General features: G+C 59.3%; 110 protein-coding genes and 1 other RNA gene (2 of these 111 running past the window's edge). 56 read left to right on the forward strand and 55 right to left on the reverse strand.

Annotated elements, in window-relative coordinates; all coding sequences use genetic code 11:
- The 6 genes from SBL51_RS17720 to SBL51_RS17745 form a co-directional block, all read left to right on the forward strand.
- Positions 1-987, forward strand: the 3' portion of a protein-coding gene (locus tag SBL51_RS17720) for a hypothetical protein (RefSeq protein WP_317932441.1). It extends 72 nt beyond the left edge of the window; the window shows 987 of its 1059 coding nt (coding positions 73-1059); its start codon lies beyond the left edge, outside the window; the stop codon is at positions 985-987.
- An 8-nt stretch (positions 988-995) separates the two neighbouring features.
- Positions 996-1853: a transporter substrate-binding domain-containing protein gene (locus SBL51_RS17725; protein WP_317932442.1), complete on the forward strand. Its 858-nt coding sequence runs from the start codon at positions 996-998 to the stop codon at positions 1851-1853.
- A 118-nt stretch (positions 1854-1971) separates the two neighbouring features.
- Positions 1972-2694, forward strand: coding sequence for a hypothetical protein (locus SBL51_RS17730; RefSeq protein ID WP_317932443.1), 723 nt, complete (start codon positions 1972-1974; stop codon positions 2692-2694).
- Positions 2695-3025: 331 nt separating this feature from the next.
- The gene (locus SBL51_RS17735; protein WP_317932444.1) at positions 3026-4480 is read left to right on the forward strand and encodes a circularly permuted type 2 ATP-grasp protein; all 1455 of its coding nucleotides are present in this window, start codon (positions 3026-3028) and stop codon (positions 4478-4480) included.
- Position 4481: 1 nt separating this feature from the next.
- The gene (locus SBL51_RS17740; RefSeq protein WP_317932445.1) at positions 4482-5411 is read left to right on the forward strand and encodes an alpha-E domain-containing protein; all 930 of its coding nucleotides are present in this window, start codon (positions 4482-4484) and stop codon (positions 5409-5411) included.
- A 92-nt stretch (positions 5412-5503) separates the two neighbouring features.
- The gene (locus SBL51_RS17745) at positions 5504-8974 is read left to right on the forward strand and encodes a transglutaminase family protein (RefSeq protein WP_317932446.1); all 3471 of its coding nucleotides are present in this window, start codon (positions 5504-5506) and stop codon (positions 8972-8974) included.
- Between the two features lie 751 nt (positions 8975-9725).
- Here SBL51_RS17745 and SBL51_RS17750 read toward each other — a convergent pair.
- Complete coding sequence (locus tag SBL51_RS17750; protein ID WP_317932447.1) at positions 9726-10268, reverse strand: GTP-binding protein; 543 nt, start codon at positions 10266-10268, stop codon at positions 9726-9728.
- Positions 10269-10275: 7 nt separating this feature from the next.
- Entirely contained in the window at positions 10276-10959 is a 684-nt protein-coding gene (locus tag SBL51_RS17755) for a hypothetical protein (RefSeq protein WP_317932448.1), read from the reverse strand.
- Between the two features lie 691 nt (positions 10960-11650).
- Between SBL51_RS17755 and SBL51_RS17760 the strand changes: the two genes are divergently transcribed.
- The 3 genes from SBL51_RS17760 (at position 11651) to SBL51_RS17770 (ending at position 16242) form a co-directional block, all read left to right on the forward strand.
- Entirely contained in the window at positions 11651-14224 is a 2574-nt protein-coding gene (locus SBL51_RS17760; RefSeq protein WP_317932449.1) for a circularly permuted type 2 ATP-grasp protein, read from the forward strand.
- Positions 14225-14235: 11 nt separating this feature from the next.
- Positions 14236-15123: a transglutaminase family protein gene (locus SBL51_RS17765; protein ID WP_317932450.1), complete on the forward strand. Its 888-nt coding sequence runs from the start codon at positions 14236-14238 to the stop codon at positions 15121-15123.
- Positions 15124-15240: 117 nt separating this feature from the next.
- Entirely contained in the window at positions 15241-16242 is a 1002-nt protein-coding gene (locus SBL51_RS17770) for a GGDEF domain-containing protein (RefSeq protein WP_317932451.1), read from the forward strand.
- Between the two features lie 55 nt (positions 16243-16297).
- Here the strand turns inward: SBL51_RS17770 and SBL51_RS17775 are convergent, their stop codons facing one another.
- The 9 genes from SBL51_RS17775 to SBL51_RS17815 all read right to left on the reverse strand — a co-directional run bounded on the left by SBL51_RS17775 (position 16298) and on the right by SBL51_RS17815 (position 24931).
- Positions 16298-16954 carry a DUF3157 family protein gene (locus SBL51_RS17775; protein ID WP_317932452.1) on the reverse strand — a complete coding sequence of 219 codons (657 nt, stop codon included), beginning with the start codon at positions 16952-16954 and terminating at the stop codon, positions 16298-16300.
- A gap of 82 nt (positions 16955-17036) precedes the next feature.
- Positions 17037-17711 carry a YdcF family protein gene (locus SBL51_RS17780; protein WP_317932453.1) on the reverse strand — a complete coding sequence of 225 codons (675 nt, stop codon included), beginning with the start codon at positions 17709-17711 and terminating at the stop codon, positions 17037-17039.
- Between the two features lie 5 nt (positions 17712-17716).
- A complete protein-coding gene (locus SBL51_RS17785) occupies positions 17717-18745 on the reverse strand; it encodes a hypothetical protein (RefSeq protein ID WP_317932454.1) in 1029 nt (342 codons plus the stop codon).
- Complete coding sequence (locus tag SBL51_RS17790) at positions 18742-19107, reverse strand: hypothetical protein (RefSeq protein WP_317932455.1); 366 nt, start codon at positions 19105-19107, stop codon at positions 18742-18744. The genes SBL51_RS17785 and SBL51_RS17790 overlap by 4 nt, the downstream gene beginning before the upstream one ends.
- The gene (locus tag SBL51_RS17795; RefSeq protein ID WP_317932456.1) at positions 19097-20377 is read right to left on the reverse strand and encodes a UbiH/UbiF/VisC/COQ6 family ubiquinone biosynthesis hydroxylase; all 1281 of its coding nucleotides are present in this window, start codon (positions 20375-20377) and stop codon (positions 19097-19099) included. The genes SBL51_RS17790 and SBL51_RS17795 overlap by 11 nt, the downstream gene beginning before the upstream one ends.
- Entirely contained in the window at positions 20374-21675 is a 1302-nt protein-coding gene (ubiH, locus tag SBL51_RS17800; protein WP_317932457.1) for a 2-octaprenyl-6-methoxyphenyl hydroxylase, read from the reverse strand. The genes SBL51_RS17795 and ubiH overlap by 4 nt, the downstream gene beginning before the upstream one ends.
- Positions 21676-21680: 5 nt before the next feature.
- Positions 21681-22916, reverse strand: coding sequence for a Na+/H+ antiporter NhaA (nhaA, locus tag SBL51_RS17805; RefSeq protein WP_317932458.1), 1236 nt, complete (start codon positions 22914-22916; stop codon positions 21681-21683).
- A gap of 124 nt (positions 22917-23040) precedes the next feature.
- On the reverse strand, positions 23041-24363 hold the full coding sequence (pepP, locus tag SBL51_RS17810) for a Xaa-Pro aminopeptidase (RefSeq protein WP_411860495.1): 1323 nt from the start codon (positions 24361-24363) through the stop codon (positions 23041-23043).
- A gap of 10 nt (positions 24364-24373) precedes the next feature.
- Complete coding sequence (locus SBL51_RS17815; RefSeq protein ID WP_317932459.1) at positions 24374-24931, reverse strand: UPF0149 family protein; 558 nt, start codon at positions 24929-24931, stop codon at positions 24374-24376.
- Positions 24932-25083: 152 nt separating this feature from the next.
- Here SBL51_RS17815 and SBL51_RS17820 point away from each other — a divergent pair, with 152 nt between their 5' ends.
- From SBL51_RS17820 to SBL51_RS17835, 4 genes are all read left to right on the forward strand, one after another.
- Positions 25084-25308 (forward strand): TIGR02449 family protein, encoded by a 225-nt coding sequence (locus tag SBL51_RS17820; protein WP_317932460.1) that lies wholly within the window; start codon positions 25084-25086, stop codon positions 25306-25308.
- Between the two features lie 11 nt (positions 25309-25319).
- Positions 25320-25625, forward strand: a complete 306-nt coding sequence (locus tag SBL51_RS17825; protein ID WP_317932461.1) for a cell division protein ZapA — start codon at positions 25320-25322, stop codon at positions 25623-25625.
- A 99-nt stretch (positions 25626-25724) separates the two neighbouring features.
- Positions 25725-25902: non-coding RNA, 6S RNA (gene ssrS / locus SBL51_RS17830), on the forward strand.
- A 17-nt stretch (positions 25903-25919) separates the two neighbouring features.
- The gene (locus tag SBL51_RS17835; protein ID WP_317932462.1) at positions 25920-26531 is read left to right on the forward strand and encodes a 5-formyltetrahydrofolate cyclo-ligase; all 612 of its coding nucleotides are present in this window, start codon (positions 25920-25922) and stop codon (positions 26529-26531) included.
- A gap of 49 nt (positions 26532-26580) precedes the next feature.
- Here the strand turns inward: SBL51_RS17835 and SBL51_RS17840 are convergent, their stop codons facing one another.
- Positions 26581-26718, reverse strand: a complete 138-nt coding sequence (locus SBL51_RS17840) for a hypothetical protein (RefSeq protein WP_317932463.1) — start codon at positions 26716-26718, stop codon at positions 26581-26583.
- A gap of 399 nt (positions 26719-27117) precedes the next feature.
- Positions 27118-28650, reverse strand: a complete 1533-nt coding sequence (gene ilvA, locus SBL51_RS17845) for a threonine ammonia-lyase, biosynthetic (protein WP_317932464.1) — start codon at positions 28648-28650, stop codon at positions 27118-27120.
- Positions 28651-28788: 138 nt separating this feature from the next.
- On the opposite strand from ilvA, the gene rpiA reads away from it, so the two are divergent.
- Positions 28789-29454 (forward strand): ribose-5-phosphate isomerase RpiA, encoded by a 666-nt coding sequence (rpiA, locus tag SBL51_RS17850; RefSeq protein ID WP_317932465.1) that lies wholly within the window; start codon positions 28789-28791, stop codon positions 29452-29454.
- 3 nt (positions 29455-29457) lie between these two features.
- Here rpiA and SBL51_RS17855 read toward each other — a convergent pair whose 3' ends face one another.
- From SBL51_RS17855 to SBL51_RS17870, 4 genes are read right to left on the reverse strand one after another with little or no spacing between them, the layout of a single operon-like run.
- Positions 29458-30849 carry a cryptochrome/photolyase family protein gene (locus SBL51_RS17855; RefSeq protein WP_317932466.1) on the reverse strand — a complete coding sequence of 464 codons (1392 nt, stop codon included), beginning with the start codon at positions 30847-30849 and terminating at the stop codon, positions 29458-29460.
- The gene (locus SBL51_RS17860) at positions 30849-31832 is read right to left on the reverse strand and encodes a DUF523 and DUF1722 domain-containing protein (RefSeq protein ID WP_317932467.1); all 984 of its coding nucleotides are present in this window, start codon (positions 31830-31832) and stop codon (positions 30849-30851) included. Before SBL51_RS17860 ends, SBL51_RS17855 begins: the two co-directional genes overlap by 1 nt.
- Before the next feature lie 58 nt (positions 31833-31890).
- Positions 31891-32229 carry a DUF4156 domain-containing protein gene (locus SBL51_RS17865; RefSeq protein WP_317932468.1) on the reverse strand — a complete coding sequence of 113 codons (339 nt, stop codon included), beginning with the start codon at positions 32227-32229 and terminating at the stop codon, positions 31891-31893.
- Between the two features lie 5 nt (positions 32230-32234).
- Positions 32235-33149: an alpha/beta hydrolase gene (locus SBL51_RS17870; protein WP_317932469.1), complete on the reverse strand. Its 915-nt coding sequence runs from the start codon at positions 33147-33149 to the stop codon at positions 32235-32237.
- Between the two features lie 314 nt (positions 33150-33463).
- Here SBL51_RS17870 and serA point away from each other — a divergent pair, with 314 nt between their 5' ends.
- Complete coding sequence (gene serA / locus SBL51_RS17875; RefSeq protein WP_317932470.1) at positions 33464-34693, forward strand: phosphoglycerate dehydrogenase; 1230 nt, start codon at positions 33464-33466, stop codon at positions 34691-34693.
- A gap of 7 nt (positions 34694-34700) precedes the next feature.
- Here the strand turns inward: serA and SBL51_RS17880 are convergent, their stop codons facing one another.
- From SBL51_RS17880 to SBL51_RS17890, 3 genes are all read right to left on the reverse strand, one after another.
- A complete protein-coding gene (locus tag SBL51_RS17880) occupies positions 34701-35600 on the reverse strand; it encodes a DUF3108 domain-containing protein (protein ID WP_317932471.1) in 900 nt (299 codons plus the stop codon).
- Positions 35601-35868: 268 nt separating this feature from the next.
- The gene (locus SBL51_RS17885) at positions 35869-37035 is read right to left on the reverse strand and encodes a TonB family protein (protein WP_317932472.1); all 1167 of its coding nucleotides are present in this window, start codon (positions 37033-37035) and stop codon (positions 35869-35871) included.
- 262 nt (positions 37036-37297) lie between these two features.
- Positions 37298-38230, reverse strand: a complete 933-nt coding sequence (locus SBL51_RS17890; protein ID WP_317932473.1) for a D-hexose-6-phosphate mutarotase — start codon at positions 38228-38230, stop codon at positions 37298-37300.
- Between the two features lie 228 nt (positions 38231-38458).
- On the opposite strand from SBL51_RS17890, the gene SBL51_RS17895 reads away from it, so the two are divergent.
- Entirely contained in the window at positions 38459-39352 is an 894-nt protein-coding gene (locus tag SBL51_RS17895) for a fructose bisphosphate aldolase (protein WP_317932474.1), read from the forward strand.
- Between the two features lie 49 nt (positions 39353-39401).
- Positions 39402-40547 (forward strand): retroviral-like aspartic protease family protein, encoded by a 1146-nt coding sequence (locus SBL51_RS17900; protein ID WP_317932475.1) that lies wholly within the window; start codon positions 39402-39404, stop codon positions 40545-40547.
- A 25-nt stretch (positions 40548-40572) separates the two neighbouring features.
- On the opposite strand, the gene SBL51_RS17905 is transcribed toward SBL51_RS17900, so the two are convergent.
- On the reverse strand, positions 40573-41256 hold the full coding sequence (locus tag SBL51_RS17905) for a DsbA family protein (RefSeq protein WP_317932476.1): 684 nt from the start codon (positions 41254-41256) through the stop codon (positions 40573-40575).
- 428 nt (positions 41257-41684) lie between these two features.
- Here SBL51_RS17905 and SBL51_RS17910 point away from each other — a divergent pair, with 428 nt between their 5' ends.
- The 4 genes from SBL51_RS17910 (at position 41685) to SBL51_RS17925 (ending at position 45852) form a co-directional block, all read left to right on the forward strand.
- A complete protein-coding gene (locus SBL51_RS17910) occupies positions 41685-42740 on the forward strand; it encodes a WYL domain-containing protein (RefSeq protein ID WP_317932477.1) in 1056 nt (351 codons plus the stop codon).
- A 243-nt stretch (positions 42741-42983) separates the two neighbouring features.
- The gene (gene pip, locus SBL51_RS17915; protein ID WP_317932478.1) at positions 42984-43955 is read left to right on the forward strand and encodes a prolyl aminopeptidase; all 972 of its coding nucleotides are present in this window, start codon (positions 42984-42986) and stop codon (positions 43953-43955) included.
- 31 nt (positions 43956-43986) lie between these two features.
- Positions 43987-44424: a D-aminoacyl-tRNA deacylase gene (gene dtd / locus SBL51_RS17920; protein ID WP_317932479.1), complete on the forward strand. Its 438-nt coding sequence runs from the start codon at positions 43987-43989 to the stop codon at positions 44422-44424.
- 312 nt (positions 44425-44736) lie between these two features.
- Positions 44737-45852: an HD domain-containing phosphohydrolase gene (locus SBL51_RS17925; RefSeq protein ID WP_317932480.1), complete on the forward strand. Its 1116-nt coding sequence runs from the start codon at positions 44737-44739 to the stop codon at positions 45850-45852.
- Between the two features lie 29 nt (positions 45853-45881).
- Here the strand turns inward: SBL51_RS17925 and tatC are convergent, their stop codons facing one another.
- The 8 genes from tatC to ubiE all read right to left on the reverse strand — a co-directional run bounded on the left by tatC (position 45882) and on the right by ubiE (position 51222).
- Positions 45882-46673, reverse strand: a complete 792-nt coding sequence (tatC, locus tag SBL51_RS17930) for a twin-arginine translocase subunit TatC (RefSeq protein ID WP_317932481.1) — start codon at positions 46671-46673, stop codon at positions 45882-45884.
- A complete protein-coding gene (tatB, locus tag SBL51_RS17935; RefSeq protein WP_317932482.1) occupies positions 46670-47035 on the reverse strand; it encodes a Sec-independent protein translocase protein TatB in 366 nt (121 codons plus the stop codon). The genes tatC and tatB overlap by 4 nt, the downstream gene beginning before the upstream one ends.
- 23 nt (positions 47036-47058) lie before the next feature.
- Positions 47059-47292: a twin-arginine translocase TatA/TatE family subunit gene (tatA, locus tag SBL51_RS17940; protein WP_317932483.1), complete on the reverse strand. Its 234-nt coding sequence runs from the start codon at positions 47290-47292 to the stop codon at positions 47059-47061.
- 66 nt (positions 47293-47358) lie between these two features.
- Positions 47359-47694 (reverse strand): phosphoribosyl-ATP diphosphatase, encoded by a 336-nt coding sequence (locus tag SBL51_RS17945; RefSeq protein ID WP_317932484.1) that lies wholly within the window; start codon positions 47692-47694, stop codon positions 47359-47361.
- Between the two features lie 15 nt (positions 47695-47709).
- Entirely contained in the window at positions 47710-48108 is a 399-nt protein-coding gene (gene hisI, locus SBL51_RS17950; protein WP_317932485.1) for a phosphoribosyl-AMP cyclohydrolase, read from the reverse strand.
- Between the two features lie 88 nt (positions 48109-48196).
- On the reverse strand, positions 48197-49825 hold the full coding sequence (ubiB, locus tag SBL51_RS17955; protein WP_317932486.1) for a ubiquinone biosynthesis regulatory protein kinase UbiB: 1629 nt from the start codon (positions 49823-49825) through the stop codon (positions 48197-48199).
- 9 nt (positions 49826-49834) lie between these two features.
- On the reverse strand, positions 49835-50473 hold the full coding sequence (locus SBL51_RS17960) for an SCP2 domain-containing protein (RefSeq protein ID WP_317932487.1): 639 nt from the start codon (positions 50471-50473) through the stop codon (positions 49835-49837).
- Positions 50473-51222, reverse strand: a complete 750-nt coding sequence (gene ubiE, locus SBL51_RS17965; RefSeq protein ID WP_317932488.1) for a bifunctional demethylmenaquinone methyltransferase/2-methoxy-6-polyprenyl-1,4-benzoquinol methylase UbiE — start codon at positions 51220-51222, stop codon at positions 50473-50475. The genes SBL51_RS17960 and ubiE overlap by 1 nt, the downstream gene beginning before the upstream one ends.
- A 162-nt stretch (positions 51223-51384) precedes the next feature.
- Here ubiE and SBL51_RS17970 point away from each other — a divergent pair, with 162 nt between their 5' ends.
- Positions 51385-51744, forward strand: a complete 360-nt coding sequence (locus SBL51_RS17970; RefSeq protein WP_317932489.1) for a rhodanese-like domain-containing protein — start codon at positions 51385-51387, stop codon at positions 51742-51744.
- A gap of 3 nt (positions 51745-51747) precedes the next feature.
- Positions 51748-52206, forward strand: coding sequence for an isoprenylcysteine carboxylmethyltransferase family protein (locus SBL51_RS17975; protein WP_317932490.1), 459 nt, complete (start codon positions 51748-51750; stop codon positions 52204-52206).
- On the opposite strand, the gene SBL51_RS17980 is transcribed toward SBL51_RS17975, so the two are convergent.
- From SBL51_RS17980 to SBL51_RS17995, 4 genes are all read right to left on the reverse strand, one after another.
- Positions 52201-52782 (reverse strand): DUF3365 domain-containing protein, encoded by a 582-nt coding sequence (locus SBL51_RS17980; RefSeq protein ID WP_317932491.1) that lies wholly within the window; start codon positions 52780-52782, stop codon positions 52201-52203. The genes SBL51_RS17975 and SBL51_RS17980 overlap by 6 nt on opposite strands.
- Positions 52783-52847: 65 nt before the next feature.
- The gene (locus SBL51_RS17985; protein ID WP_317932492.1) at positions 52848-53441 is read right to left on the reverse strand and encodes a hypothetical protein; all 594 of its coding nucleotides are present in this window, start codon (positions 53439-53441) and stop codon (positions 52848-52850) included.
- Positions 53442-53805: 364 nt separating this feature from the next.
- Positions 53806-55614 carry a translational GTPase TypA gene (gene typA, locus SBL51_RS17990; RefSeq protein ID WP_317932493.1) on the reverse strand — a complete coding sequence of 603 codons (1809 nt, stop codon included), beginning with the start codon at positions 55612-55614 and terminating at the stop codon, positions 53806-53808.
- A 131-nt stretch (positions 55615-55745) separates the two neighbouring features.
- Complete coding sequence (locus SBL51_RS17995) at positions 55746-57461, reverse strand: putative bifunctional diguanylate cyclase/phosphodiesterase (protein WP_317932494.1); 1716 nt, start codon at positions 57459-57461, stop codon at positions 55746-55748.
- A gap of 250 nt (positions 57462-57711) precedes the next feature.
- Here SBL51_RS17995 and rep point away from each other — a divergent pair, with 250 nt between their 5' ends.
- Positions 57712-59736 (forward strand): DNA helicase Rep, encoded by a 2025-nt coding sequence (rep, locus tag SBL51_RS18000; RefSeq protein WP_317932495.1) that lies wholly within the window; start codon positions 57712-57714, stop codon positions 59734-59736.
- A 76-nt stretch (positions 59737-59812) separates the two neighbouring features.
- Here the strand turns inward: rep and SBL51_RS18005 are convergent, their stop codons facing one another.
- From SBL51_RS18005 to SBL51_RS18015, 3 genes are all read right to left on the reverse strand, one after another.
- Entirely contained in the window at positions 59813-60574 is a 762-nt protein-coding gene (locus tag SBL51_RS18005) for an FKBP-type peptidyl-prolyl cis-trans isomerase (protein WP_317932496.1), read from the reverse strand.
- 620 nt (positions 60575-61194) lie between these two features.
- On the reverse strand, positions 61195-62376 hold the full coding sequence (locus tag SBL51_RS18010; RefSeq protein ID WP_317932497.1) for a hypothetical protein: 1182 nt from the start codon (positions 62374-62376) through the stop codon (positions 61195-61197).
- Between the two features lie 338 nt (positions 62377-62714).
- A complete protein-coding gene (locus tag SBL51_RS18015; RefSeq protein WP_317932498.1) occupies positions 62715-63188 on the reverse strand; it encodes a TIGR02444 family protein in 474 nt (157 codons plus the stop codon).
- A 114-nt stretch (positions 63189-63302) separates the two neighbouring features.
- On the opposite strand from SBL51_RS18015, the gene SBL51_RS18020 reads away from it, so the two are divergent.
- On the forward strand, positions 63303-65192 hold the full coding sequence (locus tag SBL51_RS18020) for an ATP-binding cassette domain-containing protein (RefSeq protein WP_317932580.1): 1890 nt from the start codon (positions 63303-63305) through the stop codon (positions 65190-65192).
- A gap of 84 nt (positions 65193-65276) precedes the next feature.
- Here the strand turns inward: SBL51_RS18020 and SBL51_RS18025 are convergent, their stop codons facing one another.
- From SBL51_RS18025 to SBL51_RS18050, 6 genes are all read right to left on the reverse strand, one after another.
- Positions 65277-65723 carry a cytochrome c5 family protein gene (locus SBL51_RS18025; RefSeq protein ID WP_317932499.1) on the reverse strand — a complete coding sequence of 149 codons (447 nt, stop codon included), beginning with the start codon at positions 65721-65723 and terminating at the stop codon, positions 65277-65279.
- A gap of 170 nt (positions 65724-65893) precedes the next feature.
- Positions 65894-66625: a phosphate signaling complex protein PhoU gene (gene phoU, locus SBL51_RS18030; protein ID WP_317932501.1), complete on the reverse strand. Its 732-nt coding sequence runs from the start codon at positions 66623-66625 to the stop codon at positions 65894-65896.
- A gap of 79 nt (positions 66626-66704) precedes the next feature.
- Positions 66705-67532 (reverse strand): phosphate ABC transporter ATP-binding protein PstB, encoded by an 828-nt coding sequence (pstB, locus tag SBL51_RS18035; protein ID WP_317932502.1) that lies wholly within the window; start codon positions 67530-67532, stop codon positions 66705-66707.
- A 13-nt stretch (positions 67533-67545) separates the two neighbouring features.
- A complete protein-coding gene (pstA, locus tag SBL51_RS18040) occupies positions 67546-68817 on the reverse strand; it encodes a phosphate ABC transporter permease PstA (protein ID WP_317932503.1) in 1272 nt (423 codons plus the stop codon).
- Positions 68810-70198: a phosphate ABC transporter permease subunit PstC gene (pstC, locus tag SBL51_RS18045; RefSeq protein WP_317932504.1), complete on the reverse strand. Its 1389-nt coding sequence runs from the start codon at positions 70196-70198 to the stop codon at positions 68810-68812. Before pstC ends, pstA begins: the two co-directional genes overlap by 8 nt.
- 37 nt (positions 70199-70235) lie before the next feature.
- Positions 70236-71294: a PstS family phosphate ABC transporter substrate-binding protein gene (locus tag SBL51_RS18050; RefSeq protein ID WP_317932505.1), complete on the reverse strand. Its 1059-nt coding sequence runs from the start codon at positions 71292-71294 to the stop codon at positions 70236-70238.
- Positions 71295-71622: 328 nt separating this feature from the next.
- Between SBL51_RS18050 and SBL51_RS18055 the strand changes: the two genes are divergently transcribed.
- The 3 genes from SBL51_RS18055 to SBL51_RS18065 are packed head-to-tail and all read left to right on the forward strand — an operon-like array spanning position 71623 to position 73994.
- Positions 71623-72183 (forward strand): TRAP transporter small permease subunit, encoded by a 561-nt coding sequence (locus SBL51_RS18055; RefSeq protein ID WP_317932506.1) that lies wholly within the window; start codon positions 71623-71625, stop codon positions 72181-72183.
- A gap of 15 nt (positions 72184-72198) precedes the next feature.
- Complete coding sequence (locus SBL51_RS18060) at positions 72199-73557, forward strand: TRAP transporter large permease subunit (protein ID WP_317932581.1); 1359 nt, start codon at positions 72199-72201, stop codon at positions 73555-73557.
- Positions 73558-73589: 32 nt separating this feature from the next.
- Entirely contained in the window at positions 73590-73994 is a 405-nt protein-coding gene (locus SBL51_RS18065) for an acyl-CoA thioesterase (protein ID WP_317932507.1), read from the forward strand.
- 18 nt (positions 73995-74012) lie between these two features.
- Here SBL51_RS18065 and trhA read toward each other — a convergent pair whose 3' ends face one another.
- The 3 genes from trhA to uvrD form a co-directional block, all read right to left on the reverse strand.
- Positions 74013-74687 carry a PAQR family membrane homeostasis protein TrhA gene (trhA, locus tag SBL51_RS18070; protein ID WP_317932508.1) on the reverse strand — a complete coding sequence of 225 codons (675 nt, stop codon included), beginning with the start codon at positions 74685-74687 and terminating at the stop codon, positions 74013-74015.
- A gap of 117 nt (positions 74688-74804) precedes the next feature.
- A complete protein-coding gene (locus tag SBL51_RS18075) occupies positions 74805-75950 on the reverse strand; it encodes a TRAP transporter substrate-binding protein DctP (protein WP_317932509.1) in 1146 nt (381 codons plus the stop codon).
- 51 nt (positions 75951-76001) lie between these two features.
- On the reverse strand, positions 76002-78167 hold the full coding sequence (uvrD, locus tag SBL51_RS18080) for a DNA helicase II (RefSeq protein ID WP_317932510.1): 2166 nt from the start codon (positions 78165-78167) through the stop codon (positions 76002-76004).
- A gap of 186 nt (positions 78168-78353) precedes the next feature.
- On the opposite strand from uvrD, the gene hexR reads away from it, so the two are divergent.
- Complete coding sequence (gene hexR, locus SBL51_RS18085; protein ID WP_317932511.1) at positions 78354-79190, forward strand: transcriptional regulator HexR; 837 nt, start codon at positions 78354-78356, stop codon at positions 79188-79190.
- Here the strand turns inward: hexR and SBL51_RS18090 are convergent.
- Positions 79171-79956 (reverse strand): TlyA family RNA methyltransferase, encoded by a 786-nt coding sequence (locus SBL51_RS18090; RefSeq protein WP_317932512.1) that lies wholly within the window; start codon positions 79954-79956, stop codon positions 79171-79173. The two genes, hexR and SBL51_RS18090, sit on opposite strands and share 20 nt — an antisense overlap.
- Before the next feature lie 15 nt (positions 79957-79971).
- On the opposite strand from SBL51_RS18090, the gene SBL51_RS18095 reads away from it, so the two are divergent.
- Positions 79972-80439 carry a GNAT family N-acetyltransferase gene (locus SBL51_RS18095; protein ID WP_317932513.1) on the forward strand — a complete coding sequence of 156 codons (468 nt, stop codon included), beginning with the start codon at positions 79972-79974 and terminating at the stop codon, positions 80437-80439.
- Here SBL51_RS18095 and SBL51_RS18100 read toward each other — a convergent pair.
- Genes SBL51_RS18100 through SBL51_RS18110 form a run of 3 tightly spaced genes read right to left on the reverse strand, consistent with a single transcriptional unit; the run spans position 80428 to position 81986 of the window.
- Positions 80428-81141, reverse strand: coding sequence for an LrgB family protein (locus tag SBL51_RS18100; RefSeq protein ID WP_317932514.1), 714 nt, complete (start codon positions 81139-81141; stop codon positions 80428-80430). The two genes, SBL51_RS18095 and SBL51_RS18100, sit on opposite strands and share 12 nt — an antisense overlap.
- Positions 81141-81476, reverse strand: a complete 336-nt coding sequence (locus SBL51_RS18105) for a CidA/LrgA family protein (RefSeq protein WP_317932515.1) — start codon at positions 81474-81476, stop codon at positions 81141-81143. The genes SBL51_RS18100 and SBL51_RS18105 overlap by 1 nt, the downstream gene beginning before the upstream one ends.
- A 3-nt stretch (positions 81477-81479) precedes the next feature.
- Complete coding sequence (locus tag SBL51_RS18110; RefSeq protein WP_317932516.1) at positions 81480-81986, reverse strand: disulfide bond formation protein B; 507 nt, start codon at positions 81984-81986, stop codon at positions 81480-81482.
- A 178-nt stretch (positions 81987-82164) separates the two neighbouring features.
- Between SBL51_RS18110 and SBL51_RS18115 the strand changes: the two genes are divergently transcribed.
- Complete coding sequence (locus tag SBL51_RS18115) at positions 82165-82587, forward strand: flagellar basal body-associated FliL family protein (protein ID WP_317932517.1); 423 nt, start codon at positions 82165-82167, stop codon at positions 82585-82587.
- On the opposite strand, the gene SBL51_RS18120 is transcribed toward SBL51_RS18115, so the two are convergent.
- The 3 genes from SBL51_RS18120 to SBL51_RS18130 are packed head-to-tail and all read right to left on the reverse strand — an operon-like array spanning position 82574 to position 85216.
- Positions 82574-83185 carry an ACP phosphodiesterase gene (locus SBL51_RS18120; protein ID WP_317932518.1) on the reverse strand — a complete coding sequence of 204 codons (612 nt, stop codon included), beginning with the start codon at positions 83183-83185 and terminating at the stop codon, positions 82574-82576. The two genes, SBL51_RS18115 and SBL51_RS18120, sit on opposite strands and share 14 nt — an antisense overlap.
- Positions 83182-84783 (reverse strand): glutamate--cysteine ligase, encoded by a 1602-nt coding sequence (gene gshA / locus SBL51_RS18125; RefSeq protein ID WP_317932519.1) that lies wholly within the window; start codon positions 84781-84783, stop codon positions 83182-83184. Before gshA ends, SBL51_RS18120 begins: the two co-directional genes overlap by 4 nt.
- Before the next feature lie 52 nt (positions 84784-84835).
- Positions 84836-85216 carry a hypothetical protein gene (locus SBL51_RS18130; protein WP_317932520.1) on the reverse strand — a complete coding sequence of 127 codons (381 nt, stop codon included), beginning with the start codon at positions 85214-85216 and terminating at the stop codon, positions 84836-84838.
- Between the two features lie 689 nt (positions 85217-85905).
- Between SBL51_RS18130 and gspC the strand changes: the two genes are divergently transcribed.
- From gspC to SBL51_RS18240, 22 genes are all read left to right on the forward strand, one after another.
- Positions 85906-86883: a type II secretion system protein GspC gene (gene gspC, locus SBL51_RS18135; RefSeq protein WP_317932521.1), complete on the forward strand. Its 978-nt coding sequence runs from the start codon at positions 85906-85908 to the stop codon at positions 86881-86883.
- An 8-nt stretch (positions 86884-86891) separates the two neighbouring features.
- Positions 86892-88856, forward strand: coding sequence for a type II secretion system secretin GspD (gspD, locus tag SBL51_RS18140; protein ID WP_317932522.1), 1965 nt, complete (start codon positions 86892-86894; stop codon positions 88854-88856).
- A gap of 16 nt (positions 88857-88872) precedes the next feature.
- Positions 88873-90414 (forward strand): type II secretion system ATPase GspE, encoded by a 1542-nt coding sequence (gene gspE / locus SBL51_RS18145; RefSeq protein ID WP_317932523.1) that lies wholly within the window; start codon positions 88873-88875, stop codon positions 90412-90414.
- 4 nt (positions 90415-90418) lie between these two features.
- Positions 90419-91669: a type II secretion system inner membrane protein GspF gene (gene gspF, locus SBL51_RS18150; RefSeq protein ID WP_317932524.1), complete on the forward strand. Its 1251-nt coding sequence runs from the start codon at positions 90419-90421 to the stop codon at positions 91667-91669.
- A gap of 45 nt (positions 91670-91714) precedes the next feature.
- Positions 91715-92158, forward strand: a complete 444-nt coding sequence (gene gspG, locus SBL51_RS18155; RefSeq protein ID WP_317932525.1) for a type II secretion system major pseudopilin GspG — start codon at positions 91715-91717, stop codon at positions 92156-92158.
- Positions 92159-92163: 5 nt separating this feature from the next.
- The gene (locus SBL51_RS18160; RefSeq protein WP_317932526.1) at positions 92164-92751 is read left to right on the forward strand and encodes a prepilin-type N-terminal cleavage/methylation domain-containing protein; all 588 of its coding nucleotides are present in this window, start codon (positions 92164-92166) and stop codon (positions 92749-92751) included.
- 1 nt (position 92752) lies between these two features.
- A complete protein-coding gene (gene gspI, locus SBL51_RS18165) occupies positions 92753-93157 on the forward strand; it encodes a type II secretion system minor pseudopilin GspI (protein ID WP_317932527.1) in 405 nt (134 codons plus the stop codon).
- Positions 93144-93758 (forward strand): type II secretion system minor pseudopilin GspJ, encoded by a 615-nt coding sequence (gspJ, locus tag SBL51_RS18170; protein WP_317932528.1) that lies wholly within the window; start codon positions 93144-93146, stop codon positions 93756-93758. Before gspI ends, gspJ begins: the two co-directional genes overlap by 14 nt.
- Entirely contained in the window at positions 93758-94810 is a 1053-nt protein-coding gene (gene gspK, locus SBL51_RS18175) for a type II secretion system minor pseudopilin GspK (protein ID WP_317932529.1), read from the forward strand. Before gspJ ends, gspK begins: the two co-directional genes overlap by 1 nt.
- A 185-nt stretch (positions 94811-94995) precedes the next feature.
- Positions 94996-96240 (forward strand): type II secretion system protein GspL, encoded by a 1245-nt coding sequence (gene gspL, locus SBL51_RS18180; protein ID WP_317932531.1) that lies wholly within the window; start codon positions 94996-94998, stop codon positions 96238-96240.
- On the forward strand, positions 96237-96716 hold the full coding sequence (gene gspM, locus SBL51_RS18185) for a type II secretion system protein GspM (RefSeq protein WP_317932533.1): 480 nt from the start codon (positions 96237-96239) through the stop codon (positions 96714-96716). Before gspL ends, gspM begins: the two co-directional genes overlap by 4 nt.
- Positions 96717-96759: 43 nt before the next feature.
- Positions 96760-97548 carry a type II secretion system protein N gene (locus SBL51_RS18190; protein WP_317932534.1) on the forward strand — a complete coding sequence of 263 codons (789 nt, stop codon included), beginning with the start codon at positions 96760-96762 and terminating at the stop codon, positions 97546-97548.
- Entirely contained in the window at positions 97526-98545 is a 1020-nt protein-coding gene (locus SBL51_RS18195) for an FAD:protein FMN transferase (protein ID WP_317932535.1), read from the forward strand. Before SBL51_RS18190 ends, SBL51_RS18195 begins: the two co-directional genes overlap by 23 nt.
- A 305-nt stretch (positions 98546-98850) precedes the next feature.
- Complete coding sequence (locus tag SBL51_RS18200) at positions 98851-99414, forward strand: hypothetical protein (RefSeq protein ID WP_317932536.1); 564 nt, start codon at positions 98851-98853, stop codon at positions 99412-99414.
- The gene (locus tag SBL51_RS18205) at positions 99402-101441 is read left to right on the forward strand and encodes a hypothetical protein (RefSeq protein WP_317932537.1); all 2040 of its coding nucleotides are present in this window, start codon (positions 99402-99404) and stop codon (positions 101439-101441) included. Before SBL51_RS18200 ends, SBL51_RS18205 begins: the two co-directional genes overlap by 13 nt.
- The gene (locus SBL51_RS18210; protein ID WP_317932538.1) at positions 101441-104314 is read left to right on the forward strand and encodes a tetratricopeptide repeat protein; all 2874 of its coding nucleotides are present in this window, start codon (positions 101441-101443) and stop codon (positions 104312-104314) included. The genes SBL51_RS18205 and SBL51_RS18210 overlap by 1 nt, the downstream gene beginning before the upstream one ends.
- Positions 104301-105014 carry a tetratricopeptide repeat protein gene (locus tag SBL51_RS18215; RefSeq protein WP_317932539.1) on the forward strand — a complete coding sequence of 238 codons (714 nt, stop codon included), beginning with the start codon at positions 104301-104303 and terminating at the stop codon, positions 105012-105014. Before SBL51_RS18210 ends, SBL51_RS18215 begins: the two co-directional genes overlap by 14 nt.
- Positions 105015-105024: 10 nt before the next feature.
- Positions 105025-105324, forward strand: coding sequence for a hypothetical protein (locus SBL51_RS18220; RefSeq protein WP_317932540.1), 300 nt, complete (start codon positions 105025-105027; stop codon positions 105322-105324).
- A 64-nt stretch (positions 105325-105388) separates the two neighbouring features.
- On the forward strand, positions 105389-106066 hold the full coding sequence (locus tag SBL51_RS18225) for a MotA/TolQ/ExbB proton channel family protein (RefSeq protein ID WP_317932541.1): 678 nt from the start codon (positions 105389-105391) through the stop codon (positions 106064-106066).
- A 57-nt stretch (positions 106067-106123) separates the two neighbouring features.
- Complete coding sequence (locus SBL51_RS18230) at positions 106124-106660, forward strand: ExbD/TolR family protein (protein ID WP_317932542.1); 537 nt, start codon at positions 106124-106126, stop codon at positions 106658-106660.
- Between the two features lie 3 nt (positions 106661-106663).
- Positions 106664-107230: a biopolymer transporter ExbD gene (locus tag SBL51_RS18235; protein ID WP_317932543.1), complete on the forward strand. Its 567-nt coding sequence runs from the start codon at positions 106664-106666 to the stop codon at positions 107228-107230.
- Position 107231: 1 nt separating this feature from the next.
- The gene (locus SBL51_RS18240; RefSeq protein WP_317932544.1) at positions 107232-108194 is read left to right on the forward strand and encodes an AgmX/PglI C-terminal domain-containing protein; all 963 of its coding nucleotides are present in this window, start codon (positions 107232-107234) and stop codon (positions 108192-108194) included.
- 108 nt (positions 108195-108302) lie between these two features.
- Here the strand turns inward: SBL51_RS18240 and SBL51_RS18245 are convergent, their stop codons facing one another.
- Positions 108303-108998, reverse strand: a complete 696-nt coding sequence (locus tag SBL51_RS18245; RefSeq protein ID WP_317932545.1) for a VIT family protein — start codon at positions 108996-108998, stop codon at positions 108303-108305.
- Positions 108999-109120: 122 nt separating this feature from the next.
- Between SBL51_RS18245 and SBL51_RS18250 the strand changes: the two genes are divergently transcribed.
- The 3 genes from SBL51_RS18250 (at position 109121) to SBL51_RS18260 (ending at position 112549) form a co-directional block, all read left to right on the forward strand.
- On the forward strand, positions 109121-109948 hold the full coding sequence (locus tag SBL51_RS18250; RefSeq protein WP_317932546.1) for a DUF1223 domain-containing protein: 828 nt from the start codon (positions 109121-109123) through the stop codon (positions 109946-109948).
- A gap of 179 nt (positions 109949-110127) precedes the next feature.
- Positions 110128-111966, forward strand: a complete 1839-nt coding sequence (locus SBL51_RS18255) for an SLC13 family permease (RefSeq protein ID WP_317932547.1) — start codon at positions 110128-110130, stop codon at positions 111964-111966.
- A gap of 76 nt (positions 111967-112042) precedes the next feature.
- Positions 112043-112549, forward strand: a complete 507-nt coding sequence (locus tag SBL51_RS18260; protein ID WP_317932548.1) for a GNAT family N-acetyltransferase — start codon at positions 112043-112045, stop codon at positions 112547-112549.
- Between the two features lie 114 nt (positions 112550-112663).
- Here SBL51_RS18260 and SBL51_RS18265 read toward each other — a convergent pair whose 3' ends face one another.
- Both SBL51_RS18265 and pyk read right to left on the reverse strand, forming a co-directional pair.
- Entirely contained in the window at positions 112664-114130 is a 1467-nt protein-coding gene (locus SBL51_RS18265) for an undecaprenyl-phosphate glucose phosphotransferase (RefSeq protein WP_317932549.1), read from the reverse strand.
- 428 nt (positions 114131-114558) lie between these two features.
- Positions 114559-115343, reverse strand: the 3' portion of a protein-coding gene (gene pyk, locus SBL51_RS18270; RefSeq protein WP_317932550.1) for a pyruvate kinase. Its footprint extends 670 nt past the window's final position; 785 of the gene's 1455 nt are visible here — the last part of the coding sequence; its start codon lies beyond the right edge, outside the window; it ends in the stop codon at positions 114559-114561.

The following is a 115343-nucleotide window of genomic DNA, read 5'->3' on the forward strand; positions in this document are numbered from 1 at the left end:
ATCGCCAGCCAGCAACAGGCAGACGGCTGCATCCCCTGGTATAAGGGGCAGATGGCCGACCCCTGGGATCACGTCGAAGCGGCCATGGGCCTGGCCGTGGGCGGCTATTACCAGGAGGCAAAGCGCGCCTACCAATGGCTGGCCGCCAACCAAAATAGCGATGGCAGCTGGTTCAGCCAGTATGGCGAGCTGACCGAAACCTACCACGACCTGCCGCCGGGCGAGCTGCGCCAGAGCCACCACGCCGCCTACCTAGCCACCGGCCTCTGGCACTACTGGTTGGCGAGCGGCGAGCGCCTGCTTTTGGAGGAGCTCTACCCCTGCCTGGAGCGAGCCATGGCCTTTACCCTGGCCCTGCAAACCGACGACGGCGATATTCTCTGGGCGGTGGACTCAAGCAAGGACGCCCTGGATGACTCACTGATCACCGCCTGCAGCGCTATCTACAAAAGTCTGGATTGTGCTTTGCAAATAAACGGGTTATTAAACTGCGAGCGTCCCGACTGGGTCCGCGCCTATCATGAGCTGGGCCGGGCACTGCGCGACAAGCCCGAGCGCTTCGACCGCCACTGGAGCTCAAAAAAACGCTACGCCATGGACTGGTTCTACCCGGTGTTATCGGGTGTGGTGCGCGGCCTGCCAGCCCAACAGCAACTGCAGTCGCGCTGGCAGGAGTTTGTTGTCGACGACCTCGGCTGCCTCTGTGTCAACGATCACCCGTGGGTCACCATGGCCGAGTCGGCAGAGCTCTGCCTGGCGCTGGCCAGTTGTGGCGACCAGCGCCGCGCCCGGCAGATTTTGGCTCAGCTGCTACAGTTTCAAGATGATCAGGATGGTGGTTTTTGGACCGGTTATGTCTACACCGATGAAGCCCTTTGGCCAGAGGAGAAAACCACCTGGACGGCAGCGGCGGTACTACTCGCCGCCGACGCCCTTTACGAGCTGACACCCGCGGCTAACATTTTCAAAACGCATCACCCGTTGTAAGTGGAGCAATGAAGAGAACCGATTTCGCCAACAAACGCCCACGCTGCCATCAGCACGGCCACGCCAGTCGCTGGTGGCTAGTCAGCTGGCTCTGGCTACTGATCCTGCCAAGCCTGGTGATGGCCGAGGCCCAGCCGAAAAAATTGGTGGTCGGTTACGCACTCTGGCCGCCATTTACACTGGAGGATGAGCGCGGACAGTTAAGTGGTGTTGATATCGAGATACTCACCCAGGCATTGGCCGACTACGACTACAGCATTGAATTTCAAAAACTGCCTTTTACCCGGCGGCTGCAAGGTCTCTCGGCAGGCACGGTCGATGTGGTCAACTCAGCCACCCTAACCAGCGACCGCGCGGCCTACGCCTACTTCTCCGAGCCCTACTACAGCGAGAAATACCAGCTTTATGTGCGCCCGGAAGACCACGCCAAGTTTGCCAATAAATCGTTGAATGAACTGCTCGACCAGGGCTTCCAGATTGGCATTGAACGCGGCTCCTCCTACGACGACAGTTTTAATACCATTCTGGCTAATAGCGATTATCGGGCACAGATCCATGCCGTACCCAGCATGCAGCAAAATTATCGCAAGCTGCTCTCCAACCGTATCGATGGCTTTATTCACGAAAGCTCTTCGTTCACCTACCAACAGGCAATGAACCATAACACTATGGACGTGGTACCCCTGTTAAGCTCGGACGAGGTGTATCAACATTTTATGTTCAGTAAAATTTCCACCAATGAGCAGTTGCTGCGCGACTTTAATGAAGGCTTAAAGAAACTGAGAGAGAGTGGCGAGTATACAAAGATTTTCCAGCGGCATGCGGCGGAGCCCTGGATGCTTTCACCACCCGGGAAAAACCCCTGACGGTTGCCCTGACTCAAACCCGTTGTCGGCGGCGCTGTTAAATTGGCTGCCCTGATCGCTTGCTCGCGACCCCGCCAACAGCAAAGCTGCCGCCGGATTACCAACAGAGAAGAATCCCATGACCTATTGTGTCGCCATGTGCCTGGAACAGGGCCTGTTATTTGGCGCAGATACGCGCACCAACGCCGGTGTCGATCACATCTCCACCTTTCGCAAGTTATACACGTTCCAGCAGGCCAAGAGCCACGCGATTGTGCTGCTCTGCTCGGGCAATTTGGCCACCAGCCAAAGTTTGATTGAACTGTTGCGCCGGGATTTAAGCGAGCAAAAAGAGCACATCCTCAGCCAGCAGTCGCTGTTTGATGTCGCCCGCCTGATCGGCCAAAAACTGTACAGCATCATTCAGGAGGTGAGCCATGACGATAAAACTTCCGCACCCAACTTCTCCGGCAATATTTTGCTGGGCGGACAGATCAAAGGGGAGTCACCGCGGCTGTTTCAGGTCTACCCGCAGGGCAATTTCATCGAGGCCACCCGTGAAACCCCCTACCTGCAAATTGGCGAACACAAATATGGCAAGCCGATTCTCGATCGGGTAGTGCGCTTTGCCACACCGTTAACGCTGGCCCTGAACTCAATGATTGTCTCTCTCGACTCCACCATAAAATCCAATTTATCGGTGGGCCTGCCGATGGATATTCTGGTGTATGAAAAAGATTCGTTCGACCTCACCCGCCAGCGGCGCTTCACCGAATACGACGAAGACTATTTAAAAATGCGGCAGTATTGGAACAGTGGCGTTAACCAGCTGTTAGAACAATTTCCAACACCCAAGGTATAACCGCTGGTCGTTTTTGAAACAGGCAGTAGTTGACTAAAAATGGCTGGCATAATTACTGCTGTTTGACTCCAATAGTGCCTGGGCAGAACCGGCACTTGTACACTGGTGACAAGCGCTACCTCGCTTTGGAAGAGCTTGTTATCATGGCTGCTTTGCGCCTATCCACAGCAGCGAAAGTAAACGGCGCGTAAGTGTGAGAGCAGGGCCCCCTTTTCCACATGGCCACATCACTGCCCTGCCAACAGACCGTCAAACGAAAACAGGGTCATAGACCTAGCCCGTTAAATCGTGACAGAGCGATTGCAGCTAGACCACAGGAGCAAGGCTCTTTATGAGTATCCGATGGACAGACTATCCCGCCAGTGGATTTTACGACGAACTCATCAACCAACGCGGCAACGCCCGCCAACCCGCTAAACGCCTCGCCAATTACCTCGCCCGACTCGGCAGCGACGAGTTGCAGCAGCGTCGGCAGTTGGCCGACGCCACCGTTCAGGACATGGGGGTCAGCTTCACCGTCTACACCGATGAGGGTAATATCGACCGCGCCTGGCCGTTCGATATTATTCCGCGCATTATTCCCGCCAAAGAGTGGAATCAGATCGCAGCCGGTTTGAAGCAGCGCCTGCAGGCGCTGAATATGTTTATCAACGATCTTTACCACGAGCAGGCGATCATCAAAGACGGTGTCATCCCCGCCTACCTGATTGAGAAGTCGAAAAACTTCCGGCCCGAGTGCATTGGCGTTAAGCCCGCTTTTGGGGTGTGGGCACACATCTGTGGTTCCGATTTGGTGCGCGACAAAGATGGCCAGATGTACGTACTGGAAGATAACCTGCGCGTCCCCTCCGGCGTCTCCTACATGCTGGAAAATCGCGCCATCACCAAACGGGTGTTGCCAGAGGTCTTCAGCCGGGAGAACGTCCTGCCGGTGGACGACTACCCATCGCGCCTGTTCGATACCCTGGCCGCTCTCTCACCGCGCAAGGTAAAGCAGCCGGAGATTGTGGTCCTCACCCCGGGCATCTATAACTCCGCCTACTTTGAACACGCCTTCCTTGCGCAACAAATGGGCGCGGAATTGGTGGAGGGCTCCGACCTGCTGGTGGGCGAGGATGACTGTGTTTATATGCGCACCATCAAAGGTCGCGAGCGGGTGGATGTGATCTACCGCCGCATTGACGATATGTTTATCGACCCGGAAGTATTCAACAAAGACTCCATGCTGGGGGTACCGGGCCTGATGCGCGCCTGGAAAAAAGGCAATGTGGCCCTGGCCAACGCCCCCGGCGCCGGCGTCGCCGACGATAAAGTGGTGTATGCCTACGTGCCCCAAATTATCGAGTACTACCTGGGCGAGAAGCCGCTGATCCCCAACGTAGAAACCTACCTGTGCGATAACGCCGACCAACGCGCCTACGTACTCGACAACCTCGACAAACTGGTGGTGAAACCGGCCAACGAATCGGGCGGTTACGGCATGCTGGTGGGGCCACACTCCACCAAAAAGGATCAGGAAAAGTTTGCCAAACTGATTAAAGCCAACCCTCGAAACTACATTGCCCAGCCAACCCTGAGCCTCTCCACGGCACCGACGCTGGTCGATGGCGGCGTTATGGAGCCGCGCCATCTGGATCTGCGGCCCTTTATTCTCCAGAGCCGGGATCTCTACGTCACCACCGGCGGCCTGACCCGGGTGGCGATGGTCAAGGGGTCACTGGTGGTCAACTCCTCCCAGGGCGGTGGCAGTAAAGACACCTGGATTGTCGATACGGAGGCCAAATAAGATGCTGGCACGCGTCGCTGAACGACTCTATTGGGCCGCCCGCTATCTGGAGCGCGCCGAAAACACCGCCCGCCTGGTGAGTGTCTACGATAACCTGCTCTACGACCTGCCCAAGGGTATGATCGAGATCTCCTGGTTTAACCTGGTCGATTTAAACAGTGCCGCCGAGCTGTTTGATAAACGCTACAAGGTGCGCAGTGAACGCAACGTGGTGAAGTTTCTGCTGCTCGACGACGACAACCCCAGCTCCCTGCGCTCGTCGGTGCGCTATGTGCGCGAGAACTTCCGCACCACCCGTGATGTAATCCCCCCGGCCGCCTGGGAACAGGTGAATGAGCTCAATATCTTCCTCACCAAACACGGCGACAGCTGCCTGACCCGCGCCCGCCGGCACGACTGTCTGACGGAGGTGATTGAACGCAGCCAGTCGCTCAACGGCCTGCTCACCGGTACCCTGATGCGCGATGCCGCCTGGGAGTTTCTCAAGCTCGGCCGCTGTATCGAACGGGCCGATATGACCACCCGTATTCTCGATGCCGGCGCCGCCGTCACCGAAAACAGCGAAGTATTTGCCACCTCCAACCCAGCCCAGGTGATCTGGGGTAATGTTTTGCGCTCCCAGGGGGCCTACATGAGTTACCGTCGGGCGGTGAAATCCACAGTGCGCGGCTCGGATGTTGCAAAGTTTCTGCTGGAAGAGCCCAATCTTCCCCGCTCGGTAACCTACTGCCGCGCCCAACTGGCCGAAGCCGCCATCAAGCTTTCACAAGCCTCTGGTAGAAAGCTGGCTTTCCAAGTGAAGCTACCAAGCTTCGCGATCGAAAAGGAAGATGATCTGGGTGCTGAGTTCCGTAACTACCTGAATGATTTGCAGTTGGCCCTGGGCATTGCCCACAACAACATCTGCAAACATTGGTTTGCCCGCGACTAGCGGGCCAGAATATCCGCTAACACCCACCATTGGTACACAACCGGGCCCGCCTGGGGCTCGCTTGTCTCAACCGTTAGGAAAGGACGATTGCCATGGCTATCCGTGTCAAGCTGCTGCACAAAACCCACTATAAGTTTGATCGCCCGGTGAACGTTGGCCCGCATGTTCTGCGTCTGCGCCCGGCACCCCACTCGCGCACCAAGATCCATGGCTACTCCCTGAAAGTGCTGCCCAAGGGCCACTTTTTAAACTGGCAACAGGACCCTTTCGGCAACTACCAGGCGCGATTGGTCTTCCCGGAAAAGACCCGCGAACTCGGCTTCGAGGTGGAAGTGATCGCCGATATGACGGCCATCAACCCGTTCGACTTCTTCGTCGAGGATTACGCCGAGAACTTCCCCTTTGAGTACGACAAACAGCTGAAAAAGGAGCTGCTCCCCTACCTGGAGAAAGAGGAGGAGGACAGCCCCCTGCTAACAGCGTGGCTGGCCACCATCGACCGCAAAAAGAAGATGCGTATCATCGACTTTCTGGTGATGCTCAACAGCCGCCTGCAGCAGGAGATCGGCTACAACATCCGCATGGAACCGGGGGTGCAGAGCTGCCAGGAGACCCTGGAGATCAAACGCGGCTCCTGCCGGGATACCGGCTGGCTAATGGTGCAGATCCTGCGCCACCTGGGGCTGGCCGCCCGCTTTACCTCCGGCTACCTGGTGCAGCTTACCGCCGACAAAGCCTCTCTCGATGGCCCCTCCGGCCCCGAGGCCGACTTCACCGACCTGCACGCCTGGTGTGAAGTCTATGTGCCCGGCGCCGGCTGGGTGGGGCTCGACCCAACCTCCGGCCTGTTTGCCAGCGAGGGCCACATCCCCCTGGCCTGTACACCGCATCCGGTCTCCGCCGCGCCGGTCACCGGCGCCACCGACAAGTGTGAGGTGGAGTTCAGCTACTCCAACGAAGTGTTCCGCATCCACGAAGACCCGCGCGTTACCAAACCCTACGCCGAGGGCGACTGGGAGACCATCAAGGCCCTGGGCCACGCGGTCGATGAGGAGCTGGCCGCCGCCGGCGTCAAGCTGACCATGGGCGGCGAACCGACCTTTGTTTCGGTGGACGACATGGAGTCGGCCCAGTGGAACACCGACGCCCTCGGCGACGACAAACTGCGCCTGGCCAAGGATCTGCTACTGCGCCTGCGCGCCCGCTATGCCCCCGACGGCCTGCTGCACTACGGCCAGGGCAAGTGGTACCCGGGCGAAGAGGTGCCGCGCTGGGCGCTGGGCGTCTTCTGGCGCACCGACGGTCAGGCCATGTGGCACAACCCCGAGCTGCTGGCCCGGGTCGATAAAGATTACGGTTTTGGCGTGGCCGAAGCCGAGCAGTTCGGCAAGGCGCTGGCCACCCGTCTGGGGCTGGCCGAGAGCTATGTACAAACCGCCTACGAAGACACCCTGCACTACCTCGATATGGAAGAGCAGCTGCCGATCAACATCGACCCATTAAAAGCCGACCTGAAAGATGGCCTGGAACGCAAGCGCCTGGCCAAGCTGCTCAGGCGCGGCCTGAACACCCCCACCGGCTTTGCCCTGCCGCTGGCCTGGGACTACGGCAACAGCGGCTGGATGAGTACCCACTGGGAGTTTCGCCGCGGCCACCTGGCGTTGATTCCCGGTGATTCGCCCATGGGCTTCCGGCTGCCGCTGGACTCCCTGCCGCACTGGGATGAAAAAGAGCTGCGCCTCTACCGGGAGCCGGAACGCGATCCGTTTGAGACGCGCCCGGATACCATTCCCACCCCCGAGCTGACACCGCCGGAGATCGCCAATCAGATTACGGCGCCCTACATCTACACCGACGAGTACGGCACTATCAGCCCCGGGCCACGCCAGCTGATGACCGAATCCGCCGACGCCACTCTGGAAGAGCGCTTTGGCGAGCACAACTACGAAGGTGAGCGGGAGGAGATTGTCCGCTACCTGGTGGCGACCCTGCGCACCACTCTCTGCATCGAGCCGCGCGATGGCCGCATCCACCTGTTCCTGCCGCCCATGCAGTACCTGGAGCACTACGTCAACCTGATCTGGGCCATCGAAAACACCGCCGCCCAGCTGCAGATGCCGGTGGTGATTGAGGGCTACGAACCGCCCCGCGACCACCGCCTGCAGAAGCTGCTGGTCACCCCCGACCCGGGCGTTATCGAGGTGAACATTCACCCCTCCAAATCCTGGGGCGAGCTGGTCGATAACACCTGTGGCCTCTATGAAGAGGCATTCTTCTCGCGCCTGGGTACCGACGCCTTTATGGTCGACGGGCGCCACACCGGCACTGGCGGCGGCAACCACATCACCCTAGGTGGCGCCAGCCCGGCCGAGAGCCCGATTCTGCAGCGCCCGGATATCCTGCGCAGCTTCGTCACCTACTGGCAGCACCACCCAGCGCTCTCCTATATGTTCTCGGGTATGTTTATCGGCCCTACCTCCCAGGCTCCGCGGGTGGACGAAGGCCGCGACGAGATGCTCTACGAACTGGAGATCGCCTTCCAGCAGATGCCCGACGGCGAAGTCACCCAGCCCTGGCTGGTCGACCGGCTGATGCGCAACCTGCTGATCGATATTACCGGTAACACTCACCGCGCCGAGTTCTGTATCGACAAACTCTACGCTCCGGGCACCTCCAGTGGCCGCCAGGGTATTTTGGAGTTCCGCGGCTTTGAGATGCCGCCCCACGAACATATGGCGCTGGTGCAGGCGCTGCTGATTCGCAGCCTCTTCGCCCGCTTCTGGAAGAGCCCCTACAAAAAACCGCTGGTGCGCTGGGGTACCGAGCTGCACGATAAATTTATGCTGCCGCACTACGCCTGGGCCGATATGCGCGAAGTGGTCGACGACCTCAACCGCCACGGCTTCCCCTTCCAACTGGAGTGGCTGGCACCGTTTGAGGAGTTCCGCTACCCCCACTACGGCCGGGTACAGATCGACGATATTGAGCTGGAGCTGCGCTGGGCCATTGAACCCTGGCATGTGCTGGGTGAGGAGATCGCCAGTTTTGGCACCGCGCGCTATGTCGACTCCTCAGTGGAGCGGCTGCAAATTAAGGTGAGCGGCCTGACCGACAGCCGCTACGTGGTGGCTTGTAATGGCCGCCGCGTGCCCCTGCGCCCCACCGGCCGCCACGGCGAGTATGTGGCCGGGGTGCGCTACCGTGCCTGGGCACCACCCTCGGCACTGCACCCTACCATCGGTATTCACGCCCCCTTAACCTTCGACCTGATCGACACCTGGAACGGCCTGGCCATAGGCGGCTGCAGCTATCATGTCAGCCACCAGGGCGGGCTCAGCTACGATGACTTCCCGGTCAACGCCATCGCCGCCGAAACCCGCCGCACCAACCGCTTCGAGGATTTCAACCACACCCAGGGGCCGTTTACCCCGCGTCCGGAGTACGACGCCATCCGCGAGTTCTTCCCCAGTCAGGAGCCACCCCGGCCGATGGCACCACCACCGGAAGAGCCCACCCACGAGTACCCGCACACCCTCGACCTGCGCCGTCAGTCGCGCTGGTAATAGCCCCGGCCCGGTTTCGGCCGGGCCGGCACGCCAAGAACTGCGGCGACGCACTCAGTAACACCGAACTAGATATCACACCCGCCACCCGCCGCCCGCTCCACCAAGGCCGACGTACGCGTCAACGTCGCCAACCGGAACAACGCCGGCCTGCACCTCAACACCCTGGTAAACACCTAAGGCGACGGCGGCGACTGGAAGCGGGAGAGTGCTCGGCAGATGGCAGGGTTTGAGCAGGAATATGGATGGCCAGTAACGGGGTGAGGGCAGGCACCGTTTGGGCATCAAGCACCTGCGCTAACACCATTTTTTTCCACCGCCATTTTCTGCTCGGCATTGATTCACATCAGCATGGCGAGAAATGAAGGCGCACTGGCGCGCGATGGCTACGGCAGAATGTCCCCCTGGTACCCGGGATAGGTGTACTATTTTATGGCCCTCGGTGGGGTTTGCCGGCCGGCACAGTTAGCTCACTCAACAACCCGCTGATTGATGTGAATAAAGTTAATCACTACGCCACGAAAACCGAATGGCGGCGGCCGGGGCTCACCTGTTCTCCGTGGCACCATTTTTGGTGACGGGATTTGCGGGTGGCTGGTTGTTGGATATCTTTTGTTAACGGATTTTACTCAAGGCGCTTTGCCACTCCTTTTAGCGGCGCGACAATTTACTACTGCCACCACGCACAGAGAAGCCTACGAATAAAACCGTTTAAAGATGACGTCGCGTTAACAGCTGTTGCCGGAATATTTTAACAACCGGCAAAACTCGCTTCTGCTTCAATCTGCGCCACCAACAACTCCAACAGCAGCCGCACATCTTCCACCTCACGCACATCGACGGGTATCACCGGTAGCGAGTGGCCGAATTTTTCCAGGTGATCACAGTAGTCATCCAGTGTTGGTTGCTGGTGCTGTTCCTGTCGGCCAACGCCAATCACACAGGGGATGGCCTGCAACTCGCTGGCAAAGCCCTCCAGGTAGGTGGTCAGGTCGGCTAACGGGTCGGGGCGTGAGTTATCGATCAGGATCACCAGACCAAGGGCATCTTCGATCAGAATCTGCCACATAAAATCGAAGCGGTCCTGGCCGGGGGTACCATACAGGCGCAGCATGCACTCTTCAGCCAACATCACTTCGCCGAAGTCAAAGCCAACCGTGGTGGTCTCTTTGTCGTAGGCGGAGTCGAAGTTTTCCACTTCGGTGGAGATGGTGGGCGTATCGCTGATCACATTGATCGCTGTGGTTTTACCAGCACCGGTGGTGCCGGTAAAAAGTAATTTGTATTCGATCATTGGTCACCTAACGCCAAGCCGACAGCTTGAAACGGTTTCGAATATATTTCACAAAAGAGGCTCTGTTGTCGTTGGCAGGGACACTCTCCAGCGGCGCCACTCGCTGTCCCTCGCAATTGGAGAGAATCCCCTCCGCCTGCAGCAATTTTAAAAAATCGCGGCAGACCTCCAGCTCCAACCCGGTCAGCTGCACCAACTCATCCGGCGATTTGCAGCTGCGCGAGATAGTGGCCGCCAGGCGGCGATAGATTTTCTCGCGCGCCAGCAGGTCATTGGAGGGCCAACGTTTTAGCTTGTAGCGGGAGATGGCGTTGATCTCGGCGGTGGTATCGGCCAACGAGGGCTGATCAACCAGCGGTTGCCCGGCCTGACGGGCGGAGGAACGCTGCTTAACCCCACCAATAGAGAGCAGTGTGTCGATCAGCTCGTCGGCGCGAATGGGCGTCAGAAACAGATAACCATCACCCGACTCCCCGCGCCGTTTAACGGTGATCTTTTCGGTACTCTGGCTCGCCTGGTAGGCAGCAGGCAGGGCGCCGGGGTCATCGACCAACAACGCATCGACGCTGCCCCGATCCACCAGTTGCCACTCCTCTTTCAGGGCGGAGCTGGTGCGCAGTATGGTTTGAATCAGATTGATCTCTGGGAGTCTGAGGCTCCGGCTGGCAATGCCAAGTAATTTTTTAGTCATACTATTACCGTTCTAGCGAGGCTCTTTAGCAACTAATCGCAACAAACTGGCACAGCGGATTATGAGGTAGGCAGTTAAAATCAAATCCAACCAATAGAGCTTCACCATCTGGCGTCTATCAACTTTCTACAATCTACAATCAACTTTCCAATCACGCATGGCACCCAAATCGCTTGATGCTCATCAAATTATGGCACCTATTTTTTAACCCGTTAAAAAATTGTGGCATTAAAATCAGCATACCTATGACTTAATGATATGATGAACATTCATTCATAATCATTGTGGAAAAAGGGGCCTAGTCGTCAAAATCAACGGCCGCACTCTAGCCAAATGGCCCCCCTTGGTTATAAGTGGCCCGAAATTTTCATAACTTAATTATTAGGATCGGGTTTACGCACAGCCGCTCCCCACCAAAAGTCCGGGGCGACGATACCACTCCCCCGATATCAGCCACTTTCAGCGGTGCCTGACCAGCGGGTTAAAATATCGCCGATGGCAGGCAGCGGTGCCCAGCACGCTTTGGCAGCGGCAGAGATTGAATGTCGCGGGCAACTGCTGAATAATGGTGCGCTACGCGGGCTCTCTGGAGCCCGTTTTTGTCTGGTGTTGGGGCCCAAGCCACCACTGGCAGAGATCGATTAACCGGTCGCGAGACCACGGGCAGCAACACTGGTAACCACCACCGACAATGAGCCAACAGCAATCTCAGCCGACCACTGTCACCGATAGCGCCGGGGAACCCCTGCGCTATGAGAACAGCAGTGGCAACGACGAAGCCCTGGCGCCCGATGGCAGCCTGGTGGCCCCATGGCAGCAGCTGTTGTCGCGCATGGAGGAGATTGGTAGCAATGGCCTGGCCGACCGCACCGACAAAATCAAGCGCATATTGCGCGATGATGGCGCCATCTATAACGCCAGTGGCGGCAGTCTGGTGTGGGGGCTGGACCCGCTGCCGATTATTCTCACCGCCGACCAGTGGCGGGAACTGGAGCTCGGCCTGATTGAACGGGCCCAACTGCTCGACTTTATTCTGAAGGATCTCTACGGCAACCAGGAGATCATCCGCCGGGGGCTGGTGCCGCCCGAGGTGATCTACAGCCACCCCGGTTTTATCCGCGCCTGCCACCACACCCACCTGCCCGGCAAGCACCAGCTGATTCTCTACGCCGCCGACCTGATCCGCAGCCCCGACGGCCAGATCATGGTGCTCGGCGACCGCACCCAGGCCCCCTCCGGCAGCGGCTACGCCCTGGAGAACCGCCTGGTGATGCAGCGGGTCTTCCCGGCCCAGTTCCGCGAAAGCGGTATCCGCATGTTGCGCGGCTTCTTTAATACCCTGCGCGCGCAGATGGTACGCCTGGCACCGGAAAAGAACCTGCGCAATGGTGAAGGCCCGCGAGTGGTGATCCTGACGCCGGGCGCCTACAGCGAGACCTTCTTCGAACACGCCTTTTTAGCCAACTACCTCGGCTATCCGCTGGTGCAGGGTAAAGACCTGACCGTGCGCAAGGGCCATGTCTGGATGAAAACCCTCGATGGCCTCTCCCGGGTAGATGTGATTCTGCGCCGGGTCGACGACAACTACTGCGATCCGGTGGAGCTGCGCGGCGACTCCCAATTGGGGGTACCCGGGCTGTTGGAAGTGGTGCGCGCCGGCAATGTCTCGGTTGCCAACCCACTCGGTAGCGGCATTTTAGAGGCGGGCGCCCTAATGAAGTACCTGCCCGCCATCAGCCAGCACTTTTTTGGCAAGCAACTGCGTCTACCCAGCGCCCCCACCTACTGGTGCGGCGACCCGGACGACCTCCAATATGTGATCGCCAACCTGCGCCAGCTGCGCATCAAGCCGGCCCAGCACCATTTCGACAGCCACGCGGTGTACGGCAGCAGCCTCTCGGAGGGCGACCTCAACGAGCTGTCGCTGGCCATCCAGCAAAACCCCAACAACTACGTCGCCCAGGAGTATGTACAGCCGAGCTACGGCCCCTGCTGGCGCAACAACAGCCTGCAGCCACGCCCCTTTGCCCTGCGCACCTTTGCCGTGGCCGATGACCAGGGCTACCAGGTGATGCCCGGTGGCCTGACCCGCGCCGCCGCCAATGCCCGCGATCAACGCATCAGCAATCAGCTGGGCGCCATCAGTAAAGATACCTGGATACAGCTGGCCCAGGGTGAAGAGGACTTAGGCGCCGCCAGTTCCACTTCGGTGCTGGTCAATCGCACGGTCGATATCAGCCTGCCCAGCCGGGTGGTGGAAAATCTCTTTTGGGTGGGCCGCTACGCCGAGCGCAGCGATATGACCATCCGCCTGCTGCGCACCGTGTTTATGCAGATCAACGGCGCCAACCAGCTGCCGCCCGAAGCCGAACGCCAGTTGCTCTACTCGGTCACCCAGCTGACCATGACCTACCCCGGCTTTATGAAAGCCGGCAGCGATGTCTTTAAAGACCCCGAGAAGGAGCTGCTCAGCGTTATCCTCGACCAGGAGCGCACCGGCAGCGTCTGCTCCAGCCTGCGCGCCATGCTGCGCTCCGCCTCTGAGGTACGTGAGATGCTCTCTTCCGATACCCAGCGGGTGATGAACGATATCGACGATGAGCTCGGCCAGCTGCATATTCAGTTGAGAACCGGTATGGCCTCGGCCCCGGAAGAGTCCCTCGACCCGCTGGTCACCGCCCTGCTGGCCTTAGGCGGGCTGTTTAACGAAAGCATGTTCCGCGGTATGAGCTGGCACTTCCTGGAGATCGGCCGCGGTATTGAAAAGATCTACCAACTGGCCACCTTGATGCGCTCGCTGCTGGTGGTGGAGTGCCAACAGGAGGAGTCCAACGCGGTTTGTGTCGAATCGATTCTCGCCACCACCGAGGGGCTGACCACCTTCCGCCGCCGCTTCCGCAACGACGCCAGCCTCTACAACGTGCTGGCCACCCTGATGTTGGATCGCACCAATCCGCGCTCGCTTATCTACCAACTGGAGCAGATCCAGCGCTACCTCACCACGCTGCCGAAAAACGCCATTACCGCGCCGGAGTCACCCCGGGAGCAGCGCGCCCTGATTGAGGCCATCTCCATCGTGCAGCTGGCAGACCTCAACCAACTGGCGGCGATCAATCCAACCAGCGCCGTGCGTCAACAGCTCGACCAGCTGCTGGTACGCCTGCAGGAGTTGATGGAGTATATGGCCGGCGCCATCAGCGAAGTCTATTTCGACCACACCGCCGGGCCACAGCAGCTGCTGCAAAACCCCTGGCAGATTGATTAGGCGAGACCACCATGCTCTATCGAATTCGCCACATTACCCGTTATCAATACGTGTCACCGGTGAGCCTGGCCTACAACTCCGCCTGCCTGCTGCCGCGCAACACCGAATACCAGACCTGCCTCGACCACCACCTGAGCATCTCCCCCAAGGCCTCGGTGCTGGCCAAGCGCAAAGATTACTTTGGCAACAACACCTACAACTTCTGCCTGGAGGAGTCCCACCGGGAGCTCAAGGTCGATATCCAATCCACGGTGCGCACCGCCGACGTGCGTCTGATCGATATGGACCTCGATATCGGCAACACCTGGGAGGAGTCCCTGCGTCTGCTACACGAGGCGCGCGACGAGACCACCCTGCGCGCCCGGGAGTTTGCCCTCGACTCCAGTGTGATCCGCGCCAACAGCGAGCTGGCCGACTACGCCCGGCCCTCGTTTACTCAAGGGCGACCGCTGCTGTCGGCGGTGCGCGACCTCACTCACCGCATCTACACCGATTTCGCCTACGACCCGGGCTTTACCACGGTCAGCACGCCGCTGGCCGATGTCCTCAAACACCGCCGGGGGGTCTGCCAGGATTTCGCCCACCTGGCCATTGGCTGCCTGCGCTCCCTGGGCTTCGCCTGCCGCTATATCAGTGGCTACCTGGAGACGCTGCCACCGCCGGGCCAGGAGAAGCTGGTCGGCTCCGACGCTTCCCACGCCTGGTTCTCGGTCTACTCCCCCCAGGAGGGTTGGTTTGAGTTCGACCCCACCAACGACAACATGCCCTCCCAACAGCACATCACCACCGCCTGGGGCCGCGACTACAACGATGTCGCACCGCTGAAAGGGGTAATCTTTGAAGGGGGCGGAGCGCAAACCCTAAGCGTCTCTGTGGATGTGCAGCGGCTCGAAAGCTGAGCCTGATTTGCAGTTCAACCGGCAAAAACAAAAATTAACGGGTTATTAACTGGTCGGTCGATACAACTCGATTACACTGTCTAGGGCACATCCAGCCTGCCTGAGACAAGGAGCTCCATGAAACACCAACACTCCGTGGAATTGGCCGCCGCGCTGTCCAGCAAGGCTCAGGAATTCCTCGCGCAACAGAGCCTGCCGTTCACCCCCATCAACTTCGCCGTCGCCTATGAAATTGCCATGGGCAAGAATCAAGCCCTGGTCAAGGCGGCCGCCGAGCTGACCCAACGCAACCTGCTCGACAGCTATCGCTGCCACGATCTCTATTTCACCCACATCGATCTGCGCACCGACGCCCGCCAGCGGTTTTTACAACAGCTCTCCGGGCTGGTCTCCGATATGCTGGGCACCTATCAGCACTCCGCCAAAACGGTGAGCCAGTACCAGGCGCAGCTGCAGGCCGGGGAGCAGGCACTGGCCGACCCGGCCGACCCCAAACGCATCATAGAGGCTTTGATCAAAGCCACCCAGGCAGTGCGTGCGGATCAGCAAAAGCTGGTCGAGGAGCTGGCCCGCGCCGAGGCGGAGGTGAAAGAGTTAAAGAGCAACCTGCACAAAATGGAGCTCGAGGCGATTACCGATTCGCTGTCGGTGCTGGTCAACCGCAAGGGGTTGGAGAAGCTGCTCAGTGAACAGCCGCTGCAGGGCCAGGGCAGCAGCCTGGCGTTGTTTGATATCGACCACTTCAAAAAGATTAACGACACCTATGGCCATGTCTTTGGTGACCATGTCATCAAACAGGTGGCAGCGGAGATCAAAAACCACATACGCGGCGCCGATATCGCCAGCCGCTGGGGTGGGGAAGAGTTTCTGGTGGTGTTGCGCGAAACCGAATTGAAAGGGGCGCTGATTGTGGCCGATAAAATTCGCGAATCCATCAAAGCGCTGCGCTGGAAAAATACCCGCACCGGTGAGCAGCTACCACCAGTGACCCTCTCCGGTGGCGTCACCCAAATCCGCCAGAATGAGCGTATGCCCAAAGACCTGGATACCGCTGTGGAGCGCGCCGACCAGGCGCTTTATAAAGCCAAGGAGCGCGGTCGCAACAAGGTCTGCAGCTGATGACCCCGCGGCCTGTGCAAACGGCCGCTCTTACCCGCCACAAGCACCACCGCTTCTAAAGATTAATGCGCTGGCGCTCCAGATCGTCGTATTCCAGCTCCAACTCAATCGGCTGCTCATTATTGAACACCTGAGCGGCAATGTTGATAGCAACCGATTTAGCCGGCCGCAGACCGCCCGGCGCCCCCTCACAAACCAACTCCACCGTGGCGGTGCCGCCGGCGGCCAGGTGTGACAGCGACGGGTTGATCGCGGTTACCGGGTAGCGCTCGCCGCGCTTGTCGACCACCTCAAAGTTTCCGGCCTCAAGGCCGGTTAGATCGAGCGACGCACTGGCAGCCTCGGCCAGGTGTACCTGCAGCTGCAGATGCATAAACGAGGTGGTGCGGGTGTTTTTACCCGAGCCGACCTTCTCCCGCTGCTCTTCGATATAGCCGCTGATAATCGAAACCGCCACCAGCAGCTCGCGGTAGGTCTCTTCCGCCGCCACCGGTGCCATACCCTGGTACTGCCAGCGGCCATCCGGCGTCAATATCACCCGCCGTCCGTCACTGGTATCCAGGTAGAGGTTGTCGGAGACCACCTCCCAGGTGCCGTCGTCGTTCAGACGAATCTCCCGGCCATCGCCCGAGAGAATGGTTTCACTGGCCTGGGCCAGGGTGGAGCTGAGCCCCAAAAAGAGTAGATAGGGTATTAACTTGCGCTTGCTCATTGACGGTTATTCATTCCATTTTTGTTACTGCCCGGCACAGCCAGGCTCCGTTTAAAGATACTGCGGCCAAATTACCGGGCGGCTAAGCCACCAGGTAGCGGCGATAGCCGGCCTGGTGCAACACCTGGTAGGCCTCAACCACCGCCTCGGGAATCGCCACCAGCTCCTGCCAGCCGCGGGCCGGATAGACCAACAGCCGATCGATTTCGCCCACCATCATCGCCCGCGCCTGTTCCCTGGCGCCGGCATCGGTGGCATAACCACTGTAGTCCACCGCAGGACTGACCAGGTGGAAGGGCTGAACGGGATGATGCTTGAGAAAGGTGGCCGCCACCCGCGGCCGGTAGATATTACTGCACACCAAAACCAGTGGCTCGGCCAAATGGGCGTCAGTGAGCAGGGCCATGGCAAACAGTACGTTTTCCGCGGTGTTACCGGCGGCGGTTTCGCGAATGATATCGTCGGCCAGTACCCCTTCGGCCTGCGCCAGATCGGCGAAGATATCCGCTTCCGGGCGCTGAAAGACAAACCGGGTCAGGCGACCATAGCCGCCGGTAAAGAGAATCTGGCCGACGTGGCCCTGGTGGTAAAGTTCGGCACTGGCGGCGGCCACCCGCAGGTCGCTGCAACCAAAGCCAATGGCCAAGCTACCGGCGGCCTGCTCCGACTGCAAATAGCCATTGAGAAATTGCCAAAGAATCAGTTCGGCTGCTGCAATTTCAGATTCGGGGCTGGCCCCGGGTGACTCAGATGGCATGGCAATCATTCAAACGGGATAAACGCCAACAGCGTTTGAGGAAACTTATCCGTAACCAATAACAGACCCCGTTGCTCCAAACGGGCAACACCTTCCCAATTGCGGCCGGCGGCCGCAGTGAGTTTCAAATTGATTGGTGCTCGACCGGAGAAGCTAACCTGTCCATTCTGCCATTGCAACTCCAACAATCGCTCGACATTCTCCTCCACCCCCTGGCTCGCACTTCTACCCCAGCGTTGCCAGATAGGATCCTGGGCGACATGCATGACTCGATCGCCGCTGTAGAGGTAGTTGATCACCCAAAAACGGCCCTCGCTATCGGGCTCGCTGGCATCGGTGATGCGGTAGGGCACATCCGGCATGGCGACCGGAGTGCGGACCTGAAAATCGTCAATATTGAGCAGCGTTGCCTGCGCCTGGCCGGCGTCACCGCGGGGGCGGTTCAGCTCGTGGATACTCAACAGCTGGTCACCCAGCCAGAGCAGGGCTTCGTTGGCCATGTTGCCCACCCCGGAGGGGCTGGCCAGGGGTTCGCTAAGGCGCTCAATCTGCCAGTGATCCTGCCGCCAGCGGGCGGCCACCAACACGGTCGCCTCGCTGCCGCCCGGCCGGTCCAGCTCCACCGCCAGATAGGCGCTGTCAGCTCGGCAGACCATCGCCTCCAGGCCGTCGTAGCCGGGCAGGGACTCCAGTTGCGCCATGCCCTGCACGGCAATTTTTTGCGGGCTGAGCGGCTCTGGCTCGCCACCGGCGGCCAGGGCATCGAGGTAAGCAAGGATTTCGGTTTTGCTCAAACCAAACAGGCTGCGCTCGGCGCGGTTAAAGACGTGGGGATATTGCGGCAGCAGCACCAGCTGCTCGCCACACCAGGTGAGGCCGGAGAGCTCGGCATCGCGTATCGCTACCGGGCCGCTGAGGGCGATATTTATGGGTTCAATTTCGGGGGCAGGGGAGTAGGCGCCGGCGTTGCCTTGTTGCCACAGCCCGCAAAACAACAACAGTGGCAACAGTCGACAACGTAAACGATAACTCAATTGGGAATATCCTGATCCGGCTCACTGGCCGCTTTTGCTTTGGGTTTGGCGAGTGCCTCATGCAAAACCACCGCCAGCACAATGCCCAGCAGGGCAGCGCCCATAAACAGGTGCTTCACGCTGGGCCCGCTATAGACCTCGGAGAACTTATCCAGGCCCAGTTTGAGCAGGCCAAAACACCAGGCACCGGTGATGAAATAGCCCCAGCGCCACTGTTTGAGAATACCCACCACGCAGGCGCCAGCCGCCAGCCCCATGACGATGCCAAAGGTATCACCGGTGTAGAGCCAATAGCCGCCACCGGCGGCAATCATTAGCGCGTAAGCGTAATTGAGCAGTGTGAAGAAGAGTTTACGATTCATAAATTTTGTCACTCTGGGCGGCATCGGCATTGAGCAGCTGGCGGGCGATGGCATTTTTCAGCCAGGCCATCTGATCTACCCGGCTCAGGCCGATATTGCGCAGCAGGCGCAACGGCAGGCGGTCGTCGCCGAACAGGCGCTTGAAGCCCTCCATCACCGCCAACGTCATTAGGTTGTGGCCCTTTCGCCGGCGTTGATAGCGGCGCAGGATGCTCTCGTCGGCCAGAGTTATGCCCCGCTCGCGGGCACGCAACAGCTCTTCGGCCAGAGTTTTGGCATCCAGAAAGCCCAGGTTAACCCCCTGCCCAGCCAGCGGATGAATACTGTGCGCGGCATCGCCCACCAGCACCAAACCCGGGCGGTAGTAGTCGCTCGCGTGGCGCGCCCACAGCGGAAAACAGAAGCGGCGGTCCAGGCTTTCAATACGCCCCAGGCGATACTCAAAGGCCCGCCCCAGGGCCGCTTTGAAGGTCTCGTCATCGAGCGCCATCATGTGGTCGGCCTGGCGCTCCTCCAGCGACCAGACGATCGAGCAGTGGTACTCTTTGGCCTCGGCCCTGGCTGCCACCTGCAGCGGCAGAAATGCCAGCGGGCCACTACTCAGAAATCGCTGCCAAGCGGTGAACTGATGCGGCCGCTCGGTGGTTACCGTGGTGACAATCGCCTTGTGGCCATAGCTCCACTCGCGTACCGAAATGGCGGCCAGTTCGCGCAATTTGGATTGGGCGCCGTCGGCGGCCACCACCAGCGAGGCCGACAGCACCTCTCCGGACTCCAGAATCACCTCGCGCTGCTGCTCACTGCCGGCCAACTGGCTGACCCGGGCCTGGCAGAAGAGGGTAATGTTGCTACGCTCGGCCAACTGCTGATAGAGATTTGCCAGCGCCACGCCGTTTTCAACGATATGGCCCAGGTCCGGCTCGCCCACCTCGTAACAGTTAAAGTGGATGTTGCCCGTGCCATCGCCATCCCAGACCCGCATATCGGTGTAGTCGCAGGCGCGCATGGCGGCAATACCCGGCCAGGCGTTAACACTCTGCAACAGCTGCTGCGACTGCCGGGTGAGGGCGACCACGCGCGGGTCGAACTGGTTGAGATCGGCAGGCTTATAGCCGGCTCCCGCCTCCAGCAGGGCGATACGCAGGGGCGCCAGAGCGGGCTGCGATTTGGCCAGCAACAGCGCCAGGGTGGCGCCGACCAGGCCGCCGCCGACAATAATGATGTCGTAATGATTGCTCTTGAGGGGGGGGGACTGTTCTGGGGAGGTCATGGTCTTGCGGATAACTCCTGGTGTTCATCACCGGTGGGCAAATACTTAAACCCCCGGCCCCGGCGGCCCATACTTTGTTCCGCCAGAATGTTTTTTGCTGAAGGGATCAACTCGAGCAGCAGCAGGCCGGCCGCGCGCAGCCCCGCCTGGGTCAGCTCGGCCGAGGAGAAGAGTTTGGGCAACTGGTGGCTGAACTGCACCGTCAGCCACTGATCTTCCGTCTGCAGCGCCAGGTAGCGCTGCAGTTGCGTAAATGAACCGAGCGCCTCTCCCGCTGCCACCGCCTCGGCCAGCACCTCACTCAGGCGGGCACAATCGCGCAGCGCCAGGTTAAAGCCCTGGCCGGCTACCGGGTGCAGGGCGTGGGCGGCATTGCCCATCAATACCAGGTGCGGGCGCACCTGTTCCTTGGCCACCACCATCTGTAGCGGGTAGAGGTGCCGCTGACCAACGCGCAGGAAGCGACCCAGGCGCGCACCAAAGGCCGCTGTCAGCGCGGCTAAAAATTGATCTTCCGGCTGCTGCTGGCGGCGCTCGGCGAGCTCCCCCGGCAGCGTCCAGATCAGTGCCCCCTCGCACGCCTCGGCCGACTCACCGCGCGGCAAAATAGCCACCGGGCCACGCTCGGTAAAGCGCTCGTAAGCGACGCCATTGTGCGGCTGACTGAAGGCGACATTGGCGATCACCGCCGTGTGCTCGTAGGCTTCGGTGTGGGTGGCTATGCCTAAACGCTGGCGCAGTGCCGATTGGGCACCGTCGGCAATCACCGCCAGTTGGGTGTGCAATTCGCTGCGTTCACCTTCGCGCTGCAAGCTCAGACGATAGCCGCTTCGCACCGGTGTCAGTGCAGTTACCGAAGTGGGGGCATCAATAGTGAGATTGGCTAACCGGCGTGCGGCACTCAGCAGGCACACACCCAGCCAACTGTTATCAACCACGTAACCCAAGCTGGGCTGATGGTAAGCCTTATGGTCAATGCGACAGCCACCCACGTGGCCGCGGTCGGAGACGTGCACGGTGGCCACCTCGGTCACATGCCGGGCCAGGCTCGGCCACACCCCCATGGCACTCAACAGCTGCCGACTACCCTGCGCCAGGGCGCTGGAGCGGGCATCAAAGCTGGGTTGAAAAAGGGGCTCATCACTGGATGGGGCCGCCAAAAAGGGGAGGGTTTCCAGCAGCCGGATCGAGTGATTGGGCAGCTGCCCAGCCAGTAGTATGGCCAGGCTCAGCCCCACCATACCACCGCCGATGATGGCGATATCACTGGCTTGGCTCTGCGCTTCGGATGCGGGCATAACGGTTAAGGCTTGGTGAAAGGATCGCCATTGTCCGCCATGGGTTGCCCCGATTCAAGGGCCGGCTTTTTCGGCAAATTGATATTCAGCAACCAGTAGCCCACCAAGCCGGAAGTCAGGGAACCGAGCAAAATGCCGAGACGGTCATCGAACATCCCCGACGAGCCCTCCCCGTCAAAGGCGAGAGAACCGATAAACAGGCTCATGGTGAAGCCGATACCGCACAACACAGCGGTGCCATAGAGAGCCGTCCAGCTGACCGGCGGCTTCTTCAGCAGGCCAACCTTGATGCACAACCAGCAGAAGCCGAAGATACCCAGTTGCTTGCCCAAAAAGAGGCCCAGGGCGATACCCATCGGCACGCCGTGCACCGCCTGCTCCCAGGTCATACCCTGGAAGGCGATACCGGCATTGGCAAAGGCAAACAGCGGCAGCACCAGGTAACCGACCCAGGGGTGCAGGGTGTGCTCCAGGTGCTTGAGGGGTGAATAGGGGTTATCCGGCCGGGCTTTGATGGGTATGAACATGGCCAGCAGCACCCCGGTGAGGGTGGCGTGCACACCCGACTTGAGCATCGCCGTCCACATGATCAGGCCGATAATGCAGTAGGGCACATTGGTGTAAACCTTGGCGCGGTGCATCAGAGCCAGCACCACCAGGCAGATGGCCACAACCACCAGCGCCGCCAGTGAAACCTTGGCGGTGTAGAAGAGGGCGATAATAACAATGGCGCCGACATCATCAAAGATAGCCAGAGAGATAAGGAAAATCTTCAGCGCCGCCGGCACCCGCGACCCCAGTAGCGACAGAACCCCCAGGGCAAAGGCGATATCGGTGGCAGCGGGAATCGCCCAGCCGGAGATGGCCACCGGATCGTCGTGATTGAGCGCCACGTAGATCAGCGCCGGCACCACCATGCCACCCAGGGCGCCAACGGCGGGCAGCAGAATATTGCTCGGCTCGGAGAGCTCGCCTTCCACCAGCTCCCGCTTTAACTCCATGCCCACCAGAAAGAAGAAGGTGGCCATCAGGCCGTCGTTGATCCAGAGCAGCAGCGGCTTGGCGATCAGCAGCTCACCAATCTGCACCACCACTGGCGTCGAGAGCAGCAGTTCGTAATAACCATTGAGTGGCGAGTTGGCACTGACCATAGCCAGCGCGGCGGCAATCATGAGCACAATGCCGCCGGCGGACTCCAGGGCAAAAAAGCGGGAAAGGTGATCGGATAACTTGGCAATCATGGCGCTCCAAAGGTTTTTAGCCGAGCTTCGGGACCACTTTAGCGAGTTATTCGAGAATACTTAAGGAAAACTAAAAATCAAAACGTTATAAGACAAAGGGGCTAGCCGCGCCAGCCCCTCCCAGTTACTCCCCGGCCATCAGCGCTTCGATGGCATCGGCGGTTTTCGGTACGCCACCGGTGAGAACTTCACACCCTTCGGCGGTGACCAGCACATCGTCTTCAATGCGAATCCCGATACCACGCCACTGCTCGGCCACCTCGGTGTTGTCCGGGCTGATATAGAGCCCCGGCTCCACCGTCATGTACATACCGGGCTCCAGAATGCGCCAGTTGCCAGCCACCTTGTAGTCGCCGACATCGTGCACGTCGATACCCAGCCAGTGGCCGGTGCGGTGCATATAGAACTCGCGGTAACCGCCCTCTTCAATCAGCTGCTCGACGTCGCCGGTTAGGATGCCGAGCTCCACCAGCCCCTGGGTGAGTACCCGCACCGCGGCGGCGTGGGGCGCATCCCAGTGGTTACCGGGTTTGATCTCGGCGATCGCGGCCAACTGCGACGCCAGCACCAGGTCATAGATGCGGCGCTGGGCATCTGTAAACTTACCCGAGGCGGGAAAGGTGCGGGTGATATCGGCGGCGTACATCTGGTATTCACAGCCGGCATCAATCAGCACCAGGTCGCCCTTCTCCAGCCGGCTTTCGTTTTCGATGTAGTGCAGAATGCAGCCGTTGGCACCGCTGCCGACAATGGTGGCGTAGGCGGGAAAGCGAGCCCCCTGGCGGGCAAACTCGTGTTCGATCTCGGCTTGTAATTGGTACTCATAGAGGCCCGGCTTGGCAGCACGCATAGCGCGCACGTGGGCGTCCGCGGCAATCTGCCCGGCGGTGCGCATCAGCTTGACCTCTGCGGCACTCTTAAATAGACGCATGTCGTGCAGGTAGTGATCGAGATCCAACAACTCACCGGGGGGAATGGCACCGCTGCGCTCCTTGGCGCGCAGGGTGTTAATCCAGCCCATTACCCGGCGGTCGAAATCGGGGTCGCGGCCCAGGCTGTAGTAGACCCGCTCTCGCCCCTCCAACAGGCCCGGCAAAATTTCGTCGATGTCGTCGATGGGGAAGGCATCCTCGGCACCGTAGTTGGCGAGCACCCCCTCCGGGCCCTGGCGATAACCGTCCCAGATCTCTTTCTCCCGATCCCGCTCACGCACAAACATAACGAACTCGCCGTGCTCGCGACCCGGCACCAACACCAGCACCGCACCCGGTTCGACAAAACCGGAGAGGTAATAGAAATCGCTGTCGGGACGGAAATGGTAGTGGGTGTCGCGGCTGCGGATCTTCTCTTCGGCGGTGGCGACAATGGCGATGGAGTTGGGCTCCATCATGGCAATCAGCTCTTTGCGGCGGCGGGCAAATTCGGCGATGTTTAACTTCACACTCAAGTTGGCTACCTCAATGAATCAGCGGGGCGTCGGCCGGCGGATTGCGGCCGGTGACAATCTCTTCATACAGAGTAAAGACAGCCACTCGAACATATTCCACAACCTCAATCAAGTCCTCTTCACTGCCCTCGGTATCGTGGCTGATCTGCGTGATGGCCACCATATCCTCCAACAGCTCCTGACACTCTTCCGAAAGCGCCAGTTTCTGACCACCAATCGCACCGAGCCCGGCCAACAGGCCGGTGACCCACTCACCCAGAGCGCGGGTTGAGAGCACCAGCTCCACCTCCAGCGACGGCAGCAGCAACTGAAACTTGTAATCGCGCGCCGCCAGCTGCTGTTTGAATAGGTTGTAGAGCTCACCGGTCATAATGGCGAGCGAATCCGGCAGTTCGCCAGGAACATCCAGGCTGTCGCTGGCCAACTGTTGCCACTGGGCTGATTCGGCTCCGGCGCAGAGCGCCCCCACCAACAGACCGTGAAACTCGGCGGCGCCCATGACCGCGCCCGAGCTGCTCAATAGCTCGTCCAAAGGCTCATACAAAAAAGTGTCGGAGGATTCTGTCATGGGAATTTCTCTGTTACAGGTAATGGATGTTGCACAAACAGGGCCGTTATGACCGCTAAAGCGCTGAAGTTGGCAAGTTTAACGCTCAGAGATTGACCGTCTAGTGGGTGCACAATATAGTTGTTTTCACCATTTGACCGACCACGGCCCCTATGTCAAGCAGCTCCTCCGTCCAACAAGCCCTTCAGGCGATCGAACAAAAAATCGAAGCCCTGCTGCAGGAGCACCAAAAGCTCACGCAGGAGAACAACGCTTTGCGCAACGCTGAACAGCGCTGGCAACTGGAGCGCACCCGCCTGATTGAGAAAAATGAACTGGCTCGCACCCGCGTGGAGGCCATGATCACCCGCCTCAAGAGCCTGGAGTCAAACGCCTAAGGCCACCCACTATGACCAACAGCCGATCTGCCTCCAACCAAACCGTCACCGTCGCTATTCTCGGCAAAGATTACCAGGTCTCCTGTGGCCAGGATGAGGTCGACGATCTGGTCCGAGCCGCCCGCCAGCTCGATCAACGTATGCGCGCCATTCGCCAGAACGGCAATGTCATTGGCCTGGAGCGTATCGCGGTGATGGCGGCCCTCAATCTCAGCCACGAGCTGCTGCAGGCCGAGCAACAGAATGCGTTGAGTGAAAAACTGATTGAGCGCGTTGCCGGCAAGCTCGACCAAACCCTGCTCAACCCGGGCAGTTAATGCCCCGTCTAGCGCTTCGTCGCCATCGGTTGCTGGTCGGTAACTCAATTCCCACCAAGTTACAAGAGTTCCACTCAGCTGCTAATTCGCTATACTGGGTAGGCCCTAAGGTATTTGCCAGTCAATCCAGTCCTTGAGCCGATAATGCATCCTTAGGAAGCGACTCGTTAATGTTGGTGTGCATGTCCGCGAGACGGAAAGCCTAATGCATTTCAGTCGCCTCCCCTTGAACCCTACGGTTCAAGGCCAATTTGACAGCGGTACTCTTGGGGCAGCCTACAGAACCCCACAATCATGTCAGCAGATCCTGCCAACCTAAGCACACTCAAACGCCAAATTCGCCAGACCAAGCGCCGCGCCCGCAGACAGATAAGCCGGGTGGAACGCCAGGCGGCGGCCCGGCAGCTTAGCCGCGCCATCTACTCCAGCCAGCTGTTTTTACGGGCACGCCACATTGCCCTGTATTGGCCGATGGGCGAGGAGATAGACCCCCGCCCACTCCTCCATTTTGGGCCGCTGGCCCGACACAAGCACTGGTATCTGCCGGTGGTCAACCAACGCGGTTACATGCAGTTTCACCGCTATCACGCCGATGCACCGCTGGCGGTTAACCGCTATGGCATTGCCCAGCCACTGGCCCACCCGGGCAGAGTGGTCGATTTGTGGCGCCTTGATCTGGTGCTGATGCCACTGGTGAGCTTTGATCACCTGGGCAATCGCTTGGGGATGGGTGGAGGTTATTACGATCGCTGGCTGGCAACCCAAAAGAGACGCCTGCGCCGGCCACGGCTGGTGGGTATAGGCTTTTACTGCCAAAAATACGAACAGGCACTACCCACAGAACCCTGGGATCAGCCCTTGGATGGAATTGTTACGGAGAAGGGGTGGTTCATTAAAACCGGTTGACAGCCACTAACCATCACTGCGGGTTAGCGACAGTGGCGAACGGAGGCAATCAGGGAGCGGTAACGCCCTGCTGTAAAGCTGATGGCGGAGTGGATTCAGATTTAAAGAGATCACTGGCCCCCACACTGGAAGCGAGCACACCCACTAAAAACACAGCCGCAGCCAGGGTAAGCACATCATTTTTCATCACGAGTATCCTTACGGGTTTTACCTATAGCTTTAACTTTTGGTTATAAAAAAAGAGCAAGGTTTATACCTAAAATTAAAACGATCACCAAGTGATTGTTTGGAATAATCAGTCTTATAGATATATATATACTCGCTTTTAGTTCCCGCAAGTTTTAAATAGCCAAGATGTGTTATGCATCACAGAGTCAGTAAGTAGTCGCTTACAAAAGCCAAATAAGTATAAGACGCAAATTAGCAGGCAAAAATATTAGCACTCTTTCATGTTTGGCTGTGCGCTAGGCAGGGGCACCACCGCCCTCAAAGGGAACAACACCCTTCCAAGCGCCCTAGTTTTGAGCGGCTGTTAACCGGGTGGTGGTTCGAAAAGACCCTCAGCCTGCCCCTCACTGGGGCTGACTCAGGCCAGAAAGAGCTGGTAGGCGGGGTTATCGGTCTCGTCCCAGTAGCGATAGGTGGGCAGGTTATCGAGAAAGGTGTAGAGCCCCTCCAACTCACTGCTTGGCACCTGCATGGCCACCAAAATACGGGCGAAGGCGCTGCCGTGGTTGCGGTAGTGGAAGAGCGAGATGTTCCAGCGCCCGGCGATGTGGTTGAGAAACTTCACCAGGGCACCCGGGCGCTCCGGAAATTCAAAACGAAACAGCCGTTCTTCCAGTCCCAGCTGACTGTCGAGTACCGGGGCATGGCCACCCACCAAGTGGCGGATATGGCCCTTGGCCATCTCGTTTTCGGTCAGGTCGAGAACCTGGTAGCCCTTGTCGACCAGGCGGGTTACCAGCTCCCGACGGTCACTGCCACCCGGCGCCACCTGCATACCGACAAAAACGTGAGCAGCGGAGTCACTGGCGTAACGGTAGTTAAATTCGGTGATGTTACGGCGGCCCAAATCTTCACAGAAAGTGCGATAGGCGCCGGGTTTCTCCGGCAGGGTGACCGCCAGAATCACCTCCCGCTGCTCGCCGATTTCGGTACGCTCAGAGATGTAGCGCAGCCGGTCGAAGTTGGTGTTGGCACCACTGTCGATGGCGATCAAGGTCTGGCCGTGGACGCCATGTTCCGCCACATACTTCTTTAACCCCGCCAGGGAGAGGGCTCCCGCCGGCTCGGCAATGGAGCGGGTATCTTCAAAGATATCTTTGATGGCGGCACAGATCTCATCAGTGTTGGCGGTGATCACGCCATCGATGGTGTCCTGTAAAATCCGGAAGGGCTCCTCGCCAATCTGTTTAACGGCAACACCGTCGGCAAAGATACCCACCTCCGGCAGAATCACCCGCTCCCCCGCCTGCATGGCGGCGTGTAGACAGGCGGCATCCTCCGGCTCCACGGCATAGACCTTAATACCCGGGCGCACAAACTTGATGTAGGCCGCCATCCCCGCCGCCAGACCGCCGCCACCCACGGGGATAAACACCGCGTCGATATTGGCTGGGTGTTGGCGCAGCAGCTCCATGGCCACCGTACCCTGGCCGGCGATCACATCGGCGTCGTCGTAGGGGGGGATGTAGGTGAGGTTTCGCTCCGTCACCAACTGCTGGGCGTGGGCGGCCGCCTCGTCGAAGACGTCGCCATGCAACACCACATGGCCACCATAACCGCGTACCGCCTCCACCTTAATCGCCGGCGTGGTGCGTGGCATAACGATGGTGGCATCAATGCCCAGATGCTGAGCGCTATAAGCCAGCCCCTGCGCATGGTTGCCAGCCGAGGCCGCAATCACACCGCGCGCCTTCTGCTCATCATTCAACTGCAGCAACCGGTTATAGGCGCCGCGAATCTTAAACGAGAAGACCGGCTGCAGATCCTCGCGCTTCAACAGCACGCGGTTATCAAGGCGCGTGGAGATCGATTTGGCAAAATCCAGTGGCGTCTCCACGGCGAGGTCGTAGATGCGGGCGTCGAGAATGCGTTTGATGTAGGTGTGAGGCATGGCGAGCTGGTGGGTCTGCTGGGAAAAGCGGCAATACTAGCGAAGAAAGGTCTATAAGTCATGAATTAGCATGTCGTTGGCCCTATAATGCCGGCTTCTTTCACCCTATCGCCAACTCTCACTCCCGAAGCCCGCCCTATGGATCAAAACCAGTTAAAACAAGCCGTCGCCAAAGCGGCCATCGATTACATTCAACCCAAACTTGAAGCCGATACCATCGTCGGCGTCGGCACTGGCTCCACCGCCAACTATTTCATCGACTATCTGGCGCAGATCAAAGGGCTGTTTGACGGTGCCGTGGCCAGCTCCGAGGCCTCCGCCGAGCGGCTGAAGAGCCACGGCATTCCGGTGTACGACCTCAACACCGTCGACCGGGTACTGGTCTATGTCGATGGCGCCGACGAGACCAACCCCAACAAGCAGCTCATTAAAGGCGGCGGCGCCGCTTTGACCCGCGAGAAGATTGTCGCGGCCGTGGCCGAGGAGTTTGTCTGCATCGCCGATGAGAGCAAGTGGGTGGAGACCCTAGGTGCCTTTCCACTGCCGGTGGAGGTGATCCCCATGGCGCGCTCCCACGTGGGCCGGGCACTGTTGAAGCTGGGCGGCAACCCGGTCTATCGCCAGGGGGTGGTCACCGATAACGGCAATATCATTATTGATCTGCACGGCTTGGCAATCACCGACCCGGTGGCCCTGGAAACCGAGATCAACCAGATCGTCGGCGTTGTCTGCAACGGCTTGTTCGCCGCCCGCCCCGCCGATGTGCTGCTGCTCGGTGGTGCCGAAGGCGTCAAACAGTTTTAACCGCTAGCGTTTAAACGCCTCGGCAAAGACCGCCAATGCCTGCTCCCGCGCCAGTTGGTAATGAATGATTGGTAGGGGGTAGCCGAGCTGACGACACTGCTCGGCACTCGGCTGGTGAATCGCCTTGCCGGTGAGCGAGGCCAGCTCCGGTACAAACCGGCGCACGAAATCCCCATTGGGGTCGAACCGTTCCGCCTGGCGGTAGGGGTTAAAGATACGAAAATAGGGGGCGGCATCAGCCCCCACCGAGGCACTCCACTGCCAGCCGCCGTTGTTGCTGGCGAAATCACCATCGATCAACCGGCTCATAAAATAGGCCTCCCCCAAGTGCCAATCGATCAGCATCAGTTTGCTGAGGAAGGCGGCGGTAATCATCCGCAGCCGGTTGTGCATCCAGCCACTACGCAGCAGCTGGCGCATGCCGGCATCGACAATCGGCACCCCGGTCTGCCCCCGGCACCAGCGCTCAAATAACCCACTATCCGCCCAGCGCACGTCGTCGCCGGCCACCTTAAAGCTTTTACCCCGGCTGATATCCGGCCGGGCGTAGAGCAGATGGCGGTAAAACTCCCGCCAGATCAACTCCGTCAGCCACTGCCCAGCAAGTCCATCCGGGCCGTGCCGCGCCTCTACCTCGGCCAGACATTGGCGCGCACTTACCGCCCCCAGGGCCAAATAGGGGGAGAGCAGGGCAGTCCCCTTGTGGGCCGGAAAATCCCGCGCTACCTCGTAATCAACCAGAGAATGGTCACAGAAGGCAGCCAGTCGCCCGGCGATCTGGCGTGGCTTGGCCGGCCAGAGATCGCGCCGGTAGCCGCCACCAAAGGTGGGGATGGGGTCGTTGACAACCGCCACCGCCGGCTGCTTTTTGGGCGCCGGCAGGCACTGCCAAGCGGCACTGGTCAACACCTGCCGCCAGCGCCGGGCAAAAGGGGTAAACACCTGGAACATCTGCCCCTGGCCGGTCACCACCTGACCTGGAGCCAACACCAGGTCGCCCTCCAGAACATTAAAGCCCAGCCCAGCCGCCTGGCAGGCGGCGGCCACGGCCTGATCCCGGCGTACTTCGTTCAGCGGGTACTCACGGTTGCACCAGATCGCCTCGGCGCCAAGCTCCGCGGCCAGTGCCACCAACGCCTTGGGCAGCTGGGCGTAATCCGGTACGGAGATGATTTTGAGGGGAATATTGCGCGCCGCCAGCGCTTCGGCCAGGTGGCTGAGCAGGTCGTGCGCCAGCCCCAGCTTGGCTGGGCTGTCGTGGTGTGCCCGCCACTGGCCGGGAGTGAGTGCAAAACAGGCGATCACCGCGCCGGCCTGGTGGGCGCGAAAAAGCGCCGGATTGTCCGCCAACCGCAGATCACTGCGCAGCCACACCAGTTGCCGTGAGTTCGCCATCAGATCTGGTTGTGCAGGCCGAGTTCGAGGGGGTAGGGGTCGAGATAGACCTGGCAACGAATATAGTCGTTACCGTAGCGATCGACATAGTGTTTGATAAGGGTGACCGGCACCGCCAACGGTACCACCCCCTGCCGATACCGATCGATCACCTCAACCAGATCCTGGCGAATCCCGCCGGCGACGGTGCGCTTCAGGTAACCGAGGATGTGCAGCAGAGTGTTGCAGTGATTTTTACGCGTCGCCGGCTTGGCCAGCGCGGCCATAAAGAGAGGCAGATACTCATCGCACAACGCCGCAGGCGTTTTAGCTTGAGAATTGGCCACCAGCTGCCCCAGTAGCCGGTAGCCCTTTTGCGAATGGGCCATCAGGGTGTATTTGTAGCGGCTGTGGAAGTCGATCAGGGCTTTGGCAGTCGGCTCCTGCGCCACCGCCTGGCGCCAGTCGTGCAGGGCAAACACCCGCAGGATGAAGTTCTCGCGCAGCTGCGGGTCCTGCAAGCGCCCCTCCTCTTCCACCGGCAACAGCGGATTGTTCTTCACCACCGCCGCCGCAAAAACGCCGCGCCCACTCTCTGCCAAGGGGTAGCCAAAGCTGGGATTGCTGGTGTCGTCGTTGTAGACCTTTACCCGAAACAGGCCACAACTGGGGGAGTTTTTAATAAAAATGTACCCGCACAGCTCCGCCAGCGAACGGGCGGTGGCGTCACTGTAGTGCCGCAGGGGCTCGGTGACATCCAGGCTCGCGTCATCGCTGCCTACCACCCGCGGATGGGCGGCGTCGCCCACCAGGCGGATGCTGGGGCGGGGCACCCCCAGGCCGATAGCGACCTCGGGGCAGAAAGGCCGAAAGGCAAAGACTTCGCCCAGTACCTCGGTACACAACCGCGATTGCTTATGGCCACCGTTGTAACGCACCGATTCCCCCAGCACACAGGCACTGATACCGACGGGAATGTTGTTGGGGTGACTGCGCTGGGGCACGGCGAAAATCCAAAGAGCTTTGGTGACTATCTACGTAGCCGGCTGCCCGAAGGATGGATCAGGGGCAGCGGTAGGCCTCAAACTTTTGGACGCCATCCACCGGCGAGCCTAAGGGTACCAGCACATTGGCGCCCATGGCGGCGGCATCGTTACGCGCCTGAATGGTGAGCTCGTTGCTCACTTTCTTCTCGCTGCGGTTGATAAAGCCGACGTTATCGACGCCATTGACGGAGATGGTACCCAGCTTCTGGCAGTTGGCGACGCTGGTATTTTCGCGGATATCCACCTTGGCGCCGGCCTCGCTCAGTTTGACAAAGGTACAACCGGTCACCAGCAGCGAGCTGGCGGCCAACAGAGCCAGGGGCGCGGGAATAAATTTCTTCAGGGAGTGCATCATCGACTCTAAAAACCTCTTATAAAATTTGCTAACTCGTCTATGGCCTGCACGGCCTCTGGCAGGAGCGGGGCAAACCCCTGGAAGACGTGGGGCATGTCCGGCCAGACGCTCAACTGCACCTGGCTCCCCTGGGCGTTGGCCGCCTCGGCAAAACTGCAGCCGTCGTCGTAAAGAATTTCGGCATCACCCACCTGCAGCAGCGTGGGTGGCAAGCCGGCCAGATCGCCATAGAGGGGTGACACTAACGGATCCTTGAGGTTCGCCTGCTCCTGCACATAATTGGCAACAATAAAGGGTAGCAGCTTGGCATTGAGAATTGGGTCACGCGGATCAAGCTCCTGGGCCTCGGCCCGCTCGTACTCCAGGTTGGCCGCCGGCGAGAAGACCACCGCCGCATCGGGCAGCCGCTTACCGCCCTGTTTCAGGGCCAGCATGGAGGCCAGGGTCAGGTTGCCGCCGGCGGAGTCACCCATGATAAACAGCTTATCGGCTGGCTGTTCGCCCTCGGGGCTGTGGCCCGCCAACCACTGAAAGGCGTGAATGGCATCTTCCAGCCCCGCCGGAAAGGGAAACTCAGGCGCCAGCCGGTAATTCACCGCCAACACCGGGCAGCCGGTGGCCACCGCCAGGCGGGCAATCAACGGCCGATGGCTGGAGGAGGAGCCCGCCATCCAGGAGCCGCCGTGCAGATAGAGCACCCGGCGACTGAGATCGCACTCATCGGGAATCAACCACTCGCAGGCCAGTTCGCCCACCAGCACCGGCAGCATGCGCGCCGTCACCGTTAATATCTCCGGGGCGGCGGCAAAATACATATCCAGCAGCGCCCGCTTTTGCATGGTGTGGGGGCCACTGCTGAGCGACAGCTCGCTGATCCGCTGCATATGTTCGACGACGGTGGCTAATTCCGGACTGGCCATAGTTTGCTCTCACAATAGGATGACAACACCAATAGTGCCTGCGCTAACTTACCCCAAGCCATCGTCACTCGGCAATGCACAGTTGAGACAGCCAATAAATAGTGCACAATTTCGCTCCGCCCCCTTGGGTGGTGCCGACTCTGTGCTATGATAGCGCCCCTTTTTTCCTGGCCCCGACTGACAGCAGCCGAGGCACCCTGCGGGTGAGGCAGCCCGGTTGCACTCCATAAAAGGCAGGTATAGAAAACCGACCACCCCGTTTGGGCGTGGTGGTTTCCGGGCACTTTCTCTTTCTTACGAGGTAGTCCGTCATTATGGCAAATACGTCACTGGACAAAGACAAGATTAAATTCGTTCTGCTGGAAGGTGTGCACCAGTCCGCCATCGACACCCTGACCGAGGCCGGATACACCAATATCGAATACCTGAAGACCTCCCTGCCCCAGGAGCAATTGATCGCAGCCGTCAAGGATGCCCATTTCGTGGGTATTCGTTCACGCACCCAGCTTACCCGGGAAGTGTTTGAACAGGCGGAGAAGCTGATCGCCGTGGGCTGCTTCTGTATCGGCACCAATCAGGTCGATCTGCAGGCGGCGCAGGAACATGGCATCGCCGTGTTCAACGCCCCCTACTCCAATACCCGCTCGGTGGCGGAACTGGTGATCGCCGAAGCCATCCTCCTGCAACGTCGCATCCCCGAAAAAAACGCCGCCTGCCACCGTGGCGGCTGGCTGAAAAGCGCCGAAGGTTCTTTTGAAGTGCGCGGTAAAACCCTGGGTATTGTCGGCTACGGCGCCATTGGCACCCAAGTGAGCGTTCTGGCCGAAGGCCTGGGCATGCGCGTGCAGTTCTACGATGTGGTTACCAAGCTGCCGCTGGGCAATGCCCACCAGATTCGCGACCTGAACGAGCTGCTCGCCACCTCCGATATCGTCAGCCTGCACGTTCCGGAAACCGCCGCCACCAAAGATATGATGGGCGCCGAGCAGATTGCCGCCATGAAACCGGGCAGTGTTTTGATCAACGCCTCACGCGGCACGGTAGTGGATATCGACGCACTCGCCGAAGCGCTCCGCTCCGGCCATATTGGCGGCGCCGCCATCGATGTGTTTCCGGTTGAGCCACGCGGTAACAGCGATGAGTTTGTCTCACCACTGCGCGAGTTCGACAACGCCATTTTGACTCCCCACATTGGCGGCTCCACCCAGGAAGCCCAGGCCAACATCGGCACAGAAGTGGCTGAAAAACTGGTGAAATACTCCGACAACGGCACCACCATCAGCTCGGTCAACTTCCCCGAGGTGGCCCTGCCCTCACACGCCGGTGTGCACCGACTGCTGCACGTGCATAAGAATATTCCCGGCATTTTGTCGGCCATCAACCGCGTGCTCTCCGAGAACAACATCAATATCTGCAGCCAGTATCTGCAAACCAACGACAAGGTCGGTTATGTGGTGGTGGATATCGATGCGGAGTACAGCGAACTGGCGCTGAACCAATTGCGCCAAATTGAAGGGACCATTCGCGCCCGGGTGCTGTTCTAACAGCGCCTCACCGGGCCGGTTCCGGATTGAGATTGGGCGAGCGTTTAATACTGAGCGTATTGCGCTCGCCGTCCTCGGCAAACAGCAACTTGACAATGATGTAACCCATCTCCGGCGCCAGCCAAACATAGGTGGTGCGATCGTCGTCGAGCTTTTCCAACTTAATGGCGTTAATCTTCCCCGCCTCGGTACTGATCTCCTCCATGCCCACCCGTTCGTAACGATACTCACGTGGCCCCTTGCGCTTGGCAATCAGGTAGGTGAAGACCTGCTGCTCGGGCTGGCAGGCAACATCCAGCTGCAGTTTCAACTGGTGGTTAAGGTCATCAAACAGCTGCCCATCGAAGTCGTACTCGCGCACCTCATTGCGGGCATCGGCAAAGAAACGCCCCTGGTCATAGTCGACCGTCACGGCCACATTCTGCTTAGAGCTCATGCCCTTGCGCTCGTGCTGATAGGAAGCCAAGTGCCAATCGGGCCAGTTGAACACACTCTTTTCATGAATACTCATAAACAGCCATTCGGCCCGGGATTGCAGCTGCCACTGGCCGTCGTCCACCCGCTGCAGCCAACGGGTGGAATCCACCGACAGGGATTTTATCTCAGCCTCATACTCAATCTTGACACCGTTCAAACGCTGTAACAGATCAGTTTGGCAGGTGGCGATCGCCTGTTGCTCTGCAAACCGCGGGGCGAGCACTGGCTCGGAATCCGGCAGGGCGGCTGGCTCAGGTTCTGGATTGGCTTCTGGCTCGAGTTGCGACGGCTTGGGTTCAGCAACGGCTGGCGCGTAAGTATCGGCTTCAGTAACAGCCGGCGCCGGTGGGCGCAGGTCGGTTGCAAAGAGGGGGTCGACTGGTGGATCTGACCAACCAAGTACAGGCATTAACGCCGGCGCGGCCAACATTAACGCCAACCGATGACGCCCGCACCGACGCCGCCGAATCTCGAACAAATCCAAATCCCTCACCCTTATTAATCCATCCACCTGCTGCGGTTGGAGAGCACGATAGGCAAAAAGTTTAGCAATTGCCAGATGCACCAGCGCTGCCCAGAGATCTTGCTGGCCAAATATGACAGCGGCACTGCAGATGCCGCAGTGGCTAATTGGCGAGGATAGTAACGGGGAGAGGCGCAAAACCCGAGCCGGGCTTGACCCGGGTTCGACGCTCTGCCTAGCTGGGTTCAGCCAGGCGGAAATTCACGATCAGATTCAACTCGTAAGCACCTTCGTCCAAAACGGCGCTGGGCGGTGCAGGGAAGGGTTCCGCCACCTCCACCGCGCGTACCGCCGCCTTGTTGAAATACTGGTACTCAGACTCTTCACTGACGATCACCTCCATCAGCTTGCCATCTGGATCAATGCGCACATTCAGGCCGACAATGCTCTCCCGGCCAAGACGCAAAGCCCGATCGGGGTACTGCACACGGTGGTAGATTTTCTTCTTGACCTCGTTGTAGTAACGGCGGTTCTCACGCAGGGTTTCGGCGCTAACCACAGCAGACAACAACGCCTCCGCTTCAACCAGAGCGGCCTTGGCCCCACCCGTACTCTGCCGTACCACCGGCGGCTTGACCGTCGGTGCTTTTACGTCAGGCTTTACCGAGCCAGCCGGTGCCGCAGGCTTGGTTGCCGCCACCGTGGTTGGCTCCGGCTCGGCGTCTGCAGCCGCGTCAGCCTCGGCCACTTCCGACTCCGGCTCTGCCGCCAACGGCAACCACTCAGCCTCAATTTGCACGGCGCGCTTGGCCGCGGGCTTAACCTGTTGATAACGAGCCAACAGCTCCGGTGCCAGCGTCCCGGAGCTGAGCAGCCCCTCGCGAAACTCACTTGAGGGTGGCACAGCGCCGATCCAGGTATCGAGCATCAGATCGAACAGCCCCGGGGACGACAGCCGCCCCAGTTCAATACCATTGAGGGTAATCACCATCGCCTCTGTTGTTTTCGCAAACACCAGGTGATCCCCTGCATAAACCGCCCCCTTGATCATATCCACCAGCGTCGATATGTCGCTGGCGTAGAGGTCTAGGGCCGCATCGTCGGCATTGACGGTAATACTCTCCAGCCAACTGCGTACCAGACTGCGCTGGCTGATACTCTCGGCGATGATGGCAAATTCCATTTTGGAACCACTGCGCTGCAACAGCGCCTCCTGAGCCTGGTCGGTCAATTGTGGAAGATGCAGGGCAGCAATGTAACGCTCTTTGCCAAACTGCTTGAATACCGCCAGACCATTCACCTCGGCACTGGCTTTCAGGACGGGAGCAACCGCCAATGCGACAACCCAAATAATTAATGAAACAGGATGAGACAGTGCTGCACCACGACTACTTGCACGCATAAAAATATCGTCCACTGTGGAGAAAACAGTTACAGCCACCAACGCCAGGCCAACGCCTTGCGCATAGCGACATTCCATTTAACCGGGATAAATTCGAGCCGGCAAAGCGTTACCGGCCGAGCGAGAAAATTGCGAACCGAATCGACACATAGCCAATCGGGCGCACCAAGCGAAGATACTCCCCCTATATTTGAATAGCAGATAACCATCTGCTTGACAAACACGGCCCGCTAAGGATGTCGGCCGGTGTGCAAATTAAAGGCTAGGCCGTGGTGATCACCAGGCTGTGGTAGCGGTCACTAGCCGGTGCACAGGTGGCGATATTATCCAGCAGCGCGCCGCTCTCCAGGCAGAGCATCTGCTGATAATCACCCTCGCCGAATTGACTAAGGCGAGCCCCCTTGTCCCGCCAAGGGTTCCACACCACCAGGCTGGGCAACCCCTCACTTTGCAAACGAATGGTGCGTTTAAACCCACAATCAACCAGCGCCACCTCGCCATTGAGATCAGGGAAGATCCGATCAACCTCCTGCGCAATCGTCAAGGCATCGTTTTGTTGATCGAGCTGCCACTCTAGCAAACAGTCGACGTAATCTTTGCCTGTCAAACCTTCCACTCTCACCAGATCAATGTTGGAGATATTGAAATAGCTGTGCAACGCCAGGGCATAGTGAAAGGGTTGCTCGTCAAAATTTTTCACCGTCAGCGCCAATTGCAACTGGCGACCGATGGTCACACACAACTGCAGGGCGCAGGCAAAGGGCCAAGCTGAAGGATCGGGTTCGAAGGTGAGGGTCACCCGGTAGAGCTCACCATCCAGCTCGATATTGGCCAACTGCCAGTGGCCATTGCGCACAAAGCCGTGGGCGGCGGCGGAATCGGTTGCGGCCAGTTGCCCGCTGATTACAGCCGGGTTTTTCGAGAGATCGGCAAACCAGGGCCAACTGATGGGAATGCCGCCGCGCAGCGGTTGCCCCTCCTGGTACTGGTTGTGCTCACTCAACCAAAGCACCGGTGGCTCCCCCTTGGGCTGGAACTGACAAACCTGCGCCCCCTGCACAAATATCAGGGCATCCGCCTGGGGTGTTTTCAGTGAGAGGGCAATCAAGTTGCGATGCAGCTCGAAATAGACTCCGGGCAGATGACCAAAACGTTTATAGAGGCTTTGCAGTTCGGTGGCTAAATCCAATTCCATTTTCCTAGGGTGGTGAGCGTCTGGGTAGCGCCTGGCAAGCTGGGCTAGCGCCAGTGGTTACAGCGGTTTTGTAGTTTTAACGGGCCAGCGGCCGATGTCCAGCCAAAATGGCCTCAGGTCGGAATCTGCTGTGCCACTAACCGGCGTTTTGTGGTAATTTTGCCCCCCAGTGACCTACATCTATCCATCGGCATGATTGCCAGTTAAACGAACGGGAAGCGTTGAACTATGTCCAGCTTTACTGCACAACTTGAAAAGATCAAAACGGAAAAAGGATTTATCGCGGCACTCGATCAAAGTGGCGGTAGCACCCCCAAGGCTCTGCGTATCTACGGCATTAATGAAGATGCCTACGACAACGACGAAGCCATGTTCGACCTGGTTCACCAGATGCGCACCCGTATCATCACCAGCCCTGCTTTCACCGGCGAGCGCGTGCTCGGCGCCATCCTGTTTGAAAACACGCTCGAGCGCGATATTGAAGGTATGCCCTCCGCCACCTACCTGTGGAGTGAAAAAAACGTAGTACCCTTCCTGAAGGTGGACAAAGGCCTGGCCGACCTCGACGATGGTGTGCAACTGATGAAGCCGATCAGCAACCTGGATGAACTGCTGACCAAAGCCAAAGCTCAGGATGTGTTCGGTACCAAAATGCGCTCGTTTATTGCCGAGGCCAATGAAGCGGGTATCGCCGCGGTGGTGGCCCAGCAATTTGAGATCGGCAAGCAGATTATCGCCGCCGGCCTGGTGCCCATCATCGAGCCCGAGGTCGATATCAAGAGCCCATCCAAGGCCGACGCCGAGGCCATTCTGAAAGAGAAGATCATGGCCGAGCTGGCTGCCCTGTCACCCGATCAACTGGTCATGCTGAAACTCTCACTGCCCAGCAGCGCCGGTTTCTACGATGAGTGCATCAACCACCCCAACGTGGTCAAAGTGGTGGCCCTTTCCGGTGGTTACTCGCGCACTGAAGCCAACGAAAAAACCGCCGCCAACCCCGGCATGATTGCCAGCTTCTCACGGGCGCTGACCGAAGGCTTGTCCGCCCAGCAGAGCGACGACGAGTTCAACGCCATGCTGGATGACGCCATCGAATCGATCTACCAGGCCTCTGCCACCTAAGGTAAGGCCGCTGCACCACCCTGGCCTGCCGGGTGGTGCGTAGATCGGTATGAGCCCGCCGTTGCGACTCTCCACTCCCCTCCTCATCGCCCTGCTGGCAGCCTCTCTGGCGGTCAACCTCTGGCAGTTCTATCGCGCTCACCACACCGCCAAGCCGGCAATTCCGGCCATCAGTCAACCGATCAGTAACACTCCACCACAGGAGCTGCCACTGGAGCAGAGCGCCCTGGTCTGGTTGCAACAGGAGAATTTCCCACTGGCCATCGCCACCCTGGACCGGCTGCACCAGGAGTCCGAAGAGCAGGCTGCCGAGCTGGAACTGGCCTGGGCGCAGGAGCTGCAGGCACGGCTCGACAATCACGACTACGACTTCGTCGACCGCGCCCTGAGCGCCCTGCTCGACGCCTACCCCTATAACGAAGATTTTCTGCTCACCGAGGCCCAGCTGCTGCAACGGCGCGGCGCACGGCGCGACGCGGCTAACGCCTACTACGAACTGGCAGCACAGACCCAGGGCAGCAGTGCCGATGAGCTGATTACCACCGCCCGCTACCTGGCTCTACAGCAGCTGCAGCAGTGGCAGGAGGGTAGCCAATACCCCGAGGCACTGGCTTTTTTGGATGAGCTGCTGTGGCGCGAGCCCAGCTATGCGCCCTACCAGATTGCAATGATCAACGCATTGATCGGCCAGGGTGATTTCGACCAGGCCGAGCTGCGCCTGGCGGAACTGGAAGGCGACCCAACCCTCAGCCACGAAGCCAGCAGTCTGCGCCAAGCTCTCAGCCGTGCCCGTTCACCGGCGCGTACGCAACTGTTGCTGGAGGCCGATGGCAACCACCTGCGGGTGCCGGTCACCTTTGCCGACGGCAGCCGCCGGCTGCTACTGCTGGATACCGGTGCCACCCTGTCGGTACTCAGCCACTCGCAATTGGCGAGCCTGGACGACAAAACCTTTCTCCGCCAGGCGACACTCAACACCGCCGCCGGCCCCACCCAGGCCGACATCTACCGGCTGACCTCGGTGCAGCTCGGCCCCTACCAACTGGCGGAGGTGGAGTTTGCTGTGCTGCCGGACGAGCAACTGCCAGCCGATGGCCTGCTCGGTATGAATGTGCTAAACCGCTTTCTATTCCACATCGACCCCGAGCAAAAGCTGCTGGAACTGCAACCGAGAAGCCAAGCAAGCCAGCCTTAAGCTACACCGTCAGCACCAACCCGCCTCAACACCAACTTGCCTCGCCGGCGGGCTTGCGCAACAGCTCTTCCACGTTGGCGCTGAGGATGCGATAACCAACATTGCCAAACAGCACCTGCCGACCACCGTCGAGCAGGTAACTGGGGCTCCCTTTCAAACCCTCACGCTTGGCCTTTTGATAATCGGCCATCAGCGCCGCGTAAGCCTGCCCGCTGGCCACCGCCGACTCGATACCAGCCGCCGTTAAGGCGTGCTGCTCCGCCAAGCCCAGCAGATTGGGCCACTGGCCAATATCAACGCCATTTTCAAAGAAGGCGCGGCGCATGGTTAACGCCAAAGCCGTCGCCGGCCCCTCCCCATAAGCCAACTGCACCGCCTTGATAAAAAGGTGGGCCGGGGCCGAGGAGTGCGGCCGCACACTGCGCCAGAGCTCAGGGTGCACAGCAAGGTGATCAAACTGACCAGCGCTGGCGGCAACGTGGTCGGCAAAGCCGTCAAAGCCCCCGCGCGCATGCCATTGGTTGCGAATCTTGCCGTGGGCGTCACCAAATACGTCCATAAAGTGAAAGTGCACCCGCACCTGGTCGCCCAACTGCTCGCTCAACTCATCCAGGCGCCGTTGGGCGATCCAGGCCCAGATGCAGAGCAGATCGGAGTAGTAATCCACCACGACCGGCTCATGGCCAGCGGTGGTTGCTTTGGTTGTCATCGCCTTCATCCTTAGACCCAATGGTCAATCGCCGTCACCGGCTCAATGTTCAGTGATGGTGCTTTGCGCACCAAAGTAAAGCCCCCTAATGCACCCTTGCGGCCCTTTCAACGGTTAAATAGCGCACATTTCATAAAATTGTCGCAAAAACTTCAAACGTTACACTGTTCACATTTTGGCTTACATAATGCATGATCAGTGCGCCAACCTACGATAAATCACGTCTTAATTTACAGTTACCCTCATTCAGCCATTGGGGTTTGCCAAACATCTGATGTAAGTTTGGCGACGCGATTTTCGCTTCAGCCTGGTACCGTCACTTTTGGGGGCTGCAGTAGGGTTAGGCTGAACACACTTGGCTGGTACTCAGTTTTCTGCTTTTTCTAAGAACCACCCTAGGGACTCTCCAGGCTTAGGATCAACAGCCCATGAACAAACTACAACAAATCGAAAGAATTCATCAGCTGTTTTGCACCCGTCGACGCACCCTGACACTGGCCGATATCGGCAGTGACCTGGGTATTGCGCCAGAAGCAGTCGCCCAACTGCTGGAGCAAATGAAAAGGTATCTGGCCGCCCCCATCGAGCAGATGGATGACGGTTTTCAATATCAGATCTACACCGGCGAACGCTACCGTCTGCCAGAGTTCTGGTTAAGCCCCAGCGAATTTGTCCAAGTCGCGCAGATGAGCGATCAGATTCAGCGCACTCAGCCGGGCCTGCTGCAGGAGGACCTCAACGTCCTCGAAGGTAATTTCACGCGTTTGCTACGCACCCGCAAAATTAACCAATACCAGTTTGAGCGCCGGGTGAGGTATCTCTCCGACGCCCCACCCTACAGCTTTAACCACGATTTCAGTCTGCTCTGCTCCGGCCTGCTTGAGCGCCGGCAGCTGGCCATTCAATACAGCAGTGACAACGGCGAGCTACAGCAGTTGACCATCTGCCCGCAATCGTTGATCTACCGCGCCGGCGCCTGGCAATTGGCGGCCTGGTGCCACCTGCTCCACCAGCTGCGTAGCTTTAACGTCGCCCGAATTCAAAAGATCGAACTGCTCTCGGCCCGCAGCCGGGAGATAGCGCCCAAGAATCTCGATAAATTTTTCGCCAACCAGTTGGGCTATAACCAACAACAGCCACTCACCCTGCAACTGCGTTTTTGGGGCGACAGCGCCCACCAGGTCGCCAAACAGAGCTGGCACCCCAACCAACAGGGTCTGTGGCAGGAGCAGTGCTACTTTCTGTCGCTGCCACTGATCGACCAGGATCAACTCATGGCCCGGGTCGTCAGCCACCTGCCCAATGTCCAGGTATTGTCTCCAAGCCAGTTTGCCGAGCGTCTTAACCACCTGCTGCAGGCCGCCCTCGACCGGCAGCAACAGGCCAAGCCCGAGGTTTTTGTTGCCACCAGCGCCACCGTCAGCGAGCCGGAAGCTGCCACCGAGACCACCACGCCCAGAAAAGCGCGGGCGGGCGCCCGCTAATTTAGCGACAACTGTCAAAGCGGCAGCACAAATGCCGCTTTACAGCATAGCGACCGAAAGGCTAGTCTCCCCAATCACCATTATGTTAACTAGCCCCGCCCCGCTGCCGCGGCGTGCGGCTTTGGATTGCGCCGCTCCCCACCCACGATCAACCACCGCACTGCAGTTTGAGGTGGCCTGCGGCCAAATAATCAATCGTCGCCAGGCTGGCCCTTGCCGGCGCGCGTGCTCAAAGGACAGGCAATGCTGGTACTTTACCCAGACATCAAACCCTACCTCACTGCTTACCTAACCGTAGATAACCCCCACGAAATCTATTACGAAGAGTGCGGCAACCCCCAGGGCATTCCCGTACTGTTTGTCCACGGCGGCCCCGGTGGCGGCTGCAACCCGGCTGACCGCTGTTTTTTTGATCCGGAAAAGTACCGCATCATTCTCTTTGATCAACGTGGTGCCGGCCGCTCACGCCCCCACGCCGAGCTGTTGCACAACAACACCCAGGCGCTGATTGCCGATATGGAGGCGCTGCGTGAGACCCTGGGCGTGGAGCAGTGGCTGCTGTTTGGCGGCTCCTGGGGCAGCACCCTGAGCCTGCTCTATGCCCAAGCCCACCCGGAGCGGGTACTCGGGCTGATCCTACGCGGCATTTTTCTCTGTCGTCAGAAAGATATCGACTGGTTCTACCAGGGTGGTGCCGCCCACGTCTTCCCCGACTATTGGCAGCACTTCCTCAAACAGATACCCGAGGCAGAGCAGGGCAACCTTCTCTCGGCCTATTATCAGCGTCTCACCAGCAGTAACGAGTTGGCGCAAATGGCCGCCGCCAAGGCCTGGTCGCAATGGGAGGCCCAGTGCGCCACCCTGCGCCCCAACCACGAACTGGTCGACAACTTCACCGCGCCCCACGTGGCCGTAGCCCTGGCCCGCATCGAGACCCACTACTTCATGCACGACTCCTTTATCGAGGAGGATCAGATCCTCAAACAGATGGACAAGATCAGCCACCTGCCCGGTATTATTGTGCACGGCCGCTACGACATGGTCTGCCCACTCGATAACGCCGTCGCCCTCTACGACCGCTGGCCGGAGGCGGAGCTGAAAATCATCCGCGACGCCGGCCACGCCAGCCGCGAGCCCGGCACCGTTGATGCCCTGGTACGCGCCACCATGGAGTTTGCCGAGCGGATAACCAAAGATCTGACCGACCCAGCCTGATTGTTAATCCCCTCCAGCCAGGAAACCCCGTTTGAAGTCCGTTATTCAGAGAGTTAAGCAGGCATCGGTTACTGTTGCCGGCGAAGTGGTGGGCAGCATCGACCAGGGACTGCTGGTGTTGGTCGGTGTTGAGCAGCAAGATAGCGAGGTCGAAGCCGACAAGCTGCTGAAAAAACTGCTGCAGTTGCGCATCTTTGCCGACAGCGAGGGCAAGATGAACTGCAACGTACAGCAGATTGGCGGTGGCCTGCTGCTGGTTTCGCAATTCACCCTGGCCGCCGATACCCGCAAAGGTAACCGCCCGGGCTTCTCCGGCGCCGCCCCGCCGGAGCTGGCCGAGCGCCTCTACAACTACATGGTCGACCAGGCTCGTGCCCAACACAGCCCGGTGGCCACCGGAATCTTCGCCGCCGACATGCAGGTGGCACTCATCAACGATGGCCCAGTCACTTTTCTTATCGATACTTGAGCCGGGATTAATACTTGAGCCCGCTTACCGCATTTACCAAAAGAGAGGCGAAGATCGACGCCATATAACGAGTTTGCGAGTATAAAGTGGCCGCTAAATCCCTAAAAAATATAACAATTGTGCTATTTGTTCAGGATCTTGCTAATAAATTAGGGCATATTGCTACGATCACTGAATTTAAGGCCCACCGATCCATTGCTGCCTAGCGGGCTGCACCCCTATATAAACCAACAACAAAGGCAGTTCGGGCCGATATTTGAACCACGCAACCCGTGGCTTCCTTCAACATTAGCGCATACAACAAGAGCACCTATGGAGTTTGTTGCCGAACAGCAAGCTGAGGATTCGATCTCCGTCGAAACCCTGGAAGGCAAAATACTGATCGTTGATGACGACCCGGTAAACATCGCCATTTTCGAGAAGATCCTGCGCCAGGCCGGCTATCACCGCATCGACTCCACCATCGACCCAGGCGCTGTACGCGCACTCTATCGCAATAACGGCTACGACCTGATCGCCCTCGACATTCACATGCCCATCTGGACCGGCTTTGATGTGCTGGAACAGTTGCGCGCCGACAACCCCACCGACTATCTACCGGTATTGGTACTCACCTCCGACACCGGTGTCGAAACACAAAACCGCTGCCTCGCCTCCGGCGCCAAAGACTTCATCACCAAGCCCTTTAAAAAGGAGGAGGTGCTGCTGCGGGTGCACAATATTTTGGAGGTGCGCCTGCTACATAAGCAGTTAAAACAGCAGCGCGATCAATTGGAAGAGAAGGTTCTCGAGCGCACCCAGCAGCTCTACAACACGCAGCTGAAGTTGATCGAGAGCCTGGCTAAAACCGCCGAATACCGCGATACCGGCAGCGGCTCCCACGTGGCGCGTATCAGCCAATATGTGGTGATTTTAGGGCGGGAGCTGGGACTTAGCCGCGAGGAGTGCGACCTGCTGCAACAGGCCAGCCCCATGCACGACCTGGGTAAGATCGCTATTCCGGATAACGTGCTGTTGAAGTGCGGTAACCTGGATGACGACGAGTGGGAGACGGTAAAAGCCCACTCCGAGATCGGCGCGCAGATTCTCAGCGCCCATGACTCCAGGCTGATGCAGGTGGCCGCCACCATCGCCCGCACCCACCATGAGCGCTGGGACGGCCGCGGCTACCCCGCCGGGCTAAAGGGGGAGGAGATTCCACTGTTCAGTCGGATTGTCTCTGTCTGTGATGTGTTCGACGCGCTCACTTCCGAACGACCCCATCGCGAGGGCTGGAAGGTGTCACGGGCGTTGAATTATCTAAGGGAGAATTCGGGGAGTCAGTTTGACCCAAATGTGGTACAGAGTTTTGAACGGGTAATCGACCAGATTCTACTCTGCCGCCAGGCCGACCTCGAAACCGAAGGCCGGGAGAAGGTTCTCAACTAGCTGGCCGGTTTTTCCAGGCCAGTGCAAGCCTATTTCAGATCGGCGTGGCCGGAGTCATTCTGCTCCAGCTCGTCGTCATCCTCTGCTGTCGTCGGCCGCACGAAGCGGCCAAAGAAGATACCCGCCTCAAACAGCAGCCACATTGGCACCGCCAGCAGGGATTGAGAGATCACATCCGGCGGCGTTAACAGCATACCCACCACAAAACAGCCAACAATCACGTAGGGGCGCTTTTTGGCCAGGCTGGCGGAGTCGGTCACCCCGGACCAGATCAGCAGAATGGTGGCGATGGGAATCTCAAAGGCGCAACCGAAGGCGAAAAAGAGCTTCAGCACAAAATCGAGGTAGCGCCCCATGTCGGTCATTACCGTCACCCCTTCCGGCGCGGCCGAGGTGAAAAAGCCAAACACCAGAGGGAAGACCACAAAGTAGGCGAAGGCCATACCGGCGTAGAAGAGCAGCACACTGGAGACCAGTAGCGGCAGTACCAGCCGCTTCTCTTTGCGATAGAGTGCCGGTGCCACAAACGACCAGATCTGGTACAGCAAAAAGGGCAGGGCCACCAGTACCGAGGCGAACAGGGTCATTTTAAAGGGGGTGAGGAAGGGGGAGGCCACCTCGGTGGCGATCATGCTGGCCCCTTCCGGCAGAAACTTCTTGAGTGGCTGGGCGATAAAACTGTAGATGTCGTTGGCAAAATAGAACAACCCACCAAAGACCACCAAAACCGCCAAGAGCGCCCGTAACAGACGGTCACGCAGTTCAATCAGGTGAGCAACCAATGGTTGTTCGACTTCGGGTCCTTGTTCGTCTTGACTCATGGTGTTGCGGGCTTGTCTTGTGCTTTATCGTCAGCGGGGGGAGGCGTGGCTTCGGCGGGCTCACTGCCACCCACTTTTTCGGTGAGGCTCTCAGAGAGCTGGTTGGGTAGATTAACCGCCTGATTCATGTCGCGCCGGGTCTGCTCCAGGCGCGACATGATCTCTTCGTTTTGCAGCTGCCGGCGAATGTCATCGGCGCCTATCTGGCGTTCGAACTCCAAACGGGTATCGCGTAGGCCGCGTTTAACTCGGCCGACAAACAGCGCCATTGAGCGCAGGGCTTCCGGCAACCGCTCGGGGCCGATCACCAACAGACCGACCACTGCGATGAGCAGCAGCTCAAAAAATCCAATATCGAACACCAATCGACTCCGCTGGCAATCAGTTAGGGAGTAGTCTGTTTTTCGTCAGATTTGGTTGCAGCGGGTTCAGCCGGTTGCTCGTGCTCCACTTTGGCTTGGGCTTGAGGTTCCTCTTTCTCTTTGTCGTCATCCATGGCTTTCTTGAAGCCTTTGATCGCACCACCTAAGTCGCCACCGATGCTCTTCAAACGCTTGGTGCCGAACAACAACACAACAATGGCCAATACAATCAATAACTGCCATAAACTCGGGGCCATAACTCTATCTCCTCTCTTGGTGCTAGTGCCCACTTGGGCGTAGGTGCAGTGTCTTGTATTTTTATTCTATTTTCCAGTTCGCGCGGCTTTTTCGGCGAGGCCAGAGACATCAAAGCGCCGCGCCAGTTCGGCAAGCACCTCATTGGTATCGATGCCCAAATGAGCGAGCATCACTAAACTGTGAAACCACAAATCGGCGGTTTCGTAAATTACCTCTTTTGGATCGCCGCTGGCGGCCATATCTTTGGCCGCCAACAGGGTCTCCGCACACTCTTCAGACACCTTCTCTAATATTTTGTTTAATCCCTTGGCATGCAGGCTGGCCACGTAGGAGCTGCTTGGGTCAGCGGCGCTTATGCGCGACTGAATGATGGTGGTCAGCTGATTAAGAACGTCACTCATAGTGTTGGCCAAGGGCTAGGAACCGTAGATGGTTTTTGGATCTTTCAATACCGGGTCAACCGGCTGCCACTGGCCATCCTGCAGGGATGAATAGAAACAGGATTCGCGGCCGGTATGGCAGGCGATGCCGCCTTTCTGTTCGACTGAGAGCAGAATGACATCGGCGTCGCAATCGAGGCGGATATCAACCACCTGCTGCTCGTGGCCGGAGGTCTCCCCCTTGAACCAGAGCTTTTGGCGGGAGCGGGAGTAGTAGACCGCCACCCGCCGTTCGGCGGTCAGAGCCAGCGCTTCGCGGTTCATCCAGGCCATCATCAAAATTCGACCGCTGTGGGCATCCTGGGCGATGGCCGGCACCAGGCCATCGCTGGTCCAGCGTACCTGGTCAAGCCAGGAGGTTTGATCATCTGCCATGCAACTACAGCCTGTCGATATTCGAGCGGGTCGCTAGTGTATGTTGTTTAAGCACCGCTGAAAACCTTTGCCGTGGCTCGGCTTGCCATCAGCCGAGCAGGAGCCAGGCAGCCGCCGCCGATGCGGCCAGTGCCAGGGCCTGCCAGGGTAGGGCGAGAAACCACTGCCAGGCTGCCGGGAACGCGGCCAGGCCGGCTGCGGCGGCCAATGGCAGCCAGATAAACCGGAGCTTATTGCGCTTCTTGCGCTGCTGTTGGTTGACGGCATTGCTGGCCTGTTTCAGGCTCGGCGCCATCTCGGCCAGCTCAACAAAGCGCTCCAGGTTGTTAAACAGTAGGTGTGGCACCTGGGGGAACTTCTCCATCCACTCCGGGCCGTAGCGTTTCAGCTCGCGCAGCAGCGCTTTGGGGTGGAAGCGGTCGCGCAGCCACTTCTCCATGTAGGGGTGGGCAGTGGCCCAGAGGTCGAGTTCCGGGTAGAGCTGCCGGCCGAGCCCTTCGATATTGAGCAGAGTCTTCTGCAGCAGCACCAGTTGTGGCTGCACCTCCATGTTGAAGCGGCGCGCGGTTTGGAAGAGGGTAATCAATACCTGGCCAAAGGAGATCTCCGCCAGCGGCCGCTCGAAGATCGGCTCACACACGCTGCGAATCGCCGCCTCCAGCTCACCCACCGAGGTATCCGCCGCCACCCAGCCGCTGAACACATGCAGCTCCGCCACCTGCCGGTAGTCGCGCCGGAACATGGCCAGGATGTTGCGTGCCAAGTAGTACTGGTCCTCCCGCGAGAGGGAGCCCACCACGGCCATATCGACGGCGATGTACTGCGGGTTGCGCGGGTGCTCGGTAGAGACAAAGATGTTGCCCGGGTGCATATCGGCATGGAAAAAGTTGTGCTCAAACACCTGGGTGAAGAAGATCTCCACACCGCGCTCAGCCAGGCGGCGCATATCGGTGTGCTGCGCTTTGAGCGCCGCCACCTGGGTTACCGGAATACCATAGATGCGCTCCATCACCATCACATTGCGCCGGCAGTAGGGCCAGTAGACCTCCGGCACATAGAGCAGGGGTGAATCGGTGAAATTACGGCGCAGCTGGCTGGCGTTGGCCGCCTCGCGCAGCAGGTCGAGCTCATCAAGAATGGTGTTGCGGTAATCCTCCACCACCTCGGGCAGGTGCAGGCGCCGGCCATCCTCGCTCAGGTGTTGTATCAACCAGGCGACCACCCTCAGCAGGGCGATATCCTTCTCGATAATGGGCTCCAGCTCCGGTCGAATCGCTTTCACCACCACCTGCCGGCCGTCGGCCAGTACCGCGCAGTGCACCTGGGCCACCGAGGCCGAGGCCAGGGGCTGCACCTCAAAACTCTGGAACAGCTCCGCCACGGGCGCACCAAGGGCCTCCTCCACCAGGCGGACAAAACGCTCGCCCGGGAAGGGTGCGACATCGTCCTGCAGCTTATCGAGCCGGGAGACCAAATCGGGGGGCATAAGGTCGGGCCGGGTGGAGAGCAGCTGGCCAAACTTCACAAACACCGGCCCCATGTGCTCAAAGAAGCCACACAGGCGTTCACCACGATTGGTTGCGGGCGTCGGCAGCCAGGCCAGGGGCAGAGTCAGCACGCGCGCCAACCAGGGCAGGCGGCGGCGGTCGATGAAGGTGTCCAGGCGAAACTTCAGAGCGGCATGCAGAATCTGCAGAATACGGAAAAGAGCAAGCACGAATAGTCCTTAGGCGTCGTCGGCGGCCAACTTCTGACGCAACCGGCGCAGGCGCGCTTCCAGCCGGTCGGTGTGCAGGCGCAAGCTCTGATTGCGAGCGCGAAAATCATCAAACAGGGCGCGGTTGGGCAGCAGGTTTTTCTCTTCCAGCAGGAACTCCATCAGCTGATTGCCAATGCTGGCCTGACGCGCCCGCGCCCAACTCCAGCCGGAGCGCACCAGTTCGGCCAGGCCATGGCCCAACAGATCACCCAACCAGCGGTTTAAGCCATCTTCCCAGTCGATATCCAAGTTCTGCGCCAAGGCCTGCCACTCAATCAACAACTGGGTGCTGCCGGTGACTTCTATATTCAACTCCGCCAAGCTCTGCTTGCCATCCACCAGCCAGGCGAGCAGGTCAGCAGCACGGGCCTGCAACTCGGTGGTGGCTTCTTCCACCACCGCCAGCAGTACCAGCTGCTGCTCGCGCACGGTTACCCCCAGCTGCCACTCGGGCTCACGCAGACAGATCAACAGACTTTGCCCCTCCAGCTTGGCCAGCCGCTCACGGCTGCCGGGATCAAAGCGCAGTGCCTGGTTGAGTGCCTGCTCGGCGGCCGCGAGCAGGGCAGAGGTGGCGGTCGGCCCCGGAAAGCGACCGGGCTCCATCAGGGTTTAAAGCCCATGTGCAGGGCCACCACACCCGAGGTCATGTTGTGGTACTTACACTGCTCAAAGCCGGCGTTTTGCATCATCTCCAGCAGGGTCTCCTGGTCCGGGTGCATGCGTATACTCTCCGCCAGGTATTGATAGCTGTCGCTGTCGTTGGCAATCACCTTGCCCATCAGTGGCAGAATCTTAAAGGAGTAGTGGTCGTAGAGCTTCTCCATCACCGGGTTGGTGGGCTTGGAGAACTCCAGCACCAGCAGCCGGCCACCGGGCTTTAACACCCGCTGCATGGATGCGAGCGCGAGGTCTTTGTCAGTGACATTGCGCAGGCCAAAAGCGATGGTGATGCAGTCGAAGGTGTTGTCGGGGAAAGGCAGGTACTGGGCATCGGCCTGGCAGTATTCGATGTTGCCAGCGACACCGCGGTCGGTCAGCTTGTCGCGCCCCACCGCCAACATGGAGTCGTTGATATCGGCCAGTACCACCAGACCCTCGGGGCCCACCAGGCGGGAGAACTGATAGCTGAGGTCGCCGGTACCGCCGGCGATATCCAACACCTTCTGCTTGGCACGCACCGCCGACATCTCAATGGTGTAGCGTTTCCAGAGCCGGTGCACTCCGCCGGACATCAAGTCGTTCATCAGGTCGTACTTGGCGGCCACCGAGTGGAAGACATCGGCTACACGGCCGGCCTTTTCCGCCTTGTTAACACGCTGATAGCCAAAATGGGTGGTATTGTCGTCGTTCATGGAGGTTCCTAAAACTGGCGTCGCGCCATTGTACGCGAGCTGGCAGGTGATTTCAGTGTTTGCGTGGCCGCTGAACCGTTTCCACGGCTGGCAGTCTGATACCAGCAACCATTATGATGGCCGGCATTATGACCAAGGCTATAACAATTAGGAACCGACACCATGCTCCCCTTCAAACGACTGCTCAGCTCCCTCACTCTCGCCCTCGGCCTCAGCCTGCCAGTACTGGCCATTGCTGAACTGCCCGATAACGTCGTCTGGCTGGATGTGCGCACGGCCCAGGAATTTGCCGATGGCCATGTCGATGGCGCACTCAACATCCCGCACACCGAAGTCAGCGCCCAGGCCGCCAGCGCCCTGCCCGATAAAGAGGCCCCCATTTATGTCTACTGCCGCTCCGGCCACCGCGCTGGCCTGGCCAAAGCCTCATTGGAAGCGCTCGGCTACACCCAGGTATTAAATATCGGCGGCCTGACCGATGCCGAGGCCCTGATCGAACAGCAGAGCGAAAGCGCCGAGTAGCGCGTGGCCCTGGCTCTGCGCATTCCACCGCCGCTGCTGGCCCTGGCCAGCGCCGCGGTCATGTTTGGCCTGGCCCGGCTGCTGCCGCCGCTGGCCTGGAACCGAACCGCCACCCTGGCCGCCACCTTAGTGCTGGTCGGCCTGGGGCTGGCCATAGAGCTGGCTGCTATCATTGCCTTCCGGCGCGCCAAGACCACTATCAACCCGCTTACCCCCAACGCCAGCAGCCAGTTGGTCACCGCCGGCCTCTACCGCTACAGCCGCAACCCCATGTACGTTGGCCTCTGCCTGCAACTGCTGGCCTGGGCCACCTTTCTGGCGGCACCACTCGCACTGCTGGGTGTGGTGCTGTTCATCCTGCTGGTGAGTTATCTGCAAATATTGCCGGAAGAGCGGGCGTTGAACGCCCGCTTTGGTGATGATTACCGCCGCTATCTAAGCCAGACCAAACGCTGGCTATAACTCACTACCGCCGGCTTTAACCCGGCTCTCGGGAAAGACCACCCAAAACAGACCGCGAAAGTCACCAGTCTGGAAGCCGGTGGCCTGGTCATCTGGGTAGAGGGTGTTGATCTTGGCGGCCAGCGCCGGCGCCAGCGCATCGCCATGGCAGGTGAGGCAGAGAGGCTGAACGGTAATCGGTTCCACATAACCGACCAACCCCTCCGCCAGGGCGACCGCCTGAGGCGGCTGGTCGCGCTCCGCCAGATAACTGGCCAGCAGTGGCTGCAACCAGGGTTCGGGGACGTTGGCCAGGTTGCGCAGCTTGTGGCTGGTGCGCCCAATACGGACACCGTCCTGGCTCAGCGACGCAGCAATGGCCGGCGCTTGCAGGCGGCAGGCGGCAACGGCCGCCTCTGGCCCCTGTTGCAGCCCGGTTTTCAAGGCCATCATCAACTGCTGTTTAAAGGGCAGCAACAGTGCCTGCCCTTCGCTGACACGCTCTTCAGTGACATGCTCTTTATTAACAGAGACATCCGCCTGGGCAGCGGCCGAGGCCAACAGCAGGACGGCAAAGCGATGTGTGGGTTTGTTCATAGCAGTGCTCCCGCGCTTTGTAGCTAGGCAATGGCGGCCGCCCCGTCGGTTGGGACTGGCCGCAACTAGGCACTGACCATTTGCGCAGCCTTCGCCCGGCGAAGCAAGAGCCACTCATTGATGATGATCAACAGCAGCCCAAAACACTCCAATATCCAGTTCATCTCCAAGCCACCAAGCTTGGTGTGAATAAAATGGTCGGTATTGTGGTAGGAGGTGGCGCGAATCAAAACGTAGCCCACGACAAAGACAAAACCCGACAGCGCCAGAATATTGCGGCCGAGCAGCCCGCGATAATAGTAGAAGAGGGCGAGGGTGACGATAATCGAGGTCACCACCACGCCATCGATAAACAACCGCTGCACCACCCGCCGCTGGCCATACCAACCCTGCTCCCTGGAGAGCGCCCGGCCCAGCTCCGTAAACAGGGTCTGCAGGTCGAGCTGTTTGTTAATGCCCAATAGAATCAGGCAGACCAGCAGCACCCACCACAAACCTCGCTGGCGACGAGGGGTGGAGGGAAATTCGCCAGTAGCCACTCGAAGCACCGCCAGCGCCCCCAGGGCGGCAAAAAAATAGAGTCCCACCGTTACCCAGCCGGCGACTGTCGGGTCGCCAATACCTGGGTGCCAATCGATCACCAAACCAGCCAATTGCATCACCCACTCCCTTACGGCTCTGACCGTCCATTTAGATTACCACTACTCCGATTGTCACGGCTCTGGTTACCACAACCCAGTTGGAACACCCCACAGGCTGGCAAACCCCTATTTGCACCCAATTACGGGTAAAACTCAATAGTTGCACAGCAATCAACTGCCATTGGCCCCAACAATTTATCTGCCTCCGGCTTAAACCACGAACGGCACAAGCCGCACCAGCGCACAGCGCATTAATAGAAATAGGTAAAGGATGAATAGCGGGAGTAGGGCCGGCCTAGATACGGCTCGGGTGAACAGCAGCGGTGCAGCAGAGAGAAACACAAGCCAAAAAAAACGGGCCTGATGGCCCGTTTTCAATCAACTACTTCTTGGCGCGCTTGCGCTCGTTCTCGGTGAGCAGCTTTTTGCGTACCCGAATACTGGCTGGGGTTACCTCTACCAGTTCGTCGTCCTCAATAAACTCCAGAGCCTGTTCCAGGGTGTGTTTAATGGGCGGCGTCAAGATCAGTGCCTCATCGGTACCAGCCGCACGGATGTTGGTGAGCTGCTTAGCCTTAGTGGGGTTAACCACCAGATCGTTGGAGCGGGAGTGGATACCGATCACCTGACCTTCGTAAACGTCGACACCGTGACCTAAAAAGAGGCGGCCGCGATCCTGCAAGCTGTAGAGGGCGTAGGCCAGGGTTTTGCCCTGCACCATGCTCACCAGTACACCGTTCTGACGCTTGGCCACCTCACCGGCCTTAACCGGGCCGTAGTGGTCAAAAATGGAGGTCATGATGCCGGAGCCGGAAGTGAGTGTCAGGAACTGGCCACGGAAACCAATCAACCCGCGCGACGGCACAATGAACTCCAGGCGCACCCGGCCTTTGCCATCCGGCGCCATGTTGGTCATCTCCGCCTTACGCAGGCCGAGCTCTTCCATCACCGCACCCTGGTGCTGCTCTTCAACGTCGATCACCACCGCTTCAAACGGCTCTTGGATCTCTCCATCGATCTCTTTCTGCACCACCTCGGGACGGGAAACACCCAGCTCGAAGCCTTCCCGACGCATGTTCTCAATCAACACCGACAGGTGCAGCTCGCCGCGGCCGGAAACAATGAATTTGTCGGGGCTATCGCCCTGTTTTACGCGCAGGGCCACGTTGTGAATCAGCTCCTGATCCAGGCGCTCCTTGATATTGCGCGAAGTAACGAACTTGCCCTCTTTGCCGGCAAAGGGGGAGTCGTTCACCATAAAGGTCATACTCACCGTGGGTTCATCCACCGACAGTGGCGGCAGCGCCTCAACGCAATCCGGGTCACAGAGGGTGTCGGAGATACCCAGTTTGTCGATCCCGGTAATACAGACGATATCGCCGGCGGTAGCCAGTTCGGTATCGATACGCTCCAGCCCCAGGTAGCCTTTCACCTGCAGCACACGCCCTTTGCGCTCGTTGCCATTGGCGGATTTAATCACCACCTGCTGGTTGGGCTTGAGGCTGCCACGGGAGATGCGGCCAATACCGATAACACCCACGTAGCTGTCGTAGTCGAGCGCTGAAACCTGCATCTGGAAGGGGCCTTCCGGGTCAACTTCAGGCGCCGGTACGCGGTCGACAATCATCTGGTAGAGCGGGGTCATGTCCTCGGCCATCTCACTGGGATCTGGGCCGGCAATACCGTTCAGGGCCGAGGCGTAGATTACCGGGAAGTCGAGCTGCTCATCGGTGGCGCCTAAGTTGTCAAACAGATCGAATACCTGGTCCAGTACCCAGTCAGGGCGTGCGCCGGGGCGGTCGATTTTGTTGATCACCACAATCGGCTTTAAGCCCTGCTCAAACGCTTTGGAAGTTACAAAGCGGGTTTGCGGCATGGGGCCGTCCTGGGCGTCGACCAGCAGTAGTACGGAGTCGACCATGGAGAGGACACGCTCCACTTCACCACCGAAGTCGGCGTGCCCCGGGGTGTCGACGATGTTGATACGGTAGTCATTCCAATTGATGGCGGTGTTCTTCGCCAAAATGGTGATTCCCCGCTCCTTCTCCTGGTCGTTGGAGTCCATAATGCGCTCTGCGCCAACGTCTTTGCGGTCGAGGGTGCCGGACTGACTCAGCAGTTTGTCGACCAGGGTGGTTTTGCCATGGTCAACGTGGGCAATAATGGCGATATTTCGTAACTTCTCTATCACGGGGAAAACTTCTCTGGGCGGGTAAAAAATAGGCCGCGATTATACCCAGAGTGACTGTGGCTGGCTAAGGGTTATTTCGATTCAGGGGAAGTTTCCCCGCCCAACCGACCATTAGCAACGGCCAACGACGCCTAACTAAACATCGACAGGCGGCCCAAACGCTGCTGCAACAGGTGGGTGCGCAGATCGGCAGCACGCAGCGGAGAGGCGGTGAAATAGCCCTGCACCTGGCTGCAACCGGTGGCCTGGAGCAGTCGCAGCTGCTGCAGGTTCTCCACCCCTTGGGCCACGGTCACCTTGTTTAACACCCGCCCCAACTCTGTTATCGCCTCAATCATGCGCACCGCCTTGGGGTTGATATCCACCTCCGAGACCAGCTCGCGGTTAATCACCAGGCTGGCGATGGTATCGTCGGCAAGGTCGGCCAGGGGCAGGGTACCCCGGCCCACGCCATCGAGGGAGAAACGCACCCCCATGGTGTTGGTGGCCATAGTCAGGGCCGATAGCGCCGAGCCATGCTGCAGCCAATCGGCCTGGCGCACCTCCAGCTCCAGGCCCGCCAACCCCGCCCTGCCAATGTCCGCCTGTAGCTGGCGCAGGCGATCGATCAGGCGCACCTCACACAGCATCGCCCCCACCAGGTTGACGGCCAGCCGAATCGGCTGCTCCAGCTCCTCGTTGAGCCGCTGCCACTGACTGATGGCTTCGCGCAGTACCCAGTAACCCAAGCTGGGCAACAGCCCCTTTTTCTCGGCCAGAGGGAAGAAGTCGGCCGGCGCCAGCAGGCCCCGCTCCGGATGCGACCAGCGTAACAGTGCCTCTACCGCCACTATCTGGCCACTGGCAATCTCCACCCGCGGCTGAAACCGCAGGCAGAACTCCTCCCGCTGCAGGGCACGCAACAGGTCATGGTGGTGCAGCAGCTGGCTGTCGTTACTCGGCTCAAATTTCAGTTGGTGGATAACAAAACTGTTACCACCCTGCTTTTTGGCCTCGTTCATGGCAGCGTCGGCACAGTGCAGCAGGGTCTCGCTGTCGTCGCCGACGTCGGGGTAGATAGCTATGCCCATGGAGCAGCTGGGCGTCAGGGTTAGCCCCTCGAGTACCAACGGCTGCTGAATCTGGCGGATGAGCTTGTTGGCCAGTTGCTCCAGATTGTGGTTGGAGTCGACCCGCTCGATCAGCACGGTGAATTCATCGCCGGAGATACGCGCCAGGGAGTCACTCTGGCGCAGGCCAGTGCTCAAGCGTTTGGCGCAGCCGCGCAACACCGCGTCGCCCACCGAGTGACCGTGACTATCGTTAATGCGTTTGAAGTGGTCCAGATCAATAAAGAGCAGCGCAAAGCGCTCGCGGTTGCGGCGGCTGGAGTGAATGGCGCGATTGAGGCGATCCTGAAACAGGCTGCGATTAGCGATACCGCACAACTCATCGTAGTGAGCCTGGCGCGCCAGCCGCTGTTCATAATTTTGCCGCACCAGCGCGTAGCGCAGTATCCGCTCCAGATGTTCGGCCACCAGGGTGTCGAGATTGAAGTAGTCGGCCGCGGCACCAACACTGATCACCTGCTGGTCGACATCCTTTTCCAGCATCTCGGTAAAGACCACCACCGGCGGTGGCAACGGTTGGCTCTGCAGGCGATAGAGCAGCATCTGTGTGGTTTTGTGCTGCCAGTGAAACTGCAGCAGCACCAGGTGATAGTCGCCACTGGCAACTTGGCTTTCGACGCCAGCCAGGCGTTCGTGCCAATGACAGGTATACCGGCCATGTTTGGCCAGGCTCTCTTGGATACGGTCGAACTCCCAGCGATTGGGGGTTACAACCAACAGCTGAATGTCTGTTTCCATGATTTTATTGAAGCCGTGGTTTGGTGAGTTATTGTTGTTATTGAGCACCCGTGAACACCACCGGCAATGGGCGGTTTTCGTTTGCCGGCAAGCCCCTTAAACTAGCACTTTGGCAACCACTAACCTCAGCCAAACAGACAGAGCCCACCTATTTTCACTATAGTTGGCTTCTGACAAATAGCCATGCAGCAGCACAGTTTGCTCCGCGCAGCGGAGCCGGTGTCAGGTTAACGCGCGGAAACAAATTACAGTGAATCAACTCAACCCCCGTCAAAAACAAGCGGTCGAATACGTCGGCGGCCCTTGTCTGGTATTGGCCGGCGCCGGTAGCGGCAAAACCAGCGTAATCACCCGCAAGATCGCCTACCTGATCGAGCAGTGCGGCATACCCGGCCGCCACATTGCCGCCTTAACCTTTACCAACAAGGCCGCGCGCGAAATGAAAGAGCGGGCCGCAGCGCTGGTTTCCGGCAGTGCCGCCAAAGGTTTAACAGTTTCCACCTTTCACAACCTGGGGCTCAATATCATTCGGCGCGAGCACCAGGCACTCGGCTTCAAACCCGGCTTCTCTATTTTTGACGCCGAGGACGCCCGCGCACTGTTAAAGGAACTGATGCTCAAAGACGGTGATCTCGACAGTGATCACCTCAACCTGACCCAGAACATTATCTCCAACTGGAAAAACGATCAGATTTTACCCGGCCATGCCCTAAGTCACGCCAACAGCGACGGTGAAGTAAAAATCGCCCTGATCTACCAGCGCTACAACCAGGCTCTGCGCGCCTACAATGCGGTCGACTTCGACGATCTTATTTTGACACCGGTGCAGCTGTTCAGTGAACGCGAAGATATTCTCAGGCAGTGGCAAAAACGCATTCGCTACCTGTTAGTGGACGAGTATCAGGATACCAACAGCGCTCAGTACTGCCTGGTAAAACAGCTGGTCGGCAGCCGCGGCGCCATCACTGTGGTGGGTGACGACGACCAATCCATTTATGCCTGGCGCGGTGCGCGCCCGGAAAACATGGCGCAACTGACCGAGGATTTCCCCACCCTTGAGGTAATTAAACTGGAGCAGAACTACCGCTCCACCCAGCGCATTCTAAAAACCGCCAACCAACTGATTGCTAATAACCCGCACATTTTTAATAAAACACTGTGGAGCGATAAAGCCTTTGGTGATCCCATTCGCATTATTAAATGCAGCAATGAAGAGACCGAAGCCGAACGGGTCGCCACGGAAATCATGGTGCAGCGCTTAAACCGCCGAGCCAAATATCAGGATTTCGCTATCCTCTATCGCAGCAATCACCAAGCGCGGTTGATGGAGATGAAATTACAGCACCATCAAATCCCCTATAACATCAGCGGCGGCACCTCCTTTTTTGCCCGCGCAGAAATTAAAGATGTGATGGCCTACCTGCGTCTGGTGGTCAACCCCGATGACGACAACGCGTTTCTTCGCATCATCAACACCCCGCGCCGACAGATTGGCCCCACCACACTGGAGTCTCTGGGCCGCTACGCCACCGAACGACACATCAGCCTATTTGCCGCCAGCCAGGAGATCGGCTTACAGAGCCACGTCTCCGAAGCGGCACTGGTCCGCTTGCAACGCTTTCACTCCTGGATTTTAAATCTCAGTCTGCAGGCGGAGACCGACCAGGCTATGTCGGCCATTCGCGAAATGATTGAAGATATCGACTACCTGGGCTGGCTGCACCAAAACGCCAGCTCCGCCAAGGTGGCCGAACGGCGCATGGAAAATGTCTACTACCTGCTCGACTCCATCGGCCGCATGTTGAAACCGGAAGACCCAAGCCGGGAAGCAGTATCACTGAAAGACGCCATCACCAAACTGGTATTGATGGATCTGTTGGAGCGGCAACAGGAGGAAGAGATACAAGACCAAGTGCAGATGCTAACCCTACACGCCTCCAAGGGGTTGGAATTTCCGCACGTATTTATCCTCGGCGTGGAGGAGGAGATTCTGCCGCATCGCACCAGCATCGAAGAGGAGAATATCGAAGAGGAGCGACGCCTGGCTTATGTGGGGGTTACCCGCGCCCAGCGCAGCCTGACGTTAATGCTGGCCGCCAAGCGCAAACAGTTTGGTGAAATTATGGAGACCAGTGAAAGTCGATTCCTGGAAGAACTTCCCAAAGAGGATCTGGAGTTCGAGGGCTTTGGCCAGCTCAGCGAGGAACAGAATCAGGCACGGGGCAGAGATACACTCGACAATTTAATGGCAATGTTTGGCGATGACGACCAGTAAGCCATAGCCTCAAGCCAATAAAAAGCCCGGTTTTAACCGGGCTTTTTCATACTGACAATTATCGACTTACTGGCTGTTACTCAGCGTCTTTCTCGCCGCCAGCATCGATCAATTCCACTTCAAATACCAGCGTGGCGTTGGGGCCGATAACCGGTGGGGAACCGCCAGGACCATAGGCCAACTGCGAGGGAATATAGAGTTCCCATTTGGAACCTTCCGGCATCAACTGCAGCGCTTCCTGCCAACCTTTAATCACCTGATTAACACCAAAGGTGGCTGGTGAACCGCGACCGTAGGAGCTGTCGAACTCGGTACCATCCAGCAGAGTGCCTCGGTAGTGCACAGTGACGGTGGCGGTCGGCTCAGGTTTAGGGCCAGTGCCTGCGGTTAGTACCTTATATTGCAATCCGCTCTCGGTGGTGACCACACCCTCTTTGGTAGCGTTTTCCGTCAGGAAGGTATCGCCTTCGCTGGCATTGGCATCGGCCACCAGACGGTTGGCTTCAGCCGCTTCGGCCTGACGCTCGTCCTGTTTGGCCATCATGAACGTCTGGAACTCTTCACCAATGGCTTGCAGCTCTTCTTCGCTGAAGGGCATCTCTGCGCCAGACAACTGTGCGCTGACACCAGCCTGCAAGGCTTTACCATCAATGACAAAATCCAACTGCTGCAACTGCTCGGTGATCTGCTGACTGAAGTGGTAGCCTTGAATGTAGCTTATCTTCTGTTCCAGGGTATCCAGCTGCGCAGGCGCCGCCTCTTCTTTGTCTTTGTCGCCGCTGCAGGCAGCCAAGAGTACCGCACTCGCCAGGGCGCAACTCACTGCTTTAAATTTCATTGTTTTGTTCCTATGAATTGAATTTTTCGCGTACATGGTTTTGGGGCCACACCGGGAGAGCACCTGTTATTTGCCCATCCCTACCACTCAACCCGCCCAGCATTGCGATTGCTGAATGAACCCAATCGTTCAATCGAGGCCTACCAACCACGCCTGCACAAGGCAGTGATTTGCCGGTGATTCACTCGCCGCCCATGGTATTACATTTGTTACCAGCACCGAAACCCCACTGTGACGAAGCCCGGATGATAAGTACCACACACAGCAACCAGGCAGAGTAACACTGGTAACGACGACATTGTTGTCCGCACACACACCTCCCGCCGGTGTACCCGATCGACCCACTCGCTAAGCACAGATTCCCAACCAACCCTAAGCATTCAATTTTACACAACTGTTGTTTTCTTAAACCGGTTAACCCGAACGACAGCAACTGCCCGAAGCCGTAAAAGTTTTTGCCGTCCGGCGTGTTAATCCGGCAGCCTATCTGCCAATCTTGTTAATTTGCTCAGGCGGGCAAACCAAAACTCGATCAATGTCTAAAATTTTTTATTGATTAGGCTACAAAACGTACATTTTTTTTAGTAACAGAGTTATCATCTCTGCGCCACGCATCTATTTCACTTCACACATTTAAAGGACGATTCCATGGCCGCTCGCAAGAAGACCACTGTTTCGATTGCGGATCTCGAAAAACAGATCGCAAAAGTAACTGCCGATTTGGAAAAAGCACGCCTAGCTAAAGCCAGCGCCGCCGAAAAAGCTGCGGTAAAAGCCGGCTCAGTTTTGGCCACCGCCACCAAGAAATTAACCGCCGCCAAAAGCAAAGCTGTCAGCGCAGCCAAATCTGCCAAAACAGCCGCACAGAAAGCGAAAGCAGAGTTAGCCAAAGAGGCAGTCGCCATTGCCAAAGCGGCTGAAGAAATTGCCAAAGCTGAAGCCGCCGCTGCCAAAGAGGCCGCCGCCGTAATCAAAGCTGAGTTAAGTGAGCTGGCCGCCATTGCCAAATCTGTGGCAAAAGCCGTTACCGCCAAGCCCAAAACCGCTAAAAAAGCAGCCCCTAAAAAATCTGCACCCAAAGCCAAAGCCGTAGCGAAAAAGGCTCCAGCCAAGGCCGCTGCCAAACCGAAGGCCGCTGCCAAACCGAAAGCCGCTGCCAAACCGAAAGCCACCGCCAAACCTAAAGCCGCTGCCAAACCTAAAGCCGCTGCCAAACCTAAAGCCGCTGCCAAACCCAAAGCCGCTGCCAAACCCAAAGCCGCTGCCAAACCGAAAGTAGCCCCAGCGCCAATAGCTGAAACCAAACCGAAAGTTGCAGCAGCACCGAAGGCCGCCAGTGCACCCGCTAAAGCCAAAAAGCCTGCAGCAAAAAAACCAGCAGTCAAAAAGAGCAGCCCAAAACCTAAGGCCGAAACGCCAAAACAAACCTCGCTTTTAGAAGCCACTCCCGCGGTTGCCAAAGTTCCAGAAAAGGCACCGGCTGCTAAAGTTGAAGCCAAAGCGACAGAACCAAAACCAGCGGTAGCCGCCAAACCCCCTACGCCAACGGCCGCGCCCAAAGTTGAACCAGCACCCAAACCCGTAGTTGCCCCCACACCGGCACCGGTTGCTGAAAAGAAAATTGAACCACTGGCACCAGCAGCGGTTGAACCACTCAAGCCCGCCAGCAACGTTGCTGCATTTACTAGTAAGCCCGAGGTAAAAGAACCGGCAGCACCTGCACCAGCACCGGTAAAGGCGCCTGAAGCCAGTGACGAAAAGCCGAAGGATTCTGCCGTGGTAAAAAGTCTTTTTGATGCCAAAAAAGAGTAGTCCAGGCTCAGCAGATTGCTGCTGAACCTGCCAAACTGCCACGGAATAAGAATTGAAATATTGGCGACTACAAGGAAGCAGTAGCCGCTAATGCCGGCAGAGAGTGGTCACCCCTGGGTGACCACTCTTTTATTTTGGGGGTAGTGATAACGCCGCTGTTTGTCCTCGCCGGGGTTGGCATCAACGATTAACATCGTGAAGAAAACGGACGCCACCACTGCAGGCATGCTTTACTACAAACACACCTCTCTACAACCACCCGCTTACAGTCTCACCCCAACCAGTCCAAGTTACGCAATCCAACAGAGAGCGCTCACCTAAGCCTTACCTATAGCAGGGCCTGTGGGTCGAGCCTGCGCACCAGCTCAGCCTCACCTGCGATTGGGAATAACTCACTAAACGCTTGCCAGCTAGTGGTTCCCAGTACCGAACGCTGCGAACTGAATTGCCACATCAGTGCCTGCTGATACTGCTCACCTAACAGCTCCAGCTGCTTTGCTCTTTGATAAAGCCCGCCATACTCCCCACCGGGTTGCTCAACGAGCTCTCTTTTCAACCGCTGCCGCAGTGCCCGTTGCCTTTTAATGCGCTGCTGCCAGGGCTCAATAACCTGCAACAGCTCCTGCCAATCCGACCGTTTAAGGCTGCGTCCGGTGGCAATCAGCCAGCTGTTCAACAAGAGGCAATTGATATCCACCGCCAAACGCTCCTGTAGCGCCAGACACGCTTGTGCCACACCAGGTTCGGCATAACGTTGCAGGGAAAATTGCCAAAACGGATTAGTCAGTGACCAGTGGGACAAACACCGCCTCCACATGAAGGATGGAAAGAGAGGAATTATCGATTGCCTTTAAAAATGGTGTCAAATAGGCGCCGCCCCATATCCGGCCCGGCTGTGTACGGCTACAATGGCGCCATGATCAATCTCAATCAAATTCGAATACAACGCGGTACCAAGGTTCTGTTAGAACAGGCCAGCCTACGTATCTATCCCGGCCACAAAATTGGTGTTATCGGCGCAAACGGCTGCGGCAAATCAACACTGTTTAAACTGTTGTTGGGCGAACTGACCAGCGACAGCGGCGACCTGGCCATACCCGCCCACTGGCGCATCGCTCACATGGCCCAGGAGACCAAAACCAGTGCCAGCAGTGCACTCGATTTTGTGATCGATGGCGATACCGAACTGCGGCAACTGGAACAGGCAATCGAAACCGAAGCCGATGGTGAACGCTTGAGCCACCACTACGCCCGCATGGAGGAGATCGATGGCTACAGTGCCACCGCACGTGCATCGCAACTGCTCAGCGGCCTCGGCTTCATCGCTGCTGATTTCAACCGCCCGGTAAACGATTTTTCCGGTGGCTGGCGCATTCGCCTGAATCTGGCGCAGGCGCTGATGACTCCCTCCGACCTACTGCTGCTCGACGAACCCACCAACCACCTGGATTTGGATACCACACTCTGGCTCGAACAGTGGCTGCAAAGTTATCGCGGCACTCTGTTAATCATCTCCCACGACCGTGATTTCCTCGACAACGTGGTGCAGGAGATTGTTAACTTTGAAAACAGCCAGCTCTTTTTATACAGCGGCAACTACTCCAGCTACGAGCGCCAAAAGGCAGAGCGCCTGGCGCAACAACAACAAGCCTTTGAAAAACAGCAACAGCGCATCAGCGAGATCGACAATTTCGTACGCCGCTTCCGCGCCAAGGCGAGCAAAGCCAAGCAGGCGCAGAGTCGCATGAAAGAGTTGGAGCGCATGGTTAAAATTGCTCCGGCCCACATCGACTCGCCGTTCAGTTTTCATATACCCTGCGCCGATAAAATCTCCACGCCACTGCTCAGCCTGAGCCAGGCAGCGGCTGGTTACGGCGGCCAGGCCACTCTCAGTCATATCAATTGGAATATTACCGTCGACACCCGCATTGGTCTGCTCGGTGCCAACGGTGCCGGCAAATCGACCTTAATTAAAACGCTGACCGGTGACCTGCCGTTACTGGCCGGCAGCCGGGTGGCGGGCGAGCACCTGCGCATTGGTTACTATCATCAGCATCAGATGGAAGCCCTCGATCTGGATGCCTCCTGCTTGCTGCATATTCAACGGCTGTCGCCCAACGCCCGCGAACAGGATATTCGTAACTACCTGGGCAGCTTTGGCTTTCTGGGTGATCGCGCACTGGAATCGATTCGCCACTTCTCCGGCGGCGAGAAGGCGCGCCTGGCGCTGTCGCTCATTGCTTGGCAAAAACCCAATCTGCTACTGCTCGACGAACCGACCAACCACCTGGACCTGGAGGTTCGCCACGCACTGACGATGGCCCTGCAGGAATTTGAAGGTGCGGTGGTGGTGATCTCCCACGATCGACACCTGCTGCGCAATACTGTCGACGAGTTTTTACTGGTGCACGACGGCCGTGTGGATACCTTTGACGGCAGCCTGGAGGATTATCAAACCTGGTTGAAGCAGGCCAATAAAAGTGAGCCGGCACCATCGCAGGCGCCCACCAGCAAGGCTTCGAAAGCCGATAAAAAAGAGGCCCGCCAGCAGGCGGCTCAGCTGCGCGAGCAACAAAAGCCGCTTACCCAAAAGCTGAAAAAACTGGAGCGGGAGATCGAACAGCTGAATGCCAAGCTGGCTGATATCGAACAGCAGTTGGCAGACCCGGCCCTCTACAACGAGGCGGAGCAGGCCGATCGGTTGCAAGCGCTGCTGCAACAACAGAGCAGCCAACGCAGCGCATTGGAGGCGTGCGAAGAGCAGTGGCTGGAAACCAGCGAAGCCTTGGAAAATTTCAGCCTGTAGAAGGGGAGGTTTTGCGAAGGCTAGACCCAGAAGCCACCCCACGGGGGCTTCTGAGTGCATGGCTCAGAGCGAGCCCACAGGTGATTACTTGCTGTGATCGACCATGTAGCTGATGGCGGACTTGAGTTCGTCGTCGGAACAGTCGGCACACAAACCTTTCGGTGGCATGGCATTGAAGCCGTTCAAGGCATGATCAAAGAGCGTATCCAGACCCTGGGCGGCACGGGGGCCCCACTCACCAGCATTGCCAATACGTGGCGCACCTGAAACGCCCATCTTGTGGCAGGTACCGCACTTGGTATTAACCAACTCTTCGCCGGTACGGGGTTCTGCGGGGGCGGCAGCGACCGGGGCAGCAGCACAGTCGTCGCCCGACATGCACACCTTGCTGACTGGCTTAATTCGCTCTTCGATGGCATCGTTCAGGTTTTCGGCAACAACAAATGAGCTGGTCATGAGCGCTAAGATCGCCACCAGTCCCGCAGCGCCCTTTACGTTCAACTTCTTTAATACCCGGCTAATCAAGATCATGTTCTTCCCTCAGGAGCAATATGGTCAATTTTGTATGGGGCGCGATTATACCCACAATTGGCTGGGGGATGAAAACTAAACGGAGTTGTCATCTGGAAATTTGATTTAGCGCCAATGGCCGCGCGGCTTATGGGGGAGGATAGTCGGCCCCGGGTTGGGACCATGGGGATTTAGCTGGCCTGCTGGCCCGACTCATTCACCTGGCGCTCCATCTCAGAGACACTGGTGTGACGCACATCCAGCCCTTTCACCAGGTAGATGATGTGTTCGGCAATGTTGCGGGCGTGGTCGCCGATACGCTCTATCGCGCGCAGCGCCCACATAACATTCATTACCCGGCTGATTGAGCGCGGATCTTCCATCATGTAGGTGATCAATTCACGGGTGGCCGATTTGTACTCCTGGTCGACCAGCTTGTCCTCCTTGGCCACCGACATAGCGGTGTCTACATCAAAGCGGGCGAAGGCATTGAGCATATCGTCCACCATGTGCAGCACGCTATTGCCCAGGTGGCGCAACTCGACATAGCCCTGGCCATTGCCACCATCTTCCACCAACGCCAAGGCCATTTTCGCCACCTTGCGCGCCTCGTCGCCCATGCGCTCCAGATCGCGGGTAATTTTGGAAACCGCCAATACCATGCGCAGGTCGGAGGCGGCCGGTTGCCGGCGCGCTAACACCAGGGTGCAGTGCTCGTCGAGGGCGACTTCGCGGCTGTCGACTTCGTCTTCGACCACAATCACCCGACGGGCCAGTTCGGCATCGGCATTACTGATCGCCGCAATGCTGTCACGCACCTGTTCCTGCACCAGTCCACCCATCTCCAATAGTTCCGTGCGCAGATCTTCGAGATCAGCGTTGTATTGGCGGGAGATGTGTTGATCGAGGTTGAGTTTGTCCATGGGAAAACCTGTTTTGTCTCGTTGCACCACATTTATTATTACGAGCCTGGGCGCTTACTCTGTTGATTAACCAACCGGCTTAACCAATACGCCCGGTAATGTAGGCCTCGGTCAGCTGGTGCCCTGGGTTAGTAAACACCTTTTCAGTATCGTTCACTTCAATTAATTTGCCCAGGTGGAAGTAGGCCGTCCGGTTGGAAACCCGAGCCGCCTGTTGCATGGAGTGAGTCACAATAACAATTGTGTAGTTTTCACTCAACTCGGCAATCAGCTCCTCAATACGGGCGGTGGCGATTGGGTCGAGAGCGGAACAGGGCTCATCCATCAGAATCACTTCCGGGCTGACGGCAATGGTGCGCGCAATACAGAGCCGCTGCTGCTGGCCGCCGGAGAGGCTGGTGCCGGGGGCGTCCAGACGATCTTTCACCTCGTCCCACAAGCCGGCCCGCTGCAGACTGGTCTCCACCACCTCGTCCAACTCAATGCGCTTCGACACCAGGCCGTGGATACGGGGGCCATAGGCGACATTTTCATAAATGGTTTTGGGAAACGGATTGGGTTTTTGAAACACCATCCCCACCCGCGCGCGCAGTGGCACCACGTCGGTTTTGGGGTGGTTGATCTCCTGCTCCTCCAGCTTTAAAGAGCCCGAGACGCGACAGCCGGCAATGGTATCGTTCATTCGATTGAAGCAGCGCAGAAAGGTCGACTTGCCACAACCGGAGGGGCCAATCATGGCCATCACCTCGTTTTTACCGATATCCAGGCTGACATTAAAAATCGCCTGTTTATCGCTGTAAAAAACATCGACGTTACGCAGGCTGAATTTGGCATTGTCGATAAAAGGAATGCCAATGGTGTCGCCCATAGGCCGGCTCTCTACCACGGTTTGTTCCACTACAGTCATATTGATTACTCGTTTACCAGCGTCGCTCCAGGCGCCGGCGCAACAACACCGCCAAGGTGTTCATCACAATTAGAAACGCCAACAGTACCATGATCGCCGCCGAGGTTCGCTCGGTAAAGGCGCGTTCCGGGCTGTCAGCCCAGAGGAAAATTTGCACCGGCAGTACCGTGGCCGGATCCATGGCGTTGGCCGGCAGGTCGACAATAAAGGCGACCATGCCGATCATCAGCAGCGGCGCTGTCTCACCCAGTGCCTGGGCCATACCGATGATGGTGCCGGTGAGCATACCCGGCAGGGCCAGAGGCAACACATGGTGCAGCACCACCTGCATTTTGGAGGCCCCCAAACCCAACGCCGCTTCGCGGATGGAGGGCGGCACCGCTTTTATGGCCGCGCGGCTGGAGATGATAATGGTGGGCAGGGTCATCAGGGTTAACACCAGGCCACCGACCAACGGGATCGAACGCGGCAGGGCAAACAGATTAATGAAAATCGCCAGCCCCAATAGACCAAAAATAATCGACGGTACCGCCGCCAGATTGTTGATGTTCACCTCGATAAAATCTGTCCAGCGGTTTTTCGGGGCGTACTCTTCCAGGTAAATTGCCGCCGCCACACCGATGGGGAACGAGAGCAGCAAGGTCACCAGCAGTGTGTAGAGCGAGCCCATCAAAGCCCCTTTGATGCCGGCTATCTCCGGCTCGCGGGAATCGCCCGAGGTAAAAAACTGCCGATTAAAACGTTTCTGCAAACTGCCATCGGCCAGCAGCTGCTCCACCCAATTGATCTCTTGTTCGCTCAGCCGGCTACCCGGCGCGCGGCGAAAATACTTCGCGTAGAGATCGACATCGTCGTCGGCGATTACCCACACCTCGCGGCTTTTACCCAGCAGCCTCGGCTCTTGCTCCAGCATGCGCTGCAAGCCAAAACCGGCTCCACTGCTGACCAAATGAAACAGCTCGCGCCGCTGTTTGCGTTCCGTTACCTCGGGAAACCGCTGCAACAGGGCGGCGCGTATGATGGCATCGTAATCGGCCAGGGCGACCTGCATCGGATCGTTAATATCCTGCAATGCCATCCGCTCGGGGTCGAAGGTGACTTCTATTTTTAAATAGTGAGCCGTGAAGGCGCCGACCCCATTGCGCACTATGTCGGTAAAGAGCACCACCAGGCAGAGCAGGCCGAAAGCAATAGAGCAAATGCCGTACAGCTTGAAACGTTTTTCCGCGCGCCGCCGCCGGCCTAAATTGCGGTTGACCAGTTCAATAGCAGTGGGCTTATTCATACTGTTCCCGATAACGTTTCACCACGTGCAAGGCAATGAAGTTTAACCCCAGGGTCACTACAAACAGGGTCAGCCCCAGGGCAAAGGCGGCCAGGGTTTTAGGGCTGTCGAACTCCTGGTCACCCACCAGCAGCGTCACGATCTGCACAGTGACCGTGGTTACCGACTCCAACGGATTGGCGGTGAGATTGGCGGCCAGCCCGGCGGCCATCACCACGATCATGGTTTCACCAATGGCCCGCGAGACCGCCAACAGAATACCGCCAACAATGCCCGGCAGCGCCGCCGGAATAATCACCCGCTTGATGGTTTCACTGTGGGTTGCACCCAACCCCAATGAGCCGTCGCGCATACTGCTGGGCACAGCACTGATAACATCGTCGGCCAGCGATGAGACAAACGGAATAATCATCACTCCCATCACCACACCCGCGGCCAAGGCGCTCTCGGAAGAGACCTCAATGCCGTAGTGGGCAAAGGCGTTACGTACTGCCGGCGCCACCGTCAGAGCCGCAAAAAAGCCGTATACCACCGTCGGTATACCGGCCAAGATCTCCAGCAAGGGTTTAACAATATTGCGCACACGGCGATTGGCATACTCGGCCAGATAAATGGCCGACATTAAACCGGTGGGCACCGCCACCAGCATGGCAATGGCGGAGATCAACAGCGTGCCGGTAAACAGCGGTAGCGCGCCGAAGCTGCCGCTGGCACCCACTTGATCGGCGCGCAGGGCGGTTTGCGGACTCCAATGGCTGCCCAATAAAAAGTCGGTAATGGGGACCGCGTGAAAAAAGCGAATGCTCTCCAACAACACAGAAAAGACAATACCCACCGTCACCACAATCGCCACCGATGCCGCCAACAGCAGCAACCCGGCAAATATTTTTTCGATTTGGTAGCGGGCTTTTAATGCCGGCGAAATTTTCACCCAGGCGATCACCCCGGCCACCACCGCCACTGCCAACACCAGCACGGTTTTAGCCATTAGATTGATTTGCAGGTAGTGCTGCATCTGTTGCGCCGCCGCCAACACTGCTGGCGAATGTTCACCATAAAGCGACTGACCGGCCGCCAGATTCTGTACCGAGCTCAACAGCAAACTGAGCTCGGCGGCGGGCATCTGCTGCTCGGTCTCGGGCAGTTGCGCCAACACCAGCTGAGTGATTACCCACTCATCGGCCATCGACCAAAGCAGCAACACCAGCAGCGCTGGCAGCGCGCACCAGATGGCCGCCAGCATGCCGTAATAGAGTGGCAGCGAACTTAAATAGCGCTGGCCGCCCAGGGCTATTGCCTGGCTGTTTGCGCGATGCCGGCTGAATTGATAGGCCAAAAAAATCAATACAGCGAGCGTGGCCAGTAGGGGGGTTAAAGTCATTTTGAAATGTTAATAGCTGTGCTTAGCATTATTAGATTTACTGTTCGATATCGCGTACTTGCAGCGTGCGCAGTTGGACTACCTCCGTCGCCACACGTTGCCGGTCACCCGCGCTGAGCGGAATCATGCCTTTCTCCGACAGATAGCCCTCCTCACCCCACGCCTTGTTGCTGGTGAACTCCGCGAGATAGCCGCGAATACCGGGAATCACGCCGATGTGCGCCTTTTTGACATAGAAATAGAGCGGCCGCGATACCGGGTAACTGCCATCGGCAATGGCCTCAAAAGTGGGCAACTGACCATCAATCGCCGCGCCTTTGATGACGTCGCTGTTTTGATCCAGAAAGCTGTAGCCAAAAATGCCCAACGCTTTCGGATTGGCGAGCAGCTTCTGCACAATTAAGTTGTCGTTCTCGCCGGCTTCAATAAAGGCGCCGTCTTCACGCACCCGATGGCAGATACCCTTGAATTGCTGCGGATGGTTGTGCTCCAACGTAGCCAACCAGGCTACCTCTTTGCAGCCAGCTTCCATCACCAGCTCGACAAATGCATCGCGCGTGCCGGAGGTGGGCGGCGGCCCCAACACCTCGATTTTGTGGTTGGGCAGGCTCGGGTTGATCTGCTGCCAGGTTTGATAGGGGTTGGCAATCAGCCGTCCGGGTGCGGATTCATCCGGCACCTCGGCCGCCAGGGCTAAAAAGAGCTCCTTGCGCGACAGCGACAGCACCGGCGCCCGGCGGTCATAGCCGAGCACAATGCCATCGTAACCAATCAACACCTCGACCACATCGCGCACGCCGTTATCGAAACACTGGGCCACCTCACCCGCTTTGATGCGCCGGGAGGCGTTGGTGATATCCGGGTAGGCAACGCCCAACCCCTGGCAAAATAGTTTAAAGCCACCACCGGAGCCGGTGGCCTCTATTTTGGGCGTGCGAAAATGGGTAGCCCGGCCGAAACGCTCGGCCACCACGGTGGCAAAGGGGTAGACAGTCGAGGAGCCGACGATTTCGATGTAGTCGCGCGCAGCCTGGGCCGTTGCCCCAAATCCGGCCAGCAGCAGCGTACAAAACAGCGATGTTAATCTTCGTCTCACCCAATCTCCCCAGCACCGGCCGTATAAAAATCCACCTGCAGAAGCTCTGAAGCAGACGGCCCTTCAAGCATAATATTTCAGTTATATTAAACATTTATTACAGGCAACCACCCCAGGTGGCACACTGCGCCGTTGCGCGCAGCCCATTCGGGCCCCAATCCAGCGCTCCAATCTAGCACCCCAGCAAGACAAATTTGTTTAGGCCCACCTGCCAGCACCAACAGGCTATTAAGGTCGACCGGGAAATTGGCCGCCGTCTCTGTCTATACCACGGCCAAGTCAGGTATACTGCGCCGCTGCCAATAACAAAAGAAACAAGGGGGCAAACGTGCCAAACCACGCACCCGTGGCATCTCAATCCAGCGGCTTTGCCGCCACCTTGGTTACCACTCTCGATCAGTTCGCCCGTGTTTGCGGTTATACCTGCGCCGCCATGATTCCCTTAATGGTCGCCATCACCTTTGCCGTTGTGGTGCTGCGCAAGGGCTTTCAGACGGGTTCCATCGCCATGCAGGAGTCCATTACCTATCTGCACGCCTGGGTCTTTTTAGTGGCCATGGCCTTCACCTTAAAAACCGAAGGTCAGGTGCGGGTCGATATCTTCTACCGCAAGTTCAACCACCGGCAACAGGCCTGGGTGAACGCCATTGGCGGCCTGGTACTGCTGATGCCTCTGTGTGTGGTGCTGCTGATCACCAGCTGGGATTACGCCCTGCGCTCCTGGGAGATCCACGAAACCTCAGCCGAAGCCGGGGGATTGCCGTTTGTCTACCTGTTGAAAAGCTTTCTGCCCCTCTCGGCCACACTGCTGCTGCTGCAGTGTTTGGCGGAAGTGGTCGCCAGCACCCTCTGTCTGATCGAGCGCCCCGTACAGCGCTCTGAGCAGTAGTCGGGAGGCGCCATGTTGGAACTGATCCCACTGCTGCTGTTTGCCGTTGTCTGCCTGGTGCTGATGTTCGGCTACCCCGTGGCCTTTACCCTGGCCGGCTGCTCACTGATGTTTGCCGCCATGGGCATTATCGCCGGCGTATTCGACGCCAACCTGCTCAAAGCGCTACCCGATCGCCTCTACGGCACCATGACCAACACCACCATGATCGCGGTGCCGCTCTTCATCTATATGGGTGTAGTCCTGGAGAAGAGCAAAATCGCCGAAGACCTGCTGCAAAATATGGGCAAACTGTGCGGCTTTTTACCGGGTGGGCTTGGCATATCCGTGGTACTGGTGGGTATGCTGATGGCCGCCTCCACGGGTATCGTCGGCGCCACCGTGGTCACCATGGGCCTGATGTCGCTGCCTACGCTGCTGGCCAGCGGCTACAGCAAATCCTTCGCCACCGGCACCATCTGTGCCACTGGCACCCTCGGCCAGATAATTCCCCCCTCCATTGCCCTGGTGTTGCTGGGTGACATCCTCTCCACGGCCAACCAGCAGGCGCAACTCAATATGGGAGTGTTTAACCCATCCCCCGTCTCGGTGGGTGATATGTTTGTCGGGGCGGTGATACCGGGCCTTATTCTGGTGGTGCTGTATATCGTTTACGTGTTGAGTTATGCGGTATTACGACCGGGCCACAGCGGTGGTGATGCCCCCAAAGAGGCGATCCATTGGGGGCAGCTGATGCAGAGCCTGGTGCCGCCACTGCTGTTGGTGGGCGTGGTGCTGGGCTCCATTATTGGCGGCTTTGCCACCCCCACCGAAGCCGCCGGCGTGGGCGCCACCGGTGCACTGCTGCTGGCGGTGGTCAAACGCCAGATGAGCTGGAAAGGGCTGTTCGAAACCTGCATCGCCACCACCAAAACCACGGTCATGGTGTTCACCATCTTAGTGGGCGCTTCGGTCTTCTCTCTGGTGTTTCGCGGGTTTGGTGGTGAAGAGCTGATCGCCGACGCCTTCGCCTCCATGCCCGGCGGTGTCGTAGGCGCGACTATCATTGTCATGTTGGTGATCTTCCTACTCGGTTTTATCCTCGATTTTATCGAGATCACCTTTGTCGTGGTGCCATTGGTGGCGCCGGCATTGATTATGATGGGTGTTGACCCGATCTGGCTCGGCATTATGATTGCAGTGAACCTGCAGACATCATTTTTAACGCCGCCTTTCGGCTTCGCCCTATTCTATTTGCGTGGGGTTGCACCAAATTCGGTATTCACATCGGAGATTTATGCGGGCGTAGTGCCCTATATTGTTCTCCAGTTAATTCTGTTACTCGCCCTGGCCCTCTGGCCCGCGCTGATAACCTGGCTGCCAGGGCAGCTGTAATAACCTAAGTAAAGCTATTTAAAGGAATCACCATGAGCGACCCCTATGACGATTTGGACGATACGCCACTGCCCAGCGGGGCCCTGGCACTACAGACAATCGCCATGCCTACCGCCACCAATGCCGAGGGCGATATCTTCGCCGGCTGGCTGCTAACCCAGATGGATATTGCCGGGTCGGTGGTGGCCCAGGAGATCGCGCTTGGCCGGGTCACCACGGTTGCCATTGGCAGCATGGCGTTTCTTCGCCCGGTGCCGGTGGGCTCCCAGGTACGCTGTTATGTCGACGTGTTGGACGTTGGCCGCTCCTCTATCAAAACCCTGGTCGAAGTGTGGCTGAAACTGCCCACCAATCCTGAGCTGATGAAGGTAACCGAGGGGGAGTTTGTCTACGTTGCCATCGACCAAAACGGGCGTACCCGCATGATCGATAACTAACGCCAGCGAACCGGCTGGCTAGATCATATCGTTGTAGATGGCGATAAAGTGGCAACAGGAGCCACCCAATACAAACAGATGCCAGATGGAGTGGGCGTAAGGCAGCCGGTCCAGCGCGTAAAAGATCACCCCCACCGTATAGACAATTCCACCCGCCAATACCAGGTTGAGCGTCATGGGCGATAACGCCGCCATCAATACCGGCGCAGTGATAATCCCAATCCAGCCCATGACGACGTAATTGAGCACATGCAGTCCATGCAGGCGTTTGGGCATCACCAATTTGATGACGATCCCGGTAATAGCCAGCGCCCACACCAGACCGAACATCGCCCAACCGAGAAACCCGCGCATGCTCACCAACAGGAATGGAGTATAGGTACCGGCAATTAACAGGTAGATGGCGCAGTGATCAAACAGCTGCAACACCCGCTTGGCTTTGGGAAAGGGAATGCTGTGGTAGAGGGTGGAGGCCAGAAAGAGCAGAAACAGGCTGCCGCCATAGATGGATACCGCAACAATGGTCCAGGCATCGGTTTCGATACTGGCCATGGCGATCAGAAAGGTGACCGCGGAGATGCTAATCAACGCACCCAGGCCATGGCTGATTGAATTGACCAACTCTTCGGGAATGGTGCGCGGACGATCCTTACCAAAAAAGGAGCGCAGTGCACTCACAATAGCCGCTGTCATAGTGCTCTCCCGCCGTAGGCCGGTCGATTTGGCTGATGGTGTAATTGAGACTCACTTGTAAATGCTAACGTATGGAGTTTAGAGCAACCAACCAGCACCAACCAGCACCACCATCGATTATTGTCGCGTCTTGTAGTAGGCCTCTTCCGAAATGCGGTGATAGCCGCTCGCCTTCTCCTGGAAGCTGTGATAGCTCTCGTAGATCTTGGCGAATTGCGGGTCATTGGCCGACATCTCCTTATAAATCTGCAGGCTGATCGCTTTCAGTTTATCCAGCACCGCATCGGGCAGTGGCAGCAGCTCGACCCCATAGACATCCACCAGCTCTTTCAGTGCCGCATTGTTGGCGTTGGTGTACTGATCGAGCATCAACTGGTTGGCTGCCACCGCCGAGATCTCAACAATCTTCTGCAGATCGGGGGGCAGGGTGTTATAGGCATCTTGGTTGACGATAAACTCCAGCATTGAGCCCGGTTCATGCCAACCCGGGTAGTAGTAATATTTGGCAACCTGATAAAAGCCCATGGCCAGATCGTTGTATGGGCCCACCCATTCGGTGGCGTCGATCACCCCGGTCTGCAACGAGGTATAGAGCTCGCCCCCGGGAATATTGATCGCCACACCACCGGCGCGCGACCAAACCTCACCGCCCATACCGGGAATCCGCATCTTCAGCCCTTTGATATCATCCAGGGAGTTGATCTTCTTATTGAACCAACCGGCCATCTGCACGCCGGTGTTGCCACCCGGGAAGGGCACCAGATTAAAGGGGGCGTAGGCCTCGCGCCACAGCGCCATACCGCCACCGTGGGTGATCCAGCCGTTGGTCTCCTGGGCATTCATGCCAAAGGGGATGGTGGTAAACAGCACCGCGGCGGGAAATTTGCCCTTCCAGTAGTAGGCGGCACCGTGGCCCATCTCGACACTGCCGGAGGAGACCGCATCAAACACCCCCAGGGCTGGCACCAGCTCACCGGCACCATGCACCTTAATCTGCAGGCGGCCGTTGCTCATCTCATTGACGTTCTTGGCGAACAGTTCCGGTGCCGTACCCAAACCGGGAAAGTTCTTTGGCCAGGTGGTCACCAGATTCCAGCGAAAAACCTGCTGCGGGCCGCCACCGCCGCCCTCCAGATTCATGGTCACCCCTTTGGAGGTGGGTGTTGATTTGATGACTTCGTGGATGTAGAGGCCAAAGCAGAGCATGACCAGAGCCACCAGGAAGACCACCACTGCCGGTAACAAACGCTGGGATTCGGACATAACCTGTTCCTTATTGTTGTTTATTGTTATTGCGCCGCTACCGACTGCTGGTTAGGCCGGCTGTAGCTTGGCGTATTGTGCGGTTAACACTTTACTACCGACATCGTCGAAATTGATATGGATACGGCTGTTGGGACCACTGCCTTCGCAGTGCAGAATCACCCCCTCACCAAACACCGGGTGAATCACCCGCTGGCCGAGGCTCAAGCCCAGCTCCACCGGTTGGTCGCTCAGGCGACGCGTGGCCGGGCGCGACTGGAAGCTGGCCGGGCGGGCGACGGCGGCCTTGATGCGCACCTCCTGCAGGCAGTCGGAGGGGATTTCGCGCACAAACCGCGACACCGAATTAAAACTCTCTTTACCGTGAATACGACGGGTTTCCGCGTAGGTAAGTACTAACTTGCGCATAGCCCGGGTGATGCCCACGTAAGCCAGACGACGCTCCTCTTCGAGGCGGTCTGGATCCTCCACCGACATCTTATGCGGGAATAGATTCTCTTCCACCCCGGCGATGAACACCAGCGGAAACTCCAACCCCTTGGCCGAGTGCAGGGTCATCAGTTGAATGGCGTCTTCAAATTCATCGGCCTGCTCTTCGCCGGCATCCAGTGCCGCCTGGGCAAGGAATTCCGTGAGCGGGTCGAGCTCTTCATCCTCGCCCACAAACGAGCGGCAGGCGCTGACCAGCTCTTCCAGGTTCTCTTTGCGCGCCTGGCCCTTCTCACCCTTCTCTTTGCTGTGGAACTCCAACAGCCCGCTTTGGTGGATCACCCGCTCGGCGAGGTCATGCAGAGGCTCTTCGGTGTACTGACCGAGATTGTCGATCAGCTCGCGAAAGGCGAACAGACTACTGGCGGCGCGTTTGCTGAGCACATTGTTTTTTAACATCAGGCCGCTGGCCGCCCACAGGGAACAGCCCTGGTCGCGGGCAAACAGACGCATATCCTCCAGGGTTTTGCCGCCAATGCCGCGGGTGGGGGTATTGATGATGCGCTCCAGGGCGGCGTCGTCATCGCGGTTGACCATCAGCCGCAGGTAGGCCAATACGTTGCGGATCTCCAGTCGGTCGTAGAAGCGCTGGCCGCCGTAGATGCGGTAGGGCACCCCTTCACGCAACAGCGCCTCCTCTAGCACCCGCGATTGGGCATTGGAGCGGTAGAGGATGGCCACCGAGTCCCGACGGTTGCCCTGGCTGGCCCAGCGGCTGATCTGATCGACGATAAACCGGGCCTCATCCTGCTCGTTAAAGCCGGCGTAGAGGCTGATCGGCTCACCATCCTCACCGTCGGTACGCAGGGTTTTGCCCAGGCGGCCAAAGTTATTGCTGATCACCCCATTGGCGGCGCGCAGAATGGTGCCGGTGGAGCGGTAATTCTGCTCCAAGCGGACAATCTGGGTGCCCGGAAAGTCGCGGTCAAACTGTTGAATATTCTCGATGCGGGCACCGCGCCAGCCGTAGATCGACTGATCGTCATCACCCACCGCCGTCACCCAGCACTGGTCGCCGGCCAGCACCCGCAGCCAGGCGTATTGAATGGTGTTGGTATCCTGGAACTCGTCCACCAGAATAAATGGGAAGCGCTGTTGGTAGTGGTGCAGGAGCTCCGGCCGGTTGAGCCACAGTTCGTGAGCGCGCAGCAACAACTCGCCGAAGTCGACCAGGCTGCCGCGGTTGCAGGTCTCTTCGTACTCGCGATAGACCGCGAGCATGGTGCGCTCGTAGAGGTCGGCGCTCTCCAGCACGTGGCGCGCCCGTCGCCCCTCATCTTTGTGGCCGTTGATGTAACCCGCCGCCAACCGTGCCGGCCAGCGCTTCTCATCGACGTTAAGCACACCGTAGACGCGCTTGATCAGGCGCAGCTGGTCATCACTGTCGATCACCTGGAAGTTTTGCGCAAGCCCCGCCTCCGACCAGTGCGCCTGCAACAGGCGATGGGCCAGACCGTGGAAGGTACCCACCCACATGCCGCGCGGATTCGTGCCCAGCAGCTCCTCAATGCGGCCGCGCATCTCCCGCGCCGCCTTGTTGGTGAAGGTCACCGCCAGAATGGAATAGGGCGATACCCCCTCCTGCTGAATCAACCAAGCGATACGGTGCACCAGCACCCGGGTTTTGCCGGAGCCGGCACCGGCCAGGATCAATTGGTGGCAGGGCGGGCTGCTGACGGCCTGCTCCTGGGCGGGGTTGAGGTGTTCGAGTAGGTGCGTTGCTTTCATGGCGGGGGATTGTACCAGAGGCCGACCGGGAAGGTGGCGCTCACTGCTGCTGCGAGCAGAAGTTATAAGAGTTTCTTGTAGTAAAACTACAGAATGTTGGGATCTGGCCCCAAGAAAACCTATAATTTGTAGTCAAAATTTACTAACCCAGGGTGGCAGAGCCCCCCACACGAGGCTAGAACCCGCTTGGAAGTCACGCAACGGATCACCAATAATCTCGCCAACCTGCGCAAATCCGAGCGTAAAGTTGCCGATTACGTACTCGCCAACACGCGCAGCATTATTCATATGCGCATTGTCGATCTGGCCAATGCTGCCAAGGTGAGTGAGCCCACCGTGGTGCGCTTTTGCCGGGCGGTGGGCGCCCAGGGCTTTCAGGAGTTTAAGCTGATGCTGGCCCAGCAGCTGGCCAGCATGCCCAACTTCAGCCACGTGCCGGTAACCCCGGCCGACTCGGTGGCGGCCATCACCGAAAAGCTGTTTGACGCCACTATCGACACACTGCAGGAGGTGCGTCAGCAGCTCGACAGCAGTCGCCTGCAGGCCGCCATCGACGCCCTGGTGCAATCGCGGCGGGTGGAGTTTTACGGTTTTGGCGCCTCCGGTGCCGTGGCGGTGGACGCCCAACATAAGTTTTTCCGCCTGCAGCTGACCGCCGCCGCCTGCTCCGACCACCACATTCAGCATATGTCCGCCATGGGTATGATCGCCGGCGATGTGGTGGTGGCCATCTCGCAAAGCGGGCGCACCAAAGCCCTACTCGACTCCATGGCCCTGGCCCGCCAGCAGGGCGCCACGGTGATCACCATCGCCCCCAGTGGCTCGCCCATCTCCCAGGCGGCGACCATTAATATTGATGTCAACGTCGAGGAGGACCTGGATATCTACACGCCGCTCACCTCTCGCATTGCCCACCTATTAGTGATCGATATTCTCGCCTTTGGCATTGCCCAACGCAAAGGCGAAGATTTGCAGGAGCACCTCGCCAAACTCAAACGCGGCCTCACCCACCTGCGCCACTAGGTTTTTGCGCCAACAGCAGGAATTCACGGTTGCCATCGCCACCGGTAATGGGGCTGGGCAGGAAAAAGCGCACCGCCAAGCCCAGCTCGACCACCAGGGTTTCTATCTTCGCCTGCAACTGGGGATAGAGCGCAGCATCACGCACCAGGCCACCCTTGCCCACGTGCTCCCGGCCCACCTCAAACTGTGGCTTGACCAGGCTGATCAGATAGCCGCCGGGGCGGAGCAGAGCAGGTAGGTTGGGCAGAATCAGGGTTTGCGAGATAAACGACACGTCCATCACAATCAGGTCATACCCGCCGGGGCAGAGCTCGAGCAGGCTTGCCGCCGGCAGCTGCCGGGCGTTGATCCCCTCCAGGCAGGTGACACGGGGGTCGGCGCGCAGCTTCGCCGCCAACTGGTCGTGGCCCACATCCACCCCCACTACGTGAACAGCACCGGCCTGCAGCAGGCAGTCGGTAAAGCCGCCGGTGGATTGGCCGACGTCCAGTGCGGTTAACCCCGTCACCTCGACCTGGGCACTTTGCAGTGCGTGCGCCAGCTTCAGAGCACCGCGCGAAACGAAGCGGCTTGCCTCGTTCTCAGCAACCCGCAATACTGCATCGCCCGCCAGCGGCTGCGAGGGTTTCTCCACCGCCAGCCACAGCCCGCCCTGGGCCACCGACACCAGCCCCGCCTTAATCAGGCGGGCCGCCTGCGCCCGGGAACCGGCCAGTTGCTGGCTGACCAACAGCTGGTCGGCGCGTTGTCTCTTCTCGTTCATCATTTACCAAGGAAATTCGTGTTGGACCAAAGCCCGTTTGTCATCGCCAGCATTGCCAGCCAGCAGACCCACGCCCTGCGGCAGCAGCTGCTGCGCCCCCATCAAAGCCTGGCCGAGATGGCCTACCCCGGCGATGACGACAGTACCAGCCGCCATTTTGGCGCCCACATCGGCGACGGGCCACTGCTGGGTATCGTCTCTATCTACTGCCAACCCCACGCCACCCAACCCGGCCAGCCCGCCTGGCAATTGCGCGCCATGGCCACTGCCGGCGAGGTGCGAGGCTTAGGCCTTGGCCGCCAGCTGCTGAACGCGGCCGAGGCCTACGCCCGTAGCGTCAACCCAGAGGGCTGCTGGCTCTGGGCCAATGCCCGCGAAAGCGCCCTCGGCTTTTACCAAGCCTGCGGCTACCGCGTGCTGGGGGAGCTGTTTGAGGTACCCGGTGTGGGGCCACACCGCATTATTGAAAAGTGGTTAGCCAAATAACCAGGTGTGGGCGTAGGGCAGCAGAAAGGCACTGAGGCAGCCGGTTAAACCCATGCCCAACCCCGCCAGGGCACCGCAACGGACGCTGATCTCAAAGCCCCGGGCGGTACCCAGCCCGTGGCAGTTGATGCCCAACACCAACCCCTGCAGGCGATCATCGGTTAACCCCACCAGGCGAAAAATGGTCGGCGCCATCAAGCCGCCAATAATGCCGGTAAATACCGTTACCGCGGTGGCCAGTACCACCAGGCCGCCAATGCTCTGCGCCACGCCGATGGCGATGGGACTGGTGACCGATTTTGGCATCAGGCTGACCAGCACCTGCTGATCGGCGCCGGCCAGCCAGGCACAGCCGAGTGCCACCGCCGGCGCCACAATGGCGCCAAACACAATCACCACCATGGCCGGCAGCACCAGGCCGCGCAGGGCCGCCAGCTCAGCCTTCAACGGCACCGCCAGGGCGACAATCAACGGCCCCAGAAAGAACATCACCACCGAGTTGTTGCGCAGGTAGTCGGCGTAGTTGATTGGCATCAGGCTAATAGCACCCGCGATAATTAACGAGCCCACCAGCACTGGGTGCAACCACACCTTGTTGCCCGAGGCGCGGTAAGCCAGCAGGCCAATCTGAAAGGCCGCCAGGGTCAACAGCATGCTGGTCAGGGGCAGGCTGGCCACCTGGTTAAGGGCGCTGTCGCTCATCACGGCCGGCACATCCACTTCAACAGCAGCGCACACAGGGTGATGGAGATGGCCGTGCCACCCACCACCGCTGCCAGCAGCGCCGGCCACTGGCCAATCACCGATTCCGGCAGGAAGAAGAGCCCCGCGCCCGCCGGCAAAAACATCACCGCGATGTTTTTCACCAGCGTGTCACTGACTTTGGTGAGTGATTGCGGGGTGGGCACCACCAGCAGCACAGCGAACAACAGCACCAGGCCCACCACCGGCCCCGGCACCAGCCAGCCGAAACTGCGCACAATCAGCTCCCCCAGAAGCTGGAAGCCGAACAGCCAAAGCAGACCCTTGATGACCACTCTTTAAGCCTTGCGCAAAATTTGCCAAAGGTTTATCAGCGCCAGGCCGATAAAAGCCACCAGAGTCCAACCGGGAATGCTGACGCCGAGGAAGGTCCACACCACCTCGGCACAGTTGCCATCGCCGCGCAGCAGCACGGCCAGAGCATCTTTCAGGGGGAAGGCATCGAGGATATAACCGAGGCTTGGGCCACAGGCGGGCACCAGGTCCTCCGGCAGGCTCTGCAGCCAGAGCTGGCGCGATGAGAAGCCACCACCAATGATGGCCAACAGCATTCCCAGGCCGGCCAGCACCCGTCGCCAGCCGTAGCGCACCCCCAACAGGGCCGCCACGGCAGCGGTAACACCAACGGCTATAATGAAAATACGCTGGGTAATACAGAGGGCACAGGGTGTTAAACCCAGCTGATATTGAAAATAGAGGCCGACGCCGATCAGGCCGGCACTGCCCAGCGCCAAAATCAGGTTAGTGAGCCGGATACCGGGCATTAAAGAGTTTTTTTGAAACACAGTTTGAATTCCTAACCGCTGCCATTTTGGGGGCAGTGTAATGGATTTTGAGGCTGGCTGTTACCGTCCGACAGCGAGCACCGAAACCACCACAACGATCAACGCGCGAATGCCAGGCATCTGGCGTTAACAAAGCCAATAGCCGCCGCTGGGCGGGACTTAAACAGGAGGTTCGACCTTGTTAGTTAACAGATTACTCGCCGCCACGCTGCTCCTGCTGGTTGCCGCAGGCAGCTGGGCTCAGGAGGAGACCGAGGCCGAGCAGTCCACCATCCCCCCATCGGCGATCTACATCCCCTTGAAGCCATCGTTTGTAGTCAACTACGGTGGCCCCGGTAAGCTCAGGTACATCAAGGCCGACATTACCCTGCGCGTGCAGGATACCACCACCGCCAATCAGGTCCGCCACCATCTCCCCTATCTGCGCAACAACCTGGTACTGCTGCTCTCCAAACAGACGGATGAGTCGATCGATACCCAACAGGGCAAGGAGATTTTGCGCCAGGCGGCGCTGGCGGAGATGCACGCGGTACTGGAGGAGGAAGAGGGCAGTAGCGGCATCATCGACCTCTACTTCGATAACTTCATTATTCAGCGCTAGCGGCGAAGCTTTCCGGCAGCTGCTGCCGGAGGCGGCCGGCCTCGGCCAGCATCTGCGGCAGTATTCCCTCGAAGTCCTCGGCCAACTCTACGTAGCTTCGCTCCAGGCCGGTAAAGCCGGCGGCCAGCCCCAGGGGTCGGGCTCGGCGACTCTCCATGCGGCTTAAAATGATCTGCAGCTCGGCGAAATGGCGATAACTGGCCAACAGATCTATCTCCGAGCTGATCGCCAGCCAGCGCTGGGCGTTCGCCGGTAGGCACTCGTTAAAGCTGGCCATGGTCTGGTAGTAGCTACGGGTGAATTGGGCGAGCGGCGTTGGGTGGACTCGCGCCCAGTGGCGGGCCAGAAAGTGATCCAGCACCAAGTCCACCAGCACGCCGGCAATGCGTCGGTGCTGCTCGCCGAGGCGCGCCTGGGCCTGGCGAAAACCGGGCTGTTGGTTGCTCCAGGCATCCAGCTGACGATGCAACCAGATACCCTGTTCCACCGCCAGAGGCAAGCGGCCGCGCAGAGGCCCTTTGACAAAATCACCCAAGACACCCCCCACCTGTAACCCCCCAGAGTCACCGGCCAGCAGAATATGGGCTAGATAATTCAAGACATCTCGGCGCGGGAGCAGAAGTCGTATTGCGCATAGTAGTTGCGCAGGTACTGCTCAAAGGTGAGGTCGTCCTTGCTTTCGATATCCGCCTGTTCGGCCAGGGACTGCTCGGCAATGGCCGCCATCTGTGCCAATAGCTCCGAGTCCTGCGGCTGGCTTTGGAAATGGCGGCTATGCTGCTTGGCCATGGCCAGGGTAAGCTCCAGGAACTCCAGTTTCTGTTCGCGCATGTCGTGCAGCAGGCGGGCGGATGGGGTCAGCTCTGGGTCGACCAGGTAGGTTCGAAAGAGCGCCAGTGCCGCGCCATAACCCTGGTTGCCGCAGGCGCTGTCGAGCAGCTCGGCCACCGGCAACATGGCATCCATCAACTCCAGGCCCCACTGCTGCAGCGGCTTCTCGCCGTCGGTGGTAACCAGCTTCAGGCCCGGTTCGCGGCCGCGGTTGACGGTGCGCAGTTGGTTCTCCTGCACCGCCCGGAACTCCTTCTCAAAAGTGCGCGGACTCGGCTGCAGGCAGCAGTAGAGCAAGAAGATATCGAGCAGCAGCATCTGCTCACGGCTGATGCCCAGCGGCTCGTAGGGGTTGAGGTCGACGCAGCGCACCTCGATGTACTCCACGCCGCGATAACAGAGCGCGGTGAGTGCGGTTTCGCCATAGCGCGCGGTGCGCTTGGGACGGATGGCACTGTAGAACTCGTTTTCAATCTGCAACAGTGAGGTGTTGAGCTGGCTGGGCTTGCCATCGGCGCCCAGGGTGCCCAGCTCTGCGTACTCCGGGTAGGGGGTACTGATGGCGCTGCACAAGGTGCGCAGGTAGGAGCCAAGCTGGTTGTAGTCGATCACCAGGCTCTTTTGCGCGTTGCTCTGGTAACCCAAATCGCCCATACGCAGGGAGGTGGCATAGGGCAGGTAGAGGGTGCGGCCGCTCTCGTTCCAGCGCTGCAGTTTGTGGTCGCGGTCACTGACAAAACAGCCACACACCGCCGGCGAGGCACCAAACAGATAGATCAGCAGCCAGTAGTAACGGCGGAAATTGCGAATCAGATCGAAGTAGCGCACCGTGCGAAACTGCTGCATATCCAGGTTGCTGAGCGCCTGGGAGTGCAGGTGAGCCCAGAAAGGGCTGGGCAGGGAGAAGTTGTAGTGGATGCCGGCGATGGTTTGCATCTTGCGGCCATAGCGCTGGCTAAGACCGAGGCGATAGATGGTTTTCATCTGACCGACATTGGAGCTGCCATACTGGGCGACGGGAATGGAGTCGTCCTCACCCAGCATACAAGGCATGCTGTTTGGCCACAGGTGCTCGTCGGCCAGATGCAGATGGGTGAACTGGTGAATGGCAGCCAGCTGATCGATAACGGCATCCACCTGGTGTGACGGAGGCGTAATAAACTCCATCAGCGCTTCGCTAAAGTCGGTGGTGATCTGGCCGTGGGTGAGCGCCGAGCCCAACGCTTTGGGGTGCGGCGTGTGGGCCAGGGCGCCCAGCCCGGAAACCCGCAGGCTCTCTTTCTCCACACCGCGCATCATGCCGCACACCAGGGGAGCATTCTCCGGCAGGCTGAGGTCAGCCAGCAAATTCGAGAAATCGGCCACAGGGGCTCCTTAAATGATCAACAAGGGTTGGCAGGTGGCAGCACCACCCGGCCTAGGCACTTTCGGCTCGAAAGAAATCCATGTGCACATCTGCGCCGCCATCCTGGGGCGGGTTGGCATCGCTCTCGCTGGCTTGGGGTGACGCCTGGCTTGTGCTGGCGTCGCCCTCAACCGCGGCCTCCTCTTCAACGACCACCGGCGGCTCAACAATCCACTCCGCTGGAACTTGTGGCACGCCTTTTTCTGAAACCGGCAGTTCGACTATTTCAATTCTCTGGCCAAAATCTCGGGCGCTGATCTCAAACACCTCGTTGATGGCTTCATCTTTGTGGTGCGCCCGAAACAGGCTGGCCGCTTCCCGCCCGGAGACCCACTCGCCCTGGCGATTGAAAAAATAACCGTGTTGATTACGCAACAAAAATACTTGTGTCATGCCCTACTCTTGTTGGTGAGTTTGTCGATTGCCCCTGGCAGCAACGCTCCTGCCAATGCCGGAGGCTACCCTAAAGCAGCACACATAAAGGCGCCACTGGCCAAGCCGACCGATTTTATACCGATTCTCCGGCAATTGGTTTAACGAAAATTAAAAACCTTAACGCCATCCGACTCAGCAAGTGCCCGCCGGCAAACAGGCAAGATGGTGGCAAACCGCCAGATTTAAACCCCTCTTGCCGCCAGCGCCCGGGTCGCCACCACGGGTGGCTTATAACCAACCGGGCAGAAGAAAATAACAACGTCCCAAAATTGTCATATTAATGTCGCATTATCGCCGCCCTTGCGAGAAAATCGGCACCCCGGTGTCATGGGTGACAGTCCCTGCTTTGCCAAGTTGTGCACTAGACTTCAGTTAAATTCTCACAAGTTTGTGCTAACAACCCGTTTTTTAAGGTAAAAAAGGTGATTTTCTATTCGGAGCGGGTATTATTGGGGGTTCCCCTGGAAGTGACTGATCACAATTGGAGATGGCGCCGGTATCTTTATACCGCGAGCTCAGTCACCTCAACACCCGCAAAGCTGGCAATGGAGTGCGCTGATGGCGCGATCGAACCAAATTCAAATACGACTATCTGAGCTCCGGCACCCGCGCCAGAATTGCAATAGTAAGCGACTAACAAACTAGCCATGAACCGTCCCTCAGCCATAGACAGCTTCTCGTCTCAGGTGCAGCGCCATCTCGGCACGCCCCAGAGCCTGGCTGTTTTGCGCAACCTGCTGGTACTGACCATGCTGTTGTGGGCCTGTTTCACCCTGGCGCGACTGTTTTGGTTGATGGTGCCGGAGCCCGATCTACCCGAGGTTGCCAGCACCAGTCCACGCAATGCCCTGGTACGCAACACCCCCACCAGCGTCGGCGACGTCGACCTGGAGCCACTGCTGGCCACAGAGCTGTTCGGCCCCCTGGACGCCACCGCCCCCGAGCCGGAGGTGGCCCAGCCGGTAGCGGTAGAGACCGCCGCCGAAACCAAATTAAACCTGACGCTCAAGGGCGTTATTAAAAGCAGTATCGCCGAGAACTCCCAGGCAATTATCGCCCACGGCCGCGAGGAGAAGGTCTATCACGTCGGCGACTCGCTGCCCGGCGGCGCCCGGGTGCTGCTCTATCAGGTGGATTCAGATCGGGTGATTCTCGACAACGCCGGCCGCAAAGAGGCGCTCAACCTGTTTGATAAAAACGCCGTCAGCAGCGCCAGCAGCGCACCGGAACCGGCCGGCCGGGCCGGGCCGGTGGTCGACTTCAGTAACGAGCCAGTCACCGCTGGGCTGAACGACGACAGCGACAACGAGGAGGAGGCGCCCGAGCAACGCGTCATCTCCAGTGTGCCTAAATCCCTGGCGGAGGTGATCAAATTCAGTGTCGCCCGGGAAGATGGCGAAATTATTGGCTACAAAATTCGACCGGGGCGCGACCGCGACACCTTCAGCTCCCTGGGTTTAGAAACCAACGACATAGTTACCGACATAAACGGTATTGCTTTGACCAGTTCCGGCAGCGTAACCCAGGTTTACCGCGAGATGCGCACGGCCACCAGTGCCACGGTGACCCTGCTGCGCGATGGCCAGTCAATGCAAATTAACGTTTCGCTCGATACAGACCAGTGAGGATCAACGTGCGTGCACTCATCCTAGCCGCCCTAATCGTCTGCGCGCTGCCGGCCTTTGGCCAGGCCAACAAGCCCGAGACACTAACGCTCAACTTCAACGATGCCGATATCGTTGAGGTAATACGCTACGTCGCCGACCGCACCGGCAAAACCGTGATTATCGACCCGCGCGTGAAGGGCAAGGTGCAGGTCTTCACCAACGGCGAAGTGACCCAGGACCAGGCCTACTCGCTGCTGCTCTCCATTCTCGATATCCACGGTTTTACCGCCTACGAAAACGACGGGGTGGTGCGCGTGGTGCCCAACAAGGATGTGCGCTCATCGCCCATTCCGGTGACCAGTAATGCCGTTTCCAAAACCGGCGATGAGTACGTTACCGAGGTGATCGTGCTGCGCAATATCTCCGCCGCCAAGGTGCTGCCGGTATTGCGTCCGCTGGTGGCCCAGCACGCCCACATGGCCGCCTACGACCCAAGCAACTCCATTGTTATCTCCGACACCGCCGCCAACATCGCCCGAGTTAAAAAGATCATCGCCCAGATCGATACCGCCGCCGTGGCCCATACCGAAATCATCGAGCTGGAGTACGCGCCGGTGGCCGAGGCGCTGAAAATGTTGGAGCAGCTGCTCTCCGGCGACGCCGGCAAGGATACCGGCAACCTGAAGATGGTGGCCGATGCCCGCACCAATTCACTGCTGGTCAGCGGCGACGAACTGCAGCGCTCGCGGGTGCGCGGCTTGGTCTCCCGTCTCGACCGGCCCCAGGCGCAGACCGGCAACGTACGTGTGCTCTATCTGGAGTACGCCAAGGCGGCGGATGTGGCCCAGGTATTGGCCAAACTGCTGCAAAATATCGAGAAGTCCGCCAGCACCGACAAAACCAGCACCAGCAAAGCCTCCGTAGAAGCCGATGAATCCACCAATGCGCTGCTGATCACCGCCGAGGGCGACACCCTGGAGTCCCTGCTGCAGGTGGTCCAGCGGCTCGACATCCGCCGCGCCCAGGTACTGGTGGAGGCGGTAATCGCCGAAATAGAAGATGTCGACGGTAAAGATCTGGGTATTCAGTGGCTGTTCGCCGATCGCAATGGCGGCTTTGGCGCCACCTCCAGCGGCGACGGCACTCTCTCTGCCGCCGGCGAACTGGTGCTCTCCGAAGACGACGATGTTCTGGAACAGTTGGCCGGCGCCATCGGCACCCTCACCGGCACCACTCTGGGTTTGGGTGACTTCGACGGCGAGAAGGGTTTTGTCGCTCTCATCAATGCCCTGCAGGAGAAGACCAACTCCAACATCCTCTCTACCCCCAGCGTACTCACCACCGACAACCACGAAGCAGAAATCGCCGTCGGCCAGGAGGTGCCCTTCGTCACCGGCAGCTTCACCAGCACCGAGGGTAACGTCAGCAACCCCTTCCAGACCATCGAACGGCAGAATGTGGGTATCACCCTGCGGGTGACACCGCACGTCAACGAAGGCAACAAGATTATTCTCGATATCGTGCAGGAGGTCTCCAGTCTCACCGGCGAGACCAGCGCCTCCGACGTCATCACCAACGAGCGCTCCATCACCACCCAGGTGTTGGCCGCCGATGGCCAGGTGGTGGTACTGGGCGGCCTGATGCGCGATAACGTGCAGACTTACCAGTCACGCGTGCCGGTATTGGGTAGTATTCCCCTGCTTGGCCGGCTGTTCCGCTCCAACCGCGATCAGATCACCAAAACCAATCTGTTGGTGTTTATTCGCGCCACGGTCATTCGCGACGACGACACCCTCACCGGCACCACCGCCGAGAAGTACCGCTTTATCCGCGAGCAGCAACTGCTGCGCCGGGAGCGCAAGGGGCTGTCGCTGGATCGCAAACTGCTGCCAGTGGTTCCGGAGTGGCCCATCGCCCCCGACACCGACCTCTCTGGCTACAGCGACACGCTGGATGCCATCGACGCCGAAAAAGCCAAAAAAGACGATTAACCCCCAGGGTAGAGTCATGAGCGAAACGCCCATCAGCGACCAACAGACACCGGCTTACCCAACCGAGCCGGAAGCGGCCGAGGCACCCGCTGCGGCGGTGGCCAATGCGCTCCCCTTTGGCTACGCCAGCCAGAAAGGGGTATTGGTGAAAGATGGCCAGCTGCTCTATCGTGGCAGCCTGCGCCTGCCCCTGCTGCTGGAGCTGCAACGCCACCTGCAGCGCCCCTTCACCACCCTGCCGATCAGCGATGAGGAGTTCCAGAAGCACCTCAAAGATATGTACCACGGCGCCAGTGGTTCGGCCCAGCAGGCGGCCGACGAGGTGGCCGATGACCTCGGCACCGACATCGACCTCGACTCCCTGGCCGAGGAGCTCTCCGACGACAAAGAGCTGCTCTCCGGCAACGACGACGCGCCGGTGATCCGGCTGATCAACGCCATCCTCTCCCAGGCGGTGCGCGAGAAGGCCTCGGATATTCACATCGAACCCTACGAAGACCGCGTCGCAGTGCGCTTTCGTGTCGATGGCGTACTCACCGAAATGCTCTCACCCAAGGCAGTGCTGGCACCGCTGTTGGTCTCCCGTCTGAAGGTGATGGCCAAACTCGATATCGCCGAGAAGCGCCTGCCCCAGGACGGCCGCATTACCGTCAAACTGGCCGGCCACGGCCTGGATATCCGCCTCTCCACCATCCCCTCCGCCCACGGCGAGCGGGTGGTGCTGCGGCTGCTCGATACCACCGCCGGGCAGCTCTCCTTAAAACAGATCGCCATGCCGGCCCAGGTCTACAACGGCTTTGCCGGCGCCCTGGCCAAGCCGCACGGCATTATTCTGGTCACCGGCCCCACCGGTTCCGGTAAAACCACCACCCTCTACGCCGGCCTCAGCCACATCAATGACCGCAGCCGCAATATCCTCACCATTGAAGATCCGGTCGAATACCTGCTGCCCGGCATCGGCCAGACCCAGGTCAACAGCAAAATTGACATGACCTTTGCCCGCGGCCTGCGCGCCATCCTCCGGCAGGACCCGGACGTGGTGATGGTGGGTGAGATCCGCGACCGCGAAACTGCGCAGATCGCCGTGGAGGCGAGCCTTACCGGCCACCTGGTGCTCTCCACTCTGCACACCAACACCGCCATCGGCGCGGTAACCCGGCTGCAGGATATGGGCATTGAACCCTTCCTGCTCTCCTCATCCATTACCGCCGTCATGTCTCAGCGCCTGGTGCGCGTACTCTGCCCGCACTGCAAACGGGCCGATCACCCCACCCCGGCCGAATGCAAACACCTGGGCATCTCGGAAGAGGCCACCATCTACCGCGCCGAGGGCTGCAGCGAGTGCCACCAGCAGGGCTACCGCGGCCGTAGTGCCATCTACGAGTGGGTCGATATTGACGGGCCCCTGCGCCAGTTAATTCACGAAGACGCCGGCGAACTGGCACTCGACGCCCAAGCCCGGCACCAGTCGCAATCAATTACCGAGTGCGGTCGCGACCGGGTACTGGCCGGCGACACCAGCATTGAAGAGGTAATGCGGGTCACCACCGCGGTTTAACACCATGGCAGCCTTCAGTTACACAGCCATCAACAACGCCGGCAAAACCGTCAAAGGGGTTATTGAGGGCGACAGCGAACGCCAGGTGCGCGCCCACCTGCGCGGCCAGCAGCTGAAGCCACTCACCGTCGCCACCACCCGCGAAAAGAGCGCCAAAGGGGGCGGCCGCAAGGGGGCTGAGGCCAGCGGTTTCAGCCTGGCTAAACTTTTCCCCGCCAGCCTCAACATCAAAGAACGGGCCCTGGTTACCCGCCAGCTGGCGTCGCTGTTGCAGTCCGGCCTGCCGCTCGATGAATCGCTCAACACCGCCGCCAAACAGGCCGGCCGGCCGGCGGTACAGTCGATTCTGTTCAGCATCCGCTCGCGCGTGCTGGAGGGCCACTCCCTGGCCCAGGCCTTCTCCGAGCACCCCAAAAGCTTCGACTCCATGTACCGCTCCATGGTGCGCGCCGGTGAATCCTCCGGCTACCTGGGGCAGGTGATGGAACAGCTGGCTGAGTACATCGAGCGCAACCAGCACACCGCCAACAAGCTGAAAATGGCGATGATCTACCCGGTGGTGCTGCTCACGGTGAGCGTTAGTGTGGTGACCATCCTGATGGTGTTTGTGGTGCCGGACCTGGTGCAGATGTTTGAGCAGAACGAGCGCACCCTGCCACTGATCACCCGCATCCTTATCGGCTTCAGCGATCTGCTGCGCAACTTCGGCTGGCTGATTCTGCTGCTCCTCATCGGTGGCGTGGTCGGCTTCCAATACCTGATCAAAAACGCCGAACGGCGGCGCACCTGGCACCGCTTTCTGCTGCGCGTACCCCTCGTTAAAAGCGTGATTTTACTGGCCGACAGCTCCCGCTTTGCCGGCACCCTGAGCCTGTTGGTGGAGAGCGGTGTGCCACTGCTGCAGGCGCTGCGCATCGCCACCCAGGTGCTCGGCAACACCGAATTGCAGCACGCCTGTTCCGATGTTTCGCGCACGGTGCAGGAAGGGGGCTCGCTCAACAAGGCGCTGAAGCAGGCCGGCTGGTTTCCACCGCTGCTGGTGCAGATGACCGCCAGCGGCGAGGCCAACGGTACGCTCGACAAACAACTCAAGCACTGCGCCACAAACCAGGAGCGCGAGCTGGAGATGAAACTGACCACAACCCTCGGCATTTTTGAGCCGGCGATTGTGGTGATTATGGGTGGCGCCATCGCCTTTATCATGATGGCGATACTGCTGCCCATCTTCGACCTTAACCAAATGGTTGGCCACTAGGTCTAGCCAACACAAACTCATAACCACGAAATACTGGAACGCGCTATGAAACGTCTTCACCGACAACAGGGTTTCTCACTGATCGAAATTATGGTGGTGCTGGTCATTATGGGCCTGCTGATTGGCATAGTGGCGCCGAGGGTCCTGGATAACATTGGCAAGGCCAATTACGGCCGCCTGTTTGCCGATTTCAAATCCATCGAAACCGCGTTGCAGACCTACCGGCTCGACAACTACGTCTACCCCAGCAGCGAGCAGGGTTTGGGTGCACTGGTCGAGAAACCAAGCCTGGACCCAGTACCCCGTAAATACCGCGAAAGTGGCTATCTCCCGAAAATGCCGAAAGATCCCTGGGGCCGCGATTATCTCTACCTGAGCCCCGGTGAGAGCCACGAGTTTGAGATCTTCTCCTACGGCGCCGATGGTGTGCCAGGTGGCGAAGGCGACAATCGCGACGTCAACAACTGGGATAACCAGGAAGATTTCTAACGGCTATGAACACGCGCCGCTCAGCAGCAGGCTTCAGTCTTATCGAGCTGATGGTGGTTCTGTTCGTTATGGCGCTGGCCATCGGCATGGCCACATTTCAGGGCTTTCGCTTCGATGCCGACAGTGAGCTGCAGAATTTTGGCGAAGAGGTCTACGCCCAGCTGCAGTTTGGCACCGACCAGGCGCTGTTTGGCGGCGAACACTTAGGCCTGGTGCCGGAGGTCTTTAACACCGCCAGCAACGAGCAGGCCTGGCAGCTCACCTGGCACCGCTGGCGCGATGGCGAGTGGTCGCCGGTCACCGAGCTGCCGCCGATCAAACCGCCGGACTTTATCAAGCTCGGCATTGAGATAGACGAGCAGCCGGTGGATCTCTGGCGCTGGCTTGAGTTCGACAAACCGCTGCCGGTGATCATCTTCTACGGCGGTGGCGAAGCCCTGGCGGCGACCCTGATTTTGGAGCTGGATTCACAGTCAGCCCAGTCGGTGCGCGATCTGGAGCGCCGCTATGTGCATATGCAGATCAACGAAATGGGCCGCATCACCTGGCTGGAACGCAGCCAGGAGGCCGAGCGGCAGCTGGGGAAACTCTAGTATGAGAGTCGGCATTGGCAATCGTCGGCAGGCGCGCGGCTTCACCCTGATTGAGGTGATGGTGGCACTGGTGATTGTCGCCGTAGCACTGCCGGCGCTACTTAACTTAATGCTTACCCAGTCGAACAATGTCAGCAGTGTGCGCCTGCAGACCCTGGCTGATTACGTGGCCAGCAACCAGCTCAACACGCACCGCCTCAACTATCAGCTGACCGGCCGTATCCTCAATGGCCGCCAGACCGGCAGCGAGGAGCTGGCCGGGATCGAGTGGTTTTGGCTGGCCGAGAGCCAGGTGACCGATGTCGACGCTATCCGCAAACTGACGGTCAGCGTCGGCCAGAGCGCCGAACAGGCGGCCGACAACCCCATTACCCAGCTGTCGGGTTTTGTCTATGAACCCCAGTAGCCGGCAACGGGGCTTCACCCTGATCGAGGTGATGGTGGCGCTGGCGATTGGCGTTATCGTCATTTTTTTGAGTTACCAGACCCTGCGCTCGGCCATCGACAGCGCCAAGGTCACCAAAGAGACCATGGCCGAAATCGACGACCTGAGCCGGGCCATGTATCTGCTGGAGGCCGACTTCCGCCACGTGGTGGCGCGCAATGTCAGCCTCTATAACGTGCTGATTACAGCCGGCTTCTCCAGCGAGGTCGACGAAGAGTACCTGCTGCGTCTGGTGCGTGACGGCCGCCCCAACCCGGCCAGTCTGCCGCGCAGCTCGCTGTTGCAGGTGGGCTATCGGTTACAGGAAGAGACCCTCTATCGCGACTCCTGGCCGGAGAGCGAAGAGGCGCTGGCGGACGACGCCAGCCAACTGCCGCTGCTCACCGGCGTAACCGAGCTTGTCATTCGCTACCTGCCCGCCAGCGCCGAGAACCGGCAGGGGCCGTGGCTGGAGCGCTGGCCGGAACAGGGGGTCAGCGGCCTGCCGGTAGCGGTCGAGGTGCAGCTCGAAACCAAAGATTTTGGCCGCATCACCCGGCTCTTTCTGCTGGGGCAGGGCTGATGACGTTTAAATCCTGGCCGAAAGTGCCGGTTCGCGCGGGCTTGCCTCAAGCGCAGCGCGGCGCGGTGATGATCGCCGCGCTGATAGTCGCCTCCCTGGTGGTGGCACTGGCGGTGGGGCTGGCGGTGAGCCACGAGCGCAGCCTGCTGCGCGCGGAAGCCCGCTTCCACGGCAGCCAGGCCAAGGAGTACCTGCTGGGCGCCGAGCAGCTGGCGTTGTTTGCCTTGGCAGAGGACTACAAAGACGACAAAGAGAACGGCGAGTTTACCGACACCCTGGACGAAGCCTGGGCTCAGGAGCTCACCTTCCCGCTGGACGAAGGCTTTATGCAGGGGCAGCTGACCGACGCCCAGAGCAAGTTCGACGTCAACCGCCTGGCGGTGACCGTCAACCAGCAGAACAAGGGGCCGACCAGTTTCGACCGCTTCACCGAGGATCAGCGCCGCTTTCTACGGCTGCTGCAGGCGTTGGATGACGAAAACCCGATGTCGCTCACCGACGCCATCGAGCTGTTGGAGGCGATCGTCGATTGGATTGACGCCGACGACACCAACTTTGGTTTTGGTGGCGCCGAGTCGCTCTACTACCAGCGCTACGAGCCACCCATCAAGCCGCCCAATGGGCCGCTGGTGAGCATTACCGAGCTGCGCCTGGTGAAGGGGATGACGCCGGAGATTTTCGACGCCCTGGCGCCCTTTATTACAGCCCTGCCGGAGGGCGGTGGGCTCAACGTCAACACCGCCAATGTGATGTTGCTGCGCACCATCAATCTGCCCGCTGACCTGACCCCTCTGGCGCTGGCCGATGCCGAGGAGATTGAGCTGCAGCGCGGCGGCCTGGGCTACCAGGACATTGCCGAATTTAGCGCCAGCCTGCCGCCGGCGCTCACCTCTCGGGGCGACCTGAGTACCGACGGTCTCACCGTCGACAGCGGCTACTTTGTGTTGAGCACACAGGTGGAGGTTGGCCGCCAGCGGCGCAGCCTGCTCAGCCTGCTGCACCGCGAGGACGACAACACAGAGGTGGTGCGCCACAGCGACTTTGTGCTGTGACTGGCACGGTAAAAGAGGAATAGCCAGAGTGGCGGGGCAATAGCAAAAGCCCACCAATAATGGCAGGTTTTTATGACACGGCTTGCGCTAAACTAACCCCGTTTCGGGCACAGTAGCGCTTTGGCCCAGGTAAGAGCACCCGGCGGCATGGATTCCCGGGTTAATTTAGAGAACACAGTGTAACCATGAATCGACTCGTTGTTATTTACGACGCCCAACTGCCCGAGCAGGATCCCGCCACCCCGCAGCTGGCGTGGCGTCTGCTGGAGGATGGCAGCTGGATGGGGCCGGCGGAGCAGGGCACCATTACCGAACTGGCCGCCGCCCAGACCGACAGTCACGCTGAAATCTGGCTGGCATTGGCCAGCCAGGAGATCGTCCTGGTGGAGGGCCACTTCTCCGCCAAGGAGCGCCGCCACCTGGCCAAGCTGATGCCCTACGAGCTCGAGGATGACATCCTCGGCGATGTCGACGAGTTTCACTTCGCCTACGGCACTATCCACGGCGACCGTGTGGCCGTGGCCTACACCCCCCTGGCCTGGCTGGAGACCCTGCTGGCCCAGTTTGAAGGGGCCGACCTGGAGGTGGCGGTCTGTCTGCCGCTGCCGCTTTTGCTGCCCTTTACCGAACAACAGTGGAGCCTGCGCTGGCTGGGTGGCGACGCCCCGGTGGAGGTTCGCTACCGCCACGACCTGGCCTACAGCGTACCCCTCGACCTGCTGCAGGAGTCGCTGCTGGCGCTGCTCTCCGAGCAGCCCGAGGGTCAGGCGCCGGAACAGGTGAAGCTGTTCGGCCAAAATTTCGAAGACCTGCAAACCCTGCAGGACACCCTGCCCGAAAGCCTGCAGGAGAAAGCCACCAGCGCCCAGTGGGACCAGTGGCTAAGCCTGGCCGTGGAGCTCCTGCCGGCCCTTAATCTGCGCCAGCAGAGCCTTGGCCGCTCGCTGCCCATCGCCCGCTGGTGGCAGACCTGGCGGCCGGCGGCCATCGCCGCCGGCATCGCTCTGGTACTCTTTCTGGGCAGCAACTGGGCGGCACTGGCCAGCCTTAAGGGCCAGCAGCAGCGGCATCTGGCCGCCGCCGAAAGCGCCTACCGCTCGGTGGTACCCCAGGGCGCCATGGTCGACCCGGAGAAACAGCTCAAAACCCAGCTCTCACGTTACAAAAGCGATGCCGGCGAGGGCGATAACGGGGTGGTGCCGCTGCTCGCCAAAATCAGCCCCACCCTGGCCAGCAACAGCGACATCAAAGTTCTGAACCTGCACTACGTCGAGGGCGATATGCGGCTCAATGTTGAATCCTCCGATTTCCGTCAGATCGACCAGCTGCGCGCCAGCCTGGAAAATCAACACCTGCTGGCGGAGCTGCAGGGCACCTCCTCCGTGGCCGCCGGAGTACAGGCACGCCTGCGCATAAGGAGTATCCCATGAACGCGCTCAGTAACTATTGGCTGACCTTGGGCCGGCGCGATCAGACCGCGCTGCTGCTGTGTGCCCTGGCGGTGGCCCTGGCACTCATCTGGTGGTTGTTGATTCAACCCTCCAACCGCGCCCTGGTCAGCCAAGAGGTGAACACCCGCGCCGCCGCCGAGAGCCTGGCCCGAGTGCGGGAGATGGCTCTGGAGCTCAAGCAGTACCGCGCCGGCAACAGCGACACCAGCAGCACTCAGGCACCCCTGTCGGAGCTGATCGACTCCACTCTGCGCACCCGTGGCATGAGTTTGAGCAGCTTCCAACCGGTGCGCGAGGGCGAGGTGCGCCTGCGCCTCGACGACGTCGCCTACAGCGCCTTTGTCGCTTGGCTGGTAACCATGGAAACCGAACAGAAGCTGGCCGCCCGCGAGCTGACCATCACCCCCACCCGGGTGAGCGGCCGCGTCTCCGTCAGCCTGCGCCTGGCGCGCTAGGCCGCTACGGCAACTGCCCTGGGGTAATGGATTCAAACCACGTATGACCAAAAATATATTGACCAACTTCTGGATGTGGCTGGGCCTGGTGGCCCTGCTGCTGGTACTGATTGTGGCGCGGGTGCCGGCCAGTTTCGCCGCCTACGCCTTCACTCAGGCGATTCCCGGCCTGAGCCTGGCCGAGGTGCAGGGCTCCCTCTGGGCGGGCAGCGCCGGCAGCGCTCTGCTCAGCGTCGAGCGCGACGTCTACAGCCTGGGCCGCTTCCAGTGGCGGCTTAAACCCCTGTCGCTGCTCACCTTTAAACCCTGCGCCAATATTTCATTTGCCTTCCAGAGCCAGTCCGCCAAGGGTGATGTCTGCGCCGCCGGCGAACAGGTGCAGCTGGCCAACTTCAACGTCAACGTGCCCGCCGAACTGCTCGACCTTTGGTTCGCCACCACCCTCGCCGGCGACCTCTCGCTGGTGGTCAACAAAGGCACCATCAACGGCCTGCGGGTCGAAGCGCTCGATGGCAACCTCTCCTGGCGCAACGGCGCCCTGTTAAACGGCGACAGCTGGATCGCCCTGGGCACCTTTGGCGCCAACCTTACGGCCGACAACCAGGGCGGCGTCAACGCCGAGCTGGTCGACCTGGGTGGCCCGGTAATCGCCGACCTCGACATCAACTACAACCGCATCCTGCGCCCCAACGACCCGATTGGGGTGATCATCAAAGGTGAAATTGGCGTGCGCGACAGCGCCCACCCCGAGCTGCAGAAATTCCTGCCCACCATGGCCTCGGCCATCGGTGAAGAGACGGAGCGGGGTTATGCCATCGAATGGCAGCAGTAGTCGTCGACTGCTGCTGGTCACCGCTGCCTGCCTAAGCCTGTGGCTGGCACTGCCGGCCCGGGCCGAGTGGTTCCAGCAGAACTGGGCCATCATGGGTACCGAAGTGGGCGCCCGCATCTGGTGGCAGGATGCCGACCAGGCGGCCCAGCTGCTGGCTTTGGTGCGCGCCGAGATGGAGCGCATTGACACCGTCTACAGCCCCTATATCGACAGCAGCGAACTGGCCCGGGTCAACCAGCTGGCCGCCAGCCAAACGCAAACCCTCTCACCGGAATTTGCCCGTCTGGTCGACAAGGCGTTGTGGGTCAACCGCATCAGCCACGGCGCCTTTGACATCACCTACGCCTCGGTTGGCCACCTCTACGACTACCGCAGCGGCCAGGCGCCGGACGACGCCCAGATCGCCGCCAACCTGCCCGCCGTCGGTAAGCTGCACTGGCAGCCGCACACCCGGCAGATACGGTTTGCCCACCCGGGCGTGAAGATCGACTTAGGCGGCCTGGCCAAGGGCTACGCCGTCGACAGTGCGGCGGCACTGCTGCGTGAGCACGGCGTGCAGCACGCCTCGGTCAACGCCGGCGGCGATACCCGGCTGCTGGGCGACAACCTCGGCCGACCCTGGCTGATCGGCATTAAAAACCCGCGCCCGGGGCCGGACGACGCAGCCTGGCAGAGCGTGGTGAAGCTGCCCATGGCCAATGAGGCGATCTCCACCTCCGGCGACTACGAACGCTACTTTATCGATCAACACACCGGCGAGCGGGTGCACCACATCCTCAACCCCGCTACCGGCAAATCGAGCCACGGTTTGATCAGCGCCTCGGTGATCGGCCCGGAGGGGTTCAATACCGACCCACTGGCCACCGCGGTGTTTGTGATGGGGGCCGAGGCGGGACTGGCCATGATCAACCAGCTGCCCGGCTACGAAGCGATTGTGATTACCAGCAGTGGCGAGATCCGTTATTCCAGCGGCCTTACGCCGCCGGAACTACAATAAATTTTTGTTATGACCGGCCAAGGGACACAATTAATAGTTGGTGACTTAATTCACAAAAGCTCTGATTGCAGTCGCTTTTTACCGGCTTATAGCCTTTTGTGTGCACTCATCCGCACTCGTTGTCGAAAACCTTAACTTATACTTTGCCAACGCCTGGAGCGCGCACGGGGATCAGAGCGCAGGCTGGGGTGAAATCAACACTCAGCCGCCGGTTCACCGGCCCAACTGGTCCTCGCATACGCTTAATGGAGGCGCGGCTTAGGGCCACAACCCAAGCCGCCAATTACTTAGGAGAAGACAGGTACATGTCCGCCAGACTACCCCGCGCCCAGCGCCGCGGTCGCAGCCCGTTGTTGGCCTGCGTTTTGAGCTCACTGCTACTTACCCTCAGTGCCTTCAGCAACGGCCAGGAGCAAGCCCCGGCCCCGGTCAGCGATGAGATCGAATCGTTAAAGCAGGAGCTGTTGGGACTCAACCGCGACCTGCTTATCCTTGAGGAGGAGCTGCTCTACCCGGCCAACAGCCAGTTGGCACTCTACCTCTCTATGGACGTTGGCGAGTTTTTTCAGCTCGACTCCGTCCGGGTACAGCTCGACGACCAGATGATCGTCAGCGAGCTCTACACCCCACATCAAATCGACGCCCTGTTTCGCGGTGGCGTACAACGCCTCTACCTGGGCAACCTGAAAACCGGTGAACACACGCTGACCGCCTTTTTTATCGGTATCGGCCCGGAAGGTCGTGAATACAAGCGGGCCGCGGAAGTAACCATCAACAAACAGACCAGCGGCAAGGTCTACGAGCTGAAAATCGTCGACTCCACCGCCAAACTGCAACCGGTATTCGAAATAAAAGAATGGCAGCTGTAACGCTGAAACGGCTCAGCCAACTGCTGGCCGGCAGCTGTCTGCTGGCGGCGGTGGCGGCACCCAGCTACGCCGGTAAGCCACTCACCGAAGTGGCCGACCTGCGTTATGGCGTCACCCTCTACCACTACTACCAGAAAGATTACTTCCAGGCGCTGACCGAACTCTATCGCGCCGATGTCGCCGGCGGCATTCAAGGCCACGGCGACAACCCGGCCATCATCGAAGGTGGCATCAGCCTGGCGTTCGGCATGAAAAACAGCGCCACCGAGATCTTCACTCAGCTGCTTGCCGATGAGTCGCGTCCGCCCAAGGTGCGCAACACCGCCTGGTTCTATCTCGCCAAACTGGCCTACACCCGCGGCCAGTGGGACGACGCCGAAGCGGCCCTGGCCAAGCTCGACCGGGAGCACATCAGCCGGCTTATGGCGCAAGAGGCGGAAACCATCAGCGCCAGCATTCTGATTCGCCGCGGCCAGCTGCAAGAGGCTCAGGCGGCCATCAGCCAAATTAAAGCGCCCAGTGTCTGGCTCAATTTCCTCAACTACAACATGGCCTCCGCCCTCGGTCGCGACGGCCAGTTCGAGGTCGCCATCCCCTACTACGAGGCGGTCTGGCAGGCCCCCATCAAAGAGGATAGCGACGACCTGGAGCTGCAGCTGGTATTGCGCGACCGGGCACGTACCGCGGCCGGGTACAGCGAACTGGCGCTCGGCAGCTTTCCCGATGCCTCCATCGATTTCTCCCGGGTGCGCCTGACGCCGGTACTGGCCAACCAGGCGCTGCTCGGCAATGGTTGGGCGGCGCTCAACCGCCAGCTCTACAGCACCGCCCTGGCCCCCTGGCAGGAGCTGCTGCGACGCAACTTTATGTACCCCGAGGTACAAGAGGCACACCTGGCCATCCCCTTCGCCTATGAAAAGATGGGCGCCGCCGGGGAGGCGCTGCTGGCCTATGCCAACGCCGAAAGCGCCTACGAGCAGGAGCTCGACCGCATCGCCCGCGCCCGCCAGGAGCTGCAAAGAAGCGACCTGCTGCAACTGCTGGCGGTGGAGATCGACCGCAACAGCAGCTGGCTGGCCGATCAACAGCCCGACCTCGACCAGGTGATCAACTACCTGCACACACTGGTGGCGCAAAACCAGTTTCAGGCGCGGGTGCAGGAGCTGCGCGACCTGCAATCCCTGCAACAGAACATTGACCAGTGGCAGGTGAAGCTCACCGACTACCGCGATCTCTCCGCCGCCCGCGCCAGCAATCGCGCGGCCCAGGCCGAGACCGTCGCCGCCCTGGACTACCCCACCATCGTCGCCCGCCTGGTCGCCCAGCGCGATCAGTTGCAGGCCAAAATCAGCCGTATAGAGGCCGAGCACGACTACCTGGCCCTGGCCGATGAGCAGCAGAGCGACCTGGTTAAGCGCGCCAACAGCGCCTATGACAAGAGCCAGCGCCTGGCCGAACAGCTGAGCCGCGAGCAGATTGCCAAGGCGCGGCTGCTGCGCGGCATCCTCTATTGGCAGGAGGCGCAAAGCTACCACGACAAACGCTGGCAGCTGCAGCAGGCCATGGCCGCCGCCAACGCCCAGCTCGACGCCGTCAAAGAGAGTTACCAGCGGGTGCAGCTGGCGGTCGACCAGGCCCCGGACCTGATCCCCATGAATGAGCGCATGGCCGCGGCGCAGGTGCGCCTCGATACCAACCAGCAGCGCCTGAGTGCCACCATGGATCTGGTCACCGCCGAGCTGCAACAGCAGCTGCTGGCCGAACTCGAGCTGCAGCGCAAACGGGTGCTCTTCTTCCTCTCCGAGGCGCGCCTCTCCATCGCCCGCCTGTACGATCACAGCAACCGCAACGCCAACAGCGTGCCAGTGGCAAGCGATAGCGCTGCCATCGATAGCGATAGCGCTCCCATCGATAACGACAGCACCCCGATTGATAGCGACAGTGCAGCCACGGATAACAACAACGCTGTCGATGCCGACGATAGCGGTGCGGCCGAGCCCGCAACCACCGGGGAGGAGTTCCAGTGATGCGCCGCCGTCCGTTACTGCTCGCCTGCGCCATCGCGCTGCTTAGCAGCTGTAGCTCCAACGATGCCATCGACAACGCGCCCAATCTCTACAGCGTGCAGCCGGCGGTGCTGCCCAATACCGAACTCGAAGTGCCGGTGGTCGACCTGACCGAGATCGAAGCCTACTACCGCCAGGCCCTGGCGGTAGCCGAGCGGCCCGACACCCGCCGCAAAATTCTGATCCGCCTGGCCGGCCTGGAGATGGCCAAGAGCGAGCGCAACCTGGCCGAGGCAGAGACCAGCCAGCCCTTTTTTGGCGACGCCATCACCATGTACCAGGAGCTGATCGAACTGCAGCGGGAGCAGCCCGAAGGGGTCGCCACCCAGGTGGACGAACTGCTTTATCAGCTCTCCAAAGCCTACGCCCTGGATGGCCGCACCAGCGAAGCCGACGCCACCCTGGCGGAACTGGCTACCACCTACCCGGGCTCCCCGTTCCTGGCCGAAGCCAACTTCCGGCGCGCCGAACAGAGCTTCACCGAAGAGGACTACCGTATCTCCAGCGAACGCTACGAGGCGGTGGTGGCGGCCGGGCCGAAATCGGAATTTTACGAAAACGCCCTCTATATGCTGGGCTGGAGCCAGTTCAAGCGCGGTGTCTATGAAGATGCCCTCGACTCCTTCACCCAGCTGCTTGATGTCTACCTGCAGGATGGCACCGACATCAGCACCCTCACCGGCTCCGCCAAAACCCTGTGCGAAGATACCCTGCGCGTGATGAGTCTCTCCTTCTCCTACCTGGAGGGACCGGCCAGCATCACCGCCACCTATCAGCGCCTGGGGGCGCGCCCCTACGAGCACCTGCTCTACGCCAACCTGGCCGAGCTCTACCTGGCCAAGCAGCGCTTCAGCGACAGCGCCGACACCTATCAAGCCTTTGTCGACCTCTACCCACTCGACGACCGTGCCCCCGGCTTCACCGCCGCCAAGATCAAAGTCTACGAGGTGGGCGGCTTCCCCGAACTGCTGGTACCCACAAAGGCGCAGTTTATCGAGCTGTACGGCATCAACAGCGCCTACTGGGCGGCCCGCGATGAGGCCGGGCGCGAGCCGCTGCTGCCCACCCTGCACCTCTACCTGACCGAGCTCGCCCAATATCGCCACGCCCGCGCGCAACAGTGGCAGCAGGCGCTGAAAGAGAAGCCCAAACAAAAACTGGTGGTCGACAACCAGCCCATCAATGCCCAGGTGATCAACAACGAATATCTGCTCGCCGCCGGCTGGTATCGCGAGTTTGTGCAGACCTTCCCGGACGACCCGGATACCGGCCAGATGACCTACCTGCTGGCCGAGGCGCTCTACGCCGCCAACCAGAAAGAGGCCGCCTTCTCCGAGTTCCACCGCGTTGCCTACAGCCTGCGCGAGCAGCTGCCCGACCAGAAACTGGGCGCCGAGGCCGGCTACACCACCGTTATTCTGGCCGAGGAGCTGCTGGCCAAGGCGACCCTCGACGACGAGCGCAACTACTGGCAGGAGCAGGCGATCTACACCGGGCTGCTGTTTGCCGACCTCTACGGCACCGACCCACGCGCCGTGGCGGTGTTGACCCGCAGCGCTCAGGGGCTGCTCAAAACCGGCCAGCCGGAGCGCGCCGTGGAGGCCGCCAGCCGCGTCACCCAGTGGCAGCCACAACCGGAGAGCGAGCTGCTGGTCACCGCCTGGCTGATCGTCGCCCAGGCGGAGTTCAACCGCAGCAACTACAGCCAGGCGGAGTACGCCTACACCCAGGTGCTGCAACGGCTGCCCGCCAATGACAGTCGCCGCCCGCAGATCAACGAACGGCTGGCGGCCAGCATCTACAAACGCGCCGATCAGGCCGTCGCCCGCGGCGACCTGAACGACGCCGTCGACCAGCTGCTGCGGGTCAAGGCGCTGCTGCCCAACTCCGATATCGCCCGCACTGCCCATTTCGACGCCGCCAACTACCTGATGGAGCTGGGCCGCTGGCAGGAGGCCAAAGGGCTGCTGCAGAGCTTCAAACAGGCCTACCCCAAAGATCCACTGACCGCCTCCATCGGCGCCAAGATGGTGGTTATCCACCAGGCACTGGAGGAGTGGTCGCAAGCCGCCGAAGCCCTGCTGGCCGAGATGAAACGCGACCCGGACCCGGAATTCCGCCGCCAGTCGACGCTCTTGGTGGCCGAGCTCTACGAGCGCGACGGCAAACAGTCTGAAGCCCTGGCCCAGTACCGCGACTACGCCAACCGCTACCCTGAGCCGTTCAGCGAAAACCTCGAAGCCCAGTACAAGCTGACCGAGCTCTACCGCGACGCCGGCGAGCGCGACAAGCGCAACTTCTGGCTTAAAAAGATCATGAGCAGTCACGATCACGCCGGCCGCCAACAGAGCGCGCGCAGCAGCTACCTGGCCGCCTGGGCCGGCAGCGACCTGGCCGACCAGCAGTACCGCACCTTCGCCGCCATCAAGTTAAGGCTGCCGTTGAAAAACAGCCTGAAGAGTAAGAAAGCGGCCCTGGAGTCGACGCTCAAGGCCTACGAGAAGACCCTCAGCTACAACATTCAGGAGTTCACCACCCAGGCCAACTTCCGCATTGGTGAAATCTACGCCGAGCTGAGCCGCGACCTGATGGACTCCGAGCGGCCCAAAGGGCTCTCGGAGCTGGAGTTGGAGCAGTACGAAATTTTGTTGGAGGAGCAGGCCTTGCCGTTTGAAGATCAGGCCATTGAGATTCACGCCGCCAACAGCGAGCGCAGCTGGATTGGCGTCTACGACGACTGGGTGAAATCGAGCTTCGAGGCCCTGGCCAAACTGCTGCCCGGCCGCTATGCCAAACCGGAACAGAGCGTGGAGGCGAGCAGTGAAATTTACTAGCACTTTACGCCTGCTCACCGGCCTGGGTGTCGCCGGCATCGGTTTCGCCTCACTCAGCGGCTGCGCCTATCTGGGTGGAGCCCTGGCGCCGCCAGAGAAACCACCGGTGGCGGCAGAGCCGGCCCCGGAAGCTTCCGTCACCGATGCAGCTACCGAGGCCGATGGCGACACCGCGGTGGCCATCACCGCCAACCCCTATCTGGCCAACCCCAAGCCGGTAGCGGCCAACGTTGAGCAGCTGTTTGCCAACGCCTTGGAACTGCACCGCAAAAAGAACTGGGCCGAGGCCGAGTTCGCCTGGACGGAATTAACCGTCACCGCCCCCGAGCTCTCCGGCCCCTACCTCAATTTGGGCATAGTCTTTGAGGCCACCGACCGACCCGAGGCCGCCGCTCAGGCCTACCAACAGGCGATCGACGCCAACCCGCTCAATATCGACGCCTACAACCAGCTGGCCATTCTGAAACGCAAGGCCGGCCAGTTTCAGGCCGCCGAGCAGCTCTATCTGCAGGCGCTGTCGGTGTGGCCAGACAGCGCCATCAGCCACCGCAATCTGGCCATTTTGTACGACCTCTACATGGGCAAATTAAGCGAAGCGCTGGCCCACTATGAACAGTACCAGAGCCTGGCCAGCGAACCCGATCCCGCCCTGAAAGGGTGGATCAGCGATCTGCGCCGGCGCCTGGATAGAAATTCGTGAGGAAGCAATAGTGACGCGACAACCCATAGTGCGGCGGCGACTGCAACAAGCACTGGTTTTAATTGGCGCCGCCGTCGCCTTCAAGGCCGGCGCCCAGGCGGTGATTAACATCGACGAAACCGTTACCGGCAACCAGGAGCAACCCAAGGTGCTCTACATCGTGCCCTGGAAAACCGCCGCCGACAGTGAAGAGTTTGAACAGAGCCTGGCACAGAAAACGACGAGCCGGGTGTTCGAACATGTGGAGCGTGAAGAGTTATTGCGCCAACTGCACTATCTCGAAGAAAAAACTGCAACGGACTCACAATAAACTTCTAATATTTTATCTATCGCATTAATTCGTAATTTTTACCGCATCAGAGACAGGAACAACTATGGACTTTTTCTTCAGCGTGCTTCGATTTTTTAAAGATGGCGGAACCTTTATGTACCCCATCGGCGTGGTGCTATTAATTGGCCTGGTGGTGGCCATTGAGCGCTGGATCTATCTCTCTTACGCCAAGCAATCCAATCGTCGCGCGTTTAATCAAATTCTGCCGTTACTGAAAAAACGCGACTACTCCGCCATTGTTAAAATGGGTCAAAGCAGTGGCGCGCCGGTTAGCCGCATGGTCGCCGCCGGCGTCATTCGCATGAACGAAAGCCCGCGCCGCGACGATATTGAACTGGCCATGGAAGAGGGCGTACTGGAGGCGATGCCGCGCCTGGAAAAACGCACCGGTTATCTCGCCACCCTGGCCAACATCGCCACCCTGCTCGGTCTGCTCGGTACCATTATCGGTTTGATCGCCGCCTTTACCGCGGTGGCCAACGCCGACCCAACCGAAAAAGCCTCGCTGCTCTCTTCCAGTATTTCGGTGGCGATGAACACCACCGCCTTTGGTTTGATCTCCGCTATTCCGCTGCTGTTGGCACACGCCCTGTTGCAGACCAAAACCACGGAAATTATCGACAGCCTGGAGATGGCCGGCGTGAAATGTTTAAACGTGTTGGCCGGTGGCGGCAGTGCCAAAACCCGCATGGGCGACAGTGGCGCCAAGGTTGATCACTAACGGTTACTGAATAAAACCGTTTAATCCTTCAAGCCACTGCCACGCCAGGACAACAGCATGTTTTTAAACAGGCGCAAACACGCTCACGAAGCGGAACTGGACATCACTTCCTTTATGAATTTGATGATTATTCTGGTTCCAGTGCTGCTGATGAGTATGGTGTTTTCCCATGTCACTGTATTGGATCTGACTCTGCCGGATGCGGGGGCAGGTGCTGCCGCCGACAGTGAACAACCCAAAATTCTCGAAGTGATAATTAACAGCGATTATCTCGATGTTAATTATCCGGCCGGTATTCGCGTGAAGCGCATCGAAAAAGTTGCCAGCGAAGAGGCCCCCAGCGAGATGGTCTACAACTTTGATCTGCTCTCTTTGACCTTGCAGGAGATCAAACGCCAACTAAAAGAGAAGGGTATCGACAAGCGCGACATCCTGATCCTTTCGCAAAAAACCACCGACTACCAAACTCTGGTCAGCACCATGGACACCGTGCGCTCTTTTAAAACAGTGCTGGTCTCCGATGTGGTGGATGCGGAGCTGTTTCCCGCCATCTCTCTGGGTGATGCCCCGGTCACCAGCGCAGGGGGGCAGTAAGCGATGAAACAGTCCCTACGCGCCAAACGCATGGACAAGCACCACCGGCGGCTCGGCAGCGGTTCCAAACTGAACCTGGTCTCGCTGATGGATATCTTCACCATTCTGGTATTTTTCCTGTTGGTGAACTCCTCCGATGTTGAGGTGCTGCAAACGAACGACGCCATCAAACTGCCCGAATCGGTCGCCGAACAAAAGCCCGATAACACCCTGGTGATTATGGCCAGCGCCACCGACCTGCTGGTCAACTCCCAGGCGGTGGCCCGGGTGAGCGACCTGCTCGCCCGGCCGGAGTCGGAAATCAGCGAGCTCGCCCAGGAGCTGCAGTATCAGGCCAAGCGTGCCGGCCCCATGAACGAAGCACAGCAGGAGAAGGGCCGGGCGGTCACCATTATGGGCGACGCCGCCATCCCCTATGAGCTGCTGAAAAAGATCATGACCACCTGCGCGACCAACGAGTATCGCGATATCTCCTTTGCCGTCTCCCAGGTGCCGGCCAAAAACCCGGAAATCAGCGTGCCCGATGGCACCGCTCCGGGGCCGGTTACCGATCTGACAGGGGAGGGTTGAGATGGCCAGCGCCAATACCGCAATGCTCAACCTGCAGCTGCCCTGGCAGCCGGAAGAGGACGAGAACCGCCGCTTTGGCAAGCTGCTGCTGATCGGCCTGGCGATCTTCCTGGTGCTCAGTATCGTCATCCCCCTGATCCCGGTGCCGGAGTTGACCCGGGAAGAGAAGGAGACTCTGCCACCGGAGCTGGCGCGGGTGATCCTCGAGAAAAAAGAGCTGCCCAAACCCGAGCCCAAGCCCGAACCAAAACCAGAGCCTAAGCCCGAGCCCAAAGAGGAGCCCAAGCCGGAACCCAAAGCCGAGCCGAAACCCGAGCCGAAACCGGAACCCAAGCCCGTACCCGCCGCCGACCTGCAAAAGGCACGGGAGAAGGCCGCCACCAGCGGCTTGTTGCAGTTCCAGGATGACCTGGCCGATATGCGCGACGCGCTGGATACCGCCAGCCTCAGCAGCGCCAGCCTCAGCCGCGGTGATGCCCAGGCGGCCCAGGCCGACCGCTCCATCATCGCCAACAAGGCAGCCACCGCCAGTGGCGGCATCAACGTCGCCACCCTCAGCCAGGATACCGGCGGCGTGGCGCTCTCCGGCAAGGAGGACACGGTCGTTAACAGCGATCTGGCCAATGCCGAAGGGGTGGCCCCGGAAGTGGCTAGTGGTGGTACCAAGGAGACCAGTGGCCGGGGTGACCGCGAGGTGCGCGCCATGATGGACCGCAACAAGGGCGCTATCTTTGCCATCTACAACCGCGAGCTGCGCCAGGATCCAAGCCTGCAGGGTAAGGTGGTGGTACAGATGGTGATTGAGCCAGACGGTTCGGTCTCGGATGTGAAATTGGTGAGCAGTGAATTGAACAACCCCACCCTGGAGCGCAAACTCCTGGCCCGGATCCGTTTAATTAACTTCGGCGCCAGCAACGTGGCACAAACCACGGTTAACTACACACTGAGCTTCTTCCCCGCCTAGCGCAGAGTCGGCAGCCAACCCCCAAAAGAGAACCCCAATCCGGGCTACCGGATTGGGGTTTTCTGTTAGCGCTGATCGCCATGTGGAGGGGCGCACTATGGACGGCTGTCAGATGGCCCCGGCCACATCAAACAGGCTGCCCACCGCCGCCGTGAGAACCATCGCCAGGGCACCCCAGAAGGTGACCCGGGTCGCCCCCTTGAGCAGATTGGCACCGCCGGCACGGGCGGCCACGGCACCCAGCACAGAGAGAAAGATCAGCGAACAGACCGCCACGGTCATCATAATCTCGTCTCTCGGTACCGCCCAGGCGGTGAGCAGGGGCAGGGCGGCACCCAGGGTAAAGGTGGCCGCCGAAGAGAGCGCGGCCACGATGGGTTTGGCCTCGGCCACCTCGGTGATACCGATCTCATCGCGGGCGTGGGCGGCCAGGGCATCGTGCGCCATCAGCTGCGCGGACACCTCCATGGCCAGCTCCCGGGTCAAACCACGGCTGACGTAAATCTTGGCCAGCTCACGCAGCTCAAAATCGTAGTTGGCATCCAGCGAGGCCTGTTCCAGGGCCAGGTCGGCCTTTTCGATATCCGACTGGGAGCTCACCGAAACATACTCGCCGGCCGCCATCGACATCGCCCCGGCCACCAGGCCGGCGACACCGGCCAGCAGAATATCGCCGGTGGCCGCTTCCGCCGCGGCCACCCCAATAATCAAACTGGCGGTACTGACGATACCGTCGTTGGCGCCCATGACCGCCGCCCGCAACCAGCCGCTGCGATGGGAACGGTGATTTTCATGATGGCTCATTCTCTCCCCCCAATCTAAAACTGCTCCAAAGAGCCTTGTCTGAAATATGATCAATTTGTGACTGTGCGCTTGGCCGCGCTCATTATACTGACATTCTCTTTGCTACCCGCCAGGTTTACACCATGACGATTACCAAACTCTCTAGCACCCGGCAGCCGCCATTGGTCGCAAACAGGCGCAAACCCCGGCGGCCGGTTAGGCAACTGCTGGCCTTGGCCGCCGCCCTGCTGCTGGCGCACAGCAGCAGTGGTGTCGAGTTTCAAAGCCGGGTGCAGGCCAGCCAGGTGATCGAGCTCTACACCTCAGAGGGGTGCTCCAGCTGCCCACCCGCCGACCGCTGGCTGTCGCAGTTTAAAGAGAGCCCCGAGCTCTTTACCAGCCTGGTGCCGCTCGCCTTTCATGTCGACTACTGGGACTACATCGGCTGGCGTGACCCCTATGCCCAGGCGCAGTACTCGGCCCGGCAGCGGCGCTACGCCCAGCAAGGCCGGCTGCACTCGGTCTACACTCCAGGCTTTGTGGTTAACGGCCAGGAGTGGCGCCAGTGGTTTCAAAGCCACGGCCAGCTACCGACAGCGCCGAGCGAACTGCCGGGCATTCTAAAGGGTGTTTTAAACGACAATTTGCTACAGGTCAGTTTTGTGCGGGCGGGCGACTACACCCTGCACCTGGCCTACCTGGGGCTGGGACTGAGCAGCCAGGTCACCGCCGGCGAAAACCGCAGCCGCCACCTGGCCCACGATTTTGTGGTACTCAAACAGTGGCAAGCCGACTCGTCATCCGCCAGCCCCTCCTCCAACACCCTCGCCAACAGCCCAGCGACCTGGCAGCTGAGCCTGCCGGCCATCCCCGACTTCGGCCAACAACAGACGGCCCTGGTCATCTGGCTCTCTAAAGGCCAGGCGCTAACCCCAATCCAAGCCACCGGTACGCTGCTCGCCGGCCGTTAACGGCTTCACTTTCGTCTATCCTCAGCCCTCCTATTTGGCGAAGGGCCACCCCATGCGCTATGATTTTTCGCGCCGCACCCCTCGCTTATCGGCCAGCGCTACCTGCTCAGCACTGTTTTGGCCCGCCGCGCATTAGCCATTAACCACCTGCCAGTCGCACCAGCCATAGGAAAGATTCCATGTTCAGCGATACCACTCTCGTCTTTGTGCTCATCGCTGCCGCCGGTGTGTTGATGGCCAGTGGCCGTATTCGCTTTGATGCGGTGGCGCTGCTGGCGGTGCTGGCCTTAATGCTGACCGGCGTGTTGAGTGTGGATGAGGCGCTCTCGGGTTTTGGCAGCCCAGTGGTGGCGCTGGTGGCCGGCCTGTTGGTGATTGGCGAAATGCTCTCGCGCACCGGCGTCGCCCGGGCGGTGGGGGACTGGATTCTAAGCCGCGGTGGCAACCACGAGGCACGCCTGTTAGCGCTGGTGATGGCCGGCGCCGCACTGCTTGGTTCGGTAATGAGTTCAACCGTGGTGGTGGCGCTGTTTATTCCCATCGTGCTGCGCATCGCCGCCGCCACCGGTCTCAACGCCTCGCGTATGTTGATCCCGCTCTCCTACGCCTCGTTAATTTCCGGCATGCTCACCCTCATCGCCACCACCCCCAATATTATTGTGCACCAACAGCTGAAGAGCGCCGGCTTCGACGGCTTTGGTTTTTTCAGCTTTTCGCCGGTGGGGCTGGCGGTGTTTAGCGTGGCTCTCATCTACATACTGCTGGCCGGCCGCTTTATGCTCGGCCCCCGCCAGGCTCGCGGCAGCGATCAACCCTATACCAGAAGCCTGCAGGATTTGTGGCAACTGCACAGCCCCCATGCCGGCTACCGCAAGGTGAAAGTGTTACCCGGCTCGCCCCTGGTCGGCAAAACCATCGCCGAGGCGCAGCTCGAGACCCGCTACCACCTGCGCATTGTCGGCGTGGTGCAGACCATGCGCTCCCACGACGACACCATCGTCATCCCGCAAACCAATTACGAACTCGTGGCCAGGAATATTTTGTACCTGGTGGGACCGGAGTCATCCATTGATCAGCTGATTGAAGAGCAGAAGCTGGCGGCGGTCGCCCCCGGCAAGATCGACCAACAGCGCTGGATGCGGGAGAACTCCGGCGCCGCGGTGCTGATTCACCCGGAGTCCCAGCTGTTGGGCAAGTCCCTGCGCGAAATTGGTTTTCGCAGCGACTACGGTGTGCATGTGTTGGGTATGCGCCGTAACTTTCACGCCGTGGAGGACTTCGAAAACGTCCCCCTGCACGCCGCCGACAGCCTGTTTGTGGTGGGGCCACGGGCCAAGCTGAAAACTTTAGCCAACAAAAGCTACGACTTTGTCATCACCGAATACCCAAGCGAACATCACGAGCCGGTCAGCTCCAGGAAACATATGCGCATCTCGCTACTGATTCTGCTCGCCTTTGTCCTGCTGACGCTGTTTGAAGTGGTGCCGCTGGTGGCGGCGGTGATTATCGCATCGTTGGCGGCGATTTTTACCCGCTGCTTAACCATGGAGGAGGCCTACCGCTCCATTCACTGGAGCAGCCTGGTACTCATTGCCGGCATGCTGCCCATGGCGCGAGCGCTGGAGAAGACCGGTGGCACCCAGTTAATTACCGATCTGCTGGTGGCGGCCAGCAGCCACTCCGGCCCCTATCTGTTGATGACGCTGCTCTTTTTCATTACCGCCAGCATCGGCCTGGTACTCTCCAACACCGCCGCCGCGGTGCTGATGGCCCCCATCGCCGTCTACGCCGCCACCGGTATTGGCGCTTCGCCCTATCCCTTTGCTGTGGCGGTGTTGATCGCCGCCTCCTCCTCCTTCTCCACGCCGGTGGCCACCCCGGTGGTCACCCTGGTGGTCGACCCGGGCCGCTACAAATTTATCGATTTTGTCAAAGTCGGTGTGCCACTATTGCTGCTAACCTACCTCACCACACTGGTCACCGCGCCCTGGGTTTTTCCCTTTTTCCCCGAGGCTTAAATAAGCGATCCAATTAAACGGGCTAACCTAGCGGACGAACCCGGCCAACAGCCACAACACTTTCAGGGAGGAAGCCATGATCCGCAACGTAACCGACAGCGACCACGCCGCCATCACCGCCCTCTACAACCACTACATTGCCCAGACCGTGGCTACCTTCGAGGAGCAGGCCATCAGCCACGCGCAGATGGCCGAGCGGGTCGCCAGCGTGGCGACGCAGGGGCTACCCTGGCTGGTGGCGGAGGCGGCCGGCGAGATTATCGGTTACGCCTACGCCAGCCTCTGGCAGAGCCGCAGCGCCTACCGCTTTAGCGTGGCGGCCACCATCTACCTCCACCCCCAGCACACCGGCCAGGGTTGGGGCCGCCAACTCTACCAGCCGCTGTTTGCGCGGCTGCGCCAGGAGGGGCACTGCCACGCGGTGGTGGCCGGCATCACCCTGCCCAACAGCGCCAGCCAGAAACTGCACGAAACCATGGGCATGACCAAGGTCGCCCATTTCAGTGAGGTGGGATTTAAATTCGGCCAGTGGTGGGATGTGGGCTACTGGCAGCTCACCTTTGCCGAGGCCGCCGGCAACTAGTTAAAAGCACGAGCAATCGGCCAAAAATCAACAGCCAACAAAAAAAGCGGGCTAACGTGCCCGCTTCTTTGTGTTTTTTCTATACCCTTTTTTTGGGGGGCTGACTCGGCCGGCCTAGTAGGCTTTTTTAGAGATCAGCTTGAAGGGGGTTAACAGCAGAATTTTCAAATCCAGCAGCGGCGACCAGCGGTTGATGTACTCCACATCGCAGCGCACCCGTGCCTCCATCTCGGCAATGTCGGCGGTCTCGCCACGGAAGCCGCGAATCTGCGCCAGGCCTGTCATCCCGGGTTTGACGCGGCTACGCGCCATGTACTGCTTAATCTTATCGCTGTAGTAGTTGTTGTGAGAGACCGCGTGCGGCCGTGGCCCCACCAACGACATATTGCCCAACAGTACGTTGATCAGCTGCGGCAGCTCATCCAGGCTCGACTTGCGCAGGAAGGCGCCAATGGGCGTGATGCGCGGGTCATCTTTGGTAGCCTGCTGCACCAGGTTCTCGGGCTGGTGCTGGTACATGCTGCGGAATTTATAGACTTTAAACGTGCTGCCATCCCAACCGTCGCGCTCCTGTTTGAAGAACGCGGGGCCTGGGGAGGAGCGTTTCACCAAAATCGCCAGGGTCACCATTACCGGGCTCAACAGCACCAGCAGCATAGCGGCGGCCACGCGGTCCATCAGACTTTTCACAAAGTTGCGGGCGCCACTGTAGTGGGGGCTTTCGTTGAGGGTGATCAGCGGCAGGCCGGCCATCTCGCGTACGCAGTGGTTGAGCAGTTCAAATTCGTAGATATCCGGCACCCAGACAATATCCAGCTGCTTGTCTTTCAGGGCGTTGTACTGCTCCACCAGGTGTGGTGTCTCTTTCAGGCTGAGCGCGATATAGACCCGGCGCACCTGCTTGCGATCGATCAGGCTGCTGAGGTCATCGAAGTTGTAGATGGAGCGCACACCGTCGGGCAGGTCGTAGCTGCGCGCGCTGTTGGCGAAGTCGCACACGGCTACCAGTCGTTCATCCAGCCAGATATTACCGGCCATGCGTGAGGCCAGCTGATAGACGATATCGCCGGAGCCAACAATCACCGAGCTGCAGCGCTCGCTGGAGACTTTGCGGGTATAGCGTTTGACGCGCACGCAGAGCACATTCACCAGGCCCTGCAGGCAGTAGCTGCTGATCGCCCAGAAGACCAGCACCTCGCGGGAGACAGATTCAGAAGTTTTGGTAACAAAGCCCACGGCGGCCAGCAACAGCAGCACCGTACCCCAGGCCTTAGCCAGCCGTTTCAGCCCCTCCACACCGGAGACACTGCGGCGGCCAATACCAAAGCTTGGGTAGATCAACATCATCATCAAGCTGGCAATCACCAGCAGGTAGCGATATTGGGTGGAGAATTGGGTGTCGGCCAACTGCAGGTGAACGATCAGTGGCAGCACGCCGGCCACCAGATAGAGGCCGTACTCAATCCACTGGTAGATGCTGGAGTGAGTTTGCAGCAGTCGTTTGTGTGAGATTCTGGCGTCGCTACCTGGGTAACGCAGCGAGTCCATTATTTGGCTAGGTATTTCCCTGGCAATTGTCATTGACCACTTCCTTATTGTTCCTTTTCATCTTCCAACACGACTATCCCGAGTTCTACAGCTGAAACTACAACCGCTTGTGATGCTTGTTTGGACCACAAGAAAAACGTGATGAAGATCACACTATTGAAGAAGGTACGTAGGGTAAGGCGAGATTTGACGACAAACAAGGGAGCAGTAAAGCTGTTTTCCTATATCGACAATCCGTTTTTATTTCGATTACTTTTAACGATGCTGCATCTGCACAAAAGTTCTCGAAATTGCGCCTACCCTCTCTTTTATCCCTTTGAATATTATTAGATTTTTCCACTGGCACAGAAAACGACCAAAGTGGATTAAAGAACCATGCTGCTCAGACTAATGTTGCATAAGGCGCCAATCTGATGATTCTTTAACCACATTACACCCCGTTTAGTGCGGCGCCACCAGCCTTAATCCCGCTCAGGTAACCACTGCAGAATTTTCATGTGGTTGGTCTGGCCACCACTGCCGCTGATATCACCACAGGTGATCACCACACTCTGCCCCGGATCCAAAGCATCCTGCTGCTCGGCCACGGTTTGCAGCGCCACCGCATAGATGTCGTCGCCGTGGGCAGTGACGTCGAAATGGATCGACTTAACACCCCGGTAGAGGGCCATCTTGCGGCAGGTGACGCGGTGTCGGGAGAGGGCGTAAATCGGCAACCCCGAACTCAGCCGTGACATGATCAACGCCGTGCGGCCGGATTCTGTCAAACAAATGATGGCGCCGACATTGTGCAGGTGATTGGCGGCATATATCGCCGACAGGGCGACCGTCTCGTCGATGCCCGAAAAGATCTGATCCATGCGGTGACCGGAGATGCGCACATCCGGATGCTGCTCCGCCCCCACGCAGGTGGCCGCCATCGCCTTCACTACCTGCACCGGAAATTTACCGGCGGCGGTCTCGGCCGAGAGCATCACCGCGTCGGTGCCGTCGAGCACGGCGTTGGCGACGTCAAACACCTCGGCCCGGGTGGGCACCGGCTGGTTGATCATCGACTCCATCATCTGGGTGGCGGTGATCACCGGCTTGTTGGCCTTGCGCGCAAAATGGATGATCTTTTTCTGGGTGCCGATCAACTGCGGGTCGCCAATCTCCACCCCCAAATCACCGCGCGCCACCATCACGCCGTCGCTGGCGTCGATCAATGCCCGCAACACCTCATCGGTGGCCACCGCCTCGGCCCGTT

Source organism: Halioxenophilus sp. WMMB6 (assembly GCF_033283405.1).
Classification (GTDB): domain Bacteria; phylum Pseudomonadota; class Gammaproteobacteria; order Pseudomonadales; family Cellvibrionaceae; genus Halioxenophilus.

What these genes read in the sequence shown, in the direction of transcription:
- SBL51_RS17725 (WP_317932442.1), top strand. Translation starts at nt 996, where the DNA reads ATGAAGAGAACCGATTTCGCCAACAAACGCCCACGCTGCCATCAGCAC.
- SBL51_RS17730 (WP_317932443.1), top strand. Translation starts at nt 1,972, where the DNA reads ATGACCTATTGTGTCGCCATGTGCCTGGAACAGGGCCTGTTATTTGGC.
- SBL51_RS17735 (WP_317932444.1), top strand. Translation starts at nt 3,026, where the DNA reads ATGAGTATCCGATGGACAGACTATCCCGCCAGTGGATTTTACGACGAA.
- SBL51_RS17740 (WP_317932445.1), top strand. Translation starts at nt 4,482, where the DNA reads ATGCTGGCACGCGTCGCTGAACGACTCTATTGGGCCGCCCGCTATCTG.
- SBL51_RS17745 (WP_317932446.1), top strand. Translation starts at nt 5,504, where the DNA reads ATGGCTATCCGTGTCAAGCTGCTGCACAAAACCCACTATAAGTTTGAT.
- SBL51_RS17750 (WP_317932447.1), bottom strand. Translation starts at nt 10,268, where the DNA reads ATGATCGAATACAAATTACTTTTTACCGGCACCACCGGTGCTGGTAAA.
- SBL51_RS17755 (WP_317932448.1), bottom strand. Translation starts at nt 10,959, where the DNA reads ATGACTAAAAAATTACTTGGCATTGCCAGCCGGAGCCTCAGACTCCCA.
- SBL51_RS17760 (WP_317932449.1), top strand. Translation starts at nt 11,651, where the DNA reads ATGAGCCAACAGCAATCTCAGCCGACCACTGTCACCGATAGCGCCGGG.
- SBL51_RS17765 (WP_317932450.1), top strand. Translation starts at nt 14,236, where the DNA reads ATGCTCTATCGAATTCGCCACATTACCCGTTATCAATACGTGTCACCG.
- SBL51_RS17770 (WP_317932451.1), top strand. Translation starts at nt 15,241, where the DNA reads ATGAAACACCAACACTCCGTGGAATTGGCCGCCGCGCTGTCCAGCAAG.
- SBL51_RS17775 (WP_317932452.1), bottom strand. Translation starts at nt 16,954, where the DNA reads ATGAGCAAGCGCAAGTTAATACCCTATCTACTCTTTTTGGGGCTCAGC.
- SBL51_RS17780 (WP_317932453.1), bottom strand. Translation starts at nt 17,711, where the DNA reads ATGCCATCTGAGTCACCCGGGGCCAGCCCCGAATCTGAAATTGCAGCA.
- SBL51_RS17790 (WP_317932455.1), bottom strand. Translation starts at nt 19,107, where the DNA reads ATGAATCGTAAACTCTTCTTCACACTGCTCAATTACGCTTACGCGCTA.
- SBL51_RS17795 (WP_317932456.1), bottom strand. Translation starts at nt 20,377, where the DNA reads ATGACCTCCCCAGAACAGTCCCCCCCCCTCAAGAGCAATCATTACGAC.
- ubiH (WP_317932457.1), bottom strand. Translation starts at nt 21,675, where the DNA reads ATGCCCGCATCCGAAGCGCAGAGCCAAGCCAGTGATATCGCCATCATC.
- nhaA (WP_317932458.1), bottom strand. Translation starts at nt 22,916, where the DNA reads ATGATTGCCAAGTTATCCGATCACCTTTCCCGCTTTTTTGCCCTGGAG.
- SBL51_RS17815 (WP_317932459.1), bottom strand. Translation starts at nt 24,931, where the DNA reads ATGACAGAATCCTCCGACACTTTTTTGTATGAGCCTTTGGACGAGCTA.
- SBL51_RS17820 (WP_317932460.1), top strand. Translation starts at nt 25,084, where the DNA reads ATGTCAAGCAGCTCCTCCGTCCAACAAGCCCTTCAGGCGATCGAACAA.
- SBL51_RS17825 (WP_317932461.1), top strand. Translation starts at nt 25,320, where the DNA reads ATGACCAACAGCCGATCTGCCTCCAACCAAACCGTCACCGTCGCTATT.
- SBL51_RS17835 (WP_317932462.1), top strand. Translation starts at nt 25,920, where the DNA reads ATGTCAGCAGATCCTGCCAACCTAAGCACACTCAAACGCCAAATTCGC.
- SBL51_RS17840 (WP_317932463.1), bottom strand. Translation starts at nt 26,718, where the DNA reads ATGAAAAATGATGTGCTTACCCTGGCTGCGGCTGTGTTTTTAGTGGGT.
- ilvA (WP_317932464.1), bottom strand. Translation starts at nt 28,650, where the DNA reads ATGCCTCACACCTACATCAAACGCATTCTCGACGCCCGCATCTACGAC.
- rpiA (WP_317932465.1), top strand. Translation starts at nt 28,789, where the DNA reads ATGGATCAAAACCAGTTAAAACAAGCCGTCGCCAAAGCGGCCATCGAT.
- SBL51_RS17855 (WP_317932466.1), bottom strand. Translation starts at nt 30,849, where the DNA reads ATGGCGAACTCACGGCAACTGGTGTGGCTGCGCAGTGATCTGCGGTTG.
- SBL51_RS17865 (WP_317932468.1), bottom strand. Translation starts at nt 32,229, where the DNA reads ATGATGCACTCCCTGAAGAAATTTATTCCCGCGCCCCTGGCTCTGTTG.
- SBL51_RS17870 (WP_317932469.1), bottom strand. Translation starts at nt 33,149, where the DNA reads ATGGCCAGTCCGGAATTAGCCACCGTCGTCGAACATATGCAGCGGATC.
- serA (WP_317932470.1), top strand. Translation starts at nt 33,464, where the DNA reads ATGGCAAATACGTCACTGGACAAAGACAAGATTAAATTCGTTCTGCTG.
- SBL51_RS17880 (WP_317932471.1), bottom strand. Translation starts at nt 35,600, where the DNA reads ATGTTGGCCGCGCCGGCGTTAATGCCTGTACTTGGTTGGTCAGATCCA.
- SBL51_RS17885 (WP_317932472.1), bottom strand. Translation starts at nt 37,035, where the DNA reads ATGCGTGCAAGTAGTCGTGGTGCAGCACTGTCTCATCCTGTTTCATTA.
- SBL51_RS17890 (WP_317932473.1), bottom strand. Translation starts at nt 38,230, where the DNA reads ATGGAATTGGATTTAGCCACCGAACTGCAAAGCCTCTATAAACGTTTT.
- SBL51_RS17895 (WP_317932474.1), top strand. Translation starts at nt 38,459, where the DNA reads ATGTCCAGCTTTACTGCACAACTTGAAAAGATCAAAACGGAAAAAGGA.
- SBL51_RS17900 (WP_317932475.1), top strand. Translation starts at nt 39,402, where the DNA reads ATGAGCCCGCCGTTGCGACTCTCCACTCCCCTCCTCATCGCCCTGCTG.
- SBL51_RS17905 (WP_317932476.1), bottom strand. Translation starts at nt 41,256, where the DNA reads ATGACAACCAAAGCAACCACCGCTGGCCATGAGCCGGTCGTGGTGGAT.
- SBL51_RS17910 (WP_317932477.1), top strand. Translation starts at nt 41,685, where the DNA reads ATGAACAAACTACAACAAATCGAAAGAATTCATCAGCTGTTTTGCACC.
- pip (WP_317932478.1), top strand. Translation starts at nt 42,984, where the DNA reads ATGCTGGTACTTTACCCAGACATCAAACCCTACCTCACTGCTTACCTA.
- SBL51_RS17925 (WP_317932480.1), top strand. Translation starts at nt 44,737, where the DNA reads ATGGAGTTTGTTGCCGAACAGCAAGCTGAGGATTCGATCTCCGTCGAA.
- tatC (WP_317932481.1), bottom strand. Translation starts at nt 46,673, where the DNA reads ATGAGTCAAGACGAACAAGGACCCGAAGTCGAACAACCATTGGTTGCT.
- tatA (WP_317932483.1), bottom strand. Translation starts at nt 47,292, where the DNA reads ATGGCCCCGAGTTTATGGCAGTTATTGATTGTATTGGCCATTGTTGTG.
- SBL51_RS17945 (WP_317932484.1), bottom strand. Translation starts at nt 47,694, where the DNA reads ATGAGTGACGTTCTTAATCAGCTGACCACCATCATTCAGTCGCGCATA.
- hisI (WP_317932485.1), bottom strand. Translation starts at nt 48,108, where the DNA reads ATGGCAGATGATCAAACCTCCTGGCTTGACCAGGTACGCTGGACCAGC.
- SBL51_RS17960 (WP_317932487.1), bottom strand. Translation starts at nt 50,473, where the DNA reads ATGGAGCCCGGTCGCTTTCCGGGGCCGACCGCCACCTCTGCCCTGCTC.
- ubiE (WP_317932488.1), bottom strand. Translation starts at nt 51,222, where the DNA reads ATGAACGACGACAATACCACCCATTTTGGCTATCAGCGTGTTAACAAG.
- SBL51_RS17970 (WP_317932489.1), top strand. Translation starts at nt 51,385, where the DNA reads ATGCTCCCCTTCAAACGACTGCTCAGCTCCCTCACTCTCGCCCTCGGC.
- SBL51_RS17980 (WP_317932491.1), bottom strand. Translation starts at nt 52,782, where the DNA reads ATGAACAAACCCACACATCGCTTTGCCGTCCTGCTGTTGGCCTCGGCC.
- SBL51_RS17985 (WP_317932492.1), bottom strand. Translation starts at nt 53,441, where the DNA reads ATGCAATTGGCTGGTTTGGTGATCGATTGGCACCCAGGTATTGGCGAC.
- SBL51_RS17995 (WP_317932494.1), bottom strand. Translation starts at nt 57,461, where the DNA reads ATGGAAACAGACATTCAGCTGTTGGTTGTAACCCCCAATCGCTGGGAG.
- SBL51_RS18005 (WP_317932496.1), bottom strand. Translation starts at nt 60,574, where the DNA reads ATGAAATTTAAAGCAGTGAGTTGCGCCCTGGCGAGTGCGGTACTCTTG.
- SBL51_RS18020 (WP_317932580.1), top strand. Translation starts at nt 63,303, where the DNA reads ATGATCAATCTCAATCAAATTCGAATACAACGCGGTACCAAGGTTCTG.
- SBL51_RS18025 (WP_317932499.1), bottom strand. Translation starts at nt 65,723, where the DNA reads ATGATCTTGATTAGCCGGGTATTAAAGAAGTTGAACGTAAAGGGCGCT.
- phoU (WP_317932501.1), bottom strand. Translation starts at nt 66,625, where the DNA reads ATGGACAAACTCAACCTCGATCAACACATCTCCCGCCAATACAACGCT.
- pstB (WP_317932502.1), bottom strand. Translation starts at nt 67,532, where the DNA reads ATGACTGTAGTGGAACAAACCGTGGTAGAGAGCCGGCCTATGGGCGAC.
- pstA (WP_317932503.1), bottom strand. Translation starts at nt 68,817, where the DNA reads ATGAATAAGCCCACTGCTATTGAACTGGTCAACCGCAATTTAGGCCGG.
- pstC (WP_317932504.1), bottom strand. Translation starts at nt 70,198, where the DNA reads ATGACTTTAACCCCCCTACTGGCCACGCTCGCTGTATTGATTTTTTTG.
- SBL51_RS18065 (WP_317932507.1), top strand. Translation starts at nt 73,590, where the DNA reads ATGAGCGACCCCTATGACGATTTGGACGATACGCCACTGCCCAGCGGG.
- trhA (WP_317932508.1), bottom strand. Translation starts at nt 74,687, where the DNA reads ATGACAGCGGCTATTGTGAGTGCACTGCGCTCCTTTTTTGGTAAGGAT.
- SBL51_RS18075 (WP_317932509.1), bottom strand. Translation starts at nt 75,950, where the DNA reads ATGTCCGAATCCCAGCGTTTGTTACCGGCAGTGGTGGTCTTCCTGGTG.
- uvrD (WP_317932510.1), bottom strand. Translation starts at nt 78,167, where the DNA reads ATGAAAGCAACGCACCTACTCGAACACCTCAACCCCGCCCAGGAGCAG.
- SBL51_RS18090 (WP_317932512.1), bottom strand. Translation starts at nt 79,956, where the DNA reads ATGATGAACGAGAAGAGACAACGCGCCGACCAGCTGTTGGTCAGCCAG.
- SBL51_RS18100 (WP_317932514.1), bottom strand. Translation starts at nt 81,141, where the DNA reads ATGAGCGACAGCGCCCTTAACCAGGTGGCCAGCCTGCCCCTGACCAGC.
- SBL51_RS18130 (WP_317932520.1), bottom strand. Translation starts at nt 85,216, where the DNA reads ATGACACAAGTATTTTTGTTGCGTAATCAACACGGTTATTTTTTCAAT.
- gspC (WP_317932521.1), top strand. Translation starts at nt 85,906, where the DNA reads ATGAACCGTCCCTCAGCCATAGACAGCTTCTCGTCTCAGGTGCAGCGC.
- gspE (WP_317932523.1), top strand. Translation starts at nt 88,873, where the DNA reads ATGAGCGAAACGCCCATCAGCGACCAACAGACACCGGCTTACCCAACC.
- gspF (WP_317932524.1), top strand. Translation starts at nt 90,419, where the DNA reads ATGGCAGCCTTCAGTTACACAGCCATCAACAACGCCGGCAAAACCGTC.
- gspG (WP_317932525.1), top strand. Translation starts at nt 91,715, where the DNA reads ATGAAACGTCTTCACCGACAACAGGGTTTCTCACTGATCGAAATTATG.
- SBL51_RS18160 (WP_317932526.1), top strand. Translation starts at nt 92,164, where the DNA reads ATGAACACGCGCCGCTCAGCAGCAGGCTTCAGTCTTATCGAGCTGATG.
- gspI (WP_317932527.1), top strand. Translation starts at nt 92,753, where the DNA reads ATGAGAGTCGGCATTGGCAATCGTCGGCAGGCGCGCGGCTTCACCCTG.
- gspJ (WP_317932528.1), top strand. Translation starts at nt 93,144, where the DNA reads ATGAACCCCAGTAGCCGGCAACGGGGCTTCACCCTGATCGAGGTGATG.
- gspK (WP_317932529.1), top strand. Translation starts at nt 93,758, where the DNA reads ATGACGTTTAAATCCTGGCCGAAAGTGCCGGTTCGCGCGGGCTTGCCT.
- gspL (WP_317932531.1), top strand. Translation starts at nt 94,996, where the DNA reads ATGAATCGACTCGTTGTTATTTACGACGCCCAACTGCCCGAGCAGGAT.
- gspM (WP_317932533.1), top strand. Translation starts at nt 96,237, where the DNA reads ATGAACGCGCTCAGTAACTATTGGCTGACCTTGGGCCGGCGCGATCAG.
- SBL51_RS18190 (WP_317932534.1), top strand. Translation starts at nt 96,760, where the DNA reads ATGACCAAAAATATATTGACCAACTTCTGGATGTGGCTGGGCCTGGTG.
- SBL51_RS18195 (WP_317932535.1), top strand. Translation starts at nt 97,526, where the DNA reads ATGCCATCGAATGGCAGCAGTAGTCGTCGACTGCTGCTGGTCACCGCT.
- SBL51_RS18200 (WP_317932536.1), top strand. Translation starts at nt 98,851, where the DNA reads ATGTCCGCCAGACTACCCCGCGCCCAGCGCCGCGGTCGCAGCCCGTTG.
- SBL51_RS18205 (WP_317932537.1), top strand. Translation starts at nt 99,402, where the DNA reads ATGGCAGCTGTAACGCTGAAACGGCTCAGCCAACTGCTGGCCGGCAGC.
- SBL51_RS18210 (WP_317932538.1), top strand. Translation starts at nt 101,441, where the DNA reads ATGCGCCGCCGTCCGTTACTGCTCGCCTGCGCCATCGCGCTGCTTAGC.
- SBL51_RS18225 (WP_317932541.1), top strand. Translation starts at nt 105,389, where the DNA reads ATGGACTTTTTCTTCAGCGTGCTTCGATTTTTTAAAGATGGCGGAACC.
- SBL51_RS18230 (WP_317932542.1), top strand. Translation starts at nt 106,124, where the DNA reads ATGTTTTTAAACAGGCGCAAACACGCTCACGAAGCGGAACTGGACATC.
- SBL51_RS18235 (WP_317932543.1), top strand. Translation starts at nt 106,664, where the DNA reads ATGAAACAGTCCCTACGCGCCAAACGCATGGACAAGCACCACCGGCGG.
- SBL51_RS18240 (WP_317932544.1), top strand. Translation starts at nt 107,232, where the DNA reads ATGGCCAGCGCCAATACCGCAATGCTCAACCTGCAGCTGCCCTGGCAG.
- SBL51_RS18245 (WP_317932545.1), bottom strand. Translation starts at nt 108,998, where the DNA reads ATGAGCCATCATGAAAATCACCGTTCCCATCGCAGCGGCTGGTTGCGG.
- SBL51_RS18250 (WP_317932546.1), top strand. Translation starts at nt 109,121, where the DNA reads ATGACGATTACCAAACTCTCTAGCACCCGGCAGCCGCCATTGGTCGCA.
- SBL51_RS18255 (WP_317932547.1), top strand. Translation starts at nt 110,128, where the DNA reads ATGTTCAGCGATACCACTCTCGTCTTTGTGCTCATCGCTGCCGCCGGT.
- SBL51_RS18260 (WP_317932548.1), top strand. Translation starts at nt 112,043, where the DNA reads ATGATCCGCAACGTAACCGACAGCGACCACGCCGCCATCACCGCCCTC.
- SBL51_RS18265 (WP_317932549.1), bottom strand. Translation starts at nt 114,130, where the DNA reads ATGACAATTGCCAGGGAAATACCTAGCCAAATAATGGACTCGCTGCGT.